This window comes from Actinoallomurus sp. NPDC052308, assembly GCF_040679195.1.
In the GTDB taxonomy this organism is placed as follows: Bacteria; Actinomycetota; Actinomycetes; order Streptosporangiales; family Streptosporangiaceae; genus Actinoallomurus; species Actinoallomurus liliacearum.
Genome location: NZ_JBFAUM010000012.1, coordinates 1 through 114,026, shown reverse-complemented (window position 1 = coordinate 114,026; position 114,026 = coordinate 1). Strand labels below are relative to the sequence as shown.

The 114,026-nt window shown below is 70.3% G+C and carries 96 protein-coding genes and 1 pseudogene (1 of these 97 running past the window's edge); 42 read left to right on the top strand and 55 right to left on the bottom strand.

Translation table 11 applies throughout. The features are described from left to right. Together AB0L00_RS26305 and AB0L00_RS26300 are read right to left on the bottom strand one after the other, a co-directional pair. Nucleotides 1-2,695, bottom strand: the 5' portion of a protein-coding gene (locus tag AB0L00_RS26305; RefSeq protein WP_364439259.1) for an NACHT domain-containing protein. It extends 662 nt beyond the left edge of the window; the window shows 2,695 of its 3,357 coding nt (coding positions 1-2,695); it begins with the start codon at nucleotides 2,693-2,695; the stop codon falls past the left edge of the window. A 69-nt stretch (nucleotides 2,696-2,764) separates the two neighbouring features. Then, nucleotides 2,765-3,637, bottom strand: coding sequence for an LLM class F420-dependent oxidoreductase (locus tag AB0L00_RS26300; RefSeq protein WP_364439256.1), 873 nt, complete (start codon nucleotides 3,635-3,637; stop codon nucleotides 2,765-2,767). Nucleotides 3,638-3,740: 103 nt separating this feature from the next. Between AB0L00_RS26300 and AB0L00_RS26295 the strand changes: the two genes are divergently transcribed. From AB0L00_RS26295 to AB0L00_RS26270, 6 genes and pseudogenes are all read left to right on the top strand, one after another. Beyond that, nucleotides 3,741-4,553 (top strand): alpha/beta hydrolase, encoded by an 813-nt coding sequence (locus tag AB0L00_RS26295; protein ID WP_364439253.1) that lies wholly within the window; start codon nucleotides 3,741-3,743, stop codon nucleotides 4,551-4,553. Continuing rightward, entirely contained in the window at nucleotides 4,550-5,800 is a 1,251-nt protein-coding gene (locus AB0L00_RS26290) for an LLM class flavin-dependent oxidoreductase (protein WP_364439250.1), read from the top strand. Before AB0L00_RS26295 ends, AB0L00_RS26290 begins: the two co-directional genes overlap by 4 nt. 6 nt (nucleotides 5,801-5,806) lie before the next feature. Beyond that, a complete protein-coding gene (locus AB0L00_RS26285; RefSeq protein WP_364439247.1) occupies nucleotides 5,807-6,682 on the top strand; it encodes a TIGR03619 family F420-dependent LLM class oxidoreductase in 876 nt (291 codons plus the stop codon). 174 nt (nucleotides 6,683-6,856) lie between these two features. Continuing rightward, nucleotides 6,857-8,053: pseudogene (locus AB0L00_RS26280) on the top strand (RNA-guided endonuclease TnpB family protein). A 104-nt stretch (nucleotides 8,054-8,157) separates the two neighbouring features. Next, the gene (locus AB0L00_RS26275; protein ID WP_364439244.1) at nucleotides 8,158-9,156 is read left to right on the top strand and encodes a M56 family metallopeptidase; all 999 of its coding nucleotides are present in this window, start codon (nucleotides 8,158-8,160) and stop codon (nucleotides 9,154-9,156) included. Between the two features lie 103 nt (nucleotides 9,157-9,259). After that, complete coding sequence (locus AB0L00_RS26270) at nucleotides 9,260-9,781, top strand: polymorphic toxin type 44 domain-containing protein (RefSeq protein ID WP_364439241.1); 522 nt, start codon at nucleotides 9,260-9,262, stop codon at nucleotides 9,779-9,781. 89 nt (nucleotides 9,782-9,870) lie between these two features. Here AB0L00_RS26270 and AB0L00_RS26265 read toward each other — a convergent pair whose 3' ends face one another. Beyond that, entirely contained in the window at nucleotides 9,871-10,758 is an 888-nt protein-coding gene (locus AB0L00_RS26265; RefSeq protein WP_364439238.1) for a PhzF family phenazine biosynthesis isomerase, read from the bottom strand. Between the two features lie 72 nt (nucleotides 10,759-10,830). On the opposite strand from AB0L00_RS26265, the gene AB0L00_RS26260 reads away from it, so the two are divergent. After that, the gene (locus AB0L00_RS26260) at nucleotides 10,831-11,742 is read left to right on the top strand and encodes a LysR family transcriptional regulator (protein ID WP_364439235.1); all 912 of its coding nucleotides are present in this window, start codon (nucleotides 10,831-10,833) and stop codon (nucleotides 11,740-11,742) included. Nucleotides 11,743-12,358: 616 nt separating this feature from the next. Here AB0L00_RS26260 and AB0L00_RS26255 read toward each other — a convergent pair. Then, nucleotides 12,359-13,090, bottom strand: coding sequence for an alpha/beta hydrolase (locus tag AB0L00_RS26255; RefSeq protein WP_364439232.1), 732 nt, complete (start codon nucleotides 13,088-13,090; stop codon nucleotides 12,359-12,361). A gap of 244 nt (nucleotides 13,091-13,334) precedes the next feature. Between AB0L00_RS26255 and AB0L00_RS26250 the strand changes: the two genes are divergently transcribed. Together AB0L00_RS26250 and AB0L00_RS26245 are read left to right on the top strand one after the other, a co-directional pair. Then, on the top strand, nucleotides 13,335-13,673 hold the full coding sequence (locus AB0L00_RS26250) for a hypothetical protein (RefSeq protein ID WP_364439230.1): 339 nt from the start codon (nucleotides 13,335-13,337) through the stop codon (nucleotides 13,671-13,673). A 131-nt stretch (nucleotides 13,674-13,804) separates the two neighbouring features. Beyond that, on the top strand, nucleotides 13,805-15,412 hold the full coding sequence (locus AB0L00_RS26245) for an esterase-like activity of phytase family protein (protein WP_364439227.1): 1,608 nt from the start codon (nucleotides 13,805-13,807) through the stop codon (nucleotides 15,410-15,412). Between the two features lie 16 nt (nucleotides 15,413-15,428). On the opposite strand, the gene AB0L00_RS26240 is transcribed toward AB0L00_RS26245, so the two are convergent. Next, a complete protein-coding gene (locus AB0L00_RS26240; RefSeq protein WP_364439224.1) occupies nucleotides 15,429-16,721 on the bottom strand; it encodes a M18 family aminopeptidase in 1,293 nt (430 codons plus the stop codon). A 169-nt stretch (nucleotides 16,722-16,890) separates the two neighbouring features. Here AB0L00_RS26240 and AB0L00_RS26235 point away from each other — a divergent pair, with 169 nt between their 5' ends. Further along, a complete protein-coding gene (locus AB0L00_RS26235) occupies nucleotides 16,891-19,068 on the top strand; it encodes an MMPL family transporter (protein ID WP_364439221.1) in 2,178 nt (725 codons plus the stop codon). Nucleotides 19,069-19,127: 59 nt separating this feature from the next. On the opposite strand, the gene AB0L00_RS26230 is transcribed toward AB0L00_RS26235, so the two are convergent. Genes AB0L00_RS26230 through AB0L00_RS26220 form a run of 3 tightly spaced genes read right to left on the bottom strand, consistent with a single transcriptional unit; the run spans nucleotide 19,128 to nucleotide 23,158 of the window. Next, nucleotides 19,128-21,491 (bottom strand): transketolase C-terminal domain-containing protein, encoded by a 2,364-nt coding sequence (locus tag AB0L00_RS26230; RefSeq protein ID WP_364439217.1) that lies wholly within the window; start codon nucleotides 21,489-21,491, stop codon nucleotides 19,128-19,130. 9 nt (nucleotides 21,492-21,500) lie between these two features. Further along, nucleotides 21,501-22,502: a 1-aminocyclopropane-1-carboxylate deaminase gene (locus AB0L00_RS26225; RefSeq protein ID WP_364439214.1), complete on the bottom strand. Its 1,002-nt coding sequence runs from the start codon at nucleotides 22,500-22,502 to the stop codon at nucleotides 21,501-21,503. Continuing rightward, nucleotides 22,499-23,158 (bottom strand): GntR family transcriptional regulator, encoded by a 660-nt coding sequence (locus AB0L00_RS26220; protein WP_364439212.1) that lies wholly within the window; start codon nucleotides 23,156-23,158, stop codon nucleotides 22,499-22,501. The genes AB0L00_RS26225 and AB0L00_RS26220 overlap by 4 nt, the downstream gene beginning before the upstream one ends. A 182-nt stretch (nucleotides 23,159-23,340) precedes the next feature. On the opposite strand from AB0L00_RS26220, the gene AB0L00_RS26215 reads away from it, so the two are divergent. Both AB0L00_RS26215 and AB0L00_RS26210 read left to right on the top strand, forming a co-directional pair. Further along, nucleotides 23,341-24,165 carry a HipA family kinase gene (locus AB0L00_RS26215; RefSeq protein WP_364439210.1) on the top strand — a complete coding sequence of 275 codons (825 nt, stop codon included), beginning with the start codon at nucleotides 23,341-23,343 and terminating at the stop codon, nucleotides 24,163-24,165. Further along, the gene (locus AB0L00_RS26210) at nucleotides 24,162-24,536 is read left to right on the top strand and encodes a DUF3037 domain-containing protein (RefSeq protein WP_364439208.1); all 375 of its coding nucleotides are present in this window, start codon (nucleotides 24,162-24,164) and stop codon (nucleotides 24,534-24,536) included. Before AB0L00_RS26215 ends, AB0L00_RS26210 begins: the two co-directional genes overlap by 4 nt. Nucleotides 24,537-24,710: 174 nt before the next feature. On the opposite strand, the gene AB0L00_RS26205 is transcribed toward AB0L00_RS26210, so the two are convergent. Both AB0L00_RS26205 and AB0L00_RS26200 read right to left on the bottom strand, forming a co-directional pair. Beyond that, a complete protein-coding gene (locus AB0L00_RS26205; RefSeq protein WP_364439207.1) occupies nucleotides 24,711-25,466 on the bottom strand; it encodes an enoyl-CoA hydratase/isomerase family protein in 756 nt (251 codons plus the stop codon). Next, nucleotides 25,463-26,656 carry a CaiB/BaiF CoA-transferase family protein gene (locus AB0L00_RS26200; RefSeq protein WP_364439206.1) on the bottom strand — a complete coding sequence of 398 codons (1,194 nt, stop codon included), beginning with the start codon at nucleotides 26,654-26,656 and terminating at the stop codon, nucleotides 25,463-25,465. Before AB0L00_RS26200 ends, AB0L00_RS26205 begins: the two co-directional genes overlap by 4 nt. 91 nt (nucleotides 26,657-26,747) lie before the next feature. Between AB0L00_RS26200 and AB0L00_RS26195 the strand changes: the two genes are divergently transcribed. Continuing rightward, entirely contained in the window at nucleotides 26,748-27,284 is a 537-nt protein-coding gene (locus AB0L00_RS26195; protein ID WP_364439203.1) for a hypothetical protein, read from the top strand. A 20-nt stretch (nucleotides 27,285-27,304) separates the two neighbouring features. Here the strand turns inward: AB0L00_RS26195 and AB0L00_RS26190 are convergent, their stop codons facing one another. The 9 genes from AB0L00_RS26190 to dxr all read right to left on the bottom strand — a co-directional run bounded on the left by AB0L00_RS26190 (nucleotide 27,305) and on the right by dxr (nucleotide 39,426). Next, nucleotides 27,305-28,210: a hypothetical protein gene (locus AB0L00_RS26190; RefSeq protein WP_364439200.1), complete on the bottom strand. Its 906-nt coding sequence runs from the start codon at nucleotides 28,208-28,210 to the stop codon at nucleotides 27,305-27,307. Nucleotides 28,211-28,369: 159 nt separating this feature from the next. Continuing rightward, nucleotides 28,370-28,780 (bottom strand): threonyl-tRNA synthetase editing domain-containing protein, encoded by a 411-nt coding sequence (locus tag AB0L00_RS26185; protein WP_345361507.1) that lies wholly within the window; start codon nucleotides 28,778-28,780, stop codon nucleotides 28,370-28,372. A 428-nt stretch (nucleotides 28,781-29,208) separates the two neighbouring features. Beyond that, nucleotides 29,209-30,051 carry a GNAT family N-acetyltransferase gene (locus AB0L00_RS26180; protein WP_364439527.1) on the bottom strand — a complete coding sequence of 281 codons (843 nt, stop codon included), beginning with the start codon at nucleotides 30,049-30,051 and terminating at the stop codon, nucleotides 29,209-29,211. A gap of 239 nt (nucleotides 30,052-30,290) precedes the next feature. Further along, nucleotides 30,291-31,874 carry an alpha/beta hydrolase gene (locus AB0L00_RS26175; RefSeq protein WP_364439196.1) on the bottom strand — a complete coding sequence of 528 codons (1,584 nt, stop codon included), beginning with the start codon at nucleotides 31,872-31,874 and terminating at the stop codon, nucleotides 30,291-30,293. Between the two features lie 235 nt (nucleotides 31,875-32,109). Beyond that, nucleotides 32,110-33,663: an alpha/beta hydrolase gene (locus AB0L00_RS26170; RefSeq protein WP_364439193.1), complete on the bottom strand. Its 1,554-nt coding sequence runs from the start codon at nucleotides 33,661-33,663 to the stop codon at nucleotides 32,110-32,112. 194 nt (nucleotides 33,664-33,857) lie between these two features. Then, nucleotides 33,858-35,501, bottom strand: coding sequence for an alpha/beta hydrolase (locus tag AB0L00_RS26165; RefSeq protein ID WP_364439190.1), 1,644 nt, complete (start codon nucleotides 35,499-35,501; stop codon nucleotides 33,858-33,860). A 235-nt stretch (nucleotides 35,502-35,736) separates the two neighbouring features. Then, nucleotides 35,737-36,894, bottom strand: a complete 1,158-nt coding sequence (gene ispG / locus AB0L00_RS26160; RefSeq protein ID WP_364439187.1) for a flavodoxin-dependent (E)-4-hydroxy-3-methylbut-2-enyl-diphosphate synthase — start codon at nucleotides 36,892-36,894, stop codon at nucleotides 35,737-35,739. 112 nt (nucleotides 36,895-37,006) lie between these two features. Next, entirely contained in the window at nucleotides 37,007-38,188 is a 1,182-nt protein-coding gene (locus AB0L00_RS26155) for a site-2 protease family protein (RefSeq protein ID WP_364439184.1), read from the bottom strand. Beyond that, nucleotides 38,185-39,426, bottom strand: a complete 1,242-nt coding sequence (gene dxr / locus AB0L00_RS26150) for a 1-deoxy-D-xylulose-5-phosphate reductoisomerase (protein WP_345362479.1) — start codon at nucleotides 39,424-39,426, stop codon at nucleotides 38,185-38,187. Before dxr ends, AB0L00_RS26155 begins: the two co-directional genes overlap by 4 nt. Nucleotides 39,427-39,721: 295 nt before the next feature. On the opposite strand from dxr, the gene AB0L00_RS26145 reads away from it, so the two are divergent. Both AB0L00_RS26145 and AB0L00_RS26140 read left to right on the top strand, forming a co-directional pair. Continuing rightward, nucleotides 39,722-40,822: a peptidase gene (locus AB0L00_RS26145; protein ID WP_364439182.1), complete on the top strand. Its 1,101-nt coding sequence runs from the start codon at nucleotides 39,722-39,724 to the stop codon at nucleotides 40,820-40,822. Between the two features lie 64 nt (nucleotides 40,823-40,886). Beyond that, complete coding sequence (locus AB0L00_RS26140; RefSeq protein ID WP_364439179.1) at nucleotides 40,887-41,924, top strand: trypsin-like peptidase domain-containing protein; 1,038 nt, start codon at nucleotides 40,887-40,889, stop codon at nucleotides 41,922-41,924. Nucleotides 41,925-42,035: 111 nt separating this feature from the next. Here the strand turns inward: AB0L00_RS26140 and AB0L00_RS26135 are convergent, their stop codons facing one another. Both AB0L00_RS26135 and AB0L00_RS26130 read right to left on the bottom strand, forming a co-directional pair. Further along, complete coding sequence (locus AB0L00_RS26135; RefSeq protein WP_364439176.1) at nucleotides 42,036-43,325, bottom strand: DMT family transporter; 1,290 nt, start codon at nucleotides 43,323-43,325, stop codon at nucleotides 42,036-42,038. A 323-nt stretch (nucleotides 43,326-43,648) separates the two neighbouring features. Continuing rightward, on the bottom strand, nucleotides 43,649-43,789 hold the full coding sequence (locus tag AB0L00_RS26130) for a hypothetical protein (protein ID WP_364439173.1): 141 nt from the start codon (nucleotides 43,787-43,789) through the stop codon (nucleotides 43,649-43,651). 208 nt (nucleotides 43,790-43,997) lie between these two features. Here AB0L00_RS26130 and AB0L00_RS26125 point away from each other — a divergent pair, with 208 nt between their 5' ends. Continuing rightward, nucleotides 43,998-44,441 carry a hypothetical protein gene (locus tag AB0L00_RS26125; protein WP_364439170.1) on the top strand — a complete coding sequence of 148 codons (444 nt, stop codon included), beginning with the start codon at nucleotides 43,998-44,000 and terminating at the stop codon, nucleotides 44,439-44,441. 217 nt (nucleotides 44,442-44,658) lie between these two features. Here AB0L00_RS26125 and AB0L00_RS26120 read toward each other — a convergent pair whose 3' ends face one another. The 7 genes from AB0L00_RS26120 to AB0L00_RS26090 all read right to left on the bottom strand — a co-directional run bounded on the left by AB0L00_RS26120 (nucleotide 44,659) and on the right by AB0L00_RS26090 (nucleotide 50,863). Beyond that, nucleotides 44,659-45,372, bottom strand: a complete 714-nt coding sequence (locus AB0L00_RS26120; protein ID WP_364439167.1) for an NERD domain-containing protein — start codon at nucleotides 45,370-45,372, stop codon at nucleotides 44,659-44,661. Continuing rightward, on the bottom strand, nucleotides 45,365-46,051 hold the full coding sequence (locus AB0L00_RS26115; protein WP_345361471.1) for a TIGR00266 family protein: 687 nt from the start codon (nucleotides 46,049-46,051) through the stop codon (nucleotides 45,365-45,367). The genes AB0L00_RS26120 and AB0L00_RS26115 overlap by 8 nt, the downstream gene beginning before the upstream one ends. An 18-nt stretch (nucleotides 46,052-46,069) precedes the next feature. Next, a complete protein-coding gene (locus tag AB0L00_RS26110; protein WP_364439164.1) occupies nucleotides 46,070-46,699 on the bottom strand; it encodes a hypothetical protein in 630 nt (209 codons plus the stop codon). Next, nucleotides 46,696-48,588, bottom strand: coding sequence for a TraM recognition domain-containing protein (locus AB0L00_RS26105; RefSeq protein ID WP_364439161.1), 1,893 nt, complete (start codon nucleotides 48,586-48,588; stop codon nucleotides 46,696-46,698). Before AB0L00_RS26105 ends, AB0L00_RS26110 begins: the two co-directional genes overlap by 4 nt. A gap of 31 nt (nucleotides 48,589-48,619) precedes the next feature. Then, nucleotides 48,620-48,946, bottom strand: a complete 327-nt coding sequence (locus AB0L00_RS26100; protein WP_364439158.1) for a hypothetical protein — start codon at nucleotides 48,944-48,946, stop codon at nucleotides 48,620-48,622. Between the two features lie 29 nt (nucleotides 48,947-48,975). After that, a complete protein-coding gene (locus AB0L00_RS26095) occupies nucleotides 48,976-50,202 on the bottom strand; it encodes a hypothetical protein (RefSeq protein WP_364439155.1) in 1,227 nt (408 codons plus the stop codon). Nucleotides 50,203-50,284: 82 nt separating this feature from the next. Beyond that, entirely contained in the window at nucleotides 50,285-50,863 is a 579-nt protein-coding gene (locus AB0L00_RS26090; protein WP_364439152.1) for a hypothetical protein, read from the bottom strand. A gap of 101 nt (nucleotides 50,864-50,964) precedes the next feature. Between AB0L00_RS26090 and AB0L00_RS26085 the strand changes: the two genes are divergently transcribed. The 3 genes from AB0L00_RS26085 (at nucleotide 50,965) to AB0L00_RS26075 (ending at nucleotide 56,102) form a co-directional block, all read left to right on the top strand. Further along, the gene (locus AB0L00_RS26085) at nucleotides 50,965-51,660 is read left to right on the top strand and encodes a hypothetical protein (RefSeq protein WP_364439149.1); all 696 of its coding nucleotides are present in this window, start codon (nucleotides 50,965-50,967) and stop codon (nucleotides 51,658-51,660) included. 406 nt (nucleotides 51,661-52,066) lie between these two features. Further along, on the top strand, nucleotides 52,067-55,462 hold the full coding sequence (locus tag AB0L00_RS26080) for a C40 family peptidase (RefSeq protein WP_364439146.1): 3,396 nt from the start codon (nucleotides 52,067-52,069) through the stop codon (nucleotides 55,460-55,462). 172 nt (nucleotides 55,463-55,634) lie between these two features. Beyond that, on the top strand, nucleotides 55,635-56,102 hold the full coding sequence (locus tag AB0L00_RS26075; protein WP_364439143.1) for a hypothetical protein: 468 nt from the start codon (nucleotides 55,635-55,637) through the stop codon (nucleotides 56,100-56,102). A 141-nt stretch (nucleotides 56,103-56,243) separates the two neighbouring features. Here AB0L00_RS26075 and AB0L00_RS26070 read toward each other — a convergent pair whose 3' ends face one another. Together AB0L00_RS26070 and AB0L00_RS26065 are read right to left on the bottom strand one after the other, a co-directional pair. Then, nucleotides 56,244-60,269: a hypothetical protein gene (locus AB0L00_RS26070; protein ID WP_364439141.1), complete on the bottom strand. Its 4,026-nt coding sequence runs from the start codon at nucleotides 60,267-60,269 to the stop codon at nucleotides 56,244-56,246. Between the two features lie 41 nt (nucleotides 60,270-60,310). Continuing rightward, a complete protein-coding gene (locus tag AB0L00_RS26065; protein WP_364439138.1) occupies nucleotides 60,311-62,752 on the bottom strand; it encodes an ATP-binding protein in 2,442 nt (813 codons plus the stop codon). Between the two features lie 228 nt (nucleotides 62,753-62,980). On the opposite strand from AB0L00_RS26065, the gene AB0L00_RS26060 reads away from it, so the two are divergent. Next, nucleotides 62,981-64,927 (top strand): AAA family ATPase, encoded by a 1,947-nt coding sequence (locus tag AB0L00_RS26060; protein ID WP_364439135.1) that lies wholly within the window; start codon nucleotides 62,981-62,983, stop codon nucleotides 64,925-64,927. A gap of 51 nt (nucleotides 64,928-64,978) precedes the next feature. After that, nucleotides 64,979-66,592 carry a hypothetical protein gene (locus AB0L00_RS26055; protein ID WP_364439132.1) on the top strand — a complete coding sequence of 538 codons (1,614 nt, stop codon included), beginning with the start codon at nucleotides 64,979-64,981 and terminating at the stop codon, nucleotides 66,590-66,592. Between the two features lie 20 nt (nucleotides 66,593-66,612). Here the strand turns inward: AB0L00_RS26055 and AB0L00_RS26050 are convergent, their stop codons facing one another. Then, entirely contained in the window at nucleotides 66,613-67,071 is a 459-nt protein-coding gene (locus AB0L00_RS26050) for a hypothetical protein (protein ID WP_364439129.1), read from the bottom strand. Nucleotides 67,072-67,140: 69 nt separating this feature from the next. Beyond that, nucleotides 67,141-68,145: a hypothetical protein gene (locus AB0L00_RS26045; protein ID WP_364439126.1), complete on the bottom strand. Its 1,005-nt coding sequence runs from the start codon at nucleotides 68,143-68,145 to the stop codon at nucleotides 67,141-67,143. Between the two features lie 233 nt (nucleotides 68,146-68,378). Between AB0L00_RS26045 and AB0L00_RS26040 the strand changes: the two genes are divergently transcribed. Then, nucleotides 68,379-69,536: a hypothetical protein gene (locus AB0L00_RS26040; protein ID WP_364439123.1), complete on the top strand. Its 1,158-nt coding sequence runs from the start codon at nucleotides 68,379-68,381 to the stop codon at nucleotides 69,534-69,536. A 67-nt stretch (nucleotides 69,537-69,603) separates the two neighbouring features. Here the strand turns inward: AB0L00_RS26040 and AB0L00_RS26035 are convergent, their stop codons facing one another. From AB0L00_RS26035 to AB0L00_RS26025, 3 genes are all read right to left on the bottom strand, one after another. Continuing rightward, a complete protein-coding gene (locus AB0L00_RS26035) occupies nucleotides 69,604-69,855 on the bottom strand; it encodes a hypothetical protein (RefSeq protein ID WP_364439120.1) in 252 nt (83 codons plus the stop codon). A gap of 892 nt (nucleotides 69,856-70,747) precedes the next feature. Beyond that, a complete protein-coding gene (locus AB0L00_RS26030) occupies nucleotides 70,748-71,635 on the bottom strand; it encodes a sigma-70 family RNA polymerase sigma factor (protein WP_364439524.1) in 888 nt (295 codons plus the stop codon). A gap of 309 nt (nucleotides 71,636-71,944) precedes the next feature. Beyond that, nucleotides 71,945-72,445: a hypothetical protein gene (locus tag AB0L00_RS26025; protein ID WP_364439117.1), complete on the bottom strand. Its 501-nt coding sequence runs from the start codon at nucleotides 72,443-72,445 to the stop codon at nucleotides 71,945-71,947. 335 nt (nucleotides 72,446-72,780) lie between these two features. On the opposite strand from AB0L00_RS26025, the gene AB0L00_RS26020 reads away from it, so the two are divergent. Then, complete coding sequence (locus tag AB0L00_RS26020; RefSeq protein ID WP_364439114.1) at nucleotides 72,781-74,049, top strand: DMT family transporter; 1,269 nt, start codon at nucleotides 72,781-72,783, stop codon at nucleotides 74,047-74,049. Nucleotides 74,050-74,261: 212 nt separating this feature from the next. Here the strand turns inward: AB0L00_RS26020 and AB0L00_RS26015 are convergent, their stop codons facing one another. Next, a complete protein-coding gene (locus AB0L00_RS26015; protein ID WP_364439111.1) occupies nucleotides 74,262-75,698 on the bottom strand; it encodes a hypothetical protein in 1,437 nt (478 codons plus the stop codon). A 344-nt stretch (nucleotides 75,699-76,042) separates the two neighbouring features. On the opposite strand from AB0L00_RS26015, the gene AB0L00_RS26010 reads away from it, so the two are divergent. Together AB0L00_RS26010 and AB0L00_RS26005 are read left to right on the top strand one after the other, a co-directional pair. Continuing rightward, the gene (locus tag AB0L00_RS26010) at nucleotides 76,043-76,405 is read left to right on the top strand and encodes a hypothetical protein (RefSeq protein ID WP_364439108.1); all 363 of its coding nucleotides are present in this window, start codon (nucleotides 76,043-76,045) and stop codon (nucleotides 76,403-76,405) included. Nucleotides 76,406-76,545: 140 nt separating this feature from the next. After that, complete coding sequence (locus AB0L00_RS26005; protein ID WP_364439105.1) at nucleotides 76,546-77,946, top strand: ATP-binding protein; 1,401 nt, start codon at nucleotides 76,546-76,548, stop codon at nucleotides 77,944-77,946. Here AB0L00_RS26005 and AB0L00_RS26000 read toward each other — a convergent pair. Together AB0L00_RS26000 and AB0L00_RS25995 are read right to left on the bottom strand one after the other, a co-directional pair. After that, a complete protein-coding gene (locus AB0L00_RS26000) occupies nucleotides 77,848-78,207 on the bottom strand; it encodes a response regulator (protein WP_364439102.1) in 360 nt (119 codons plus the stop codon). The genes AB0L00_RS26005 and AB0L00_RS26000 overlap by 99 nt on opposite strands. Before the next feature lie 66 nt (nucleotides 78,208-78,273). Beyond that, nucleotides 78,274-79,254 (bottom strand): S16 family serine protease, encoded by a 981-nt coding sequence (locus AB0L00_RS25995; protein WP_364439099.1) that lies wholly within the window; start codon nucleotides 79,252-79,254, stop codon nucleotides 78,274-78,276. 48 nt (nucleotides 79,255-79,302) lie between these two features. Here AB0L00_RS25995 and AB0L00_RS25990 point away from each other — a divergent pair, with 48 nt between their 5' ends. Beyond that, nucleotides 79,303-80,028: a response regulator transcription factor gene (locus AB0L00_RS25990; protein WP_345361399.1), complete on the top strand. Its 726-nt coding sequence runs from the start codon at nucleotides 79,303-79,305 to the stop codon at nucleotides 80,026-80,028. Here the strand turns inward: AB0L00_RS25990 and AB0L00_RS25985 are convergent. Beyond that, complete coding sequence (locus tag AB0L00_RS25985; protein ID WP_364439096.1) at nucleotides 79,985-80,737, bottom strand: hypothetical protein; 753 nt, start codon at nucleotides 80,735-80,737, stop codon at nucleotides 79,985-79,987. The genes AB0L00_RS25990 and AB0L00_RS25985 overlap by 44 nt on opposite strands. A gap of 14 nt (nucleotides 80,738-80,751) precedes the next feature. Further along, nucleotides 80,752-81,552: a hypothetical protein gene (locus tag AB0L00_RS25980; protein ID WP_345361393.1), complete on the bottom strand. Its 801-nt coding sequence runs from the start codon at nucleotides 81,550-81,552 to the stop codon at nucleotides 80,752-80,754. A gap of 339 nt (nucleotides 81,553-81,891) precedes the next feature. Here AB0L00_RS25980 and AB0L00_RS25975 point away from each other — a divergent pair, with 339 nt between their 5' ends. Beyond that, nucleotides 81,892-82,392: a GNAT family N-acetyltransferase gene (locus AB0L00_RS25975; protein ID WP_364439093.1), complete on the top strand. Its 501-nt coding sequence runs from the start codon at nucleotides 81,892-81,894 to the stop codon at nucleotides 82,390-82,392. 71 nt (nucleotides 82,393-82,463) lie between these two features. Here the strand turns inward: AB0L00_RS25975 and AB0L00_RS25970 are convergent, their stop codons facing one another. Beyond that, nucleotides 82,464-84,569 carry an MMPL family transporter gene (locus AB0L00_RS25970; protein WP_364439090.1) on the bottom strand — a complete coding sequence of 702 codons (2,106 nt, stop codon included), beginning with the start codon at nucleotides 84,567-84,569 and terminating at the stop codon, nucleotides 82,464-82,466. A 111-nt stretch (nucleotides 84,570-84,680) separates the two neighbouring features. Here AB0L00_RS25970 and AB0L00_RS25965 point away from each other — a divergent pair, with 111 nt between their 5' ends. Then, entirely contained in the window at nucleotides 84,681-85,436 is a 756-nt protein-coding gene (locus AB0L00_RS25965) for a TetR/AcrR family transcriptional regulator (protein ID WP_364439087.1), read from the top strand. Here AB0L00_RS25965 and AB0L00_RS25960 read toward each other — a convergent pair. Continuing rightward, nucleotides 85,394-86,041, bottom strand: a complete 648-nt coding sequence (locus AB0L00_RS25960) for a hypothetical protein (RefSeq protein ID WP_364439084.1) — start codon at nucleotides 86,039-86,041, stop codon at nucleotides 85,394-85,396. The genes AB0L00_RS25965 and AB0L00_RS25960 overlap by 43 nt on opposite strands. A gap of 45 nt (nucleotides 86,042-86,086) precedes the next feature. Next, the gene (locus AB0L00_RS25955) at nucleotides 86,087-86,788 is read right to left on the bottom strand and encodes a nucleoside monophosphate kinase (protein ID WP_364439082.1); all 702 of its coding nucleotides are present in this window, start codon (nucleotides 86,786-86,788) and stop codon (nucleotides 86,087-86,089) included. Between the two features lie 246 nt (nucleotides 86,789-87,034). Between AB0L00_RS25955 and AB0L00_RS25950 the strand changes: the two genes are divergently transcribed. After that, on the top strand, nucleotides 87,035-87,253 hold the full coding sequence (locus tag AB0L00_RS25950; protein ID WP_364439079.1) for a hypothetical protein: 219 nt from the start codon (nucleotides 87,035-87,037) through the stop codon (nucleotides 87,251-87,253). 107 nt (nucleotides 87,254-87,360) lie between these two features. Here AB0L00_RS25950 and AB0L00_RS25945 read toward each other — a convergent pair whose 3' ends face one another. The 5 genes from AB0L00_RS25945 to AB0L00_RS25925 form a co-directional block, all read right to left on the bottom strand. Continuing rightward, a complete protein-coding gene (locus AB0L00_RS25945; protein ID WP_364439076.1) occupies nucleotides 87,361-88,557 on the bottom strand; it encodes an extracellular solute-binding protein in 1,197 nt (398 codons plus the stop codon). A 290-nt stretch (nucleotides 88,558-88,847) separates the two neighbouring features. Next, the gene (locus tag AB0L00_RS25940; RefSeq protein WP_345361369.1) at nucleotides 88,848-89,144 is read right to left on the bottom strand and encodes a hypothetical protein; all 297 of its coding nucleotides are present in this window, start codon (nucleotides 89,142-89,144) and stop codon (nucleotides 88,848-88,850) included. A 527-nt stretch (nucleotides 89,145-89,671) separates the two neighbouring features. Beyond that, the gene (locus tag AB0L00_RS25935) at nucleotides 89,672-91,162 is read right to left on the bottom strand and encodes a CoA-acylating methylmalonate-semialdehyde dehydrogenase (protein WP_364439073.1); all 1,491 of its coding nucleotides are present in this window, start codon (nucleotides 91,160-91,162) and stop codon (nucleotides 89,672-89,674) included. Continuing rightward, nucleotides 91,159-92,421 carry an aspartate aminotransferase family protein gene (locus AB0L00_RS25930; RefSeq protein WP_345361363.1) on the bottom strand — a complete coding sequence of 421 codons (1,263 nt, stop codon included), beginning with the start codon at nucleotides 92,419-92,421 and terminating at the stop codon, nucleotides 91,159-91,161. The genes AB0L00_RS25935 and AB0L00_RS25930 overlap by 4 nt, the downstream gene beginning before the upstream one ends. A gap of 97 nt (nucleotides 92,422-92,518) precedes the next feature. Beyond that, a complete protein-coding gene (locus tag AB0L00_RS25925; protein ID WP_364439071.1) occupies nucleotides 92,519-92,794 on the bottom strand; it encodes a 4a-hydroxytetrahydrobiopterin dehydratase in 276 nt (91 codons plus the stop codon). 42 nt (nucleotides 92,795-92,836) lie between these two features. Here AB0L00_RS25925 and AB0L00_RS25920 point away from each other — a divergent pair, with 42 nt between their 5' ends. The 3 genes from AB0L00_RS25920 to AB0L00_RS25910 all read left to right on the top strand — a co-directional run bounded on the left by AB0L00_RS25920 (nucleotide 92,837) and on the right by AB0L00_RS25910 (nucleotide 96,595). Next, nucleotides 92,837-94,543 carry a PucR family transcriptional regulator gene (locus tag AB0L00_RS25920; RefSeq protein WP_364439069.1) on the top strand — a complete coding sequence of 569 codons (1,707 nt, stop codon included), beginning with the start codon at nucleotides 92,837-92,839 and terminating at the stop codon, nucleotides 94,541-94,543. Between the two features lie 222 nt (nucleotides 94,544-94,765). After that, a complete protein-coding gene (locus AB0L00_RS25915; RefSeq protein ID WP_364439066.1) occupies nucleotides 94,766-95,845 on the top strand; it encodes a P1 family peptidase in 1,080 nt (359 codons plus the stop codon). A 138-nt stretch (nucleotides 95,846-95,983) separates the two neighbouring features. After that, nucleotides 95,984-96,595 carry a DUF6082 family protein gene (locus AB0L00_RS25910; RefSeq protein WP_364439063.1) on the top strand — a complete coding sequence of 204 codons (612 nt, stop codon included), beginning with the start codon at nucleotides 95,984-95,986 and terminating at the stop codon, nucleotides 96,593-96,595. Between the two features lie 442 nt (nucleotides 96,596-97,037). Here the strand turns inward: AB0L00_RS25910 and AB0L00_RS25905 are convergent, their stop codons facing one another. Beyond that, nucleotides 97,038-97,898, bottom strand: a complete 861-nt coding sequence (locus AB0L00_RS25905) for a helix-turn-helix transcriptional regulator (RefSeq protein ID WP_364439061.1) — start codon at nucleotides 97,896-97,898, stop codon at nucleotides 97,038-97,040. Nucleotides 97,899-98,250: 352 nt separating this feature from the next. Between AB0L00_RS25905 and AB0L00_RS25900 the strand changes: the two genes are divergently transcribed. Beyond that, nucleotides 98,251-98,685, top strand: coding sequence for an ATP-binding protein (locus tag AB0L00_RS25900; protein ID WP_364439058.1), 435 nt, complete (start codon nucleotides 98,251-98,253; stop codon nucleotides 98,683-98,685). A gap of 68 nt (nucleotides 98,686-98,753) precedes the next feature. On the opposite strand, the gene AB0L00_RS25895 is transcribed toward AB0L00_RS25900, so the two are convergent. After that, nucleotides 98,754-99,728, bottom strand: coding sequence for a septum formation family protein (locus AB0L00_RS25895; RefSeq protein ID WP_364439055.1), 975 nt, complete (start codon nucleotides 99,726-99,728; stop codon nucleotides 98,754-98,756). A gap of 313 nt (nucleotides 99,729-100,041) precedes the next feature. Here AB0L00_RS25895 and AB0L00_RS25890 point away from each other — a divergent pair, with 313 nt between their 5' ends. Then, the gene (locus tag AB0L00_RS25890; RefSeq protein ID WP_364439053.1) at nucleotides 100,042-101,487 is read left to right on the top strand and encodes a glycerophosphodiester phosphodiesterase family protein; all 1,446 of its coding nucleotides are present in this window, start codon (nucleotides 100,042-100,044) and stop codon (nucleotides 101,485-101,487) included. A 78-nt stretch (nucleotides 101,488-101,565) separates the two neighbouring features. Here AB0L00_RS25890 and AB0L00_RS25885 read toward each other — a convergent pair whose 3' ends face one another. Further along, nucleotides 101,566-102,777, bottom strand: a complete 1,212-nt coding sequence (locus AB0L00_RS25885; RefSeq protein WP_364439050.1) for a hypothetical protein — start codon at nucleotides 102,775-102,777, stop codon at nucleotides 101,566-101,568. Nucleotides 102,778-103,208: 431 nt separating this feature from the next. Here AB0L00_RS25885 and AB0L00_RS25880 point away from each other — a divergent pair, with 431 nt between their 5' ends. From AB0L00_RS25880 to AB0L00_RS25865, 4 genes are all read left to right on the top strand, one after another. Next, entirely contained in the window at nucleotides 103,209-104,240 is a 1,032-nt protein-coding gene (locus AB0L00_RS25880) for a S1 family peptidase (protein ID WP_364439048.1), read from the top strand. A 149-nt stretch (nucleotides 104,241-104,389) separates the two neighbouring features. After that, the gene (locus tag AB0L00_RS25875) at nucleotides 104,390-104,920 is read left to right on the top strand and encodes a PadR family transcriptional regulator (RefSeq protein WP_364439045.1); all 531 of its coding nucleotides are present in this window, start codon (nucleotides 104,390-104,392) and stop codon (nucleotides 104,918-104,920) included. 65 nt (nucleotides 104,921-104,985) lie between these two features. Further along, a complete protein-coding gene (locus AB0L00_RS25870; RefSeq protein WP_364439043.1) occupies nucleotides 104,986-105,657 on the top strand; it encodes an ABC transporter ATP-binding protein in 672 nt (223 codons plus the stop codon). Continuing rightward, a complete protein-coding gene (locus AB0L00_RS25865; RefSeq protein WP_364439040.1) occupies nucleotides 105,654-106,991 on the top strand; it encodes an FtsX-like permease family protein in 1,338 nt (445 codons plus the stop codon). Before AB0L00_RS25870 ends, AB0L00_RS25865 begins: the two co-directional genes overlap by 4 nt. Nucleotides 106,992-107,002: 11 nt before the next feature. On the opposite strand, the gene AB0L00_RS25860 is transcribed toward AB0L00_RS25865, so the two are convergent. Both AB0L00_RS25860 and AB0L00_RS25855 read right to left on the bottom strand, forming a co-directional pair. Beyond that, on the bottom strand, nucleotides 107,003-108,496 hold the full coding sequence (locus tag AB0L00_RS25860; protein WP_364439037.1) for a DUF2079 domain-containing protein: 1,494 nt from the start codon (nucleotides 108,494-108,496) through the stop codon (nucleotides 107,003-107,005). Between the two features lie 5 nt (nucleotides 108,497-108,501). After that, nucleotides 108,502-108,912, bottom strand: coding sequence for an HIT family protein (locus AB0L00_RS25855; RefSeq protein ID WP_308206824.1), 411 nt, complete (start codon nucleotides 108,910-108,912; stop codon nucleotides 108,502-108,504). A 56-nt stretch (nucleotides 108,913-108,968) separates the two neighbouring features. Here AB0L00_RS25855 and AB0L00_RS25850 point away from each other — a divergent pair, with 56 nt between their 5' ends. After that, complete coding sequence (locus AB0L00_RS25850) at nucleotides 108,969-109,673, top strand: ATP-binding cassette domain-containing protein (protein ID WP_364439034.1); 705 nt, start codon at nucleotides 108,969-108,971, stop codon at nucleotides 109,671-109,673. Beyond that, entirely contained in the window at nucleotides 109,664-110,362 is a 699-nt protein-coding gene (locus AB0L00_RS25845; protein ID WP_364439031.1) for a hypothetical protein, read from the top strand. Before AB0L00_RS25850 ends, AB0L00_RS25845 begins: the two co-directional genes overlap by 10 nt. Before the next feature lie 9 nt (nucleotides 110,363-110,371). Here AB0L00_RS25845 and AB0L00_RS25840 read toward each other — a convergent pair whose 3' ends face one another. Continuing rightward, complete coding sequence (locus tag AB0L00_RS25840; RefSeq protein WP_364439029.1) at nucleotides 110,372-110,875, bottom strand: DivIVA domain-containing protein; 504 nt, start codon at nucleotides 110,873-110,875, stop codon at nucleotides 110,372-110,374. A 120-nt stretch (nucleotides 110,876-110,995) separates the two neighbouring features. Between AB0L00_RS25840 and AB0L00_RS25835 the strand changes: the two genes are divergently transcribed. Beyond that, a complete protein-coding gene (locus AB0L00_RS25835) occupies nucleotides 110,996-111,463 on the top strand; it encodes a general stress protein (protein WP_364439026.1) in 468 nt (155 codons plus the stop codon). A 66-nt stretch (nucleotides 111,464-111,529) separates the two neighbouring features. Here AB0L00_RS25835 and rlmN read toward each other — a convergent pair whose 3' ends face one another. Next, nucleotides 111,530-112,630, bottom strand: a complete 1,101-nt coding sequence (rlmN, locus tag AB0L00_RS25830; RefSeq protein ID WP_364439023.1) for a 23S rRNA (adenine(2503)-C(2))-methyltransferase RlmN — start codon at nucleotides 112,628-112,630, stop codon at nucleotides 111,530-111,532. Nucleotides 112,631-112,763: 133 nt separating this feature from the next. On the opposite strand from rlmN, the gene AB0L00_RS25825 reads away from it, so the two are divergent. Beyond that, nucleotides 112,764-113,909: a suppressor of fused domain protein gene (locus AB0L00_RS25825; protein ID WP_364439020.1), complete on the top strand. Its 1,146-nt coding sequence runs from the start codon at nucleotides 112,764-112,766 to the stop codon at nucleotides 113,907-113,909. The last annotated feature ends 117 nt before the right edge of the window (nucleotides 113,910-114,026 follow it).

Here is a 114,026-nt window from a genome sequence, read left to right as displayed (position 1 = left end):
CGGACGACGAAAGCCGAAGACTTCGCAGGTTCGACAGCCGGCGCAGCGGCGCCATGTCGCGCACGACGGCCGAGGTCGAGATGTTGACCCAGGTGAGGCTGTCGGCGTGGGCTGTGAGCGGGCTCAGATCACCCGACTCCATCTGGCCGAGGATGAGCTCGCTGATCGGTTGATCGAGGTCGTGGAGGAACGAGAGGTCGGCCAGCCCTTCGCCGGCGGAGTTCAGCGATCTCAGCTGCCGGACGTGCCGAGCCGCGGTCAGGAGCCGCGGCGGGACGGTCACCCAGCGGTCGGCCAGCGGGGCGTCGGCCAGTACGCGCCGGGCGTAGTCATCCGGGTCGAAGTACTCCCAGCCCTTGATCAGCTCCTCCTGGACCAGGAAGCGGGAGTCGGCGCCGTAGCCGGCGAGCAGGTCGAGGGCGTGCGGTCCGTTCACCAGCCAGGCGGTGCGGACGACGGCGCGCGCAGCGGCGGGCGTCAGGGCGTCCAGGCTCTTGGGCAGGCGGTCGAGGATCGTCTCGCCGACGCTCGACAGGGAACGCGCCGAGGCCAGGTCGCGTGGCGGAACGAGGTCGTCGAGGCAGGCGTCGATGGCCTGTCGCAGCTCGGCCGGGATGGCGGGAAGGGTCTCCAGGCAGCCGGCGACGAGCAGTTTGAGGCGCCGGGCGTGGCGCGGTTCGCCGTCGATTCGGCGGAACAGGCCGCCGAGCAGTTCGGCGCGTTGGGGGGCGTTGGCGTGGCCCGCGGCCATGATGATCGTCTCGCGCCACTGGTCCTTGTGGGCCTGGGTCAGCAGGGGTTCGAGGTCGCCGTCGTCGGCGAACTGCTTGGCCGTCAGGTACTCCTGCACGGTGCGGTGGACGAAGTCGATCCGCCCGGGCACGGGCTCGCGCAGCACGCCGCTGCGCTCCAGCAGGTGCTCCAGCACCGCTGCGCCGTCGGTGGGCGCGCTCGGCATCGTCGCCAGTCGCGTGCCGATCCAGCGGATCACCGCGTCCTTGGGCAGTTCGGTCCGCCCGGTGATCGACAGCCGCCAGGCCAGGTCCTGCAGGATCAGCATCTTCTGGGCGCGTTCGAGGACGATGGCGTCGTCGAGCGCGATCTGCCGCTCGACGTCGCGGCGTTCGAGCAGCAGCTCCAGCGCCGCCGCGTACAGGCCCATCCGGTCGCGCGGCAGTTGCTTCTCCCGGTCGAGGTTGAGCGCGCACAGCATGGCGGCGAGCAGCGGGCTGCCGGCGAGGGACCGCAGGTGCGGCGCCGACTCCAGCCGTGCCAGCAGCGCGGCCTCGAAGCCGGGCAGCTGTTCAGGAGCGCAGGGCAGGTCCCCCGCGTCGCGCACGGCCTCATGCCAGTGCCGGATCAGCTCCCTGACGTCCGCCGGGGTCATCCGCTCCAGCAGGGCGGTGGCGAACCCCTCCCCCGCCAGCCAGTCGGCGCTCGCCGCCGCGGGCCGGGAGGTGACGACGGCCCGCAGCCCCGGGTACGCGGCGAGCAGCCCGCTGAGCCACGGCCGTAGTGCCCGGCGGCGCGCGCCCGGCAGCTCGTCGACCCCGTCGATCATCAGCAGCGCCCGGCCGCTGCCGAGCACCCGGTGCACCCAGCCGGCCGGCATCAGCCCGGTGATCGGGTCGGCGACGCCTTCGAGGAAGCGCTCGGGCGTCGGCAGTGTCCCGCCGGTGTGGCTGCGCAGCTTGATCAGGAAGGGCACGCACCCGTTCCAGTCCGCCAGGTCCCCGGTGAAGGTGCCTCGCGCGGCTGAGATCGCCAGCCAGCGCAGCAGCGTGCTCTTGCCCGAACCCGCCTCCCCGCGGATCAGCGTCAGCGGCGCCCGCCCGAGCGCGGTCTCGACCCGCAGCGTCGCCTCCGCGGCCTGCGGCTCGTCCCCGCGCCACTCGTCGATCGGCAGCGGGCGGGCGGCGGACCGCCGGGACCGGCCGTGCTCGGCGGGGTCCTCGTCCGTGGACACGCTGAGGCTGATGTAGGCCACGCTCAGCGTCGTACGGGGCCGGTACCGCTCGACCCGGACGCCGAACAGCTCCAGGACGTCCAGGGTCGTGCTGACGTGTTCGAGGTAACGCCGCCGGAAGGCCTCGTCGGTGGCCGTCCCCTCCGGCGCGTCGAGCGTGCGGACCGGAAGCCGCGCGAGCAGCAGCGACACCTGGTCCGCGACGGCCGTCAGCCGCGCCAGCGTCTCGGTGGACGCTCTGGGCCCGAACTGCGGCAACTGCTGGACGATGCGCGCGAAGCAGTCGCAGCACTCGTCCAGCACCACGTCGTACAGCCGCGCTCCGGCCTCCCCGAGCTGCCCGTCGAGCGCGCGACGCGGCAGCCCCGCCCGTACGTGCGCGGCGAGGCGCGTCGCGTCCAGGTCGGTCGCCAGCAGCGCCCGGTCCGACAGGTCGGCGTCGGCGAAGGTCTGGGCGACCTCGGCCAGCGCGGCGGCCTTGTCGTTCTCGCGCAGCCCGCCGTACTCGTGCCCGCACAGTGTGAGCAGCCGCTCGGCGACCTGGTCGGCGATGTCGTCGATCTGGCGCTCGAACCGGCGGCGCACGATCCGATCCGGGAACCTGGTCCGCATCAGGTCGACGAGATCTCGCGTCCGCTCGCGCTCGGCGGACCACCCGGTCAGCCAGGTCTGGGCCAGGTGGTGACCCAGCGCCTTACCGATGGCGACGGCCACGGCCTCCAGTGCCATGCGAAGCCTCCCAAGACAGCCCGAAGCGCATTATCGCGGAGTACTCCGCCTTAGACGCCCCTTCGCCGCTCAAGGCTCCCGAGACCACGATGCGGCGGAGCGCGGATCGGGGTGGGTCGGGCGGTAGGTGGCGGCGTAGGCGTCGAGGGCCGGGAGGACGACCTCTCTCGGGCCGGACGGGAGGCGGAGGACGACCTCCTCGATGCCGAGGGAGGCGTAGTAGTCGAGCTTGCCGGGGGTCGGGTCGGTGCCGAAGGGGATGATCGGGACCGGGTCGCGGCCGGCGCGGGCGCAGGCGTCGCGCAGGGCGGGCAGCGCCTCGCGGACGCCCGCGCCGCCGATGGGCAGCCAGCCGTCGCCGTACTCCGCGATGTGCCGGAAGAGCGTCGGGCCCGCCGCGCCGCCGAGCAGGACCGGGATCCGCCGCGCCGGTTTGGGCCACGCCCACGACGGGGTGAGGCGCACGAAGTCCCCCTCGTACGACGCCTCCTCACGCTCCCACAGGGCGCGCATGGCGAGGACGTGTTCGCGGGCGCGGTCACGGCGGGTCTCCCACCGCACCCCGTGGTCGGCGGCCTCCTCGCGGTTCCAGCCGAAGCCGACGCCCAGGGCGACCCGTCCGCCGCTGAGGTGGTCGAGGGTCGCGACGGCCTTGGCGGTGACGATCGGTTCGCGTTCGGCGATGAGCGAGACGCCGGTGCCCAGGACGATCCGTTCGGTGACCGACGCGGCGGCGGCCAGGGCGACCAGCGGATCGAGCGTCCGCGCGTACTCCTCCGGCAGGACCGGGTCGCCGGTCGGCGGCGGGGTGGCGCGGCTCACCGGGATGTGCGTGTGCTCGGGCAGGTAGAGGGAGGCGAACCCGCGCCGCTCGGCCTCGACGGCGAGCTCCGGGACGGCCATCGCCCGGTCGGTGGCGAACATCGTGACGCCAAGCCTCATCGTCCCTCCGAAGGTTGTTCAACCAAGCGATTGCTCGGTAATTATAGATTGATGTAGCGTGCGCTTGTTCGGTGCAGCCGGGCACGACGGAAAGGGGCGCGCCATGCCGTTCGCGGACCTCGCGGACCCGGGCCGGCCGGGAGGCGACGTTCGGCTCTTCTACACCGACGACGGAGCCGGCGACCTGCCGCTCCTCCTCGTGCACGGCTGGGGTTCGGACTCCCAGGAATGGGCCTGGCACCTGCCGGACCTGGCGGCGCGTCACCGCGTCATCGCCGTCGACGTGCGCGGCCACGGCAACTCCTCGGTCCCGCCGAGCGGGTTCCACCCGCGCGCCATGGCCGCCGATCTCGTACGGCTGCTGGACCATCTGGACGTCCCGCAGGTCATCGGGGTCGGTCACTCGATGGGCGGCCAGATCGTCAGCATCCTCGCGGTCGAGCACCCCGATCGGGTGAAGGCGCTCGTCTGCGTGGATCCGGGCTACGGCCATCCCCCCGAGATCTCGGCGGCCGCTCCGGCGCAGGTACGGGCGCTGCGGGCGGACGCCGGCGCCGCGCTGCGGATCGACGCGTGGTGCTACACGCCGGTCACCCCGCCAATGATCAAGGTGTGGCACGCCCGGCGGCTGCTCGCCATGCCGCCGCACGTGCTGGCCGAGGCGTTCGCCGGGCTGTTCACCGGCGAGGACCAGATCGGCAGCCGGCCGGCCTGCGACGACTACCTCAAGCGCCGCGAGTGCCCGGTGCTCACCTTCCGTTTCGACCCGGCCCTGTCCGCCTGGGACGAGTCCCTGTCCACGCATCCCGCCTCGACGACCGTGACCTGGCCCGGCTCGGGCCACCGCCTTCATGAGGAGCGCCCCAGGGAATTCCTGCTCGTCATGAACCGATGGATCAAAGGGGTAACGCAGTGAAGTTCGCCATCTTCCTCAATCCGCAGATTCCGGGGTCGGGCTACAGCGCCGAGGCGAACGCCAAGGCGAAGCGGCCCATCGGGCGGGACACCGAGTCGTACCAGAGACTGCTGCACGAGGTCCGCGAGATCGCGGTGCACGCGGACCGGGTCGGCTTCGACGCCCTCATGATGACCGAGCACCACTTCCACTCCGAGGGCATGGAGTTCTCGGTCAACCCGCTGATGTTCCTCACCGACCTGGCGGCCCGCACCGAGCGGATCCTGCTGGCCCCGCTCGGCCTGGTCCTGCCGGCGTGGGACCCGATCCGCGCCGCCGAGGACGTCGCGCTGCTCGACCAGTTCTCCAAGGGAAGGCTGCGCCTCGGCGTCGCCCGCGGCTATCAGAACCGCTGGATGAACGTGCTCGGCCAGCGCTGGCACGCCGCGGCCGCGCGGTCCGACGGTTCGGCGTCCGACAACCGCAACTTCGACGTCTTCGGCGAAGTCCTGAAGATCATGAAGATGGCGTGGACGCAGGACACGCTGAAGTACAAGAGCGACGTCCTCGACTACCAGGTGCCGTTCCCGTACGACGGCATCGAGGGGTGGCCGGCCACCGAGTGGACGAAGACGTTCGGCGCGCCGGGTGAGATCGACGACGACGGTGTGATCCGCTCGGTGGCCGTGTGCCCGCGGCCGTACCAGAACCCCTATCCGGAGCTGTGGCAGCCGTTCACGATCAGCGACCGGTCCGTGATCCGGGCGGCCCAGGAGGGCATCCTGCCGTGGCTGTTCACGCCGAACCCCGACGACCACGCCGCCAAGGCCCGGCTCTACCAGGAGGAGTCGGCCAAGTGCGGCCGGGACTACAAGCTCGGTGAGCACACCGGCATCCTCAAGATCGTCGGCATGGCGGACACGCGCGAGGACGCCATCGAGACGTACGGGCGTAACATGCCCAAGGACTTCGCCGCGTTCTTCGGGCCGTTCGGGTACCTCGAGGTCATGCGCAAGAAGGAGGACGACAAGCACGTCCCCATCAGCCCGGAGAAGGGCGATTTCAAGCGCATGAACGAGGTCGAGATGGCGCTGCTCGGCGGGCCGGACGACGTCAAGCGCGGCATCCAGCGGATGCTCGACCGGATGCCCGACCTGGAGTGGTTCGGCCTCTACATGCAGGGCCAGCAGGGCGTGCTGCCGCTCGACACCGTCAAGCGGAACCTGGAGCTGTTCGCCACCAAGGTCATCCCCGAGTTCGCGGACTGATCGGCCGTGGAATTCTGGCTGGGCGGATTTCACGAGACCGCGGAGTTCGTCGGGCTGGCGCAGGCGGCCGATCGGCTGGGGTACGACACCCTGACCGTCTCGGACCACCTGTTCCACGCCCGCTATGAGTCCCGCTACCCGTACTCCAGGACGGGCGAGCCGCCGTACGACGCGACGACGCACTGGCCGGACGCCTGGGTGACCATCGGTGCGATGGCCGCGGTCACCTCCCGGCTGAACTTCGCCACGAACGTCTACATCGCCCCGGCCCGCGACCTGTTCACCGTGGCGAAGGCCGCGTCGACCGCGGCGGTGCTGTCCGGGAACCGCGTTCGGTTCGGCGTCGGCGTCGGCTGGTGCGCGGACGAGTTCCGGCAGACCGGCCAGGACTTCCACACGCGCGGCCGTCGGCTCGACGAGATGCTGCCGGCCCTGCGTGCGCTCTGGCGCGGCGGACCGGTCGAGCACCACGGCGACCGGTACGACTTCGGACCGCTGAGCATCGCGCCGGCCCCCTCCGATCCGATCCCGGTGTACGTCGGCGGGGACAGCGACGCGGCGCTGCGCCGTACGGCCCGGTTCGCCGACGGGTGGATCGGCAACCGGATCTATTCGGAGGACCGGCTGGCCGAACTGCTCGAACGCCTGTCCGCGCACCTCGCCGACCACGGTCGCAAGCTCGACGACCTGCGGGTCATCGCGCCGATCGGGGCGATGCCGAGCCCGTCGCTGTACCGGAAGTGGCGGGAGCGGGGCGTCGACGGGACGATGGCCGCCCCCTGGTGGCTCGCCACGGAGGAGGAGAAGCGGCGCTGCTCCGGCCTGGCCCTCAAGATCGCGACCATGGAGCGCTTCGCCGAGGAGGTCATCGCCCGGGTGTGAGCGCCCGGCCGTGCGCCCTCATTCATTGCATCAGAGTCCGCCCGAGGGGACCCGACGCTTCAGGGCGGGGAGGAATCGGACATCTGTGCAGCAGGGCAGGGATAGCCGAATCCCTGCCGCGGCGATTCGGCGTCCCCAGCACTTGCGAGACATTGACATGATACTTTGCTGGTTATGACCACTGGCGTGAAGCGTGCTTTTAAGTACCGCTTCTATCCGACCGATGCGCAGGCAGCCGAGCTGTCGCGCACGTTCGGATGCGTCCGGAAGGTCTACAACCTGGCGCTTGGGGCCCGCACCGATTCCTGGGCGCTCAGGCAGGAGCGGATCACCTACAACGCCATCTCGGCGATGCTGACCGCCTGGAAGAAGACCGAGGAACTGGCCTATCTGAACGAGGTGTCCTCCGTTCCACTTCAGCAGGCGCTGCGGCACCTGCAAACAGCGTTCGCGAACTTCTTCGCTAAGCGGGCGAAGTATCCGCGTTTCAAGTCGAAGAAGAGGTCCCGGGCGTCGGCGGAGTACACCGCCAGCGCGTTCCGCTTCCGCAATGGAAAACTGACCCTGGCCAAGATGAGCGAACCGCTGGACATCGTCTGGTCGCGGCCCCTGCCCGAGGGGGCGGCGCCTTCCACGGTGACCATCTCCCGCGATTCGGCGGGCCGCTGGTTCGTGTCCCTGCTGTGCGAAGATCCCGGCGTCAAGCCACTGCCCGGCACCACCACGACGGTCGGGGTGGATGCCGGACTGGATCACCTGTTGACCCTGTCGACCGGGGAGAAGATCGCCAACCCCCGGCACGAGCGCAGAGACCGCGCCAGGCTCGCCAAGGCTCAGCGGGAACTGTCCCGCAAGGCCAAGGGGAACGGCGCAAACCGGGTCAAGGCCCGCAGGAAGGTCGCCCGCATCCACGCCCGCATCGCCGACCGACGCCAGGATTTCCTGCACAAGCTCACCACTCGGCTCGTTCGTGAAAACCAAACGATCGTGATCGAGGACCTTACCGTCCGCACCATGGTAAAGAACCACAAACTCGCCCGCGCCATCTCCGATGCCGCCTGGGCGCAATTCCGGAGCATGCTGGAGTACAAGGCCGCCTGGTACGGCCGTAAAGTGATCCCGGTCGACCGCTGGTTTCCCTCCTCCAAACTGTGCTCGGCCTGCGGAACCGTGCAGGAGAAGATGCCCCTCAACGTCCGCACCTAGACGTGTCACTGCGGCACGACCCACGACCGGGACGTGAACGCAGCTAAGAACATTCTGGCCGCCGGGCTGGCGGTGTCGGCCTGTGGAGCCGGTGTAAGACCTGGGCGGAGTATTCCGCCCAGGCCGTCGACACTGAAGCAGGAAAACCTGCGGCGCAAGCCGTAGGAATCCCACTCGTTCACGAGGGGGAGGAAAGTCAAGGAGAGGATGGAGCCGGCCGCCGCCCGCCGCGCGCTCGACGCCGCCAAGGACGCCGACCGGCGGCCGCGATGATCGTCACGCTGCTCCTCCTGGGGCACGCCCTGCTGCTGGCGACCGCCGGCACGGCCGCGCTCCGGCGCGCCGGGTGGCCGTCGCGCGCTCCCCGCCTCGCCATCGCCGCCTGGTCGGGCATGTCCGCCTCCGTCGTCGGCTCGCTGATCCTGGCCGGGCTGAACGCGACCACGGCCGCGACGAGGGCCGGAGTCGCCCCGGGCCGGTGCTACGGGCCCGTGCACTGGCCGTGCGCCCCCGGCACCTTCTCCGAGATGGGCGTCCTGGCCGCGACCGGCGCCGTCGTCGCCCTCGCCGTGACGGCCCGCGTCACGTGGTGCCTGATCGCCGAGTTCCGTACCGCCGCCCGCGAGCGAGGGCTGCGGCTCGACGCACTGGCCCTGGTGGGCCGCGACGACACCCGGCTCGGCGTGACCGTCGTCGACCACGCGACGGCGGCCGCGTACTGCGTCCCCGGCCGGCGGGGCCGGATCGTCGTCACCAGCGGCGCGCTGGCGGCCCTCGACGACGCGCAGCTGACCGCCGTCCTCGCGCACGAGCGGGCCCACCTGCGCCAACGCCACCACCTCGCGCTGACCGCGAGCCAGGCCCTCGTCCGGGCGTTCGGCCCGCTTCCGCCCTTCACCACCGCGCGGGAGCAGCTCGCCTTCCTGGTCGAACTGGCCGCCGACGACGCCGCCGCGAAGCGCTCCGGCCGTCTCACCGTCGCCGAGAGCCTGCTCACGCTGTCCGGCACGGTCCCGGCCGGGACGCCGGTGCCCGTACTGGCCGCAGGCGGTTCGGCGACGGGCGCCCGCGCGCGCCGCCTCATCGCCGGCACCCGGCCGCTCGGCCCCGTCCGCACCCTGCTGGGGTTCGCCGTCGCGGCGGCGGTCCTCACCGCTCCGCTCGCGGCTGCCGGACCGGTGCTCACCACCGCGGTGGCCTGCTGCGGCTCCTCATCCGCCGCCGGTCACGTCCTCTGCACACCGATCTGTCCGGGCCAGGCTGCCTGACCTTCCGGTTTCGGTCCCGCCGACCTGACGCCTCAACTCCGGAGACGGCTCGCGCGCCGAAGGCCGTCTCGGGGAGGCCGATCCGGATTGCACCGACGTCCGCGTGAACTACGACGTCTGGTCCAACATCCACTACGGCTACGTGGGCATGGCCGCGGGCTTCGACGAGACCACCGTCCAGGACACGCAGCAGAAGATCGACAACAACGACCCGGCGGACAACCTCTCGGTCCAGGTCGGCATCGGCCTCTACAAGAAGGCGAAGCCCGACCGGCTCACCCGAGATGACCTCGCCCAGGCGGTGACCCGGGCGGCGACCGACCGGACCGACGCCTGGGTCGCCGACGGCTTCCACGTCAGACCGCGGCCGACCGCCGGCCAGACCCTCCCGTACGTCATCGCCACGGCCGACGGCACGGTCGTGTCCAACCCCTCGCCACTCGGCCCCACCGCGCTTACGGCCATCGGACCCTTCGACGTGGGTGACAAAGGCCTCGTCTACTGCGCCGACGGAACCGGTTCCGACGCGGGTTGGTACCGCGTCCGCATCCACGGGCACGCCGGATACGTCAAGGCCGGTGCGCTGAGCCTCGTCAAGGGCGGACTGGCCGTACCGGCCTGCTGATTCCCCGCTCGTCGACGGAGCCTCACCAGGCGCGCGCCACCGTGTCGGCGGCGCGCGCCTGGACAGGCCTCCGACGAGCGGCGCGGATCTCAGCCGCCGATCGGAGCCGCCGTACCGCTCACTCGAATCCCGGTGTCCGCCCCGGACGGCACGTCCACGACCAGACGACTCGGCCGACCCATGTCCTCGCCCTGGTGGATCGTCACCCGGGCCGGCGGCACGACGAGGTCCAAGTCGCGCAGGTACGCGCCGAAGGCCGCGGCCGCAGCGCCGGTGGCCGGGTCCTCGACGACCCCGCCCGGCGGGAACGGGTCGCGCGCGTGGAAGACCGTCTCGCTCTCCCGCCACACGAGCTGAACGGTCGTCCACCCCCGGCGGGCCATCAGGTCGCCCAGCGCTTCGAAGTCGTAGTCCAGATCGGCGAGCCGCTCGCGGGAACCGGCGGCGAGAACCAGGTGGTCGTTGCCCGCGTTCGCGATCCGCGGCGGAAGGGCCGGGTCCAGCTCGGCCACGTCCCAGCGGAGAGCGGTCAGCGCCGCGGCGAGGTCGGCGTCGTCCGCCGCGCGAACGGCGGGCGGGACGCTGGTCAGGGTGGCCATGATCCGGCCGTCCTCCTCGCGGGTCCCGACCGCCACCTCTCCGGCGGACGTACGGAACACGACGTCGCCGGCCCCCTCGCGCTCGGCCAGCGCGACGGCCGTGGCGATCGTCGCGTGGCCGCAGAACGCCACCTCGGCCAGCGGGCTGAAGTACCGGATCCGGTAGCGGCGCTCATCCGCCGCCTCCTCGATCAGGAACGCGGTCTCCGAGTAGCCCACCTCGGCGGCGATCTGCTGCATCCGCGCCTCGTCCATCCCACGGGCGTCGAGCACGACACCGGCCGGATTGCCGCCCGCCCCGTTCACGTCGAAGGCGGTGTACCGAAGGACGGCCGCCGGGGCCGTCTGAGTCTGGGTCTGCGATGCGGTGTTCGTCATGGCCACAATTCTGCGAGCCCGGGTACCATCGCGTCCAACGATAAAGATCGATCAGGAGGATCGAGAACTCCGATGGACACGCGCCTGCTCCGCAGCTTCCTCGCGGTCGTACGCGCCGGCGGGATCACGGCGGCCGCCGCCGAGCTCGGATTCGTCCAGTCGACGGTCACCACGCACATCCAGGCGCTCGAACGCCTGACCCGCACCCCGCTGCTCGACCGGCACCCCGGTGGCGTCTCCCCCACCCAGGCGGGCACGCTGCTCGCCGAACGCGCCCAGCAGATCCTCGACCTCGAGGACCGCATGCTCGCCGAGCTGGCCGCCGACGCCGCCCGGCCCACCGGTCCCGTACGGCTCTGCGCCCCGGAGTCGGTGTGCGCCTACCACCTGGCACCGCTCCTCGCCACGTTCCGGGAGCGGCTGCCGGAGGTCCGCCTCTCGCTCTTCCCCGCCGACACCCGTACCGCGCTGACGGCGATCACGGAACGCCGCGCCGACCTCGCCCTCCTCCTGGAACCGACGGTCGACCCGCCCCAGGCCGACGTGGCCGACCTGGGCCGGGTCGAGCTGTCCCTGGTGGGGTCCACCGCCTGCGACCTCCCCCGCGACCGCCCGATCACCCCCGCGGAACTCGCGGCGACGGGCGTCCTCCTGCTGGAGGAGGGCTGCGCGTACAGTGACGACCTCGCCGCCCTGATGTCCGCCGCCGGAAACCCGGTGGCCCAGCCCCGGTTCGGCGGCGTCGAGACGGTGAAGCGCTGTGTCGCGGCCGGTCTCGGCCTCGCCCTGCTGCCGACCGTCACCGTCGCCGAAGAACTCGCCGACGGCCGTCTCGTGCGGCTGCGGCCTCCCGACCTCGCCGAACAGCGACTCTGGCTACTCCGCCCCCGCTCCCGCTGGGCCTCCCCGGCGATCCAGGCCGTCCAGACCCTGCTGACCGAGACCATCCCCGCCACCTCCGCGTCCCGACGACCGTGCCGGTGAGTTCTTCCGGGTCCGCCGCCTCGACGAGACTCCATCCGCTTCGCATGGGGAGCATCGCCACCAGCGCCGAGGGTGGGGACCGGCCACCGCACGGTGTCCGGGAAGCAACGCCGGAGGAGCACGGTCGGCTTTTCCAACGACGGCGACTGTGTCGAGGTCGCCGTCGTGGCGGCCGCGTACGGTTTGAGATCCCTGCCGGGATAGCGCCCCGGATTTCGGTGCCGTGAGCAGCGGAAATCCGGGGCGTTGATAACGTCTCCGAGGCCGCCACGTGCAGAGGTCTCGGATAACACGACCACCGCCACCCCGATTGCCCAAAAACGCCTCCCTCGCGAGTCGGCCTGCGCCGCATTCCCCGAGCGTCCTGCACGCTCTAGCAGCCCACGTCCTCGCCGAGCCCCCGCCATCGCCCACACCCACGCCATCGCCCCCGCACCCCGCAGCCCGCAGCCCGCCCAGCTTCGCCCCTCTCGGTGCGGGCCGACAGCAGACGAGCATCCTTGTCGTCATCGATCTCCCGCGCCTGCAGCGCTCGGCCACGCGGAACGGCCTGGCGCGAACGTGCCGGCCGGGAGCAAGGCCCGACCGGCGCGTCGCGCACTACGAGGCGGCGGTCCTAGCCGAAGTGCCGGGTGAAGAAGCGCAGCGCGCTATCGGTCTCGAACTCGGGGACCTCTCCGTGCTTGCCGGGGTTGGCATGCAGCGTCTTGTCCGACGACGCCAGAGCGTCGAACAGCGCCAGGCCCTGATCCCGCGGCACTCGATCGTCGTCCCACTGGAGCAGGAACTGCACCGGGGCGGTGACCTGGGCGGCGGCCTCGGCCAGCCCGTCCAGGCCGAGTAGGCCCAGCACCGCCGCGCGGACCCGGGGTTCCGCGGCGACGAAGGGGACACCGAGGCCGCAGCCCATCGACATGCCCAAGTAGCCCACCGGGCCGGCGCCGACGAGGTCGAGTTCCTGAACCGCGGTCAGGACCGCCTGCCACTCCGGGACGGCCTGGTCGGCCAGGAACTCGTGCATGGTGGCGAGCCGCGAGGCGACGTCCTCCCCCGCGACCATGCCGGCCCGCAACTCGGCCGCGATCCGGGCGAACTCCTCGGTCTTCGGCCTGTCGCCGTGGTTGGGCGCGTCGAGTGCGACCACCGCGAAATCACCCTCGGTGACGAAGCGGTGCGCGCGGGCCACGATGCCGGCGGCCTTCTTGTGCTGCCCGCCGCCGTGTCCCATCAGGATCAGGGGGCGAGCTCCGACGGCGTCTTCCGGCGTCCACAGCACACCGGGGATCTCGCCGAGGGTGAACAGTCGTTCGGTGACGCCGTCCAACGACGTCTGAGAGATGAAGCGCAAAGCGTTTCAAGCCTTTCGGGATGCCTTCTGCGGGCGCTCCCTAGGCCATGCATGGGAGGGAGGCCCGACCTGTCACAGCGTTGATCGGTCTCACCTCCTCAGTTCGCAGTGGTGCACAGCGCCGCAGAACGTATCACATGGCACACGTCGTCTGACGGGGCGCGCCGAGGATTCGGTGCCGCGAGCAGCGGCGATCCACGGCGTTGCCGGCGGCTCTGGGCTCTGTCGCGTGCAGAAGTCTCGGATGAGCGCCACCACCGCCGCCCCGGTTGCCGGGTCGACCGAGTCCCGGGCGCGCGCCGCCGGCCTCCCGGTACGCACCGTGGAGTCCGACATCGGAGCGGTGGTCGGCGCCCGGCTGCAGAGTCCGGGCTACACCGGCCGGGCGAAACTGGTCGTCGACGAGGACCGGCGGGTGCTGCTCGGCGCCACCTTCGTCGGCCCGGCCATCGTCGACCTCCTCCACGGGGCGACCATCACGGTGACCGCCGAGGTTCCTCTCGACCGGCTGTGGCACGCCGTCCCGACCTTCCCGACCACGAGCGAGATCTGGCTGAACCTCCTGGTGGACTACGGCATGTGACGCCTCCCCGGGGCGCGGGGCACTCACCGGCGGCGGTTAACCCGCGCGTCGTCTGAAGGACGCGGGGCGGCCACTCGTCATCAGCAGAATCCGGGTGTCGGATCGCGTGCCATCCACGAGGAGACGTTCGGATGAACCGTCGTGCCGTCGCGGCCACCGCCGCCGGAACGCTCGCCCTGTCCCTTTCCGGCGCGGGGATCGCCGCCGCCGGCGTGTCCCCCGCCCTGCAGGCGCGGGACGACGCCTACCGGGTACGGGCCGGGGGGACTCTCACCGTGCACGGACCCGGCGTCCTGCGGAACGATCGCGGGCGGACCGTCACGCTGGTCTCGCACACCTCCCCCGCGCACGGGTCGTTGAGCCTGAACCCCGACGGGTCCTTCCGGTACACCCCGGCCGCCGGGTTCACCGGGACCGACTCCTTCGGCTACACCGTCAGCGACGCGGTCCGGCTGTACGCCACCCACCTGCCGCCGCTCGCCACGATCGGCGGTGTGAAGATCACCGGCGGATCCTACGGGTCGGCGCTCGCGCCCGTGCCAGGTCACCGGGACGAGTTCTACGGCCTCACCGACCGCGGGCCGAACGTCGACGGTCCGAACGGCACGAAGATCCTGCCGCTGCCCGGATTCACGCCGTCCATCGGACGGTTCCGTCTCAAGGACGGCCGGGCCGTGCTCGAGCGAACGATCCCGCTGCGGGCCGCCGATGGCACGCCGTACTCCGGGCGCGTGAACCCGCAGGCGGCGACCGGGGAGACCCTCACCGACCTGAACGGGAACACCCTGGCGCCGAGCGCGAGCGGGTACGACTCCGAGGGCCTGGTGGCGATGCGCGACGGCTCCTTCTGGGTGTCGGACGAGTACGGCCCGTTCATCACGCGGTTCGACCGGAACGGCCGCACCGTCGAGCGGCTGTCGCCCTTCGACGGTTCGCTGCCCCGGGAGCTCGCGAACCGGGTGCCGAACAAGGGCATGGAGGGACTCACGGTCACGCCCGACGGCGGGACCCTGGTGGGGATCATGCAGTCGGCGCTGCAGCAGCCCGACCTGACGGCCAAGGCGAAGGACGTCACGGCGCTGCGGATCGTGACGTACGACCTGCGCACCCGGGCCACCCACGATTACGTCTACCTGCTCGACGACCCCAAGACCAACAGTGGGGCGGTCAGTGAGATCACCGCGCTGTCGAACACGACGTTCCTCGTGGACGAGCGGGACGGGAACACCGAGCCGGGCGCGTACAAGCGACTCTTCAAGATCGACCTGGACGGCGCGACGGACGTCGGGCCGCGGGCGTCGGTGCCCGGCGCCCGCTACGACGCGAGCAAGGGCGGGTTGCTCGTCGGCAAGGACGCCAGGACGATCGACGCGTACGTCGGTTCGGGCGACACCGCGACCGCGCAGGCGAAGCTGGCCGCCGTCGGCGTCACGCCGGTCCACAAGAGCCTCGGCCTCGACCTGGGCGGGCTGCTGACCGGCCTGGACCCGGCGGGCGGCTTCTTCGGGCACGACAAGGTCGAAGGGGTCGCCACGACCGACGGCGGACGCACCCTCGTGATCAGCAACGACAGCGACTTCGGCGTCGACGGGATCACCAACGACGCGCCGCCGTTCGCGCTGCACGCCAAGACGCTGCCGAACGGCCGGCAGGACGACGGGGAGTACCTGGCGATCGACACCACGAGGCTGCCGGCGGCCACCTCCGGCGCCACAGTGCGGATCACGGTGACCGGCTGAGGCCGCGGCCGCCCGGTCAGGTCTCCAGGAACGCCTTCAGGGCGCTCGCCAGGAGGTGCGGGTCGTCGGCCCCGCACAGCTCGCGGGCGGAGTGCATGGACAGGCAGGGAACGCCGACGTCGACCGTGGTGATCCCGTGGCGGGCGGCGGTGATGGGGCCGATCGTGGTCCCGCACGGCATCGCGTTGTTGGAGACGAACTCCTGGCACGGGACGCCCGCCCGGTCGCAGGCGGCGGCGAAGACGCCGCGGCCGACCCCGTCGGTGGCGTACCGCTGGTTGACGTTGATCTTGAGGATCGGCCCGCCGTTCGGCATCGGGCGGTGGGTCGGGTCGTGCCGCTCGGGGTAGTTCGGGTGGACGGCGTGGCCGGTGTCGGCGGAGACGCAGATCGTCCCGGCGAAGGCGCGTGCCTTGTCGTCGTACGAGCCGCCGCGGGCGAAGACCAAGCGCTCGAGGACGGTGCCGAGCAGCGGGCCCGAGGCGCCGCTGTCGGCCTGGCTACCGTTCTCCTCGTGGTCGAAGGCGGCGAGGACCGGAATGTAGGACAGGCCGGGTGAGCCGGCGACCGCGGCGAGCGCGGCCGTGCCCGCGTGCACCGACAACTGGTTGTCGAGCCGCGCGGCGGCCAGCAGCTCCCGGTCCCGCCCGAGGTAGGCGGGCGGCTGGACGTCGTGGGCCATCAGGTCCCAGCCGACGATCTCGGCGGCGTCGACTCCGGCCTCTTCGGCGACGAACTCGATCAGCATCCCCTCGTGGACGTCACCGATGCCCCAGATCGGCTGCGTGTGCCGCTGTCGGTCGAGGACGACACCGTTCTCGTTGACGCCGCGGTCGAGGTGGATGGCGAGCTGCGGCACGCGCAGCAGCGGGCGGTCGATGGCGATCAGCCGCGTGGTGGCGTCGCGCAGCACGATCCGGCCGGACAGGCCGAGGTCCCGGTCGAGCCAGCTGTTGAGCAGCGGCCCCCCGTAGATCTCGACAGCGACCTGACGCCAGCCCTGGGCGGCGAAGTCGGGACGCGGCTTGAGGCGGAGGTTGGGCGAGTCGGTGTGCGCGCCGATGATCCGGAACGGTGTCTCCGGCCGCGCCCCCTCCGGGACGTACCATGCGACGATCGCCCCGCCGCGTACGACGTATCGTCCGCCCGTCTCCCCAGTCCAGGGGTCCGTCTCCGCCACGTGGCGGAACCCGGCCTTCTCCAGGCGCTCGGCGGTGCTGGCGACCGCGTGGTACGGCGAAGGGCTGGCGGCGATGAAGTCGGCGAGGTCGTCCGTGTGGCCGCGGCCGAACTGGGGCTGTGCGCTCATGAGTCAAGAATAGGGACAGCGGCTCGCGCCGAGGTGTAGCTGGCGTCACCGTCCATGGGTGGCCACCCCCCGGGTCCAGCCGGGTGCTCACCGGCTGGGGCACAGGCCCCCGGATTTCTAGCGTCTTCAACGAAGAGACGTACCCGCCGGACGGTGAAGGGGAACGCGGATGAAGGAGAACCTGGCCGCTCGGCTGGGCGGCTGGAGCGCCCGCCACAGGAAGACGGCGATATTCGGGTGGCTGCTGTTGGTCGTCGCGGCCGTGCTCATCGGCGGAATGGCAGGGCAGCGGCAGCTGACCAACGGTGAGCAGGGCACCGGTGACTCCGGGCGGGCGATCCGCATCCTCGAAGAGGCCGGCGTCAAGAGTCCGGCCACCGAGCTGGTGCTGATCCACAGCGCGACCCCGGACGGGTTCCGCGCGGCGGCCGCGGACGTGACCCGCGCGATCCGGGACAGCGGGCGGGCGGCGACCGTGCGCGAGCCTCTGGTCTCCCGGGATCACCGCGACGCGCTGGTGCAGTTCGACATCGCGGGTGACCCGAAGACGGCGGCGGACCGGGTGGCGCCCGTCCAGGCGGCGGTGGCGCGGGCGGGAGTGGGCCACCCCGGCGTCCGGGTGGAGGAGTTCGGCGACGCGTCCGGCGAGCGGTGGTTCAACAAGACGATGGGCGCGGACTTCTCCCGCGCGGAGCTGACCGCCGTGCCGCTCGCGCTGGGCATCCTGCTCGTCGCCTTCGGCGCGCTGCTGGCCGCCGTGCTGCCGGTGGCCATCGCGCTGACGGCGTTCCTGGCGGCCAACGGGCTGCTCGCCGTGATCAGCCACGCCATGCACATGGACGGTTCGGCGAGCTCGGTGATGCTGCTGATGGGCCTCGCCGTCGGCGTCGACTACTGCCTGTTCTACCTGCGCCGGGAGCGCGAGGAGCGCGCCGCCGGACGGGACCGGGAGACCGCGCTGCGCATCGCCGCGGCGACCTCCGGCCGGTCGGTCCTGGTGTCCGGGCTGACGGTCATCGTGGCGATGGCCGGGATGTTCCTGTCCGGAATGATGATCTTCGAGGGCTTCGCGGTCGCGACCATTCTCGTGGTGCTGATCGCGGTGATCGGCTCGGTGACGGTTCTGCCCGCGCTGCTGTCGCTGCTGGGCGACAAGGTGGAGTTCGGGCGCATCCCGTTCCTGCGCCGCAGGCGGTCGACCGGACGGTTCTGGAACGCCGTCCTGCGCCCGGTGCTGGCCCGTCCGGACGTCTCCGCCGCGCTGGCCGGGGCGTTCCTGCTGGCGCTGGCCGCCCCCGCGCTCGGCATGCACACCGAGAAGCTGCGGATGGAGCAGCAACTCCCGAAGAACACGCCCCTGATCGTGACCTACCACCGCATCAACGCGGCGTTCCCCGGCGGACCCGACCCGGCCCTCGTCGTGGTGAAGGCCTCCGACATCCAGGCGCCCCGGGTACGGCAGGCGATCCAGTCGCTGCGGGACGCCGCGCGGCGGGACGGGGAGTTCGGGCAGCCGGTCCGCGTCCAAGTCCACGCGGCGGCGAACGTCGCCACGATCAGCGTGCCGCTCGCCGGCAACGGCTCGGACGCCACCTCACGGCACGCGCTGGCGACCCTGCGGCAGCGCCTGGTGCCCGCGGCGTTCGGCGGGATCGCGGAGGCGCGCGTCGGCGGCACCCTGGCGTTCTCCATGGACTGGAACGCCCGGCTGCGCGGCGGCATCGTGCCGGTCTTCGTGTTCGTGCTGGGCGTCACCTTCCTCCTGATGCTGATCTCGTTCCGGTCCGTGCCCATCGCCGCCACGGCCATCGTGCTCAACCTGCTGTCGGTCGGCGCGGCGTACGGGGTGATGGTCGCGATGTTCCAGCACGGGTGGGGCGCGGGCCTCGTCGGCACCCACGGCGTCGGCGCCATCGAGGCGTGGCTGCCGCTGTTCGTCTTCGTCGTCCTGTTCGGACTGTCGATGGACTACCACGTCTTCGTGGTGTCGCGGATCCGCGAGGCGTACGACCGGGGCACGCCCACCACGGCGGCGGTGGCGCAGGGCATCCGGGCGACGGCCGGCGCCGTGACCAGCGCCGCGGTGATCATGGTGGCGGTGTTCGCCGTCTTCGGCACGCTCTCGATGCAGGATTTCAAGCAGATGGGCGTCGGGCTGTCCATCGCCGTGCTGCTGGACGCCACGATCGTACGGGCGGTGCTGCTCCCGGCGGTGATGACGCTGCTCGGCGAGCGGAACTGGTACCTCCCGCGCGCGCTGTCCTGGCTCCCCGGCCTGTCCCACGGCGAGGCGCCGGCCGCCGCGCCCACCGCACCGCAGCCGGCCTACGTCTCGGCGGAGGGCTGAGCCTCCGCGGAGCGTCCGCGATCCGCCGGCCCGTCGACCGGGCCGGCGGATCGGCGCGGTCAGCCGAGCGCGAGCGCGGCCAGGGCGGCGTTGACGATGGAGCCCGGGAGCAGGTCGTGCAGCTCGTACAGCTCGGCGATCGAGCCGGACTGACCGAACTGGTCCACGCCGAGCGGCACGCACGGCACGCCGAACGCCGAGCCGAGCCACGCCAGGGCGTGCGAGGCGGCGTCGTGCACGGTGACGATCGGCGCGCGGACCGGGAACGCCGCGCGCAGCACGCCCGCCTCGGACGGCGTGCTCGCCGTCCGGACGCCCTGCCGCAGGGTCCGCTGCCACGCGGAGTACAGCCGGTCGGAGGAGGTCACGTCGATGACGTGCGCGGCGATGCCCTCCTCCTCCAGCTCACGGGCGGCGGCCAGCGCCTCGGGGAGGACGGCGCCCGACGCGGCGAGTTGCACGGCCGGGCCCTCGACGTCCGAGCGGTGCAGGAGGTACGCCCCGGCGAGCACCTGCCGGCGCAGCACCGCGTCGCCGAGGCGCTCCCGCGCCTCCTCGAACGGCGCCTGGTCCAGCGGCCGGGTGGTCAGGCGGAAGTAGTAGGCGCCGTCCTCGGCCGGAACCGCGGTGGTCGTCTCGGCCGGGCCGGCGGCGATCCGGCCGAGCGCGTCGCACAAGAGCCAGTCGAGGGCGGTGGCGTACGCCGGTTCCAGGTAGGTGACGTTGGGCAGCTCGAGCCCGATCGAGGCGGTGATCGTCGACTGGTGCGCCCCGCCCTCCGGTGCGAGCGTCACCCCGGACGGCGTGCCGGCCACGACGAACCGCGCCCCGGAGTAGACGCTGTAGATGAAGGCGTCCAGCCCGCGGCAGACGAACGGGTCGTACACCGTGCCGACCGGCAGCAGCGGCTGCCCGTGCAGGTCGCCGGCGAGCCCGAGCTGGCCGAGGAGCAGGAAGAGGTTCATCTCCGAGATGCCGAGCTCGATGTGCTGGCCGGAGGGTCCCTCGGTCCACTTCAGCAGCGGGTCGACGCTCCACGCCCGCTGCTCGGCGGGCGCGAAGACGCCCTTGCGGTTGATGAACCCGGCGAGGTTGGTCGACGTCGCCACGTCCGGCGCGGTCGTGACGAGGTACGGCGCGACCTCCTCCGCGCGGGACAGGTCGACGAGGATCTTGCCGAAGGCGTCCTGGGTCGAGACGGGACGCGAGGTCCGCACCCCGGTCGCCGCCGGCACCTTGACGCCCAGGGAGCCCGGCGCGGGCGTACGGCGCAGCGCCTCGCGCCGCTGGTTGCACAGGATGCCCTCGGGCGTCGCCGGGTCGAACCGCTCCCAGTCGTCGGTGAGCCGCAGCGAGGCGCGCAGCGCGTCGATCTGCTCGCCGGTCAGCAGCGCGGAGTGGTTGCGGGGGTTGCCGGCGATCGGCAGGCCGTGACCCTTCACCGTGTACGCGAACACGACGCTGGGCCGGTCGGTGACCGCGTCGCACTCGGCGTACGCCTCCAGCATGGCGACCGGGTCGTGGCCGCCCAGGTCCTGCACGAGTTCGGCGAGCTCGTCGTCGGGCAGGCCGGCGACCGCCTCGGTGACCTCGGCCGGCGCCCCGTCCAGGAACGTCCCGCGCAGCTTGGCGCCCGTGAGCCCGAACAGCGCCTGGTAGTGCTCGTTCGGCATGGCGTCGATCCAGCCGCGTACGGCGGCGGGCGCCTCGCGGAGCCGCCGGCCGTACTTCACCTCGACGACGTGCCAGCCCGCCGCCTCGAACTGGCCGCGCCACTGCGCGATCCGCATGCCCGGCACGACGCGGTCCAGGGACTGCCGGTTGAAGTCGACGACCCACATGACGTTGCCGAGGCCCTGGGTCGCCGGGTCGGCGATGGCCTCCCAGACGTTGCCCTCGTCGAGCTCGGCGTCGCCCAGCAGCGCGACGAACCGCGCCTTCGGGCCCGCGCCGCCGTGCCAGTGCGCGTCGACGTAGCGGCGGACGGCGGCGGCGAACAGCGGCGCCGCCGCGCCGAGGCCGACCGAGCCGGTGGAGAAGTCGACGTCGTCGGGGTCCTTCGTACGGCTCGGGTAGGACTGCAGGCCGCCGCGGGCGCGCAGGGTCGTGAGGTAGGAGCGGTCGAGGTCGCCGAGGAGGTACTTGATCGCGTGGAAGACCGGGGAGGCGTGCGGTTTCACGCTCACCCGGTCCTCGGCGTTCAGGTGCGCGAACCACAGCGCGGTCATCGCCGTCACCAGCGACGCGCTCGACGCCTGGTGCCCGCCGACCTTGACGCCGTCGCCGGTCCGGCGCTCCCGGTTGGCCGCGTCGACGATGCGCACGGCCAGCCAGAGCACCCGGCGCTGGATCTCCTCCAGCACACTCAGGTCGACGCCGGCCAGGTCCACACCCGCGACCTCATTGTCACGAACGTCCTGCATGTCAGCCTCTCAGCGAAAGAGCGCGCTGTATCCGTTCAGCGCGGGTTGCCCCCCGAGATGAGCGTAAAGGACGTTTGCTCCTGACTCGATCTCCCGGTTCGCCACGAGATCGACCAGCCCGGCCATGGACTTGCCCTCGTAGACCGGGTCGGTGATCATCCCTTCCAGCCGCGCGGCCAGCCGCATGGCCTCCAGGGTCTGCTCGTCCGGGACGCCGTAGGTCCCGGCGTGATAGCGCTCGTCGAGGACGATCTCGTCGTCGGCGACCTCCGTCCCGATCAGCTCGGCGGTGTTCCGGGCGATCCGGGCGATCTGCTCCCAGGTCTCCTTCGGCTTGGCGGAGCCGTCGATGCCGATGATCCGGCGGCCCTTCCCCGCGAACCCGGCCACCATCCCCGCCTGGGTGCTCCCGGTGACCGAGCAGACGATGATCGTGTCGAAGTGGACGCCGAGCTCCCGCTCCTGCTCCTCCACCTCGCGCGCCCAGTTCGCGAAGCCGAGGCCGCCGAGGCGGTGGTCCGACGCGCCCGCCGGGATGGCGTACGGCCGGCCGCCCCGGGCCCGGACGTCCTCCAGTGCCTGCTCCCAGCTCGCCTTGAACTCGATGCCGAACCCGGCCTCGATCAGGCGCACGTCCGCGCCGAGCAGGCGGGACAGCAGGATGTTGCCCACCCGGTCGTAGACGGCGTCGGGCCAGTCGACCCAGCTCTCCTGGACCAGCACGCACGTGAGGCCGAGCCGGGCGGCCACGGCGGCGACCTGCCGGGTGTGGTTGGACTGCACACCGCCGATCGAGACGAGGGTGTCGCAGCCCTGGGCCAGCGCGTCGGCGGCGAGGTACTCCAGCTTGCGCGTCTTGTTGCCGCCGTACGCGAGGCCGGAGTTGCAGTCCTCGCGCTTGGCCCACAGCTTCACCCCGTTGCCGAGGTGCTCGGTCAGCCGGTGCAGCGGGTGCACGGGCGAGGGCCCGAACAGCAGCCGCTCGCGAGGGAAGTCGTCCAGTGTCGTCACGAGGTCTCCTTGTCCAGAAGGTCGCCGAGCGTGGCCCAGATCTCGGCGGTGGCGGCCACGGCCGCCTCGGTGTCGCGTGCGGCGCACGCGTTGATCAGGCGATCGTGCAGGGCGATGGAACGCCGGCCCGGGAGCGAGCCGAACCGTAGCCGCTCCAACCGCCGGATCAGCGGCACGTACCGCTCGATCGTCGCGGCCACCGCGCGGTTGCCCGCCGCGGCCACGGGAACGTCGTGCAGCTCGTCGTCGGCCGCCAGCGCGGCGGGGACGTCCCCGGCGTCGAGGGCGGCGGCGAACCGCGCGTTCGCCGCGCGCATCGCCTCGATGTGCCGCTCGGTCAGCACCGGCACCGCCGCGCGCACGGCGAGTTCGTGCATGGCCCGGACGACGACGTACGCGTCCCGCACGTCGCGGACGACGAGCGGCGTGACCCGGGTGTAGGCGTGCGGCTTGGTCTCGACGAGCCCCTCGTCGGCGAGGCGGGCGAGCGCCTCGCGCACCGGCGTGCGGGACAGCCCGACCCGCTCGGCCAGCTCGCCGTCCCGGATGATCTCGCCGGGTGCGAGGTCGCCCTCGACGATCGCGTCGCGGAGCATGCGGTACGCCTGGTCGCGGAGGAGGGACCGATCGAGGCGAGGGAGGCGGTCAGGTGGCATGCAATATATTAGATACTGCATTGTTCACGGCGTCAACACCGTCTGTGACATCTGCATCATCGCGCCGACCTCCCCGTTCATAGGATTTCCCCGATCACCGGAGCGTGTGCGCGTCAGCGGCGGGGGCCGGCATGCGCGCACGTCGTGCTCGCATGCCGCCACACGCCCGGTACCTTTGGCCCGTGCTGCCGAACGTCACCGCCACGCGCTACGTGACACCCCTACGGGAGGGCGGGTCCCTGCCCGCCATCGTCGAGGCCGACGACCTGGGCACGTACGTCGTGAAGTTCCACGGCGCCGGGCAGGGGCGCAAGGCCCTCATCGCGGAGATCATCGCCGGTGAGCTGGGCCGGCGCCTCGGCCTCCGGGTGCCGGACCTCGTCACCGTGGACGTCGACCCGGTCATCGCCCGCCACGAGCCGGACCCCGACATCCAGGACCTGCTCAAGGCCAGCCCCGGTCGCAACCTCGGCGTCGACTACCTGCCGGGCTCCCTCGGCTTCGACCCGCTGGCCTGGACGCCCGAGGCCGACTTCGCCGCGGCCGTGCTGTGGTTCGACGCGCTGATCGGCAACGTCGACCGCAGCTGGCGGAACCCCAACCTCCTGGTCTGGCACGGCGACGTCTGGCTCATCGACCACGGCGCCAGTCTCTACTTCCACCACGCGTGGGCCTCGGCGGAGAAGCTGATCTCCCGGCCGTACGACGCGGGCGACCACGTGCTGGCGACCTTCGTCGACGACGCCGGTCTGACCCGCGCCTGCCGCGACCTCGGTCCCAAGGTCACCGAGGACCTGCTCCGCGAGGTCGTCGCCCTGGTCCCCGAGGAGTGGCTGGCCGACGAGCCCGGCTTCGGCTCCCCCGCCGAGGTCGCGGCCGCGTACGTCGCACACCTGGGGACCCGCGCGGCCACACCGGAGACCTGGCTGCCCGAGGTGGGCGAGGCCAGGCCGGCGACGCCCCGGACCGAGCACCGCCCGTCGGCCCGACCGAATTGGCTGGGATGAAAATCTTCGAGTACGCCGTCCTGCGGGTGATCCCCCGCGTCGAACGCGGCGAGACCATGAACGTCGGGGTGATCCTCTACTGCCAGGCCGAGGACTTCCTCGGCTGCCGGATCCACGTCGACGACGTACGACTCCGCGCGCTGGCCCCGGACCTCGACGTCGACGGCGTCCGCGCCGCGCTGCGGGCGGTCGACGGCGTCTGCTGCGGAGGCCCGCGGGCGGGTCAGGCCGCGGGCGAGTCCCTGGGCTCGCGGTTCCGCTGGCTGACCGCGCCGCGCAGCACCGTCGTCCAGCCCGGCCCCGTCCACTCGGGCCTCACCGCCGACCCGGCCGCCGAACTCGACCGCCTCCTCGACGTCCTCGTCCGCTGAGCCGTCTCACGGGCACGCCGCCCACGAGGACGGCGCGCACGCCCGCCACGGCAAGGCCACCCACGGGTCCCGTCACGGGAAGGCCACGCGCAGGCCCGTCGCGGGGAGGTCGCCCACAGGTCCCGTCGCGGGGGCGCACGCAGGCCCGTCACGGGGAGGCCACCCACGGATCCGTCACGGGGAGGCCGCGCGCGGGTCGCGGAGGAAGGTCGCGATCCCCCGCTGGAAGTCGTCGAACGCGACGGGCGGCCCGCCCGTCTGCGCCTTCGCCGCCGCCCACGCCGGCGTGAGCACGGCCCCGACCGCGTGCTTGGCGGCCCGGACGGCCGCGCCCGGGTGGCGGCTGATGGCCAGTACGAGCCTGCGGGTGGCCGTGGCCAGTTCCTCGTCCGGGACACAACGGGTGGCGAGTCCCAGGCTCACGGCCTCGGCGGCGGGGACGAGACGCCCGGTGTAGAGCAGTTCCCGCGCGACGCCGGGCCCAGCGAGCACGGCCAGCCGGGCGGCGAAGGCCGGGCTGACGAGGATGCCGAGCCGCGCTATCGGCATCCCGATCCGCGCGCTCTCCGCCATGACCTGCAGGTCACAGGCCAACGCGAGCTGGCACCCGGCCCCGGCCGCGACGCCCTCCACCTGCGCGATCACCGGTACGGGAAGGTCCTCGATCGCGGTGCACGCCGCCTCCATGGCGGCGAAGCTGTCCGCCACGTCCGCGACGTCCGCCTCGACCCACTCCCGCACGTCGGACCCGGAGCTGAACATGCCGCCCTGGCCGCGCACGACCACCACCCGCAGCTCGGCCTCGCGGGCGAGCCGCCGGAACGTTTGCTCGAGTTCGCGCCAGTCCGCGCTCGACAGCGCGTTCCCGCGATGCCCGTCGCCGACCGTGACCTCGGCGACTTCGACGTCCCGCTGCGTTCTGATCTTCATCGAACGGCTCCCTCCTCGCGCATCGCGGCGATCTCGTCGGGGCCGAGGCCGAGCTCGGCGAGGACTTCATCGGTGTGCTCGCCGAGACCGGGCGGCGCCGAGCGTACGGCCGGCGGATGCGCGGACAGTTTGAGAGGCGAGCCGACCATCCGCAGCCGGCCCGCCCCAGGGTGGTCGACCTCGACGACCATGTCGCGGGCGCGCACCTGCGGGTGGGCCAGCGCCTCGGGCACCGTGTTGATCGGCCCCACCGGCACCCCCGCCTCGGTGAGGACCTCCGCCCACTCGGCGCTGGTCCGGGAGCTCAGCGCCGCTCGCAGGAACCCCAGCAGTTCCTCCCGGTGGTGCACCCGGTCGGCGTTGGTCGCGAAGCGCGGATCCTCGGCCAGGTCGCCGCGCCCGACCGCCGTCGCGAACCGGCGCCAGAGCCCGTCGTTTCCGATGGCGACCATGAGGTGACCGTCGGCGGTGGGCAGCGCCTGGTACGGCACGATCGACGGGTGGGCCGAGCCGTACCGGCGCGGGGTCTCGCCGGTCGCGAAGTGGTTTCCGGCGACGTACGTCAGCCAGGAGATCTGCCCGTCCAGGAGCGAGATGTCGATGTGCTGCCCGCGACCGGTGAAGCGGCGGGCGTGCAGCGCGGCCAGAACCCCGATCACCGCGTACATTCCGGCGCCGAGGTCCGCCGCGGACGTGCCCATCCGCACCGGCGACCCGTCGGCCTCCCCGGTGACGCTCATGATCCCGCTCATCGCCTGCGCGATGAGGTCGTACCCGGCGCGCTCGGCGTACGGGCCCGTCTGCCCGAACCCGCTGATCGAGGCGTACACCAGGCCGGGGTTGCGGGCCGACAGCTCCTCGTAGCCGAAGCCGAGGCGGGCCGCGGTACCCGGCCGGAAGTTCTCCAGGACGACGTCGGCCCGGTCGGCGAGCCGCTGGACGGCCTCCCGGCCCTTGTCGGTCTTCAGATCGACGCTGATGGAGCGCTTGTTGCGGTTGATGGACAGGAAGTACGTGGCGTCGTCCCCCTGGAACGGCGGCCCCCACTGCCGGGTGTCGTCGCCCTTCCGCGTGTCCTCGACCTTGATCACCTCCGCGCCGAGATCCGCCAGGATCATGCCGGCGAAAGGGCCGGAGAGGATTCGGGACAGTTCGAGCACCCGGACGCCGGCGAGCGCGCCGTCAGCCATGTCGTCTCCCATCAGCGGAGAAATCGGACCTAGCACCAATGGTTCCCCGGCACCCGGCATCGCCACCGCGCGCGGCCGGTAGCGTTCTTCGGTGGCCGAAGCGATGAACAGGGTGCTGATCGCGGGCATCTCGGGGGCCGGCAAGACGACGCTCGCCCGCAAGCTGTCCGAGCGGTACGGGCTGCCCCGCTACGAGCTGGACGCGCTGCATCACGGGCCGGGCTGGGTCCCACGCCCGGAGTTCGAGTCCGACGTGAAGGAGTTCAGCGCTCAGGATCGATGGGTGACCGAGGACCAGTACCACCGCGCCCTCGGCGACCTGCTGTGGGATCGCGCCGACACGGTGATCTGGCTCGACCTGCCGCGCCGCACGGTGATGTGGCGGGTGATACGGCGCTCGGTCATCCGCGCCGTCGACCGGCGCCCCTTGTGGAACGGCAACAAGGAGAGCGTCCGCAACTGGTTCGAAGCGGACCACCCCATCCGCTGGGCCTGGTCACAGTTCGACGGGAGAAGAGCGGCGACCGCCGAACGCGCCACCCGCCACCCGGACGTGACCGTCATCCACCTGCACACACCCCGCCAAGCCCGCCACTGGCTCCGCGCAACCGCCCTCGTCGAAGACTGAGAACCCTCGGAAGGAGTGGTTCAGTCGAACAGTTCGTCGAGGGACGTGGCCGCCAAAGCACGGTCAGCCCACTTCTCGATCTCCTGCACGTCCTTGCACGTACGGATGCGGTCGCGGATATCCTTCGGAACCTCGATCCCCCGGGCGGCCAGGATCCGGAGAAGCATGTGAGCCCCTTCTTCCGCTCGACCTTCCGCTCGACCTTCCGCTCGGCCTTCCGCTCGGCCTTCCTCCTTGCCTCGGCCGAAGTGTTCCTTCGCGAAGGGGCTGTAGACGGGCCAGGTCGTTGAGGACACGAGCTCTCCCAGGATCTTCTGGACGGCCGACTCGGCCATGTTGTAGGCGTATTCATAGTAGGACAGAGCGTGATCGGGATCCACCGAGCAGAGCGCCTCGACGAAGGCCTCAACCACGGGTCGGTGCCGCTTACCGTGCATCATCACCGCCAGGGCGGCCAGCTCCGGATGGGCCGCCGCCTCCTTCGGGTCGGTGATGACCGGTACCGCGTCCGGGCCGAGCACCAGGGCTTGGAAGGTGTAGCCGGACAGTTCGGTCTCGATCGGCTCCGCGTAGTAAGCCGCCGTGCCCGGGTCCGCGCACACGCACAGGACCTTCACCGGTCGCTCCAGGTGGAGCCACAGCGTGGCGGCATAACGCGGCAACTGCCGTCGCTTGGACTCGGCCTTGGCCTGCTGAACCTCGATGATGATCCCGTACAGCGGATCGCGGGAAGAACCTGCCCTGATCACCGTGTCGGGCGTGAAGTCCTTCGACGGGCGGTCGTTGAAGTCGTTGCTCGCGACCTGCACCGCCCCCGCCTCGGGCACTTCGACGCGCATGAGGTCGCGCAGCACCTCCACGGCGAACTCCGGCCGCTTACGGAAGAGTTCGTTGATGGTGTCATGACGAGGGGATGGCATGCACATGAAGTTATCGTACGATCACATAGAGTGGGCAGTGATTCGAACAAAAATCTGAATGGCAAGCCAGCAAGTTTCACGGTGAATCAGACCATGACGGACATGAACATGTCGACGTCGCGGAAGCCGACGCGGCGGCGGGTGGCGCCTAGGCGTTGAAGTGCGCTATACGTGGATGAACCGTTGTGATCCACTATTGCCCATTACGTCGATCGTGAAGCTCTTCTGCCACCCGAACGGGGTCACCTCCACCTGGTGGGGCGTGGTCTCCACGAGCCTGTCACGCAGGGCGACGATGGTCTGATGCGAATCCTCGGGCGACGCCAATGTATGCGAGAGATGAGCGAAACCGTTGATCACAATGGATTTCACGTCGGTCTTCGCACAGACCCGGCGTATCGCCTTCGCGGCGTGGCGGATCTTCTCCAGATCTCCGGGCTCGATCGTGATGAGGAGCAACAGGCAATTATCCCATGCGAGCGACGATAGCGCCGCGTCGTCGGGCTCGACGATGGACTGCGTGGGATATTGCAGAACGTATTCGACGGCCCGGCATTCGAGACATAGGATCTTCACGGGTGTACTCAGCCTGAATCTGTGAGAGAAGCACTGGGCCACTAGTTGACAGACTTGTCGGGTGAACGTCGGCGATACCGGCCGGAGGTACGAGTCGGCGCGGAGCACGCGGGACCTGTCACCAGGCGGCTCCAGGATATCGTCCCGTTCTGCGCCGAGATCAACAGATACCAGGTGAATAAATGCCGTCGAACGCCGACGTGACGGCCTCAATCCGCCGCAATTGCACTAGTCAACTCATGTCGTTCCCGTCTTCGGCGGAACCATCTCGGTATTGGTGGCCTCATCCACGCTTTCCGACACCACTGGCGGGATTCCCGGAATAGCGGCAAGTGACATGGGCATTGTCATACGGGCCGATCGAACCGGCCGACGCCCGCCTGGTCCGCCCGATCGTCTGAGGTACCTACGGTCGTGGCCCAGACCTTCTAGAACATGATGGACATGAAGGTGTTGACGTCGCGGAAGCCGACGCGGCGGTAGGTGGCGCGGGCCGGGGTGTTGAAGTCGTTGACGTACAGCGTCACGGCGGGGGCGATGCTGCGCAGCGCCTCGGCGACGACGGCGGCCATGCCGTGCACGGCGTACCGGCGCCCGCGCAGCTCCGGGTCGACCCACACGCCCTGGACCTGGCAGGCGTACGGGGTGACGGCGCCGATCTCGGCCTTGAAGACCACGCGGCCGTCCTCGATGCGGGCGAAGGCCCGCCGGGTGCGGATGAGCTCGGCCACGCGGGCGCGGTACAGCACTCCCCCGTCGCCCGCCTGCGGCGATACACCGACCTCCTCGGTGAACATCGCCACGCACGCCGGGTAGAGGACGTCGAAGTCGTTCATGGTGACGCGGCGGACGGCCGGGTCGGGTTCGACGGGCGGCGGCGACACCGTCGACATGACGGGCTGGGCCGCGCGGATGGCCCGGGGCGGGCCCCAGAAGGGGCGCAGGGCGTTCCACATCTCGGTCACCGCGGGCACCGGGCCGACGATCGACGAGCAGCGGCGTCCCTGCGAACGCGCCCGGTCGGCGAAGGACCGCGCGGCCTCCCGGTCGGCCGCGACCGGTACGAGGTTGGCGCCGGAGTAGCACAGGGAGGTCAGGCGCCCGCCGCGGTGGAATCCCCACAGCTCGGCGCCGAGGCGGGCCGGGTCGACGCCGGCGGCGTACACCCGCGAGCCGACGAAGACGTTCGACACCGGGTCTGCGTCGAGGATCTCCAGGACCGCCGCACGGTTGCGGTCGTCCAGGAGGCGCACCGGAGACGTGCGCAGCATCGGACTCACGTTCTCTCCCCGGCGGGTGATCCGGCGCGTTGGAGAGCGGACCGGCGTGTCGACACGTTCGCTCCGCTCACCTTGTAAGGGTACGGGAGGATCCCGGCAAGATCGGTAATCAGGTGCGGCATGCCGCGCCCGGCTGCCCCCGGCGGGTGCGCGAAGGACCCCCGGCCGGAGCCGAGGGTCCTCCGCGCGTGGTCCCGGTCAGCGGGACGGCGGATCACCGCGCCGTGGCGTCACGGACGCCCGAGGAGCGGGCGGGCGGGCACCTTCGGGGCGATCGACCGGGCCGCCGCGGCGGCGTCGGACGGGACGGGGTCCGGAAGCGCCTTGCAGGTCGCGTCCGGTCCGGTGCCCGGCTTGTTCTTCGGCAGCGTGCCGTCGCTCAGGTAGGCCGCGACCTTGTCGTCGAGGCAGGCGTTGCCGTTGAGCGTGTTGGCGTGGGTCTTGCCGCCGATCTCGGCCACCAGGCGGGACGGCAGGAGCTTGTGCATCTCCACACCGCCGGGGTACGGCGTCGCGGCGTCCAGCGTGGACTGCACGAGGAGCGCCGTGGACATGCCCTTGGCCTTGATCTTCAGGGCCGGGCCGCCCTGGAACGGCCAGTACGCGATCGGCGCGTTGAACCAGACGTTCGACCAGGTGTTGTAGTGGATGCCCTGCTTGTAGAGCTTGGCCGCGTCGGCGTGCCACTTGCTCCAGGACCGGGGCCACTTGGCGTCCGCGGCCTGGACGGCGTTGTAGACCGCGAAGCCGTTGTCGTCGGCGCTCTGGATGTAGTCTGTGTAGAGGCTGACGAGCGGGCCCGCGTCGCCGTTGTTGACGTACGCCGCGAACACGTCGGCGGTCGGCTCGTACCAGCCGACGCTGTACCCGGCGTTGAGGAACGTGTCGTCGAGCTCGTCACCGCCGAGCTTGCCGCCGATCGGCTTGCTGAACGCGGCGGTCCGGATGCTGTAGTACTTCTTCTCCACGGCGGCCTCGGTCTTGCCGAGGTGGTAGTGGGAGTCGTACTTGGCGATCCAGCCGAAGAAGAGCTTGATGTTCCGCTCGAACGCCTTGTCCTGGGACAGCTGCGCCTTGTACCAGACCTCGCGGACGTCGACGTTGCCGTCGAGGACCATCCGGTTCACGCGCTTGGGGAACAGCGTGCCGTACGTCGCGCCGAGGTAGGTGCCGTACGAGAAGCCGTAGTAGCTGATCTTGCTCTGCCCCAGCGCGGCGCGGATCGAGTCGATGTCGCGAGCCGCGTCGGTGGTGCGCAGGTGCGGCAGCAGCCAGCCGAACTTCTTGGCGCAGGCCTGGGCGTACGCCTTCGACCTGGCCTTCCATGCCTCCTCGGCCTTGGCCGAGTGCGGCACGTAGTCCGGGCGGATCGGGTCGGAGTAGTGCGGGTCGCACGTCAGCGCCGGCTGGCTCAGGCCGACGCCGCGCGGGTCGAACCCGATGATGTCGTACTGGGCCGGAACCTCCGCGTGGCCCACACCGGTGAACCAGTTCGCGAGCCCGCCGGCGAGGTACAGGCCGCTGCCGCCGGGGCCGCCGGGGTTGGCGAGCAGGACGCCCTTGTAGTGCTTGGCGTCGGTGTGCTTCAGGCGCGACACCGCGATCGAGATCTTCTTGCCGCTCGGGTGCCGGTAGTCCAGGGGCACCGACAGTTGGCCGCACTCGGCGTTGTCGAGGTACGGCTGGTCGGCCGGGCACTTGGCCCAGGCGATCTTGGCGGTCGCCGGTGTCGTCTCCGCCTGCGCCGAAACGGACACCGCCGCGCCGGAGAGTCCGACTCCCGCCGCTGCCGTGATGACCATCAGTCTCTTCACATGACCCCCTCGCGTACGGGCGCATGAGAAGCCCGCACTGGTAGGAATGCGAAGAATTGTGTCTGGTGCGAGAAAAGGGACGGAAGAGGCTCGAGTAACCGTTGTTCGATCGTGACGGCCCGCCGGTTCCGGCCACCTCGGATGCGGGTTCCGGCCACCTCGGATGCGGATTGCGGCCATCGAGAACGCGGGTCCCCGGCGATCTCGGTCGCCGGGGACCCGCTCCCGTCACCCGCTACGGACGGCGGAGCACCGGCGGGAACACGTCCGCGGTCAGCGGGCGGACGGCGGCCGTGGACGGCGGGACCGGCTCGGGCAGGCGCGCGCAGTGCGACCGATTCGATGGCAGGGCGCCGGTCGCGAGGAAGGCGGTGAACTTCTCGTCGACGCAGACGTTGCCGCGCTGCACGATCCCGTGCGTACGCCCGCCGTCCTCGATCACCAGGCGCGAGCCCGCGAGCCGCCGGTTCATCTCGACCCCGCCGGCGTACGGCGTCGCGGCGTCGTTCGTCGCCTGGAAGAGCAGCACGGGAGGCAGGTCGCGCGTCCGGCCGACGTCGACCGGTCGCCCGGCCCCGGCCGGCCAGAACGCGCACGGCGCGTTGTACCAGGCGTTGGCCCACGTCTCGAAGCGGAAGCCCGCGGTGTACAGCCGCTCGTTGTCCCGGCGCCACCGCGCCCAGTCCCGCGGCCACCGCACGTCGCTGCACTGCACGGCGTTGTACACGGCGTAGCCGTTGTCGTCGGTGGTGGCGCCGAACCGGTTGTACGCCTCGACCAGCGACGCGGCGTCACCGGCCTGGTACCGGGCGAGGGCGTTCGCCAGATACGGCCAGTACGCCCCGAGGTCGATGTATCCGGCGATCAGGAACGTGTCGTCGAGTTCGTCGGCGCCCACGACACCGCCCGCCGGAACGGCCGCGACCTTATGGCGGGCCGCGAAGAAGGAGTCCCGGACGGCCTTCGCGGTCGTGCCCAGGTGGTAGGCCGCGTCGTACTTGGCGATCCAGGCGAACAGGGCATTGATGTTGCCCTCGAACGCCCGGTCCTGATCGAGGTTGTCGGTGTACCAGACGCCGCTCGGCCGGACGCTGCTGTCCAGGACCATGCGCCGGACCCGCGCCGGGAACAGCGTGGCGTACACCGCGCCGAGGTAGGTGCCGTACGAGGCGCCGTAGTAGTTGATCTGCTGCTCGCCCAGGGCCGCGCGGATGGCCTCCATGTCCTTGACGGCGTCGACGGTCGTCAGGTGTGACAGGAACGAGCCGTACTTCCGCCCGCACGCCTGGGCGTAGGCCGCCGATCGGCTCAGCCAGGCGGACTCCAGCGCCGGCGTCCGCGGCACGTAGTCGGGGCGTACGGGCTTGAAATAGCCCGGATCGCAGCTGAGCGCGGGGCTGCTGCCGCCGACGCCGCGCGGGTCGAACCCGACGACGTCGTAGGCGGCCCGCAGGTCGGCGGGGAGGTGGTTCGCGACGCGCAACGCGAAGTCGCGGCCCGTGCCGCCGGGCCCGCCGGGGTTGACCAGCAGCGCCCCCTGGTAGCCCGTCGTCCCGGTGTGCCGGGCGCGGGACAGCGCCAGGGTGATCTGCGCTCCGCGCGGATCGGCGTGGTCGAGCGGCACTCTGAGGGCGGCGCACTCGAGTCCGCCGAGGCTCTCCTCGGTGCACGGTGACCAGGCGAGCCCCGTGGCGGGTTCGGCGGGATGGGCCCGCGCCGTGAGCGGCGCGATACTCAGCGTGACCAACCCGGCTCCGGCGACGGCCGTCGTGATGGCGAGCTTGTTCACGTAACCCCTTTCACACGGGGAGTCCGGGGCCGAACTCCTCGTCGTGCGTACGCACGATGGTGGTGATTCCGGGACGCGGCCGGAGGGGGCACGGCGAAGACCGGCCAGGACCGGCCAAGATTCGAGCGCCGCCGCGAACTGCGAGAGAGCCCCCGGCCGACGCGGCCGGGGGCTCTCGAGACTCTACTCAGTGATCAGTGTTCGCCGACCGCCGCCGCGTCGGCATTCGCCGAAGTGGCCTTGGCGGCGGTCGCGCCCGGCACCGGCAGCGCCGGGGCCTGGCAGCGGGCGTCCACGCCGGGCTTGTTCGGCGGCAGCGCGCCCCAGCCCAGGTAGGCGGAGACGAGGGTGTTCGCGCACGTGTCGCCGTTCGGGGTCAGCGCCACGCCGTGGTTGATGCCGCCGTTCTCCACCAGCAGGCGGGAGTTCGGGAAGCGCTTGTGCACCTCGACCGCGCCGGCGTACGGCGTGGCCGCGTCGTTCGTGGCCTGGACGATGAGGATCGGCGGCAGGCCCTTCTTGCCCTGGATCCTCACCGGTGTGCCGCCCGGCACGGGCCAGTACGCGCACGGCGCGTTGTACCAGACGTTGCCCCAGGTCAGGAACGTGTTGCCCTGCCGGTAGAGCTGCCAGTTGTCGTGGTCCCACTTCTTCCAGTTCGTCGGCCACTGCCGGTCCACGCACTGCACGGCGTCGTACACCGCGTAGTTGTTCTGGGTGAGGAAGTCGTCGGTGGGGAAGCCGCCCCACTGGTCGAGCAGCGGCTGCGGGTCGTGCTTGACGAAGTAGTCCGACAGCGCCTGGGCGTGGTCGAGCCAGGTGTAGTCGCGGTAGGCGTCGGCCTGGACGGTGTCGTCCAGCTCGTCGGGGCCGAGCTGCCCGTTGATCGGGTCCTTGGCGAGCGCCGCGCGGATCTTGTAGTAGTTCGCCTTCACCGCGGCGTGCGTGGCGCCGAGGTGGTAGACCGCGTCGTACTTGGCGATCCAGGTCAGGAAGATCTCGAAGCGCTTCTGGAACGCCACGTCCTGGTCGAGGTTGACGTCGTACCAGACGCCGCTGGGCCGTACGACGCTGTCCAGGACCATGCGGCGGACGTGCGTCGGGAACAGCGACGCGTAGACCGACCCGAGGTAGGTCCCGTAGGAGTAGCCGTAGTAACTGATCTTGTGCTGGCCGAGCGCCTTGCGGATCGAGTCCATGTCGCGCGCCCAGTTGGCGGAGGTCTGGTACTTCAGCGCGGAGCCGTACCGCCGGCCGCAGTCCTGGGCGTACTTCCTCGCCTTCGCCCGCCACGCCAGCTCCTCGGCCTTGGAGCCCGGCGTGTAGTCGGGCCGGGCCTTGCCGGGCGCCTGGAAGGACGGGTCGCAGATGATGCCCTTGCCGGTGCCGTCGATGGAGCTCGCGCCGACGGCGCGCGGGTCGAAGCCGATCCAGTCGTACGTCGCGCCGACCGACGTCGGCAGGCCGTACGTCCCCTTGGCGAACCGGGTGGGCAGGTCGCGCCCGTGCCCGCCGGGGCCGCCCCGGTTCAGCAGGACGACACCCTGGTAGTGCCGGGTGTCGGTCGCCTTCGCACGGGTCAGCGCCAGCGTGATCTGGCGGCCGTGCGGATGGGCGTAGTCGAGCGGGACCCGCAGGGTGCCGCACTCCAGGCCCTGCAGTTTCTGGCCCTCGATCGGGTCGTTGTCCGGGCACGGCGTCCAGGCGATCCCGGCGGCCACGGCCCGGGCGGACTCTCCGGCCGGGGCGGGCGTCGGTGTCGCGCCGGCGGCCACCGCCGGACCGACACCGGTGACGGTCAGGCCGATCGCGGCCGTGACCACTACGAGCTTCTTCACTGGTCCCCTCCTGCGCGCGGCTCCCCACTGAGCCCCGCAATTCGGTGGATGCCGGGGCATTGTGCGCGTGTGACAGGTGGGGCGATCAAGGGTCAGGGATCAAGGATGCAGAATCGTGACAAATACCGAAACGTCCGTATTGGCGGCGGACGAGGTAACTCATCAGCGCATCAGAAAAGGCGACGGCCCTTCCGGAGTAATTCCGGAAGGGCCGAAAAAGGCGTGTGTAAAGGTGTCAGGACACGGCGACGTCGGCGCCGGGGCCGTCGCCGGTGACGTCGACGCCCATCTCCTCGGCGATCCGGACGGCCTCCTCGATGAGGGTCTCGACGATCTGCGACTCGGGCACCGTCTTGATGACCTCGCCCTTCACGAAGATCTGCCCCTTGCCGTTCCCGGATGCCACGCCGAGGTCGGCCTCGCGCGCCTCACCCGGGCCGTTCACGACGCAGCCCATGACCGCCACCCGCAGCGGGACCGGGAAGTCCTTCAACGCCGCGGTGACCTCGTCGGCCAGGGTGTAGACGTCGACCTGGGCGCGGCCGCAGGAGGGGCAGGAGACGATCTCCAGGCCGCGCTCGCGGAGGTTCAGCGACTCCAGGATCTGGATGCCGACCTTGACCTCCTCGACCGGCGGGGCCGACAGCGAGACCCGGATCGTGTCCCCGATGCCCTCGGCCAGCAGCGCGCCGAACGCCACCGCCGACTTGATCGTGCCCTGGAACGCCGGACCCGCCTCGGTGACGCCGAGGTGCAGCGGGTAGTCGCAGCGGGCCGCCAGCTGACGGTAGGCGTTGATCATCACGACCGGGTCGTTGTGCTTGACCGAGATCTTGATGTCCCGGAAGTCGTGCTCCTCGAACAGGGAGCACTCCCACAGCGCCGACTCGACGAGCGCCTCGGCGGTCGCCTTGCCGTACTTCTCCAGCAGGCGCTTGTCCAGCGAGCCGGCGTTCACGCCGATGCGGATGGGGATGCCCGCGTCCTTGGCGGCCCGGGCGATCTCACCGACCTTGTCGTCGAACTTCTTGATGTTGCCCGGGTTCACCCGCACCGCCGCGCAGCCCGCGTCGATCGCCGCGAAGACGTACTTGGGCTGGAAATGGATGTCGGCGATGACCGGGATCTGAGACTTACGGGCGATCGCGGGCAGCGCGTCGGCGTCGTCCTGAGACGGCACCGCCACGCGTACGATCTGGCAGCCCGAGGCGGTCAGCTCCGCGATCTGCTGCAGCGTCGCGTTGACGTCGGAGGTCAAGGTGGTGGTCATCGACTGGACCGACACCGGCGCGTCGCCGCCGACCGGCACATTGCCCACCATGATCTGCCGCGACTTGCGACGCGGGGCGAGCGGCCTCGGTTTGGCCTGCGGAATTCCAAGATCGACGGTCATCGGCAACGCGGCGTGGAGCTGACGCTCCGGTGCGCCGCGCCCTCCTTCCAGTGGGTGCTCGGCATTGGTCCCAAGCCTAGGCAACCCGGGGGGATGCTGCACACGCGAGGGCTTACTGGGGGAGTTTGAGTGGATTTATCAGGTCGGCGAGTATCAGCAGAACACCCAAGCCCACCAGCAGGACGACGAAGGCGTACGTCACCGGCATCAGCTTGGTGAGGTCGACGGGCCCCGGATCGGGCCGGCCCCGTATCCGGAAGATCCATACCTTGATCCGTTCGTAGCAGACCACCGCCAGGTGACCGCCGTCCAACGGCAGGAGCGGGAAGAGGTTCAGCAGCCCGACGAAGAGGTTCAGCGAGGAGACCAGCAGCAGGAACATGCCGAGCTTCGCGCGCCAGCTGTCGCTGGAGGAGAACACCTGCCCCGAGGTCTCGGCTCCGCCTACGATGCTGCCCGCCTGGCCGCCCGGCGTGTTGGCCCGCTCGCGGGAGAACAGCTTCGGGATCGCCTTCGGCACGTCCACCACGATCCCGCCGATCGCGACCGTCATCTGACCCGTGAGCCGGCCCGCGAACCGCACCGCCGCGACCGGGCCCATCGTCCGGATGCGCGGCACCGGCTCGACCCCGAGGTAGCCGTGGCCGGCCAGCCGCCCGATCCGGACCGTCACCGTACGCCGGGCACCGTGCCGCTCGACCACGACCGGCACGCTCTCCCCCGGCCGGGTCCCCTGGATGAGGCGGGACAGGCCGTTCCAGTCGCGGACCGGCGTCCCGGCGAAGGACACGACCCGGTCGCGCGGCCGCAGGCCCGCCACCGAGGCGGGTGACACCGGGTCGCGGTCCGTGCAGACCGCGCCGCTGACCGGCACGCAGGGCGAGACCCGGCGGACGGCGGTGGTGGCGTTTCCGGTGTCCGGGATTCCCACCGCCGCCGCGAGGACGACCAGCAGCACGAACGCCAGGACGATGTTGATCACGACGCCCGCCACGATCACGATCACCCGCTGCAACGCCGGCCGGCGATAGAACGCCCGCGCCTCGTCGGCCGGGTCGATCTCCTCCAGCGGGGTGTAGCCGACGATCTTCACGAAGCCGCCGAGCGGGATGGCCTTGACCCCGTACTCGGTCTCGCCCCGGCGGCGCGACCACAGGGTCGACCCGAAGCCGACGAAGAACTGCGTCGCCTTCATGCCGAAGCGCTTGGCCGTCAGGAAGTGACCCGCCTCGTGCAGCACCACGGAGAGGAGCAGCGCGAGGACGAAGGCCAGCGCTCCGAGCAGATAGGTCAACCAGACGTCAGCTCCCGTGCTCGCGTCCGTGCCCACCGATCGGCGGCGAGCACGTCGTCCACGGTGAGCCCGCCGCCGGAATCCTCCCTGTTCAGGGGACCCGGAGCGGTCATGTGCTCGGACACTACCCGCGCGACCGTGTCGACAATCGCCGAAAACGCCAGCCTTCCGGCGAGGAAGGAGGCGACGCACTCCTCGTTCGCGCCGTTGTAGACGGCCGGGGCGGTGCCGCCGGCCGAGCCGACCTCCCGCGCCAGGCGCACGGCGGGGAACGCCTCGTCGTCGAGTGGGAAGAACTCCCAGGTCTGCGCCCGGGTCCAGTCGAGGGCGGGCGCCACGTCGGGCACCCGGTCGGGCCACGCGAGGCTGAGGGCGATCGCCAGGCGCATGTCCGGCGGGCTCGCCTTGGCGAGCGTCGCCCCGTCGACGAACTCCACCATCGAGTGCACGATCGACTGCGGGTGCACCACCACCTCGATCCGGTCGAACGGCACGTCGAACAGCAGATGGGCCTCGATGACCTCCAGACCCTTGTTGACCAGCGTCGCGGAGTTGACGGTGACCAGCGGCCCCATCGCCCAGGTCGGATGGGCGAGGGCCTGCTCGGGTGTCACGTCGGCCAGCTCGGCGCGCGTCCGTCCCCGGAACGGGCCGCCGCTCGCGGTCACGACGAGGCGGCGCAGCTCACCGCGCGTGCCGCCGCGCAGGCACTGGGCCAGCGCGGAGTGCTCGGAGTCGACCGGCACGATCTGGCCCGGCTTGGCCCGTCGTTTGACGAGCGGGCCGCCGATGATGAGCGACTCCTTGTTCGCCAGCGCGAGGGTGCGCCCGGCGTCGAGCGCCGCGAGGGTCGGCCGCAGGCCGGCCGCGCCCTCCACGCCGTTCAGCACGACGTCGCACGGCCAGGCGGCGACCTCGGCGATCGTGCCCGGCCCGGCGAGGAGCTTGGGCAGGCGGTACTCCCCCGCGGAGTAGCCCCGTTTCTGTGCCTCGGCGTACAGGGCGAGCTGGAGGTCCTCGGCCACCGACCCCCGGGCGACGGCGACCACGTCGGGTCGCAGGTCGAGGACCTGGCGGGCGAGCAGGTCGACCCGGCCGCCACCGGCGGCCAGTCCGACCACCCGGAAGCGGTCGGGGTTCCGGCGGATCACATCGATGGCCTGGGTGCCGATCGATCCGGTCGAGCCGAGGATCACGACGTCTCGGCGGGCTGCTGCGGACGGGCTGTCGTCGGGCATCACGCCCCCATTGTCCCCCGTCCCCCGCGTCCGGCGGGCTCGAGTCCGCCCCGACCGACTCGAGTCCCCCGACCAACGCGCATCCCCCGACCAACCGACCCCGACCGACCTCCCGGCCCCGACCCACCTCCCGGCCCCGACCGGTCTCCCGGTCTCACCCGCAAATCGGGATGAGCCCTGCAATGTCGCAATTCCTGTGCGTAGTCAACCGAACACGCTTCGCGCTAGGGTTCCGGCGACCGTCTCACGATCGCGGCCGCCTCCCCCATGACGGCCGCAGAAGGGCACCAGGGTCATGACGAAGTCCCCCCGCCTCGCGGCCGTGTCCGTGCTCACCGGCGCGCTCCTGTCCATTCCCCCGCTGCCCGCGTCGCAGGCCGACGCGGCACGCCCCGCCGACCGAGCCGGGAGCCCGGGCCCGTCCGACGCCGCCTCGCCACAGGCGGCGCCCGGCCTCGGGCTCCCCGGACCGTCCCGCGGCCGTGCCCGACCCGGCGAGCCCGTCGGCCGTCCGCGCCTGTCGCCTCCGGGCCCGGGCACCGGCGGCCTGACGCCGGCCGTCCACCTGCTGGCGGAGTCCCGTACGGACCGGGAGCGGCTCATGCGGTGGTGGACGCCCGCCCGCATGCGCCGGGCCCTCCCGCTCGACGGTCTCGTCGCCGGGGAGCCGGCGGGACGGCCCGTCCTGGGCGGGCGCCCCGCCGAGACCCCGGCGTCGGCGCCGTCCACCGGCGCGGCCTGGACGTCCGGCGGCAAGGTCGCCCGGACCACGGGGCGGGTCTTCTTCACGTACGCGGGGCGGCCGGCGTCCTGCTCCGGAGACGCGGTGGCCGGCGCGAGCCAGAGCACGGTGATCACCGCGGGGCACTGCGTCCGGCTCGACGGCGCCTGGCACACGGACTGGGTGTTCGTCCCCGCCTACCACGACGGGCAGGCGCCGTACGGGAAGTGGACGGCGACGCGGACGCTCACCACTCCGCAGTGGGAGGCCCGCGAGGACCTCGACTACGACGTGGGCGCCGCGATGGTGGCTCCGCAGGACGGCCGGACGCTGACGAGCGTCGTCGGTGGTCAGGGCATCGCGTTCAACCAGCCGCGCCACCGGCCGATGTACGCCTTCGGCTATCCCGCCGAGGCCCCGTACGACGGGTCGAGGCTGGTCTACTGCAGCGGCACCACGAAGGACGACAAGAAGACCCACGACGTCGGGCTGACCTGCGACATGACCGCCGGGTCCAGCGGCGGCCCCTGGTTCCTCGGCTTCGACGCCCGGACCGGCGCCGGCACGCAGAACTCGGTCAACTCCTTCAAGTACGACGCGGCGCCGAAGGACATGTTCGGGCCGTATTTCGGCGCCGCCGTCAAAGCCCTCTACGACAAAGCACAGAACACCTGATCGAGGGCATGGCTTTACCGGAAGTCATCATGCGACCACGCACGGTCATGCAGACTTTCGACCCATGTCCAAGGCCGCCCGCATCACCTACGCCGTGTCCACCGTCGGTGCCGTCCTCGGCACGCTCGGCGCCGGGGTCTCCCAGCCCGGGCCGGGCGTGGCCGGGGTGACCGACCACGTGATCGCCATCAGTCGGTCAGCGACCCTGCGGTACTGGACCGTCCGGCGGATGCGGCGCGCCCTCACCCCGCCCGAGCGGGTGCGCCGGGAGCCGGCGGTCACCGGGCCGCGTTCGCCCGCCGGCCTCCGGTCGGCCGCGGTGACCGACGTGGCTCCGGCGGCCGCGACGCGACCGGAGATCCCGCCGACCGCGGCCGGGGCTCCCGTCACCGACCCTGCGGACCGGCACACCGGCCAGAGCAGCCCTGGGACGGCCTGGGCCTCGCCCGGCGCGGTGCGCGCCACCACGGGGAAGGTCTTCTTCACCATCAACGGCGCCGACTTCGTGTGCTCGGCCGGCACGGTCAACGGCGCCAACCGCGACGTCGTCGTCACGGCCGGCCACTGCGTGCAGGACGCCGCCGGTGTCTGGGCCCGCAACTGGATCTACGTGCCCGGGTACGACCAAGGCAGCCGGCCGTACGGCGCGTTCACCGCTCGGCACGTGTTCGTGCCGAGCGCGTGGTCGGCGAGGCACGACGAGAACCATGACGTGGCGATGGTGGCGCTGGCGACGGCCGGCGGGCGCCACGTCGCCGACGTGGTCGGCGCCCAGAACCTCGCGTTCGACCAGCCGCGGGGCTCTCTCGTGTACGGCTTCGGCTACCCGACGGGCGGCCACTACGACGGCGAGCGGCTGGCCTACTGCAGTGGCGTGCCTCGTCCGGACACGCATCGGCTGACCCAGGACCAGGGGTTGCGCTGCGACATGTCCGAGGGTGCCAGCGGAGGGCCGTGGCTGGCCCGTTTCAACGCCACGACGGGCACGGGCGTGGTCACCTCGGTCAACAGCTTCAAGTACTCCGACGACCCGGCCACGATGTACGGGCCCTATTTCGGCGCCGCCGTCCGCCGGATCTACGAGCAGGCACAGCACGCGTGACCGTGGCCCGACAGCATGAACGGCGGGGACGTCTCCCCGCCGTTCTGTTCAGCGCCCCCCGTCAGGGGCGCTTCGTGCGTCCCCCGTCGGGGACGCTTCGCGCACCCCCCGTCAGGGGCGCGTGTCCTCCTCGTCGCCCGCCCCGGTTTTCTGAGTGGCCCTGGGAACCGTCAGGGCCGCCTCCTTCCCGCGCGAGCGCTTCAACTTGTCGATCACGGCCCGCACCTTGGCCGTGAGGCCTCCGCCGTACCGGGCCATGATCTGCTCTTCGAGCTGCGGCCTGATCGTGGCCCTCTGGTCGGGGGCCACCACCTCCCCTTCGGAACCCTTCTCGGCCTCCTCGGAGCCGATGGCCGCCGCCATGGACCCCATCGCGGACGACGCCGCTTCGGCCGCGACGTTCTCCTCCTCGGTCTTGGACGATCCCAGGAGGAAGACCGCCGACACACCCCCCACGAAGATCAACAGGTTCGCGATGACCGGCCAGGTCGACGTGGCCTGGTGGATCACCGCGATCTGCACGAGCAGGCTGATCGGCGACCCCAGCGGCTGAAGGGCCGCGTACACGGAGTCGGACAGCCGGCTCGCGGCGAAGACGTTGAGCAGCGTGGGCAGCGCCATCCAGGTGAAGCCCAGCAGGGCGATCAGACCGAACAGCCGCCAGTCCGTCCATCCCCAGTCGAGGGGGTGCCCCGTGACGATGGACGCGATGTAGGCACCCCCCAGGAGAAGCACCCCGCAGACCGGATGCGTGATCGCCGCGGTCGCCATGCCCTCCTTCCTGTTCGCCGCCTTCTGGAAGAGCCACGTGAAGGTCCCTTGCGCGACCGCTCCCAGGCCGGCGACGAGGATGCCGTTGAACGAGCCGTGCCCCTGGCTGGACGACAGCAGGAACACCGCGAACCCGCCGAGGGTCAGGATGGCCGGGAACACCCAGCCCCTTCCCTTCGAGTGCAGGATCATCACCACGAGCGTGCCGAGCCCCATGATCGGGACGACCGTTCCCACCGGGACCATCGCGCTCGCGGTCGCGAAGGCAACGGTCGTCGCGGCGCTCGCGACGCCGGTGCCGACTCCGAGCCACCAGAAGGTGGAGTCCTTGCCCCGCAGCCTGCCGGTCGAGGCGGCCACGCTGAAGAACAGCGCCCCGGAGAAGAGCGTCGCGAACCCCATGGGGACCACGCCCCCCATGGCGCTGAGCTTGCCCCCCGCAACCCCCGAGCACACAAGCGAGGTCAGGGCGGCTGCCAGGCCGGCGAGCATGGCCCGCCGGAGTTTGAACTGAGCCGTCACCGCCGCGCGAAGCAGCAGCAACGGAACGGTGACCAGCCGGAAACGGTAGTCCCGCCACCGGTGGTTCCGCGTTTTAGCGCCGCGCAGAGCGGCCCTGAAACGTGACATTTGATGTCTCTCTTCGTTGTCACGGTGCAGGGAGCTCAGGCGACTGCCGGCTCCCTGTCACCTATGAATGGATGACAGCAGAGCCGGATGCTCTTTTTTTCAGTTGTGTTGCGATCTTAATGATCAGATCACCCGGTGGGAAGAGGCGTGATCTTAGTGCAATGTCACAGCACGGCGGACCCCCGTCGCCCGGCGTTACAGAATCACGTCGGCCGCCACGCCCGACCGCGGCGTCAAGCCCCCGAAAAGCAGAAGCGGCCCCCCTGAGGGGGGCCGCTCGACGTGCTAGGGGGCTGGGTCAGGAGCCTGACCCGTTGTCAGCGCTACTGACCCCTGCGCGGGGGGCGGGTCAGGGCGGGCATGCCGCCGTGGTCGCCGTTGCCCTGGGAACCGCCGCTGCCCTGGGAACCGCTGCGGCCCTGGGAACCGCCCTTGCCCTGGGAGCCGCCCTTACCGTTCGTCATTGTCGGTTTCCTTCCTTTGCGTTGTTCGTGCCCACGTGCAGCACGCTCGGGAAGTACCGTGCGCGGTTCGGTCTCCGGCGCAATGGTCCGTGATCGTTTTTCTGCCTCGCATGCCGGAGCCGGTCGTCCCCGGACAGTACGAGGCGGCCTCTCCAAAACGAGCGGCCCCGCGCTGACCGCGCGGAACGACAAACCGGGAGACGAACACATGTCGAACGACACCCAGACCACGCCCGAGAGGGCCACCGTGCGGATCACCGGGCGGGAGATGGTGAAGGACACCGAGGTCGCGTTCACGCTGACCGTCCGCTCCGAGGAGCTCCAGCTCCTGACCGACAAGGAGCTGATCGAGTTCCTGGTCAACATGACGCGGGCCGCGACCTCCACGGGCGTGCGGCTCACGTCCCTGCAGCGTAAGGGTCGGGAACTGCTGCCCGAGAACGAGGTCGAGGTGCATGACGGCCGTCCGGTCATCGAGCTGGACGGACGGATGCCCCTCGACAACATCGAGCTCGCGCTCACGATCGTGCTCAGCTTCGAGGAGCCCGAGGCGATCACCGCGGACGAGCTGGCCATGCTCGTGCCCGTCGCGGCCAACGGGACGGAAGCGTGGGGCCTGCAGGTCACCTCGTTCCGGTATCACGGCGAGTAGCTCCGGCCGCAGACGAGCTGACGCTCGTGCCCTTCCCTGAGCTGACCGGGGAGGGGTGAACGCGCTGGGTGTCCCGGCGGTGACACGACGACAACGTCGTGATCCCGCCGGGACGCTCTCTCCCGTGACGCATCCGCTACCGCTCGGGTGCCGAGACGCCTCCGAGTGCGGTCACACGCCCAGACGTACGCCGCCGGCGCCAGGAGAGGGCGGTCCGTCAGGGATTGTTCTCGTGCCAGAGGCGTTTCATCGTCTGCTGCGCCTCGGCAGGCGAGTCGAAGACGCGGGGAGCGCGGTCCAGAACCGTCTTCAGGTCGTCGGCGGAGCAGACCCACACGCCCTTCGGCGTCGCGAAGGGCCGGTTCATCATCCCCGGGACGCAGACGACCGCCAACACGGGCTTGCGGCCGAGCGCGCGGGACAGCCGCCGGGCCTGGAAGGCGGCCTGCCCGGTCGGGTTCTTCGGCAGCACGCGCCGTCCCACCCGCATGGTGTCGCCCTCGACGAAGACCTCGCCGTGCCCGGTCTTCACCTCGACGGCCGCGGCACCGCCGGTCGAGGTGAACACCACCGCGTCGCAGTCGCCGCCCCGGTCCGCGAGCTTGATCGAGTACCCCGCCGCGATCGAGCCGGTGCGTCGGATCACCGTCCGTACCTCCCGCTCGGAGCGGGCGCCGATCGCGGCCTTGCCCGCCTGCCGCAGCATCCGCCGGGAACGCGCCCACGTGTACCAGCAGCCGCCGGCCGCGGCCACCGCCACGACGACCGCCAGCGCCCGCAGTGGGGCGACGCCGGTGTACACGGCCCCGATGAGAGAGCCGACCGCGACGAGGGCCAGCACCACCGCCGCGGCCCCGTACAGGGTGCCCTCTCCGCGCCGCTTCCACTTCTGCCGGCTGACGTAACCGCCGGCGTCTCCGACCTCATACATGGGCGTTGTTCCCTTCGGGGAACAGCCAGCCGCGCAGAGTGGCCGCCGCCCGGCTCTGGATCAGCACGTGGCCGGGGCCGTGGAACTCGCCGACCCACAGCTCACCGGTGAGCACGGCCTTGAGCGGTCCGCCGAGCGGCCCGCTCTTCATCTTCATCCCCGCGGACCACGCCACCAGGTGCCCGGAGTCGACGATCAGGTGCTCCCCGCGCGGGACCTCGATGTGCTCGATGCCGCCGTACGTGGCGAGGGCGACCTGGCCGGTGCCGGTGAGGCCGACCGCGGTCAGCCCCTCATGCATGAGAAGCGGTGTCGTACCGGACGAACGGGTCGTGACGTCCACTGTGGGGGCATAGGCGAGAACCGAGCCGGTCTGCGCCTTGAGCGGGCCCGTCTGACCGACGTCCAGCACGGCGATGTCACCCGGGAACGGCGGCACGGCCCGTACCCAGCCTCCCCCGCGGCGGCTCGCGGTGTACTTGGCGACGACCAGGGTCTGCTCGGTGAGCAGCTTGCGGGTCAGCCCCCTGGCGAGGCCGCCGCCCCCGAACGTCGCCGTCACCGACACGTTGCCGGAGAGCGCGGCCATGGAAGATCGTTCGACGAAGACCGATTCACCCGCGGCCAGCCGGCAGACCGCGGCGGCATAGGCCGGTCCGCACGTGACATCGATGTGCATGAGGTTCTCCCGGCTCGATCAGGCGCCGCGCGCTCGCGCCCGGCGGGTCCGTTCGGCGTCGGCGCGGCGGGGTGTCGGACGGCCCTTGGGCTGCTGCGGGTCGCGGGACCGGCCGCCTGACGCCTTCGCGCCGCGCGCCCCGTCCGACCGCCTGCCGAGACGGTCCCGCAGTGCCCTGATCCAGGTGAGGCTCTGCGACGTCCCGTCGCGCGCCAGGTCACGAGTTCCGCGTACGAGGGCCAGCACGAGGCCCGCGATGAGGAAGTTCAGCAACATCGCGAGGCCGGACGCCTCTCCCCAGTTGGCCGCCTGCCGGAGGCTGCATCGGCTCGTGCCGAGCTCGCCGGGGCACGCGCTGGGGATCAGCACGACGAGCATCCCCACGAGGGCGGCGACGGCGCAGAGGGCGGCGGCGGCGGTGAACCGGCCCACCGTCCGCTTCCAGCGGCGGTGGAGCCGTACGGTCGCGCGGACGGCCATGGCCGCGACGATCCCCGCCGCCGCGACGACCAGCAGGTCCACGGTTCCGAAGTGGACGCGTCCGCCGTACTCGAAGCGGAGCAGCCCCAGGGAAACCGCGGCCAGTGCCACCCCGAGGAGCACGATGATCACGGTTTCGGTCGCGACCGCTCGCAGCCGTGCCGTCATGCCCGCTGCGCCTCGTACCACTGGAGTTCCTGGGACCGCATGGGCATGGCCACGTACGCGACTCTGCTGTCCGGCTTGTTGACGCGCAGATAGGCCTCGCCGGTGCCCAGGTCGCGCAGCTCCTTGGCGGTGACGATGAACTCTTCCTTGACCGCGACGGTGCCCATCTCGACGGCTCTGCCGTTCTCGACCCGCTGGGAGACCTGCCCGTTGTCCCGCATGCCGAGGAACTCGGCGCACTTCTCCGCGGACTCGGGCGACGACTGCGCCATGGCGATCAGCCAGTTGATGTTCTGCGTCAGCCGCGACCAGTCGTCACCGTCGGCGTCGATCCAGTCCGTCGGTCCCTGGGTGCACAGGATCATGTTGAACAGCGCCGACCGGACTCGCGACAGCATGTTCATCGCGATGTCCCGGTCGATGAAGTTCGCCTCGTCGACCACGATCAGCCGTGGCCGGTCCTTGGGCGCGCGGCCCTGGATGCGCTGTGCCGCGTAGACGGACAGGCGCTGCAACGAGGACGAGGACAGGATCTTGGCCATGTCCGGCTGGCCGAGCGAGTTCAGCCCGACGTACGTGAGCCCCTCCAGCCGGACGTCGATCATCTTCCGGTCGTTGCCCGGAATGAGGATGCGCCGTCCCGCGGTGGAGTCGTACAGGCCGGTCAGTTTCGTTCCGAAGCTGGCCGCCGACTTGGACTCGTCCTGGCTCGGCGACAGGACGTTGGTGTACCGGTTCCGGCAGTAGCCCATCCCCTCCACCGCGTCGATCGCGATGACCCGCTCCTTGACGGCGTTCTTCATGGAGGTGCCCATCTCCATGATCTTGCCGAGTTCGAGCATGGTCGGCGGGTGGAAGCGGTCCGGCGCCACCTCGGCGGCCTGGTGGCACAGTTGGACGACCTGCTGCAGGACCTTCCGGTTCAGCGCCTTCCAGTACGCGTCGTCGAACTCGACCAACGACATGATCGTGTCGAACGCCTCGTCGGCGCTCATGTCGGCGAGGACGTTGAACCAGTACTTCGGGTCGTGATCGCCCAGCGCGATCTCCTGGAGCGGCACCCGGTGCATCGCGGAGTACGCGCGCAGGAAGTCGCGCAGGCCGCCCGGCTCGGTGTCCTCCTTCATGTCGATGACGGTGACGTCGAAGCCCATGTCGAGCGCCGCACCGATGATCCACATCAGGGTGATCGTCTTTCCACTGCCGGTCGATCCGACGACGCAGCCGTGCATGCCCATCTCGCGGGTGCTCAGCCGCACCAGCCGACCGCTCGACCCGAGGCCGATCGGAATCGACTTCTCCTTCAGCGGCATCCTCCGCGTCTTCTCGTTCGCGAACGGACCGCGCACGGCGGGGATGTCCCTCGGGGTCAACCGCTGGGAGACCCGCCGTTTCAGAGAGTCCCGGCGGCCCTTCCTCGGCGTGATCGAGTCCTGGACCAGCCTCCTGCGGAACAGGAATCCCCGGCCGGAGACCCTCGTCGAGGGCGGCGCGAGGAGGGCGCCGCCCACGCCGGCGGCGATCGGCGAACCGAGGATGGTGCCGCCGGCGCCGGCGATCAGCACCGCCAGGCAGAGGACCACGGTGACCGGCACCTGCGAAGGAGTGGTCGACCCGACGTTGATGAAGCTGAGCAGCCAGTATCCGTAGCTGAGGGCGTTGTCCTTGAGGTACCAGGCGAACCCGACCAGACCGCCGGCCGCCATGATGATCCAGTCACGGCGGGCGAGCCAACGGCGCAGCAAGAAGAAGACCACCGAACCGCACACGGCCGGAACGAGCGCCAGGACGACGACGGCGAGACCGGCGAGCCCCAGGGCGATGATGAGGTAACCGGTGCTGTCCTCGGGTTCCCCGGGCCGCATGCCCCGGTTCATGCCGTGAGACATCCCGGCACCTCCCTCTGGACGCATGAGAGCGTCAGCCCGTGACCTTCTGTGCGCTGTCGAAGACCTTCTGGAGCAGAGTGCTCATGTAGGTGACCGCGGAGACGGTGATGTCCAGCCTGAACAGCAGGCCGCCGACCACGAGGCCCCAGAAAAAGACCTTGAAACCTTCTCCCGGGCGACCGTTGGTGACGTTCTTGACCATCTTGAAGATGCAGACGACCAAGATGATGATGCCGGCGACGCCGCAGAGCGCGATGACTGCCTTGCCGATGTCCGATCCGAGGAAGTTGTTGGCCCCGTCTGCTCCCGAGCCCCCGGTGCCGACGGCGAGCACGCGATGCAACTCACTGATGTTCATGTGTTTTCCTCTGGGTTGTGCGTTCCCGGTCAGGAATTCAGGGCGTTCGAGTACGGCTCCAGCTCCGCCGCGGACCCCGCCGGTCCCCAGGCGAGGATCGGCGGCTGCGCTCCGGCCGGTGCCCCCACCAGGAGGTCGAAGTCCGCGAAGGTGACGAACTGGTTGGTGCCGTTCGTACCGGAGACCGTCCCGCCGGATGGCGATCTGGCAAGCAGGACCCTCGCACGGACCACCAACTGTCCCTTATCGGCCTTGATCGCCGACATGATCTGCACGGCCGCGGGCGAATCGGGCAGCGTGAACCCGCTGAGACCGACGTAGTGATGATGGCTGTTCTGGTCGCCGGTGAGCGCGAGGAGGCCGGCGGCGTCGCCGTTGACGTAAGCCTTGGCCCACGCCCCGATCTGAGTCTTCACCTGGTCGCTCACGTCCGTCGTCAGGCCGTTGAAGTTGGTGTAGTCACCGACTCCGGCGGGTGCGCCGGAGCCGCCCGTCCACACGGAGAACGTCGGTGCCGCCGACAACCGCGGCCCCTGCGGAGTGATGAGCAGCGGGACGTCCAGTTTCAGGACGTTCGAGGCGGGCGCCTGCGCGACGTCATTGCTGGTCGTGGGCGACGGCGACGGCGACGGGCTGGCGTTCGGGGCGGCCGAGGACCCGGCGGTCGGCGCCGCGCCAGGAGTTCCAGAGGGCGCGCCGGCCGTCCCGGGCTGCCCCGCCGGGGAGCCGGCCCGCTGGGCCGGTGAGGTCTTCTTGGCCCGTGGGGCGCCGTTCCCGGGCGATCCCGGTGCCGGCGTCGGCGAGGACGAGGCCGAGGAGTTCGGGAGGACGACCAGGAAGTGATGCACCTCGAACTCGGTGAAACCGGCCTTGGCCGAGCCGAAGTGCTCCGGGGTGAACCCCACCCAGCTCAGTGACTGGTACTGCAGAGGAGCGCTGTCCTGCCCGGAGAGAAGGCTGGGGCCCGCCTTCGCGAGGTCGTCCGTATTCAAGGTGTTCACGCGCGGCACGGCCTGGTAGGCGCCCGACAGGAAGTTCACCGCCGCCGTGTACGCCAGGTCGCGTCCCTTGGGATCGACCGCCGACAGGTCCGGCTTCGAAGTCCCCTTGGCCAGCGTGAAGAACACCGCGACGACGCTGAGGGCCGCGGCCAGGAAGAGGACGTTCAGGATCCTCCTGGCCCGCTTGCGCGCCGTCGGCTCGTTCGAGCGCCGAGCGGGCACCATCACGAAACGGGTGGGGGACTCCGCTGGCATCTTCTCCTCCTGCTACTTACGCCCGGCACAGAGAACAGTTCGGACGTGACGTGGATGCGCAAACGTCAGATGCGGCGGATTGTCATTTTCGTCTCTTACGTCGCCGCTGGCTGGACAATTCGGTGGACGCGGTGAGAGGCCGGCTCTGGCTGCGAGGCGCGATGGGGAGCCTGGTCATGTTGGGCATCTCCTGCTGCGGGACGCCGCGTTCATCCCATCTCGCACCGTCGACCGGGACGCCTCCGGGCAGTATCCGGATGGTCCCCGCGGCGGTCCGGCGAAGCGGGGCGATGCCCACATAGAGGCGCACCTGCCTGCCGTCGATGACGAGTTTGCGCTTGCGGGCGCTGTTCGCCTGCAGACCGAGCCACATCGCGAGCGACTCCCCCCGGAGTGGAGAGAAGCTGACGAGGGTCCATCCCACGATGCCGCCCACCGTGGGCCCGTAGATGAGCGCGTTCATGCCGACCCCGAAGAGGAACAGCGATGTCACGAAGCCCAGCACCGCGCCGATGCCCACGGCGAGGAGCGTGGTGAGCTTGATGGTCCGGGGCAGCGTGATCTCCTTGTTGACGCTGCCGATGACGGCCGGCGGCGGCTTGAGCATGTTGGTGGCCGCGAGCATCACCGGCCCGCTCAGGTCCTCGGCTTCATCGCTCATGCCTCCAACCGTCCGTGGTCTCGGCGGGACCGCCAGCACGGGTCCATCCGCGGGATGACTCACCGGTTGCCCACCGGCCGTGGAAGGCGACAGTCAACGACATGCCGAAGATGACCGACTACGTCCGCGAGGGGTTCAACCGGCGCCGCGGCCCGTGGCACCGCACCGAACTCCCCGAATGGTGGAACCTCGCGGTCTGGGTCGCGCTCGCCGCCGTCGGCCTGATCCTTCTGCTCAGCGCGCTGCTGGAGCCGGACTCGTCGACCGACACGGCCTCTTCGTCGCAGCCGCCGGCCTATTCGGTGCAGAAGATCAACCCGTACGCCACGCCCTCCGCCTCGAGCGGGTCCGAGGCCGGTACGCCCACCCCGGACGCGAGCGGCTCCGCGGGGAGCGGGTCCGTGCCCGCTACGCCCACCCAGGGCGCGAGCGGCTCCGCGGGGAGTGGGTCGACAGGGGACTTCGCCGCCACGGCGGCGGTCCAGGTCCCGAAGGTCGGCGGCGGAACGGCCGTGGTCCCGGCCGGCGCCCGGAACGTCGCCTCGGCGGCCGCGAGGGCCGCCGCCACCGGGGACTGGACCGGCATCCCCTTCATCGGCCGCGCCAGGCCACCCAAGGCCCGCCGCACCCCGCAGGGCTCCGTCGTCGGGCAGCTGACCGTCACCGATCCCGCGGTCACCGGGAACACCCTGTACCTGTTCAGCACGACGATCACCCACGGTGGAGCGGCCAAGGCCTACGAATACCGGGTCGCGGTCGAACGCGACCAATCCGGCTACGCGGTCCACGCGCAGTAGGAGACCACGCCGTCCGCCGCGGTGGCCGCCATGGGACACGTCAGGGAGACGCGTTGCCTCATGAAGGCCTCGCCGGACGGTCTTCTTCAGTCAGTCCCCCCGCTCGCGATCCCATCGCAAACCCTCAGCGAGGCGCCGCGTGAACGAGGCAGGCAACACCCCTCCTCAGCCGCCCGTCCCTGCCGGGCCGCCCCCGAGCCAGCCACCGGCGGCACCGCCGCCGGAGACCGGTGAACCGGGTGAGTCGTCCGGCTACGACCCGCGCGCGGAAGCCGCTCCACCGGCGCGAGCCAAGGACCTCATCAAAGACAACGCTCCCTCCGGCGGCGGAAGCGGCGGCCTGCCGAGTACGGAACCGGAGTTCGGTGGAGGCGGGAGCGACTCCGGCGGCGGGAGCGCGAACCCGATGCGCAACCCGGCGGGACCGAACGTCCCCAAGCCGGCGAACGGCCCCGGGGGCGGGAGCGGCGACGCGGGCATGGGAGCGCCCAAGGGGCTCGCGCAGAAGGCCGGCGGGTTGGGTTCGAAGGCGGGTGACGTGGCGAACAAGCTGCCGCGCATGCCGGAGGGCGACAACCTCAAGGAGAAGGGCGCCCACCTCGCGGGGCAGGCGGCCGACAAGTATCTCCAAGCGCAGGCCGGACCGATGTGGGACGCCGCCAAGAAGGGGCTCAACACAAAGGCCGGCCAGGCGTTGTTGAACAAGACGCCTGCCGGAAAGCTGCTGAACAAGACCCGTCTCGGGAGGAGGGCCAAGGACGGCCTCGGCATCTCGGGCAACCAGGGCAAGAAGAAGGGGGGCAAGGGCGGCAAGGGCGACCAGCAGAGGGAGGCGTCCGGGTCGGGCACCGGCTCCGGGAGCGGCAAGGGCAAGGTCCTCGTCGCCGGCAGTGCCGGCATGCTTCCCCTCATCCTGCTCCTACTGCTTCCCATGGCCCTGGGCGCGGCCTCGGACAAGGACGCGCCGGGCCAGCCGGACAGCCGGTCGAACGCCGTGGTCTCTAAGTACTTCCCCGACAAGTGGCAGCAGGTACTTCAACAGGCGGCCGACCGCGCGGCGGCCGCGGGTGCCCCCGACTACGCCACCGTGCCCTGGACGGTCCTGGCCGGCATCGTCGCGACCCAGACTGACTTCGCGCGCTACAGCCCGTACGACAGCACCGACCGCGATCCGGGCCGTAAGACCCCGGAGATCGCGCCGGCCGGCGGAACCGCAAGCGGAGACGACATCTCGGGCAACACGGAGGGCGCGGGGCCCGAAGCGATCAAGGGGGTCACCGGAGCCGGCGAGTCGAAGTCGATCGCGTCCGGTCACCCCGGCCCGCCCGCCGGCGACCTCAGCCACCAACTCGGCTGGTTCATGTGGGCCATGCGCATGCACGAGTCGACGAACAACTACAAGGCGGGACGCAGGGAGGCCGCCTGCGGCGCATATCAGTACATGCCTCTCACCTGGAACAAGTACGGCGGCTATGCCACCGCCTGCGACGCACCGCCGAGCATTCAGGACAAGCGGGCGAAGAGCGACTTCATCACGTCCTGGAACAAGTGGCACATGTGGCAGTCGGTGGCGATCAAACACTTCACCGGCTCGGATGTATGGGCGAAGACACCGAGCAAGTGGGATGAGTGCCCGGCGGCCTGTGCGGCGAACGGAGGTGGCATCAACCCCACGGGGTGGGCCTACGTCGACGACGTGATGAAGAAGATGGCCGAGGCCGCCAAGAAGTACCCCGACACCGGGGCGCAGCCGGCCGCGTACCGGTCGGACGGCGGCACGGTGCGGCCGGCGGACATGGGTCCCCACTCCGCCGCATCCTCCCCCAGCCGCTCGAACGCGGCCGCAGCGGATCTGCGGGCCGTCACCGCCGCCGCCGACCTGTACGCGGCGAGTGCCGCCGATCGGACGGACAACGGTGAGGGAGTGCTGGCCGACGGCTGCGCGGTGGGCAACCCCAGCCCGCCCATCGGCGGTAAGGACACCCAGGGATCCGGGCCGTACCTCATCACTCCGAGCGCGGCCGACGACATGCGGAAGAGGTCCCTCGACCCGCAGAATCCGTGCGAATCCTCGCTCTACGTCGCCCGCATGCTCAGCCAGGCGGCGCAGAAGGTGCACAGCGACCCCTCCAGCCCTCGATGGCTGGCCGACGGGTCGGCGAATGACCAGGCGAACGCCCGTAAGTACTGGAGCAAGGCCATCGAGGTCTCAGGTCTCTTCGTGGAACGCACCTCGCAGCCGGACGCGCCGTGCGCCCTACCGCCGCAGGATTCCAAGAAGCCATGGACGACCGACCTCAAGATCATCTGGATCTGGCATTGCCAGGTCACCCGCATGCCGAAGCTGTACCTGGTCACCGGCGGCCAGTCCGTGAACAAGAAGTTCACCTACACCGTCGAGGAGGATCGGTCTAACGCGGAACAGACCCTCATCAACGAGGCGATAGAAGTCAGCTACGCCGCCAGTAAGTGGAAGACCGACAAGTGCGACGACAAGTCCAAGGACCGCCAGGGCATCTTCCCGATGACCCCACAGGAGGCCGCCAAGGCCGGAGTCGCCGACCGGTGTGACGATGAGAAGAACATCGAGGGCGCCGCGAAGCTCGTGCTCCCCGGCGAGGCGGTTCCGCCGGAGAAACGGGACAAGAAAAAAGGCGACTTCCAGCCGATGGTCGGCGGCTGGCAGTCGCTGAGCATCGCGATGGGCAAGGACCTCGACATCTTCTCGGTCATCGGGCCGAGCACATCGCTCGTCGCGTCCGACGCGTGCACGAAGGTGATGACCACGTTCCTCAAAAAGGTCGCACCGCTCGCGACGGAGTTCGCGACGCTGAAGAAGGCGCCCGACGAGAAGGACCTGGACGCCTGGCGGCAGAAACTGTCCACCCTGGAGACCACGAACCAGATCGCCGATCCGGGGGCCGACCCCGCGTGCATGGTCGGATCCTGGTCACCGGGGTTCAACGGCGAACTCGCCGACCTCGCCACCAGTCTGGCGGGCGCAGACGCGGCGCTCGCGGACAACCTGACCGGCCTGGGCAACTACTACCAGGCCGCGGACGCCGCCGTGAAGGCGACGGACCCGGTGGTGGGTCAGGACCCGCTGGTCATCCCCCGGCTGGCACCACGCCCGCTCAAAGAGATCCAGGCACCGACCGCCGCGGACGCGACGCAGGCATGGGCGAACCTCGGCACGTCGGACGGTACGACGCTGCCTCTCTCCCAGGTCGCCATCGACTACGCGTGGTTCTTCGGCGGCGTCATCAGCCCGTTCAACAGTGCCGGCAAACGTATCGGTTCGCTCGCGGACGGATCCGCCGGTAACGGGTCGACGACGGGGGGCGCGCCCGGAGGAGGGCCGGCGACCCTCGGTGACCTGAACGGGCCACTCGGCGAGCGCATCGTCGCCTGGGCCAGCAAGTGGATCGGGCTGCCGTACCAGTTCGGCGGCGGAGACGCCCACGGGCCCACGGTCGGCACCAACTCGAACGGCAGCGGCAAGCCCGGCTTCGACTGTTCCGGCCTCACGCTGTACGCGGTGTACAACGCGACCGGCGGACAGGTGTCCCTGGCACATTACGTCCCCACGCAGTGGGAGAACTCCCACGTCCACCGTGTCTCCTACAGCGACCTACAGCCGGGCGACCTCATCGCGATGCACGGCTGGGGCCACGTGGGCATCTACATCGGCGGTGGAAAGATGATTCACGCTCCGCATACCGGTGACGTCGTCAAAATCTCTGACATCACGAGCGGGTGGTATCGGGACGTGTTCATCACCGGAGGGCGGGTGACCCTGTGAATGCCAGGACCTTCTGGACCGACTGGATCGATGCCAGCAAGATGTGAAATAATCCCCATCACGCTACAAAGAAGAGCCATCCGGATCCCCGGTGGCGTCAATTGAGGTGACGCACAAGGGGGCCGGACGACGATTCCAGCCCTCGCGCACCGTGAACAAAGGAAGTGTTGACATGTCGCGCAAGGGCATTATTTCCGTCATCGGCGTCGTCGTTGCCACCGTTGCCACCGTTGCCATCGCCGTGACGGTGGTGCTGTCGCTGGGTTCCGGTGGCTCCGGTGGCTCCGGCCACAGCCGCCAGAACGCGGCGCAGGAGAAGTACGACCAGTACGCGTTCTCCGGAATCGACAACTGGCCTTATCAGCGGGAACTGCTCAGCTGGACGGCCAAGCACTCCCAGGGGCAGGTGCCCATCACCATCACGCTGGCTCAGCAGGAGAAGGCGGGCCCCTCCGATCCCGGCTGGGACTCCACGGGAACCACCGACACCTACTACGGCACCCAGACCGGCAACAAGATCACGTTCCAGTACAAGGGTGACACGGTCAACGGCACGATCGGGCCCGACCGTCACCTGCGGCTGGACCACGACTTGGTCCGCCAGACGAGGAACCTGACGCCCGAGCCCGTCTCTCAGTGACCGTGGTGAGTGACGCCTACACGAACCGACCGAAGAACAAGCGGGTTCCTGAAGGACCCGCTGAAACCTGACCGGCCTCCACCCACTACGGGAGGAGGCCGGTTGCACGTCCGCCCTGCCGATCACCGCGGGGCACAGGTGTCACGTGTTGATGTGCAGTTCCTCGTACATCGCGTCCAGGAGCTCCCGCATCTTGGGGTGGTTGGACGGCGACGTGCGCGGGCTCAAAGCCACGCTCGCGGCCTGCCGTTCGAGCTCCCGCTCGATGTCCTCGACCTTCCTGAGCAGTAGGAAGTTGTCGATCTCCTCGCCGTTCGTCTGCTCTGCGAGCTTCTTCCTGAGATCATCGAGGCGGATGCTCGCCATCCCCGCACCACTCGCGTTGGAGGGCATCCGATATATGGCGCCGACGAGCCTTTCCATCTCCTGACGCCTCGCTTCCTGCCGAGCCTGCATATCGGCGGTGTACTGTTCGATCTCCCGTTTGACCGCGTCGAGATCGTCCATGTCGGTGGCCGGATCGTTCGCCGTGGCCCAGACCTTCCAGGCAGTGCGTGCTGACGAAGAGGCGTCGAAGGTGTCCTGCGCGAGCTTGGTGAGTTCATCGATTTCCTGAGCACGGGCGCGTTGCAGGTCCTGCATGTCGGCGAGTCTCTTATTGAGATCGGCGATCCTCTTATGAAACTCCGCCGGGTCGCTGGAGGCACTGTTCCGGTGCGCATCGTCGATCTGTTGGTGCAGCCCCCCGATTTTCAGCACGATACTCTTCATCGCGTCGAATTTCTGGTCCAGCTCGATCTGCACGTCCTGGGCCGTTCCAGTTCCGCCGCTCGGCAGCACGACCTTGATGTTCTTGTAGTCGCTGATATCGTCGCGCGCGGCCGTCATCACCTCCACCGCATTGAGGTTGTGCGTGGTGATCCTTTGGTCCTGGACCCACTCCCGGCTGGCCCGAACGGCGGCGTCTTCCGACCGACGGGGTCGGATGTAGAAATTCGAGAGTTCTTCATCCTGTGCGCCATTGAAGAACGCAACCGCCCGCTCCCGACCTTCGGGGGTACGCGTGTCGATACCCTTCATGGCGGTCAACATGTTGACCGCCTCACCCTCATTGTTGATGGCGCCGCGTTCCCGCATGTGGGCGTACTGCCGCGCGATGTAGTCATCGTTGCTCTCGCCTGGCCGCTGCTCAAGCGTACGACGATCGAGAAGATTGACGGGATGCGCCAGCGCTTCCAGGGGGGCGCCCTGGTCGAATCTGCGCTCCCCCGTGTGCGGGTCGAAGGACACGAGTTTGGGCAGCCACAAGCCATGGTTGCCGAGCATGATCTGATCCCGAGCGAGGCCGGTTTTATTGACCAGTTCGTCCAGCGCTCGCTCCTTTTCCGCTTCGTTGGCGAACCCCTTGAACGCGGTGTTGATACCCGATGCGCTCCCGCCGCCCCACTGGCGGGCACGTGCCGCGTTGACTCCATCAACGACGTATTCGGTGGTCAGAGCCCGCTTTTCCTCTTTGTCATTGACTCTGATGATGTTGCGATGATGGAGGTCGGCCTGCCGCTTGGCCATATGCGAGTTCTTCGCCGTGACGACGCCGGCGGCAGCCCCCGGCTTGAGGCTGCCGTCCGTCCCGTTCTCGATCAGGCTGGCCAGGCGAGCCGCGTCCTTCAACCGCCCGTTGGCGTGCTGCGCCGTCTTGCCGAGGGCCGCGGCACCTGCGGCCGTCATCGCCCCCATCGCACCCAGTGCGGCGACCGCGGGCAGCACCGCGGCTCCGGCCACTGTCGCCGCGGGCAGCATCGCGGTCGCCGCGACGCCGGAGGCGGCAATGGCCGCGTACGCGGCCGCGCGCTGCGCGGGCGAACCGGACTTGGCCTTGCGGATCAGGTCGTTCCTCTTACGGACAACGGCCGCCCGTGCTGCCCCGTACTTGTCCTTCGTCCAAGCCGCGACCGGATCCACCACCGCCTTTTTCCCAGCGGCCTTGAGCTTGTTGCCCACCGCACGGGTCGCCTTGTTGTTGAGCATCCGGCGCTGCAATGACTTCTCGTCCAGCTTGCTCAGCCGCTTGTCACCGACGCCGATCCGGCCGAGCCCTCTAGAGATGCGGTCGGCGGCGCCCCGGCTCAGGTCCTTGTCGCCCGTGGCCTTCAACATCGCGGCACCGGCGAAGCCCAGCGCACCTGTCATCTTCGAGAGGTCCCCGAGCCCGAGCCACTTGGCGCCCTTCCTGAAGAGCAAGAGCGCGAGCAGGGGGGTGCTGCCTTCCAGCACCTGCTCGAAGAAGTTGGGTGTCGAGTTGGAACCGATGGAGGCCTGAACCACCGAATAGGACAGGTCGATGAGATCGGTCAGGAACGCCATCGCCAGAGTGAAGACGGCCTTCGCCCCCGCCGTGGCCCCCGTGGCCTTCAGTGCCTTCTTCCCCGACTCCACTCCCGCTGCCGTGAGGATCAAGGACAGCGGCAGGATCATGCAGAGAGCGGCCAGTGCCACGCTCGTCAGCGTCAGGCCGATCGCCATCGGACCGAGGGCGAACAGGAAGACGATGGCGACGACGATGGACAGCAATCCCTGGGTGATGCGTTCGGCCTGGTTCGCGCCGAGCCAGCCGCTGACGAAGTCCCAGTCGGCCCGGCAGGCCCGGGCGGTATCGGGATTGTCGGACGCGACGCAGTCACCGAGCTTGCTGTTCAGCTCATCACTGCCGTTGAAGTAAAATTTGTTGATTTTGTACGCGCCGGTGATCAGGTCGGCCATGTAGTTGCCCATGGCCGCGGCCTTATCGCTGCTGTAGAGCTGGGCGCAGCCGTCGGCCTTGCCGTCCATCCCGTTGGCCTTGTCCCACTGCGGGATGGTGTTCTTGCTCTCTCGCCCGTTGTCGCTCATGCAGGCACCCCAGGCGACCATGATGACCTGCTCATTGCTGGTGGGCGAGATGAAATATCCTCGCTTTATGCCCTGTGTCGTGGTGTTCGGCTTGTTCCCCGTCGACAGGTCGTAGGCTTCCAGCTTTTTCTGGAGGTCGACATTGGAGTTCGCCTCGAGATCACGGCAGGCCGCGTGAGCGGGACTGGGGTAATCCTTGGTCCCGTCGCCGAACTGGGCGGCGACCCAGGACCGGACCATCGTGATCTCCCAGATCTTACTGATCTGCTGCATGCCCCCGATGCCGTCGCTCATCGCGGTGTCGTTGTTGTCGGCGGCGTATCTGTCGTAAAGCGCTTTGTCGAGCTTCACGCAGGTCACGTTCCCGGCCGTCGTGGGATCGCTGTCGTAGAACGCCGACGCGCGGTTGGTACCCAGGTCCGTCAAGGTGGTCAGTGATCTCGACATCTGACCGAACCAGCCCTGCACCGACTTGGCCATCCATGGCACGGTGTACTTCGCCGTCGGATCATTCACGTGCTGGGCGGACTGATCGCCGATGAAAAAGATCATGCCGGTGGCCGTCAGGAACACCATCAGCAGCCGCATGGCGGCCGCCGGACCGTTCTTCCCGCCGTTCCAGCGTTTGACCACCGCTGTCAGCACGAACAGCCAGACCGGGATGAGGAACCACGACGCCCACATCGAGATGTCGTGTACGGCGGTGTTGATCCCTGGCGCCGCCCAGCACACCATGTCGAAGGTGTAGCCGAAGCCCATGAGCGTGCCGATCAACCGCCAGACCAGGCCGGCGGCCATGAACAGCAGACCGGCGATCATCGAGACGAAGAGCCGGGTCTTCATGATCCAGGCGTTGTCCACGGTGAACAGGCCGAAGGACGTCCACCGGTTCAGCGGCAGGAAGTCCCTTTGCTCGTCGTACTTCGAACAGACGCCGGACGTGTCGACGCCGTCGACATGCGGGCGCGAACCTGCCGCGAGCACCTGACCATTCACGTCGGAGGGGACGGAGACCACCGTCACCGAACCGGCCGAAGTTCCCGTGGGCGTACCCACCGAGGCCGTGGGCAGGCCGGACGATGACGCCGCGGCGGTCGTGGACGCGCGCGAGTGTCCCCCGAGTCCCAGGCCGTTACCGGACAGCAGCGCCAGACCGCAGAAGACCGTGACGACGAAGAACCACGCCAGTAGCTGGAACCTGCGGTGCGGCCCGGAACGCGCCTTCTCGGTGGAGCCATGCGGCCGTCCGGAGCGCGGCTTCGCGGCGGCGCTCCGCATCCGGCGCGAGGATCCGGACCGCGGCCGTTCGGCGCGCGAGCTCAGCCGACGAGCCATGAATCGGTTCCCCCCTCGGTCGCCGCGGCGGCCGCCGCCGCGTCCTGTTCGGCGCGCTCCAGCGCGTCCCGCTCCAGGCGCCGCTGCTCGCGCTTGCGGCGGTCCAGCGGGTTCGTGCTGTACGCCGCCGCGGCGTCCGGCGGCGTGGGGCCGAGCACGACCTGCGCGTGCTGGCCCGCCAGATCACGGAAGATGCCGCGGGCCCAGCGGGCGGGCCGGTCGCCCTCCGGCGGCAGCGGGCCGAACTCGCGGATCTCCGCCAGCCGCTGCGGGGTGGGACGCAGTCCGCACAGCCGTACGGCCGTCTCCGCCTCCTTCTTCTCGTTCAGCTTCAGCACCATCACGCGGCTGAGGTAGGACTCCAGGTCCTTGGTGACCACGTCGGCGATCCGCTGGGTGAGGAAGACCGGGAGGATGTTGAGGGACCGGCCCTCACGGGAGATCCGCTGAAGTGACGCCAGTCCCTCGGGCTGGGACAGGAAGGTCCACGCCTCATCGACGATCAGCACGCCGGCCCGGTTGGCGATGAGGATCTCCAGTGACGCCCGGATCACCAGGCGTACGGCGGCCAGCGCGATCCGTTCGGAGACCGAGTACTCACTCGCGGTCTTGCCCTCGGGGAGGCCGAGATCACGGTCGAAGTCGACGAGGGTGAGCCGCTGCGTCGTCATGTCGAGTCTCGGCAGCGGTTTGAGCGCGACGCCCAGGGAGAACATGCTGGACGCCTCCATCTGCTGCTCGATGAGGCCGCGCAGCCGGTCGGCGTCCTCTCCCGGGATGTACTCCAGCGCCTCCCACACGCACCGCGCCCCGTTGAGCGCCCCGCGCTTCAGCCCCGAGCCCAGCGCCAGCCGTTCCTGCAGTGTCAGGCCGTCCCGGAAGTCGTCCAGGGCCGACAGGATGTGCACGTTGGCGATCTCCGCCGCGATGGTCGGCGGCGCGTACCGGAACGGGTCGAAGGCGCCGGGGGTCTCCTCCAGCGCCGACATCGAGATTCGCCCGCTCGGCACGCCGAGGGTCTGGGCGTAGTCGACCATGCCGTACAGCGAGTCGCCGCCCTTCGGGTTGACGAAGATGGCCGGAAGGCCGTTCAACGCGGACTGGACGGCGATGGACTGGGCGAAGAACGTCTTTCCGCTACCGGGGTCGCCGAAGATCCCGAACACCGGCGGCAGGTTCTTCTTCGGGGCGCCGAGCGGGTCGATGAAGAAGGGCGTGCCGTCCGGGTCGATGACGCCGCCGAACACTCCAGCCTCGTCCCCGAGCCGGGAGAACGACTGCAGACCGGCGTGCGAGACCATCGGCACGTTGACGTCCTGCAGGAAGGGATTGACCCGTACGGACGAGCACGGCAGCGTCTCCTCCAGAGCCTGGATCTGCCGGTGCTCCAGGGCCTTCATCTGGATCCCGTAGGTCTGGTTCAGGAACTCCAGGTAGGTCTCGGTCTCCTCGGTGACCTCCCGCGCCATGACGAAGCTGCAGTTCGCGAGCATCGGCTGGTTGGACCCCGCGAGGTAGTCCTCGATCTCCTTGGCCTGCTGGAAGGTCTCGGAGAGCTCCACCTTTTCCAGGTCCTGGGTCTTCTGCTCCTCCTCCATGTTGGCGATGATCCGCCGCTGCGCCCGGCGGGCCCGCGCTCGCGTCAGGTTCGCGGGTTCGAGCTCGGCGCGGATCGAGATGACGTGGGGGGCGTCACCGGGATGGCTGATCGCGTCCATCGCCCACTGCGCCTGCGGGGAGGGCATCACCGGCTGGTCGAAGCGCATGATGGCGGCCATCTCCAGCTCGCCGACGCCGTTCACCACGAGGCGGGTCGGCAGTTCCTCGATCACCGCGTCGGGCCCGTTCCCGAGGTTGTACCAGGCCTCGAGCTGGTCCAGTTCCTGCCGGGTCGGGATCTGTGCGTCGCTCCGGTCGAAGATCGCCCTGACGAGCTCGATGTCCTTCTGGTAGGTGTCGAGCTTCGGCACGTCCTCGCTGATGGTCTCCTTGAGCAGCTCGGTCATGTTCTTCAGCAACGATCCACGGTTCACTGTGCTCTTGGTCGCCTTGTCGAGCAGCGACGAACGGAGCTGAACGCCGACGAGGAGCACGCGCTTGGGCGCCAGGAAGCCGAAGGCACCGGCCTGGTAGGCGCGCAGGTCGTCGGTGTTCTCCTTCGGCGGGACGACCAGGTCGTCCCAGCTGATCGACACCACGTGGATGTTCCGGTTGCTGGACAGGGTCGCCAGGCCGCCGATGGGCTGCCGCGAGGTGTTGCCCAGGTCGCCGAGGAGCTGGGCGAACGGCGATGCCAGCGACAACTGCTGTTCCGGGTCCTCCCACTTCATGGGCGACAACGGCAGCGCGCGGTACATCCAGACCTCGCCGTTGTATCCGACGTAGATGCCGTCAGTGGTCCGCCACGCGTACGGGGTCGTCCACATCGTGGCGGTATCGGCATCCGACCGGCCTGCCCGGCTGGTCCCGGTCAGTCGCTGAAACGTCCCTTTGAGGCTGGGCATTCGGGGTCATCTCCCGGATCGTACGAAGCTCTCTGCCAGACAGTCCGGCAACTACCACTGGCGGCAGCCGCCGGTATCCGCACAGTCGAGTTCATAGGCCTAGTTCGGTCGCCTGACCGATGATCAAAGCACCAAACTGAGGACACTGTGATGGCTACCGCACCGACCGTCGTCGTGGCGGGGGACACCGGCATCGGGCGGAAACTACGGGAGACCCGGAAGTTCGCCGCGGTGTTCGACGTCGCCTCCGCGAAGGAGCTTCGTCATCTCTCCAGAAGGGGAGAGGTCGCCGCGCCGGCGGCGTTCATGTTCGCGCCCGGGTTCGTCGAGGACGTCAGAGGCGCGGGCGTGGAGGTTCTGGCGAACAGCCTCGCGAGCAACGGGTTCACCGTCCTCGTCCACAACTATTTCGCGGAGCGCGGCGACTCCTTCAACGACGCGGTGAAGGTCACCGAGCGCCAGGTGAGGATGTCGCAGTTGCTGGCGGCCCTCGGTTCCGTGGACGGCGGACCTGAGCCGGAACCGGGGCCCCCTCCTCGGCAGGAACCGGCGTCCCGCCCTCAGCCCGAACCGGCGTCCCGCCCTCGGCCGGAGTCGGCGTCCCAACCTCGACCCGAACCGGCGCCGCGCCCTCGGCCGGAACCGGCGCAGCAGGCCGAGCCCGCACCGCCCGTGAACGCCGCGCGACAGGCGACTCCGCCCGCGCCGCGGACGTCCGCTCCCCCGGCGCCGTCCCAGCCGCCCGCGCAGGCCCAGGTGTGGCCCCCGCAGTCGCAGCCGCAGCCGGGATGGCCCGCACCGGTGGAGGCACCGCCTTCACCCCAGCCGGCCCCGCAGACGCAGACCGGATGGCCCACTCACGTGGACACGCCACCGTCCCCCCAGGCGGCTCCGCAGCCGCAGACCGGATGGCCTACACCCGTAGAGACACCACCCTCCCCTCAGCCGGCTCCGCAGCCGCAGACCGGATGGCCCGCCCACGTGGACACGCCACCCTCCCCCCAGTCGGCCCCGCAGCCGCAGACCGGATGGCCCGCCCACGTGGACACGCCACCCTCCCCTCAGCCGGCCCCGCAGGCGCCCACGATGGCGCCGGCTCCGTCCGACACGTCCTGGCCTGCCGCACCTCAGCCGACCTCGGCTGCCGCCCCGCACGGAGCCGTCCCGCCACAGGCGAACGGGTGGACCCACCCGCAGCCGGGGAACGTGCCGCCGGCGGCCGCACCCACGGCCACCAAACGTGGCCGCGTCATCGCGGTCGCCTCCGCGAAGGGCGGGGTGGGCAAGACCAGCGTGACCGTCAACCTGGCCATCCACGCGTCCCGGATCCTGCAGTCCGTGGGCCGAGGCGAGTCGGTGGTGCTCGTGGACACCAATTTCCAGCAGGCGGACGTCGCACGTTTTCTGAACGTCAAATCACCGACGGTCCTCGACCTTCTCAAAACGTCCAGCGGCTTTTCGTCCGAGACCATTCGGAATCAGATCGCCCACGTCCCGCAACTCGGCCTCTACGCTCTACTCGGGCCGCCCGAGGCCATCAACGCCGATCCTTCGCTGGTGAACTCATTGCCGTATCAGCGGATCATCAACGCGCTGCGCAAGACGTTCGACTTCGTGTTCATCGATACGCCGGTGGCCGAGGTCTACCACACCACCTTCTCCGATCTGATCCTTCCCGCCGCCGACGCCATCCTCGTTCCGGTCGAACCCAGTCGGGTCACGCTGGAGGCGGTCCAGTCCTGGCTCCGGGCGATCACCATGCCCCGGCACTCCCGGGGAGGCGGAGTCTCCCCGGAGAAGTTGTCGCTGCTCCTCAACCGGGCACGGGCCGACGTCGACTGCAGCCCGGAGGACGTCATGGACCTGCTGCCGGGCTGGCGTTTCGTGGGAATGATCCCGGAAGATCATGAATGGATGCGAGCAGCGAACAATTACCAACCGATCGCACTCCGCGCGGACCCGGCACTGGACACCGCCTTCCGCAGCATCCTGCAGGTCCTCACCGAAGACCCGATCTTCGGAACCGCACCGATTCAATCGTCGGCGAAGACCGTGTCGAGCCGGTTCAAGAAGATCCTGGGCCTGAGCTCCGACTGATCAGTTACTTACCGCCGACGGCGCATTTCTCTTGGAAGGACCCCGACAACCATGGCATCTTCACAAGGTGACTCCAGCGGAGTCGACTTCTGGACCACCCTGGGCATCGGTGAGGACGGCTCCGACTCGCTCGACGCGGAAGAATCGCAGGGCGAGTCCGGGAACGGCAAGAAGGCCGCTTCCCAGCGCGGTGAATCGGCGGACGACACGTCCGAGAAGGCCCCCGGAGCCGGAAAGGTCGCGGTCGCCGAACGACCGGCGTCGGCGAAGCAGAAGCGGTCCAAGCGTAAGGGCCCTGCGAAGCGGACGGAGGTCAACCCGGAGGCGACGGTGCGGGAGGGCCAGGCCGAGTGGGCCGCGATGTTCTCGTCCTGGAATCCGTCGGCCGGAAACGCCTCGTCCGAGCAGGGCGCCGCCAAGGAGGACGCCGCCGAGCAGACCACCGCCGAGCCCGTCCCACCGGCCCCGCAGGCCCCACAGGCCGCACAGGCGGTGCCGGCGGCCCCACCGGCTCCGGCGGCCGCAGCGGCCAGGCCGGCGGCTACGGCCGCCCCGAACCCATCGGCGCCCACGGGACCGCCCGCCCCCACGGGACCGCCCGCGCGGGAAGCCGCGGCGCGGCCCGAGCCGGAGTCGGCGCCCGATCCCCGAGCGACGCCGATCAAGCCGCCCCACAGGTCGCCACAGGCCGAGTCGGCGGCCGGGCACCGGCGAGCCGACGCGGTGCCGGCGGAAGCTCCGGCGGTCCTGGCCGCGGCACCGGAATCGAAGACTCCGCACGCGTCGACGCAGGACTCACCGTCCGAGGATCGCCCCGGTCCGGCCCCGCAGCGCCGTCCCCGCAGCCATGAGGAGGCGGCCACACCGGTCAGATACGAGTCGCCGGCGTCGATGCGGGTAACGCAGCCCGTCCAGGCGACCGAATCGAGCCGTTCGGCGCAGCAGGTGTCGCCCGCGTACGCGCCGGGTCCGTCCACCTCGCCGCAGAACTCCCTGGTGGCGCACGCCCAGGCGCCGGCACCCCAGTCGGGAGCACTGGTGGGCTCGCTGCTGCACGGCTGGCGCGACCTCGCGGAGCTGTGGCGCGACGAGCGCGTCCACGAGGTGCACATCCGCGGCACCCAGGTAATGATCGCCGGCACGCTCGGTGTCTACCAGATGCCCGACTTCAGCAGCCTGAGCGCCGCTCACGACGCCGTTCAGGCCATGGCGCAGGCGGGGGCCCGGGTCAGCCGCGTCGGTGACTCGATCATCATCGCCCGACGGCATCGGGTGAGCCCGAGCCCGGCCTCGCTCATCACGGCCGGTGTCCTCAGCGAAGAGCAGGTCTCCCAGGTCCGTACGGCGCTCGAGCAGTTGCGGTCGGTGACCCTGACCGGCCCGGCCGCCCCGGTCGTCATGCGCTCACTCGCCTCGCTGATACCGGCGGGCAGCCGTGTCTTCGAAGGACCGTACGGGGTGCTGCCGACCGGGTGCGTCACCACCGCGAGCCCGCTGGACGCCGACTACGTCATCGGGGTACGCCCGGGAGCGCTGGTCGAGAAGATGGCCGCGGCGGGCCAGATCGGCGCGCTGATCGCCAACCCCGAGACGCGGTTCATGCCGACGGTGGAGCTGATGGTGTCCGGACGGTCGGCCGCGCTGGGGAAGGTCACGGCCCGCTGATCGTCCCCCCGATCAGGGCCTCACGGCACCCGCAGGACTTCGAGGACCCGGGCTCGAGCCACGGCCTCGACCAGCGGGGCCGTGAGGCCGCTTAATGGGGTACGCCGCGCCGTCGCAGAAGGCCGAGCGTAGGGGACGCCCCTCCGCCGGCCGGCGGATCCGCGCAGCACGAACCCGCGCACCGCGTCCGCCCAGAGGGTGCCCCCCGATGTCTCCGCCACGCGGACCGGCCGGGCGCCGGGGGCCGCGGAGAGGCCGCCCAGCCTCCAGCCGGTTCGCCGGGCGGCGTCCGCGAAGGCGACGACCTGGTCCAGGTCACGCCGGAGCCGTCGCAGATCGGCGCCGCTGAAGTACACCGGCAGAACACCGAGCGCGACGGCGCTGCGACAGCCGAGCCGATCGGCGATCTCGACCACCCGATCCAGCACGCTGCGGTGCAGGAGACCCGTCTGCTCTCCGTCCACGACGAGTCCCACCATGCTCAGCAGGCGCTGCGATCCGGGGATCGCTTCCTCCGTTCGGCCGGAAGGTCGGCGGCGAGGATCCGCTCAGGCCGCGCACATGTTGATCACACGGTCCGAGTTCAGGATGAAGTTCGCCGCCTCGTCCGGGGTGATGTCGAGCACGTCGACGGCCAGCCGGACCGGACCGGCCTTCTCGGGGTCGCAGCGGTGACAGCGGGCTCGGTTGTCCCCGAACACCTTCACCGACGGACTCTGGCCACCGTCGCTGTGCCTGCCCGGGCGAGGGCAGTACCACAGGCCCCGCTCGTCGGGCGAGGAACCGAGCCGCCGGAGCAGCTCCCGGATGTCGACCGCGTTGGCCTCGGCGAGCCGGCGGTTCCGCGCCGAGACGGGGACCGGAGACACCACCTCGGCTCCCTTCCGCGCGGCCCGGAACTCCTGTCGAAACCGTGCCGCCTCCCGGCGGACCGCCTCAAGGTCGATCCCCTGGTTCGGGTCCTCCTTCGAGACGGGGGCCGGTTCGGTGCCGGTGGACAGATAGGGGAACCGGTCGTCCGCCCGCCGGCGCAACGCGGCGACGAGCACGAACATGGCCAGCGCCTCCCTGGCCGTGTCCGGCGGCACCATCCGGAGGCGTGCCGCGTAGCGGATCACCGACGCCGCCTCGGGGCTGACCAGCCCCTGCTCGCCGGCGCCGAGCTGCACGGTGGGGACTCCCTCCGCCGTCGGGCCCCCGACCTGAGCCCAGACGAGGAACTCCGAAGGCTTGCCGGCGTCGACGAAGGCCTCGGCCTGGCGGTCCAACCGGGAGAACTCCAGCACGGTCCCGTCGGCGTAGGCGTCGATCCGCCGCCCGGCGAATCCGCACAGCGCCGCGTACGTGGCGAGGCCGCTGATGCCCTCCGGCGCCAGGAAGATGACCCGGGCCCGGAAGTCGGCCGGCGTCAGCCCGCTGGCCCGCAGGCCGTTGATGACGGAGGTGATGGCGTCACCATCGCCCGGAACGAGGTCGACCGTCTTCGCCACGTTGGGAACGGGCGGCGACCCGGCGGTGCGGATGGCGAGTACGTAGTCGGTCAGCTTGTTCATGGATCTCCTTTGCGGTCACCCCCGACGGCATCACGCCTGACTGTCCTGTGCGGTACGCGACCCGCATGTCCCCTTTTGGATACTTGCCGACCCGGCGTCCTCACAGACGGTCCGATCAGGAGGGTGAGCACCGGCCTGGGCGGCCGGTGCCGCGCCTGGCCAGTCCGGCCAGGCGTTCGACATTACCGCCGACCGGTCCGCCGGTCAGCGGCAGGACACGAAAACGAGGCACAGTGGCTCCTACGACGAACATTAAGGAAGAGTTCTACGTCCGGCGCCTCTTCAACAACGACGTCCCGGTGTTCGTGGACGCCACCCGGCATGTCAAACAGGACCTTCCTTACCCGCTCAGCGCGAAGAAGTCCCTGAAGGCGACCTGCGGCGTCCGGACCGACGACGAGGTGGTCGCGTTCAGTCTGCGGAGCTACACCAGCAGGCAGGCGGAACGGGAGGTCGAGAACGTCGAGACCCAGGTCGGCGGGAAGGTGGTGTCCCAGAACATTCTTCACCTGCGGATGCCTCGTAAGACGTTGCACGGTCTGAACGAGACCGCCCGCGAACTGTCGGCCGTCCTGGGCGACGAGGTGATCGTCGAGTTCGGTGAGACGCTGTACGTCCTCCAGCTCTCCCGCACCGGCGGTGAGGGTGAGCTGAAGCTCGTCGGCAGGTTGGACCGGTCCGACGCGGGATATGTCAGGTCCAAGATCGACGAGGCCGACGTCGAGTTCGAACTGCCGATCAGTGGCGTCCGCCTCCGTCTCTTCATGCGCTCCCCGATCCGGGAACGCATCCTCGCCTACAGCTTCGGCGGCTATCTGACCCGCAAGCCGGGTGAGATCGAGACCATCACCCGTGCGACGGCGCTGACCCTGAACAACGTCCTCGGCCTCTCGACCTTCCGCATGCTGTCCGGGCTGGAGAGCGTCGACGTCCCGGCGCTGTCGCCGGAGGCCGGGCACCGGCGGCGGCAGCCCTCCGCGCGGATCGCCTTCGACGTTCCGGTGATGCTCTTCGCCCAGGACAACACGCCGGCGGCCCGTGGACACATCGCCGCGGAGATCGATCTGGACGGCGTCGATCCGGTCACCGGCGGGCTGCAGATCGTGGTGAGTGAGAACGACCGGCTCGAGTGGAACCCGGCGCTGGCCGGTCAGACGGGGTTCCAGGCCTACGAGCAGGTGCTCGCGGAGACCATCGCCTCCGTGGTCCACTCGGTTCTCGGCGCCGACAAGGTCCGCGACATCGCCTACGACATCATGCTGTCGGAGCTCAAGCCCGAGGCCGTCGCCGAGATCCAGGCGGCCACCGGGGACTTCCCCGGACTGGCCGCCAACCCCGCTCAGGCCGAGGTCCGGCCGACGCAGCCGGCACCCGGCGTTCCGGTCGCCTGACGACGGCGGGCACGGATCCCGGCCCGGCGTCGGGCCGGGATCCGTGCCAGGTAACGGCCGGTACGCCTCACGGCGCGTTGGGATGCCAGATGATCGAAGAGAGCGTGAGCAAGGCGCTCAGGCAGATGACGGCGAAGGTGACGAGCCTGGCGCTCAGCACCGGGCCGTCCACTCGCGGCAGCCGGTCCATCCAGGGCGTACGCGTCGTTCCGCCGCCGCCTCCGCCGTCGTCCGCGTCGGCGTCGTCACCGTCGTCGAGGAACCAGGTGTTCTGCACCGTCTGCGGGGAGCCGTCCTGGGCGGCACCGCTCGCGGGCACACCCCACCCCGAAGCCGACGGGGCCGGGCGGGTGTCGCTCGCCGTCACGCCCCAGCCCGAAGCCGACGGCGCCGAACCGGTGCCGCTCGCGGGCGCCCCCCAGTCCGAAGCCGACGGCGCCGAAGCCGTATCGCTCGCGGACACGTTCCAGCCGGAGGCCGACGCCGCCGGTCCGGCATCGCTCGCAGGTGCGTCCCAGCCCGAAGCCGACGGCGCGGGTCCGGCGTTCCCGTCCGCCGGCCGGGCCGCCGCCTTCCCACTGTCCACCGCGGCGGTACGGCCCGGCGCGGCTCCCGGTGGCGCGTCCCAACCGGAAGCCGACGGGGCCGACCCAGTGCCGCCCGGTGGCGCGTCCCAGCCGGAAGCCGGCGGGGCCTGCGCGGCGGTACCGTCCGTCTGTCGGCCCGCTGGTCCCCTGGTGTCCGCCGCGGCGACACCGCCCGGCTTGGCTCCCGGTGGCGCGACGTCCATCCCGTTCCATGAGTCGAACGAGTCCCAGCCTTGGCCCTGCGACCCGCTCGACGGCGGGCCGACCGATGGGTTCCGTGGCGTGGCCGGCGCCTTCTCCGGCGCCACCGGCGGCTTCTTCGGGGTCGCCGGCGGCCTCCGCGGCGGCGCCGGTGGCTTCTTCGCCGTCACGGGCGGCTTCCGCGGTGGCTCCGGCGGCTTCCGCGGCGGCGCCGGCGGCTTCTTCGCCGTCACCGGCTGCTGTGGCGGCGCCGGCGGATTCTCCGAGGAAACGGACGGGAGGGGAGCGCCGAACTCCGCTCCGCCCCACGTGGCCGAGGGCTCGTTCGCGGTCTCCTCGGTGTCGTCAATGATGACCCAGGAGTCCTCCTCTGGAGGCTCCGGTCGGTTCGCCGCCCCACCCTGGTCGTTCATCGGTTCCCCCTCAGGCGACTTCCGCGATCGGCCCACGCAGTTTGGCCAGCGCCTTCTGCTGGATCTGCCGCACTCCTTCGCGCGAGAGCCCGAGCCTGTCGCCGATGAGATGGAGGGGCTCCTCCGGTTCGCCGTCCAGCCCGAACCTGCGGGTCAGGACATAGCGTTCGCGGGCGTCGAGACCCGGCAATCCGTGGTCGCTGACCGTACGCAGGTCGAATCGGAGCAGCACCTCATCCTCGACGCTCGGCGACGGGTCGGCCAGCCGCTCCGCCCACGGGGTCTCCTCTTCGCCGGAGCCGCCGCTCGGCGCATGCAGGCTGTCCAGCCTGGGCGCGTCCAGGACACGGCGCACCTGGGCCTCCGTGGTCCCCGCCCGCCGGGCGATGTCCGCGTAGTCGTAGGGAGCATCCGTTCCGAACTGGGCGGAGAACGCCTGTGTGGCCGCCAGGATCACCGGGCGCTTCTCGAAGTCACCGGGATTGAGATTCGGGTGGTCGGCGTCCCGCACCGCACGCAGGACCTCCCGCTGGATCGGCTTGAAAGCCCAGCTCGAGAAGGGCCCGCGGGACGGGTCGTAGGAGGAGATCGCCCACAGGAGACCGACCTTCCCGGCGCTCTCGAAGTCCTCACTGTGCTCGTTGCACTTCGAGGTGAACATCGCGACGTACCGGCGAACGAGACCGTAGTTCGCCGTCATGATCTCCAGGGTGACGTCTTCGAGTTCACGTTCGGTCCGCCGCAGCGCGGCCTCGGAGAAATCGTCGATCTCGCCGGCGTCGACCTTGGCGCGCAGGTCCGCGAGCAGCTCCCGAACCCGTATGCAGCGGGCGAAGAGCTCGTCGTTGCGGCTGCGGTAGTCGTCGTTGGCCCGGCGCTCACCACCGGACGGCTGCACGATGTCCAATCCCGGTCCTCCCGAAGCTAGTGCCGCACCCAGTTCTAAGGTGATCAACCGGGCTTTGGCTCCAAAATTGGAGGAGTGTTGACACGCCCGGCGAACGGGTGAAGGCGCTCAGTACGGGACGGATGGGCCGTCCGACGCCGGCCGGGGCAGCGAGATTCCAGGTGGAAGGCAGTATCCGTCGGCCACTGCGAGCCGACGTGCGTCCGGGGACGGCAAACGTCGTTGACAAAAAATTGATCTGCCGTGGACCTGCCGTTGATTCGGCGGTGACCGGATGGCAGGCGACGGCCGGGAACGCCGTCAGCGCATGTAGCGGCCGCCTCCGTAGCCGCCGCCGTAACCCCCGCCGAAGCCTCCGTACTTGAACATCCCGTCGTCGAAGAGCAGGGAGTAGACGGCGTAGACCACCACCCCCATGGCCGCCAGGCCGCCCAGGCCGATCCCAACGCCGCCCACGGACTTCAGCGGCGTCGCCGCCGCGGTGCAGACGTCGTGCTTGCACACGGCGTCCTTGTGGTTCTTGAGCCACTTGTCGGGCGGTGACGTCACCCGGACGTGCGGGGCACGGTCGATCAGCACCGCCGTCTGCCGCACTCCGTCCTCTTCCGCCGTAGCCCCCGGTTTGAACTCCTTGCCGAGGTGGATCGCGCGCCGGTCGCCGTAGATCGCGTTGGTGACCTTGCCCTCGAACCATGAACGGTTGGCGATGCAGATCAGCGCGACGATGCCCATGAGCGCCACGAACCCGGCGCCGACGAGCACGCCTCCGCAGCCCAGCCTCCTAGCGCGGTAGTACGGCACGACAAAGATCTGTCCGGAGTTCGGCCGCACGGCAACCCCGCCGACGGGTCTGTTTCTCCTCCGGGCGTCTCCGCAGTCCGTGGTCTCGTCCCGTTCCCGCACGTCGTACGGAGGCGGTGACCGCGCGGGACCGCGTCGATGACTGTCGGACCTGGGCCGTGAGGGTTCCTGGCGTGGCGCGCCCGTTTCCGAAAAGTGACCCGAGTCATCCGTGTCTGAGGGCGCGCAGGCGTTGCCGCTTCCGGTCTGCTCCGTACGGTCACTCATGTCCGATTCCAAACGAACGGACCGTACCGGGTTCCTCCCCGGACGTAACAACAAGGGAGTGGAAACACATGTCGAAAACCGAATCGCCACGCCTGGTCGGCGTGGTCCAATTGTTGGTCGCGATGATCACGACCAACTTGAGCAACGTGCTGCTCAAGGTACTCTCGGGGAAGCGGTTCGCCCCCTTGATGAGCGCCGGTCTGGTCACCGCCATCGGCGGTGCGCTGATGATCCTGCCCTTCAAGGTCGGGTACGACCGCTCCGCGGGGCGCAAGCTCGGCGCGTTCTCCGTCCGCTGGACGGGGTTCCGCTGGCGGGAACTGCGGGAGCACGGCTGGAAGATCCTGTTGTTCACGGCCGTGAGCTTCTTTCTCAACCTCTTCTACGGCGAGGGGGTCGTGAACTGCTCGCTGACCGTGTTCGTCGCTCTAGAAACGGCGGGCTTGCTGCTGACGCCGGCGCTCATCAGCGTGTTCGCGCCGCTGGCGCGGCGCCTGTGCGAGCCGCTGCTGTCGGCCCTGTTCAAGGACCGCAGCCCGCGTGGCTTCGAGGAGCCGTTCTTCACGAAGAAGAGCATCAAAGCCTTCCTGAAGAGCTTCAAGGCCTTCATCTGGCCGGGCGTCACGTTGGGCGGCGTCCTGCTCCTCACCCTGCCGGGTGAGGGGGCCCACACGAACCTGCTCGGGTTCATCTTCGCGTTCCTGACCGGCGCCGGCATGGCCGTCCGGCTCATGATGACGAAGAAGCTCCCGGACGGGACTGGCAACCTGGTTCGTGGCTGGTCCGGCTTCTTCGCCGGGCTCGGGCTGATGGCCTTCTCGCCCCTCGTCGAGACGAGCAACCCCGTCCTGTCGGGCTGGTTGGTCCTCGTCGTGCTGGCGGCGGCCCTGACCAACACCACGATCCCGAGCGTCATGGAGGTTTCCGCGACGCGGAACCTGAAGAACGCCGCCACCGTCGCCGTCATCCTGGCGGCGACTCCGGTGGTCGCCCTCGTGATCGCCTGCCTGCAGAACCTGCAGTGGCCGAGCAAGTTCGAATGGATCGCCATCCCCCTCGTGGTGCTGGGAGCCGTGGGAGCCGCTCGGTCCGACCGCGCCGAGCAGGAGGCACTGACGGCTCCGACGCAGGGGGACGCCCTTGCCGAGACGCAGGGGGACGCCCTTGCCGACGAGCCGGCCGACAACGCGGACGCCTCCACCGGGACGTCCTCCAACACCAAGCGGCCGAAGCCGCAGCGGAAGTCGAGGTCCAGCAAGAAGGCCCCGAGCTGGAAGAAGCACGCGGGACGCCGGAAAGCGGGCCGCCGCCGCCCGAGGCCGAAGAAGAAGCACTGACCGAGACAGGTGAGGGCCTGAGAATCACTGAGGCCCCGGGGAAACCCGGGGCTTCGCGCTGTCGGGGCGCGTATCGGGACACGCGGATACCCCGAACAGGGCTCAGCCCCGGGGGATCATCCCCGGGGCTGCTGTTCACTTCCGGCTCGTGCCTTCAGTCACTTCTTGCGGGCGTTCTTGGGCCGACGGACCTTCGCGCCCACCTAGATGTTCTAGCGCCGCCGGGCGTGCGCCTTGTCGTACCCGCGCCGCTTGCGCCAGGACTTCGCCCTCCGCTGCGGCTTCGGCTGCTTCTCCTTCTTCTCCACGTCCTCGTCGTCGTCGAAGACCGGCCACCCGGGGTCACCACCCGGCGTCATGTCCTCGTCCCTGAAGGCGTGGTGCATCTGCTTCTCCCTGGCCAGCTCTTCCTTCGAACCGGTGAGGGTCGCGCTGAGGACCGAGACCGCGAAGATCGTGCAGATCCCGGTCACGACCGAGGCACCCAGGGCCTGATGGAGGATCACCAGACCCACCAGACTGCTGAGCACCGGTCCGTTGGCCGACAGGAGGCCGGCCATCCTCTTGGGCAGGTGGAGCGGCCCCTGCGCGACGTAGTACAGGACCGCCCCGGCGACCGAGAGGAAGCCCGCGATGAGCCCCCGCGTGAAGACCTCCCAGGTCCAGTGGACCGTGAGGAGGGAGGGCGCTCCGATGATCAGGCCGGCCACCATCGAGATGACCGTTCCCTTGAGCTGGATGCCCGCGTGGGCCATCGCCTTTCCTGCCCCGATCATGACGGCTGAGCACACCGCGCCGCCCAGGGCGGCCAGCAGAGCCATACCGTCGATGTGCTGGCCCCAGGGGATCATCATGATCGCCCCAGCGGCCGACCCGAGCGGCAGGACGAGGGAGAGGATCTTCTTCGTGTCCCACCACTCGATCAGGTTCGCCTTGTTGCGGTTCCGCCACTCGATCAGCATGGCCTTGTCGATCGAACGGAGTTTCGTGATCAGGCCGCCGCTGGGAAGCGGCAGTCCGACGAGCGGCAGTCCGCGGAGAGCCAGGCCCGCGATCACCACGGACATGGTGATCCCGCCCATGGCGGTGATCGCGTTGCCGCTCGCGAACGGCAACTTGATCGTGTAGTACGAGGCCAGCAGGCCGGCGCCGTACCAGGCCGCCAGGAACGGCAGGACCGTCAGGATCCAGCGGTGCTTCTTGTCGTTCTCCCAGGCCACGAAGCGGCGCAGGAGCGTGTGCACCACGGGCTTGCCTTCGGTGCGGCGCAGCAGCCCCTTGAACGCCTTGTCACGCCGCTCGGTGAGCGGCATGGCCTCGCGCAGGGGCTTTTCGTTGATCCAGCGTTTCCCGGCGAACAGCAGCGCGATGGCGATCGGCGTGCTGAACACGTAGGAGATGGTGGTGGCCTGGATGGCCGCCAGCGCGTGGCTCGCCGTCAGCGGCTGCATGACGGCCGTCCCGGCCTTCTGGCTGACCGACCCGCCCAGGTGAGCGGTGGCGGCCACCAGCCAGACCGCTCCGGCCAATGCGCCGAGGAGCCAGTTGACCGCACGACGCGGGTGGCGGATGAGCAACCCGCAGGCGGAGCCGATCCGGCCGAGGAGCCGGTTCGGCAGCGGAGGGATTTCTCCCCTGTTATTTTTCATTTCAGTGCTTTCTTGTCCGTGTCGTCGCGCACGCTTTATGCGATGCGCGAGGTCTGCACTGCACTAATTCCGGCCATCGATGCCGAAGAAGAGTGCGTCGCAGCGCCCACAGTGACGGTCCGCAGGGACGCCCCCGTGGCAAGAGAACTTCAGGTGAACGCGACCCCAAGCGTCACGTACGAGAGATCGCCGCGGAGGTCGCACCACCCCTCGGCGGACACAGGCGGAATTCGCGCCCATACCTGGTTGCGGTGAGCGGCACCCCACGGACAGTCAGACCCCGACAAGAGTCCGCGCCGGATACAGCACCACACCCGGCGACTACAACGAAGGAGAGGTCGGCCATGGCTGACAAAGGACAGGCGACCGACACCGAGGCCACCCAGCCCCCGAAGCTGATCCTCAAGGCGGACCGCAAGCTCGTCGCCGCTCTCGAAGCCGCGGCCGATCGGGTCACCGCCGCCGAGAGGGAGCTCGCAGCCGCTCGCGAGGCCGCGGCCAAGGACGTCGAGGCCGCGGCGGACTTCAAGGCCGCCGCGGAGGCCGAGGTGGCCGCCGAGGGGGCCCGCAAGGACGCGCTGGAGGCGCTCCGGCAGAAGCACGAGACCCTCAAGCAGAAGCGCCGGGAGAGGCGCGCCAAGGAGTGGGAGCTGACCGTCTTCGGGAGGATCCTCGACCTCCTGGGCAAGCTCGTCTCCTCGCGCTGAACCACCGCCGTGTGGCGGCTCAACGGCCCGGCCCCCGCCACCTTCATGGTGGTCAAGGGGCCGGTTCCCTTTTCCCGGTGATCGGCCCTGGGTCACGGGACAGCCTCCCCATGATTTCTCTCGGCACTACCATGAGTGCGGTGATCACGGCGGTGCTCGAAATCGGTGTCTGGGGAGTGTTGGCGCTCGTCGCCTGCGGGGCCCTCATCCTGGCCGCCGACGCGCTGCTCACCCGGGAGATCGCGGTGTGCGTCGCCCGGCCGCCGCTCGAGCTTCCGCGCCTGGCCACGGAACGGCGGACGGCCGCCGCGGACCTGGCTCCGCTCGCCGACGACCTGCGGCGTGCGGCGCGGGCGAACCGGTTGGTGCTCACGATGCTGCTGCCCGCCGGCGACACACGGGTGGACGTGCCGGCCGACGGCCGTGGCCTGCGGCCGGATGACCACGGCGGGCTCACGGACCTCCGCCGCGACGGAGTCCCCCATCGAATTCCCCGCCGGGCGCTGCCGGACGGATGGCGAGCCGGCGTGTACCTCGGGATCCAGGCCGGTGACGGGCGGAACGCGGGCCTTCTCCTGATCGGCTGGACCCGGCCGACCGGCCCGTATCTGGCGTCCCGGATGGTCTCCGGCGTGCCGGGTGGAGCGCTGACGGGCGCGGCCCGGGCTCTGGGCGCGTTCTGGGACGACGTGTGGGATCGCCACGAGATCGAGAGGGAACGAGCTCGGCTGGACCTCACGGCCGCGGACGGTGCGGCGCAGAGAATCAGGGACGCGCGGCAACTGTTGCTGGACTCCATACGGCATGAGCTGCACGGCCCGCTGACCACGGTCCGCGGGCACGCCCAGTTGCTGGGCGCGCTGCTTCCGGACGACCCGGACGCGACGGACTCGATCGAGGCGATCCTCGACGCCGTCGAGATGATGCGCCACACCGTCAGGGGTCTTGCCGCCGTCGGCGCCTCGGATCCGTCCGCGCCGCCCGCCATGACGGCCGAACCGATCGACGTCACGGCGCTGCTACGCCGAACCGTGCGGACCATCCCGTCGGTGGCGGCGCGTACGCTGATCGACGTTTCTCCCGGCAGCACCGTACGCGCCGATCCGTGGGGATTGCGGCAGTGCCTGCTGGCGGCCCTCGGCAACGCCCAGAAGTACGCGCCCGACGGGAAGATCACCGTGACGGCGCGCGAGGTCGACTCCTACGGCGTCATCGGCGTCGCGGACGAAGGCCCCGGCATCCCCTGTGGCGAACGTGCCCACGTGCTGCGGCCGTACTATCGGACGCCCGCCGTGGGGGACGCTCCAGGCTCGGGGCTCGGGCTCTACATCGCGGACCTGCTGATGACCGCGATGGGCGGCCGGGTCGAACTGGTGACCGCCCCGTCCGGTGGCCTGCAGGTCGACTTCTGGGTCCCGCTCCCGTTAATCCGACCAGGCCGGTCAGCCGCCCACGAGGGCGGAGATGAGACCACGGAGCTCGTCGAGGTCGAACGGCTTGGGGAGGACACGGGTCAGGGAGCCGTCGTCCAGGTCGCCTGAGGTGCCCGCGGCGGCGGTGAGCACCAGCACGGGCAGACCCGCGGTACGGGCGTCGGCGCGAATCCGGGCCACGAGATCGGCCCCATCGATGTCCGGGAGCATCCGGTCCAGGATCAGCAGCCGCGGCAGGGCCGCGGTGGTGAGCCGGTGCCAGGCCTCGCCGCCGTCCCCGGCCAGGTCCGCCTCATGACCGGCACGTTCCATGATCATTTGGAGCAGTCGCCGGACACCGGGGTCGTCGTCGACGATGAGCACCCGCATCTGGTCTCCGGTCCGATGGGCATCCGTGGTTCAGACGCTACCAGCGCCCGGCCGGTGCCACAGTTCTCAAGAAATCTCGCAGGCCGGAGAGCGTCCGCCGGCGGCGCACAGCCACTTCACCGCGTCCGAGACGGAGCCGACCGGGACGATCCGCATCGTGCCGCCCCGCGCCGCCCGAACCGCGATGGCGCGCTGAAGGGCCGGCACGAAGAACACGTCCGCGTGGGCCGCCATCGCGGCCTTCACCTTCTCATCGACCTCGCCGACGGTGGTCACCGAGCCGTCGAGGGCGACTCCGCCCGTACCGGCGACGTGGCGCCCCCCGATCAGACCTCCCGAGCCCAGCGCGTCGACACGGGCGAGTGTCAGGATCAGCCCCGCCGACGGGCCCTGTACGACGCCGAGCGGATAAGTGGTCGCGGCGACTCTGGGATCCACCCGTACCCCGGTGAGCGAGGCGGCCGGTATCCGCTTGATCACGGAGGTCCCCAGCGACTCGCCGGAGACTCTGGGGGCCACGAGGACGCGCACGTTCGCCGGGTCTACCGTGGCGGACGACAGATCGGCCTGGTCGCGGAGCGGTGTCAGGTGCCGGGCGTCACCCGCGGCCAGGAGCAAGTCACCGGGGTGCAGCCCGCTCGTGGCCGTCGTTCCCGTCACCCCGGTCACCTGGAGCCCGGCGCTGCCGGTCGGTGTCCGTCCGCCGGCGAGTTGTGCGGCGACGAGCGCCGCCGTGGCCTGCGACCGGTCCATCGCCTCGGTCATCGACTGACTCGCCGCCGGGCTCGCCGCCCCGCGCACCCGGACCGTGCGTACCCCGTTGAATTCGGCCAGTGCCCACCGGAACCAGGTACTATGCCGCACGACCACCGTCGTGACCAGCCAGGATCCCCGCTCCGGCGAATCGATCCGGATCACCGGGCCGGGTTCGATCCGGTCGTACGGCGAACCGGTCAGGCCGAAGCCCGCGAGCATGAGCAGGGAGAGGATGACGGCGTAGCGTATGCGTCTGGTCTTTTCCCTGTCACGCGTTGTGGCATCTGCCATGATCAGCTCTTGTCGGGTTCAAGATCGCATTGGGTATTGTGAGGATCCGTGCCACAGGTTCTCCTCGTCGACGACGACCCGCGATTCGTCAAGGTGGTCGCCAGCCTTTTGAGCAGGCGCAACCTTCAGGTGAAGTCCGTGTCCAGCGGGGAGCTGGCCCGGCAGGCGCTGAGAAACGGGGACATCGACCTCGCTCTGCTCGACCTCAACCTCCCTGACATCGACGGACTGTCCCTCATTCACGAGCTGCGTGAAGAGGGAAACGACACGCCCGTGATCCTGCTGACCGCGCGCAGCAAGCCACACGAGCAGGTCCTCGGGCTGCGGCTCGGCGGCGACGACTACATCACGAAGCCGTTCGACCCCGAACTCCTGCTCGCTCGGATCCACGCGGTGCTGCGCCGTAGCGGCACGGGCCGGACGACGGACCGGGGGCGAAGCGACCTGGTGGACCTGTCGCCCGCCCTGGCCGGCCGTTCGCCCGTCCTGGTCGACCTGGCGGCGCGCCAGGTCTTCAGGGACGGGGTGGCGGTGCGGCTGGCCCCGATGGAGTACGCCGTGCTGGAGTTCCTGGTGCGCAACCGCGGCCGCGCGGTCTCCAAGGAGGAGATCATGGTGCAGGTGTGGGGCACCGACCGGGGCGTCTCTCGTACGCTGACCGAGCACATCTCCCGGTTGCGCCGCAAGCTCGGCGAGGGCCTGGTGGTGACCAGGACGGGGTACGGATACATCATTCCGACCGCTCCTGAGGGCCCCGCAGCCAGAGCTCAGTGACGAGGACGTTCTTCTTCTCCACCCGGCACCACATCTGGTGACGCTGGCTCTCCATGGTGGTGCGCCACCGGGCCATCCCCAGGTCGCGGCCGATTCCGTTCTTCGGCCGGGCCGGCCAGGGCAGCCCGACCTGCCGCCCCAGTCGTTCGATCTCGCTCCGGGTCAGGTGGGCGGAGACCGACCGTATGGTGTGGATCGTGTACTCCTCATGCCGCCGGACCGACACCTGCTGATGGACGAGGCCCAGTAGCGCGGCATGGGTGCGGAGCACGTCCCTGACCATCTGCTCCGCGAGTCCTCCGGGCCTCCGCTCCTCCTCGAGCTCTCCGAGCAGTCCGGCGAACCCGTCGATCGCCGAGGCGAGGAGTTCGGTGTCCTCCCCGGAGTCCTCGTCGGCGGCCTCGGCGAGCAGCCGAGCCGTGACCGCCGCGATCGACAGCTCGCCCTTCATCCGATGGACGAGGCCCAGGACGAACCGATCGTGCCACTCCTCCGGTCGCGTCTCCCCGTCATGGCGTACGAGGAGGGCGGACGTCCCGCTCAGCGGGATCGCGGTCAGCGGACCGCTGCTGAACACGGACTGCCAGGTCAGGGCCTGGCCGGCGAGGATGAGGGATTCCCGGTCCAGGGAATCCTCACCGTCACCGCTCAGATCTTCGACACCGCGGGGCGGGGACCCCGCCTTCGCGTGAACGACCGTGGGAAGCATCGTCGGATGTGATCTCAGACCTCGTCCGCCGAAGCCGGCGCGGCCACCTCGGCCTGATCCGCCTTGAGCCGGTCCATCGCCTTCCGCAGGTCGGTGCCGGCCTTGACGACCTGAACGTAGAGGCCGGTCAGCTGCCCGGCGAGCTGCGCGTTCAGGCCACCCGCGCCGATGCCGCCGGAGAGCTGGTGCTCCTCGACCGCCACGACCGCGTCATCGCGTTCGACGAGGACCTCGGTGACCGATACAGGACTCATCGCATTGCGCAGATAGGTCGCCCGGTCGCTGGAGTATTCGATGATCTCCAGCTTCTCCCTGCCGAACGCGCGGTTCAGCAGCCGCTCCGCGCCCTTGATCCGGCTGGCGCCCCGGCCGATGCAGGCGCCCCGGGCGTCGACCCCCAGAGTCGTCGGGGCCACGGCGACCTTCGCCTTGGTTCCGGCGACCCGTGCCACGTTCTTGATGACGACCTTTCCCGCGAGGATCTCGTCGACGAACCCCGACAGGATCCGCGCGACCAGTTCCGGCGAGGTCACCGACAGCAGCAGCCGCTCCGCGCCTTCCCGCTCCCCCTCCGCGATGCCGGTGACCAGGGCGATGAGGGTGTCTCCAGGCGCCAGCGGGGGCGGTGGCGTTCCCTCGGGCAGGTCGTACGTGTCGGCGTGCAGCAGGAGCGCGTTCCAGGCCCGTCCGCTGCCGGCGTCATAGACGGCGCAGGTGAATCCGTCAGGGCCGGTGCCCTTGATATGCGCGGTCACCGTCGTGCCGACGAGTGGTGACTCGAGCTCGAGCTCGCTCAGGATGGTTGACACGGTCATGGACCCTCTCGTTTGGCAGGCTCTGTGTCGCCTGGTCTCACCCGCACTCTAAGGCGTGGGCTCCTGACCTCTAAAGTCCGTGCGCTGCCGGTTTCGCAACCCGAAATCGTAAGACTTCCTCGCCTTCCGCCTCTCCGGGACCGCGAATCCCGGCCTCCATCGGCCACATCGCGTCGAGCCGCCCGGTCGCGTCCGGGTGTCCGGCCCGACCCGACACGCCCGACCGCGAACCACCCGCGCGCGGGCGAACGATTCCCTACTGTGGCCCGGCATGAGCGAGCGCAGCGAGCGAATCGGCAACGCAGCGCCTCTGGTCACTCCCCCGACGAAGGAGGCCGCATGAGCGAGCGCAGCGAGCGAATCGAGCTCGTCGAGGCGTCCTTCGACGATCCGATCGTGACCGGCCTGCACGCCGAGCAGGCGGCCGAACCGGCCGCCCGGTTCCGCGACGCGGTCGGCCGCCGCTCGCCGGCCGAGCCGGGAACCATCTTCCTGGTCGCCCGCGCCCGCATGACGCTGATCGGCTGTGTCGGGCTGCGCTGGGTGAGCGGTGCGGGGACCGATGGGGGCGGGCCGTCATCCGCCGATCAGATCGCCGAGGTCGGCCACGTCTACGTACGGCCGGACTTCCGCCGCTTGGGAGTGTCCCGGCTGCTGCTGCGGGCCGCGGAGGACCTCGCTCGACGGCGCGGCTGCCGGATCGCGCGTCTCGTGGCCGTCGACCCGCGCGACGCGGGGCTGTGCGAGTTCAGCGGGTACGTCCCCATTCAGCCGTTCGGCCCGCAGCTCGTGCGAAGCGGCTGCTTCGAGAAGAGACTGCGGGCCGAGACCGGCCGCTGACCCGGCTCGGGCGGGCCGCGACCGGCCGAGGCGGTCTCAGCGGGATGACGCGGCGTCCCCCGCCGAGCGGCTCAGGCGGACTCGCGGAGGGCGACCCGGGCGTGGAGGCGCCGGAGCGGGCTCGGCAGCCACCAGTTGGCCCGGCCGAGGAGCCGCATCGTCGCGGGCACCAGCAGCGCCCGTACGAGGGTGGCGTCGACGACCACGGCGACGAGGAGTCCGACGCCGATGAGCTTGATGAAGGAGATCCCCGACGTCGTGAACGCGGCGATCACGACGGCCAGCAGGAGGGCGGCGTTGGTGATGATCCGGCCGGTGCTCTGCAGCCCGGCGGCCACCGCGACGGTGTTGTCCCCCGTCCGCTGCCATTCCTCCCGGACCCGGCTGAGCAGGAACAGTTCGTAGTCCATCGACAGCCCGAACGCCACGGCGAGGATCAGCACCGGCTGCGACGCCTCGACCGTGCCGGTGGAGGTGAAGCCGAGCACGCCCGCGAGGTGGCCGTCCTGGAAGCCCCAGACCATCACGCCGAACGCGGCGCTCAGCGACAGCGCGTTCATCACCAGCGCCTTGAGCGGCAGGAGGATCGAGCCCAGCGCCGCGAACAGCAGCGCGAACGTCACCACGCCGACGAACAGGGCGGCCCGGGGCAGGACGTGGCCCAGGCTGCTCAGCATGTCCGTCAGCTCGGCCGTCTCCCCGCCGACGTACACCGTGCCCGGCGCGGGCAGCGACCGGATCCGTTCCACCAGGTCGCGGGCCTGCCGGGACTGCCGGTCGGCGCCGTACCGGACGGCGACGCGGGTCACGTCCCGGCCGGTGTCGGCGATCTCCGCCGCGGTGACCCCGGGCACGGCGCGCAGCCGGTCGACGTAGGCGTCGACCTGCGGGCGGGACACACCGCCGGTCACCACGACGTCGATCGGCGAGAGCGAGCCGTGCGCGAAGTCGCGGTCGAGGGCCGTCGCCACCGTACGGCTCTCGGCGCCGCTCGGCAGTGCGCGGACGTCCACGCTGCCGAAGCGGATGCCGAGGAAGGGCGCGCCGAGCGCGAGCAGCACGACCGTCGCCCCCACCGCGTACGCCACGGGGCGGCGCATGACGCTGTGCGCGAGCCGGAACCACGCTCCGCGCCCCTCCCGGTCGCCTTGCCGCCGTGGCAGCACGCGGAGAGCGTCGACCCGGCGGCCGAGGACCGCGAGCAGGGACGGCAGGACGGTGAGGGCGGCCACCATGTCGACGAGCACCACCGCGATGCCGCCGAGCCCCATCGACCGCAGGAACATCTGCGGGAAGAGCAGCAGGCCGCCGAACGCGATGGCGACCGTCACGCCCGAGAACGCGACGGTGCGGCCCGCGGTCGCCAGCGTGCGCGTGAGCGCCTCCCGTTCGGAGTCCGTCCGGCCGAGCTCCTCGCGGAAGCGCGTCACGATGAACAGCGAGTAGTCGATGGCCAGGCCGAGCCCGAGCATGGTGATGATGTTGACGGCGAACGTGGACACGTCCGTGGTCATGGCGGCCACGCGCAGGACGGTGAACGCGCCGAGGATGGCGACGACGCCGATGGCGAGCGGGAGCAGCGCGGACACCACGCTCCCGAAGATGATCACGAGCAGCACCAGGAGGATCGGCATCGAGATCATCTCGGCGCGCGCCAGGTCCTTGGAGGTCTGTTCGTGGAGCTGGCTGTTCACGGCGACCGTGCCGCCGCGCAGCGTGGTCAGGCCCGGAGCGGTGAACCCGTCCCGGATCTTCTCGTACGTCTTGACCCGCGCGAACACGTCGGCGCCGCTCAGCCGCACGGCGACGTAGGTGGCGTGCCGGTCACGCGAGACGAACGCCGGCGAGCTGGTGTTCCAGAAGGTCGTGACACCCCGGACCTGGTCGTGGGGCAGCCGGGCGAGGGTACCGGTGACGGCGTCGCGGAAGGCCGGATCGTCCACGGTGCGGGACGCGCTCTCGTAGAGCACGACCAGGTCTCCGGCGGGCGGGCCGATCCGCTCGTTGATGAGCGCGGTGGCCCGGGCCGACTCCGAATGCGGGTCCTCGAAGCCGCCGCTCTTGAGCAAGCCGAAGACCTGTGTGCCCCAGACGGCGGCGATGACGACGAAGACCGCGGCCGCGGCCAGCACCCACCGACGTCGGCGGTGCATCAGGCGGCCGGATGACTCGAGCATGGGTCCGCTCCCCGAGATAATGTGTGGTAACAGCGATCAGCAGAGTGAACACCGTTTACGGTGAACATCGTAAACTGAAGCATACGCCGTTAACTAGCGTCAAGGAGAAGAGTGACGACCCGCCGCGAACGCCTGCGCGAGGCCACGGTGCGTGAGATCCAGGAGGCGGCACGTCAGCACCTGCGGGCCCACGGCCCCGCGGGCATCTCCCTGCGGGCCATCGCCCGCGACATGGGCATGACCGCCCCGGCGCTCTACCGCTACTACGCGAGCCTGAACGACCTCGTCACGGCCATGATCGAGAGCTACAAGGCGGAGATCGGCGAGGCGCTGGAGGCCGCCCGGGACGCCGTGCCCGCCGACGACCTCGGCGGCCGCCTCGCCGCCGCGGCGCGGGCGTTCCGCCGCTGGGCGCTGGACCACCGGCCGGAGTTCACGATGGTCTTCGGCGCTCCTCCGCCCGGCTACGAACCGCGGGCGGAAGGTGAGATCCCTTCGGTGGACGGTCTCGGCATGGTCTTCTTCACGCTGCTCACCGACCTGTGGCGGCGCGAGCGGTTCCCCATTCCGGCCGACGAGGACATCCCGGCCGGGCTACGCGAGCAGCTCGAGCACTTCAGCACGTCCTGCGGTCTCGACCGCGCCGGCCTGCCGCTCGGCCTGATCCGGGTCTTCGTGGGCTGCTGGGTCCGGCTCTATGGGCTCGTCGCGATGGAGGCGTTCGGGCACGTCCACTTCGTACTCGACGACGCCGAGCCGCTGTTCGAGGCGGAGCTCGCCGAGGTGTCCGCGATACTCGGCATCGCGCGGCCGCTCCCTCCGGGTCACAGCCCTTCGGCGAGCGCCGCCCAGAACGCCGCCTCGTAGGCGTGCAGCAGGCGGGCGGCCCGCAACGCCTCCCGCGGCTCCTCACCGGCCGTCAGGCCCTGCTCGATGACGGCGGTGGCCTGCTCGGCGAAGCCGGGCGGCGGAGCGGCGAAGTACCGGAAGAAGGCGACGGCCTCCTCGGCGAGGCCGTACCGCGCCGTCAGGGCGTCCGCCGCCCGCCCGCAGTAGGCGCCCCACTCCTGGAGGTTGGCCAGCATCGCGAGGGCGAGGCCGCTCCGCGTGCCGGACAGCGCGCACCACGCGAGGTACGCGGGGTAGGCCTGAGCGAGGGGACGCGGCTCGTACGCCCGAAGGTCCTCCTCCGTCCGGCCGAGGGCTGTGGCGAACCCCGTCAGCAGGCCCAGCGCGGTGCCCTCACCGCCCGCCAGCGCCAGGAACAGGTCGCCCGCCGGCGGTTCGGGGAACCGGGCGGCGATGAGGGCGAAGCTGCGGCGGTCGCTGCTCACGATGTGCCACTGCTCCCCCGCCAGCCAGGTCAGCCGCTCGCGCGGCACGGCCGCCGCCTCCAGGAGCTCGAGGAAGCGGTTGCCTCCCGGCGGGTTCTCCGCGCGGGCGCGGCGGACGAGGTCCTCGGCGGCGCTCATGCAGCCTCCCTCATGCCTCCACGCGACCATGCGGCGTCAGGCGCGTCAATCGGAACCCGCCGTCTCGGCGGTCCGGTTCCGACCGTCCTCGGCGGGCCGGACGGGAGGCCGCCCGTTCAGGCCGAGGCGCTCGCGGATCTCCCGCTGCACGGTCTCCGGATCATGCCGGGCGTCGACGGCGAAGACGTACTCCTTGCGGCGGAACAGTTCCAGGACCGGGTCGGTCTTGTCGTGGTAGTCGCGCAGGCGGGCCGCGAGCGCCTCCGGCGTGTCGTCCTCGCGGGTGACCAGCTCGCCGTTGCACACGTCGCAGCGGTCAGCTCGTTTCGGACGGTCCTCGATGAGGTTGTAGTCCATGCCGCAGACGGAGCACAGCCGCCGGGACAGGACCCGGCGGCGTACCTCGGAGTCCGGCAGGTCGAGGTAGATCACGCCGTCGATGTCGTAGCTCTCCAGGAAGAACTCGGCCTGGCGTCGGCTGCGCGGGAACCCGTCGATGATGAAGCCGTAGTTCCAGTCGTGCTGCTCCAGCCGGTCGCGCACGATCCGTTCGACGAGGTCGTCGCCGACCAGTTCCCCGGCCGCCATGACCCGGCGGACCTGAGCGCCGATCTTCGTGTGCTGCTTGACGTGCCACCGGAAGATGTCGCCGACGCTGATCTGCACCAGGTCGAAGTCGCGGGCCAGCGCGGCGGCCTGGGTGCTCTTACCGCTTCCCGGCACGCCCATGATCACGTACTTCCGCATCGTCAGCAGAATGGCACAGCTCACGCTCCGCTGTCAGCCCGGATGAGAATGGACACGCCGATCGGAGTTCCGGCTCGCTTCCACGACAGTTGAGTACTGACCAAAACCCAGGGCTAATCCCGGAGAATCGTATGCGCCCGGCAATTCTCCGAGGCTTTGCCCCGCCTTGTGGTTTCCCACACTTACGCCTCACCGGTACACCGATAGAAAGGAGGCCGAACGGAGCCGAGGAGTTGGGGGGACGTCATGGCCCGTTCCACACCGACATTCGATCCGGAGGGTCTCACCATCGAGCAGCGCTGGGGCGAGGCGTGCGTGATCTGCCACAAGAAGTGGCCTCGACCACGCGTCCACGTCGGCCGGCTGCCGGATGACTCTCGTGTGTTCGCCTGCGACGACTGCGCCCCGGCGCTGCGCATCCCGATCCAGCAGAACCGGGGCCGGCGCGCGAAGATCAGGGCTTAACCGGAAAGGAGCGTCCCGGGTCCGGGGGGAGCCCGGGGCGCCCGATGAGAGACGCGCGCTCGGCGGGGGCGGCCGAGCGCGCGTCTCCTCGTCTCAGGGCCGGGGACTCAGTTTCGGGCGGTCTGCCAGGCGCGGGCCCAGGCGGCGTAGTCCGTACAGCCCTCACCGTTCCCGCCACAGTCCTCCGTCGGCGTACGAGAGAAGACGATCTTGTTCAGGTAGGCCCGGTCGCCGACGTGGTACGCGCTGCAGAACTGCGGGCGCAGCCGGTCGTGGCCGCACGCCTCGGGGTTGGCCGGGGCGACACCGTCCCACTCGGCCGCCTGCTGCTGCACCTCAGGGGAGCTCACCCAGTTCAGCCACTGGTACATGCAGTTCGGATGGTCCGCCCGGGCGCCGATCATCCAGGCGTCCATCCAGCCGGTGACGCCCTCGCGCGGCGTCACTCCGGCGACGGAGCGGCCGCTCCGGCTGAGCACGTCGACCTGGTACGGCCAGGCCTGGGCCAGCGCGGCCTGCCCGTCGGCGAACGGGGCGATGGCGTCGGACGGGTTGAGCCAGTAGGTGCTGACATACGGGTGCTGCTGGGCGATCACCGAGGCGGCCGCGGCGAGCTGCTTGGCGGTCAGCGCGTACGGGTCCTTGATGTGCAGCTTGGGCTGGTGCGCCTTGAGGTAGAGGGCGACGTCGCCGAGCGTCAGCGGGCTGTCGCGGACGATCAGGCGGCCGGAGTACTTCTTGGCCTCCGCCGGGTCGAACAGCGCGCCCCAGCTGTCCGGCGCCTGGTGCACGGCCCGCTGGTCGTACATGAGGAGGTTCGCCCCCCAGGTGAAGGGCACCCCGTAGGGCTTGCCGCCCTTGGTCACCTGCGCGCGGAGGACCGGTTCGAGGTCCTTATAGCCGTCGATGAGGTCGGGGTTGACCGGCACGACCTGGCGGTCGGCCACGAGTTGCCCGGCGATCTCCGGGGGCGCCGCGATGCCGTCGTAGTGCAGGTTCGGCTTGGACATCAGCTGCAGCATCTCTTGCGGGTTCGCCGCGTACTTGATGTCCACCCGGCACCGGGTCTTCTTCTGGAACGGGGTGATCCAGTCGACCCGAGGGTCGTTGGAACCGTCCTCGGCGTAGCCGCTCCACGTCAGCAGGGCGACCGAGCCCTCGCCCGGGCCGAGGGTGTCCGCCGCCCGGACGACCTCTTTCTTCGTCGTGGGGGTGCCGCCGCCTCCGCTGCAGCCGGCCAGGCCGAGCACGCCGGCCAGCACGGTGGCCCACACGGCTGCCGTGCGCCGTCGTGAACGCCTCATGCCGCTCCTGTCCTCATCCGAAAACACGTCTGCCGCGAGCGTAACGACATGAGCGGTCCGGTGCGGACGGGACCCGGGAGGTAGCCGGCGGGCCCGGGAGGTGAAGAGATGGAGGTCCGGGCAACCGTGCCGGGGGCTACACGGTTGCCCGGACTCCCTGCGGCCTCAGGAGAGCGCCCCTCTGCAGTCACGCCTGTCACGGAGGTGTTGGAGGGGGAGGCGGCGTGACTGGCAAATGCTCACCTGAGACCGCGGCTTCGGTGCGGTCCCGTCGAATCGCGGGCGGCGGGTCATCGGAACGGGCCGCCGGGCCTGGAGGCCGCGGGGAACCTGCTCCGCGCCGCGCCCGGAGACGGGGCGCCGCGTTGGTAGGGGACTCGGGGGCGCGCTTTGAGCGCCTCTATGGACTCGACCAACTCCTTCACGGTCGGAGCCTCGATGAACTCACCCGGCTCCCGGTCGTGCGGGGGGAGCGCCCACCAGTGGCCGGTCGCATCGCCGAACCAGATCGTCCACTCCGGGTAGCGCGCCGCCAGCACGGCGAGCAGTGAGAACGGCGTCTGGTCGGGCGAGTCGTCGGCAGACATGGGGTGCTCCCTGGTAACCGGGGAACTTCTGAAGTTTGCGCCAACAGCTATCGACAAGCTGAGTGTGTCGTATGCCACAGAGGAGGTCAAGGGCTGCAGCTAGTATTTGTAGTTTCGCCGGTCAAACGGTCGAGTTAGTGCAAACCAATACCCCACGTCGCGTCGCGACCTTTCGGGTGGATCCGGCGCGCCGACGCGCCCCCGAGCGCGCTCCGACGATCTTGTGTAACCCCCGCGAACGGTCCCCTCGCCCATGGTGACCCACCCCGCCGCCGTAGGCCACCCTCCGCCACCTCGCTTTGACCTCCAGGTGACAGGACGCCGTTTTCGCGCGGGCCGGAAATCTCTATATGCGCGAATTCGGATCGCTCCACACATATCCGAATTTCCCCCGAGCACATAAAGCGGTCATGTACCGCTTTTTCGCCCAATGGCCGCATGACGGACGAGCCGCCACCGGCCGGACACGGCACCGACGAGCCACGTGGCCGCACTCGTCGAGACGGGTGCGGCCACGCCCCGGCCGGTCAGCCGTTGGTCGGGAAGCCCAGGTTGACCCCACCGTGCGACGGGTCGAGCCACCGCGAGGTGACCACCTTCCCGCGCGTGTAGAAATGCACGCCCTCCGTGCCGTGCATGTGGGTGTCGCCGAACAGCGAGGCCTTCCAGCCGCCGAACGAGTAGAAGGCCATCGGCACCGGAATCGGGACGTTCACCCCGACCATCCCGACCTCGACCTCGTTGCAGAACCGCCGGGCCGCGCCACCGTCGTTCGTGAAGACGGCGGTGCCGTTGCCGTACGGGTTCGCGGCGATCAGCGCCATACCGGTCTCGTACGACGCCGTCCGTACGACCGACAGGACGGGACCGAAGATCTCATCCCGGTAGCAGTCCATCTCGGGCGTCACGTGGTCCAGGACCGTCGGACCCAGCCAGAACCCGCTCCCGTCCGGCAGCTCGTGCTCGCGCCCGTCGACGGCCAGCGTGGCGCCCTGGGCGACACCGCCGTCGAGGTAGGAGGTGACCTTGTCGCGGTGCGGCCCGGTGATCAGCGGGCCCATCTCCGAGCGGTCGTCGTCGCCGGGGCCGACGGTCAGCTTCGCCACCCGCTCCTTGATCTTGGCGACGAGCTCGTCGCCCACGGGGTCGACAGCGACGACCGCCGAGATGGCCATGCACCGCTCCCCCGCCGAGCCGAACCCGGCGGAGACGGCCGCGTCGGCGGCCAGGTCCAGGTCGGCGTCGGGCAGCACGAGCATGTGGTTCTTCGCGCCGCCGAGGGCCTGGACCCGCTTGCCGTGCGCCGTGCCCGTCTCGTAGACGTAGCGTGCGATCGGGGTGGAGCCGACGAAGCTCACGGCGCGCACGTCGGGATGGGTGAGGAGCGCGTCCACCGCCGTCTTGTCCCCGTGCACGACGTTGAAGACCCCGTCGGGCAGCCCGGCCTCCCGCCACAGCTCGGCGAGGAGCAGCGAAGCGGACGGGTCCTTCTCCGAGGGCTTGAGCACGAAGGTGTTCCCGCACGCGATGGCGAGGGGGAACATCCACATCGGCACCATCGCCGGGAAGTTGAACGGCGTGATCCCGGCGACGACGCCCAGCGGCTGGCGGATGGAGTAGGAGTCCACACGGGTGGAGACGTTCTCCGAGTAGCCGCCCTTCTGCAGGTGCGGGATGCCGCAGGCGAACTCCACCACCTCCAGGCCGCGGGCCACCTCGCCGGCCGCGTCCGCCCGTACCTTGCCGTGCTCGGAGGTGATCGACGCGGCGAGTTCGTCGCGGTGCCGCGCGACGAGCTCACGGAAGGCGAACAGCACGCCCGCGCGCTTGGTGAGCGACGCGTCCCGCCACGCCGGGAACGCCTCGCGTGCGGCCGCGACGGCCGCCTCGACCTCGTCGGCCGAGGCGAAGTCCACCCGGCCGCCCACCTGCCCGGTCGCCGGGTCGTAGACGTCGCCGTGGCGCTCCGCCGTCCCCGTCCAGGGCTTGCCGCCGATCCAGTGCGTGATCTGCCTCATGCGATCGCCTCCAGCGCGTCGACGAGGATGCCGAGGCCTTCCCTGCCCTCGTCCTCGGTCAGCGTGAGCGGCGGCGCCATGCGCAGCGTGTTGCCGTACAGCCCGCCCTTGCCGACGAGCAGGCCGCGCGCCTTGGTCTCCTCCAGCGCCCGTACGGCCAGCTCCGGCTCGGTCAGCTCGACGGCGAACATCAGGCCCTTGCCGCGCACGTCCGTGACGTACGGCATCCGGGCTGCGGCCTCGCGCAGGCCATCGATGATCTGCCCGCCGACCTTGGCCGCGTTGGCCTGCAGGTCGTGGTCGAGGATGTAGTCCAGGGTCGCGTTGGCGGCGGCGGTGGAGATCGGGTTGCCGCCGAACGTCGACAGACCGGTCGCGTGCAGCGAGTCCATCAGCTCGCCGCGCGCGACGAGGCCGCCGATGGCGAAGCCGTTCCCGAGCCCCTTGGCGAAGGTCATCATGTCGGGCGTCACGCCGTGGTTCTGGATGCCCCAGAAGTTCTGCCCCGTGCGGCCCCAGCCCGTCTGCACCTCGTCGGCGATGAACAGGATGCCCTGCTCGGACAGGACCTCCTGGTACGCCGCGTACAGCCCGTCCGGCGGACACGTGTAGCCGCCGACGCCCTGGATCGGTTCGGCGATCACGGCCGCCACGTCACCGGCCGTGACGGTCGCGAGGGTGTGCCGCAGATCCTCCACGCACACCGTGATGTAGTCGTCGTCGGACAGCCCGCGGAACTGCGGGAGGTGCCGGTCCCCGCCGTGCAGGAAGTACACGCTGAGCGGCGAGAGCGCGTTGTTCTTCCACGTGCGGTTGCTGGTGACCGCGGTCGCGCCGAAGGACCGGCCGTGGTAGCTCTGCCGCATGGCGAGGATCTGGTTGCTCTTGCGCGCGTATGTCGCGAGCAGCAGCGCGGTCTCGTTCGCCTCGGTGCCGGAGTTGGTGAAGAAGACCTTGGCGTCGTCGATGCCGGAGAGCCGGGCGATCTTCTCGGCGAGCTCCACCTGGCCGCGCAGGAGGTAGAGCGTCGACGTGTGCACGACTCCCGTGCGGAGCTGACGCTCGACGGCCTCGCGTACCTCGGCGAGGTCGTAGCCGAGCGTGTTGGTCACGATGCCGGCGAAGAAGTCCAGATAGGAGCGGCCGTTCGCGTCGGTGACGCGGCTGCCCTTCCCGCTGACGATCTCGATCGGCTCGTCGTAGTAGAGGGCCATCCAGTTGGGCATGACCGCGCGGTGGCGTGCTAGCAAGTCCGACATAGCACGAGTCTTCCCGCAGAACGCCCCGGAGCACCAGCCAGCAGACTGTCAGCTCCGACCCGCCGCATCTGGCAACCTGTCGCCCGGTGGCGCCCGGTCAGAGCTCGTTGAGGCGGCGGGCGAGGCGGAAGTCGTACTCCGTCAGGCCTCCCGCCACGTGCGTGCTCTGCGTCAGGGTGACCTTGTTCCAGCGGATCGTGATGTCCGGGTGGTGGTTCAGCTCCTCGGCGACCTCGGCCACGCGGTTGACGAACGCCATCGCCTCCTTGAAGTCCGCGAACCTCACGGTCTTGACGATCGCGTCCTCGGCGAGCTCCCAGCCCGGCGTCGTCGCCAGCTCTCGGTCGATCGCGTCGCCGTCCATCCGCTCCATCGGGGTACCTCCTCACGTCGGCGTTTGCATAGCATCACAGATGTGCTGCCCACTCTGGCCGACGTCTTGCGGCTCGACGCGGTCCGGCGGGGCGAGCCGCGGATCATCGCCGGCGCGGACCACCTCGACGCCCGTGTCCGCTGGGTGCACTCCGCCGAGGTCACCGACATCGCCCACCTGCTGCGCGGCGGCGAGCTGGTGCTCACCACCGGGATCGCGCTGCCGGACGATCCGCAGCAGCTCCGGGCGTACGTCGCCGACCTGGCCGAGGTAGGCGCCAGCGGCCTGATCGTCGAGCTCGGCCGCAAGTACGCGGCCACGCTTCCCGACGCGCTGGCCGCGGCGGCCGAGGAGCACGGCCTCCCGCTGATCGCCTGGGCGCGGGAGACGCCCTTCGTGGACGTCACCGAGGCGGTGCACGCCCGGATCATCGACGCGCAGCTGGCCGAGCTGCGCGCCTCGGAGAAGCTGCACGAGGTCTTCACCCAACTGTCCGTCGACGGCGCGCCGCCGGCCGAGGTGGTCCGTCAGGTGGCCAGCCTCGTCGGACGCCCGGTCGTGCTGGAGAACCTGGCCCACCAGGTCCTCGCCGCCGAGCTGTCCGGCACCGACCCGGCCGAGCTGCTGACCGGCTGGGAGACCCGTTCGCGCTCCGTACGCCCCGAGGAGCGCACGGCGTACGACGCGTCCTCCCGGTGGCTGGTCACCGTCGTCGGCGCCCGCGGTGAGGACTGGGGGCGGCTCATCATCACCTCGATGGACCCGCCGTCACCCCGCGACGTCGTCCTCGTCGAGCGGGCCGCGACCACGCTCGCCCTCGGCCGGCTGCTCGACCGGCACGCCGAGAGCCTCGAACGCCAGGCCCACGGCTCGATCATCAGCGGCATCCTCGCGCACGCGTACGCCGACCCGCAGGAGGCGGCGGCCCGCGCCCGCGCTCTCGGCGTCTCGCTCACCGGCCGGCGTCTGCTCGGCATCGTGGTGCTCCCCCGCCCGCCGGCGCCGTCCGGTCCGCCCCCGGCGCTCGGCCTGGTGGGCGACGCGTCGGCGGCCACCTCGGTGACGGACCTGGCCGAGGCCACGGCCGCCGCCTGCCGCGAGGCGAACCTGTCCGCGCTCGTCGGCGCCCTCGACGAGAGCTCGCCGCAGGCCCGGGTCGGCGTGCTGGCGTCCCTCCCGTCCCGCGCCGTCGAGGACGACGTCCTGTGCGAGGTCGCACGCCGCCTCCGCGCCCACCACTGCGGGTCGGCGCCGGCGAGCCGCGCGGACCGGGACGCGCGACCGCGCGGGGGCGCGGACGCCTTCGTCATGGCCGTGGGCTCGACCGTCGAGTCCGTGCGCGACGTGCGCCGGTCGTTCCTGGAGGCCGAGCAGGTCGCCGGCGTCGCCGCCGAACGCAACGACGGCCGGCTGTTCTACCGCCTGCCCGACCTGCGGCTGCGCGGCCTGCTGCACCTGCTGCGCGAGGACGCGCGGCTGCAGACGTTCACCGAGCGGGAGCTCGGCCCGCTGCTGACCTACGACGCGCAGCGCGGCAGCGACCTCGTCCACGTGCTCGGTCTCTACCTCGGCAGCGGGCGCAACAAGGTCCTCACCGCGCAGCGGGCCCACCTGTCCCGGCCGGCGCTGTACGAGCGGCTGCGCCGCATCGAACGGGTGCTCGGCGCGGACTTGGAAGACGTCGAGTCCTGCGCCTCCCTGCACGTCGCGCTGCTCGCCCTCGACGCCCTCCGCAAGGACCGCGCCTGACCGGCCGGCGCCCCGCCGGTTCCGAATGCTCGGCGAAGGCAGCGCCGAAACCCGGCGGACCAGGACCCGTCACGGCCACCCGGCGCCCTCCACCGAGCATCCGGTACGCCATGATCGTCTGGACCGGACACGTCACCCCGACCGGAGGCCCCCATGACCGAGCGAAGCGAGGGAATCGGTGAGCACAGCACCTCTGGTCATGAGGCCGACGAAGGAGGCCTCATGACCAGAGCTCGCGATCTCGGCGTCGTCATCGGCGGCGGAACACCGGGACCGGCCAACGCGATCACCGACGTGGCCGGGGTACGCGTCGGGCACACGACCATCGTCAGGGGCGACGGGCCGCTCCGCGTCGGCGAGGGCCCGGTACGGACCGGCGTCACGGTGATCCTTCCGCACGCGGGCTCGATCTTCGACGAGCCGCTGTACGCGGGCCACCACTGGCTCAACGGCAACGGCGAGCTCACCGGGATGGCGTGGGTCCGCGAGGGCGGCATGCTGACGACCCCGATCGCGCTCACCAACAGTCACAGCGTCGGCGTCGTACGCGACGCGCTCATCGAGATCGAGGTACGCGGGCGGGGCCGGGGAGCCTGGGGGCTGCCGGTCGTCGGCGAGACGTGGGACGGCGTGCTGAACGACATCGACGGACAGCACGTCACCGCCGCCCACGTACGGGAGGCGTACGACGCCGCGACCGCCGGTCCGGTCGCCGAGGGCAATGTCGGCGGCGGCACCGGAATGATCTGCCACGGCTTCAAGGGCGGGATCGGCACCGCGTCACGGGTGGTCGACGGCGGCTGGACGGTGGGGGTGCTCGTGCAGGCGAACCACGGGCGCCGCGAGCGGCTCACCGTCGCGGGCGTGCCGGTGGTGATCGACGACGTGCCCCGTCCGGTGCCCCCGGAGTTCGAGGGCGCCGGATCGATCATCGGCATCGTGGCGACCGACGCGCCGCTGCTGCCCCACCAGTGCCGCCGCCTCGCCCAGCGCGCCGGGCTCGGGGTCGCCCGCACCGGCGGGGCGGGCGAGAACACGAGCGGTGACGGCTTCCTGGCCTTCTCGACGGCCAACCGCGGGCGGCTGCCGTCGGACGCGCTGGGCGTGCAGCCGCCCCGCGTGCTGACCGTCGACGTCCTGCCGGACGCCTACATCGATCCGCTCTTCTACGGCGCGATCGAGGCCACCGAGGAGGCCATTGTGAACGCCCTGCTCGCCGCCGAGACCATGACCGGCCGCGACGACATCACCGCCCACGCCCTCCCCCAGGACCGCCTCCTGACGGCCCTGACCCGCCGTTGAGGCCGACCGCGACCGTCCCGACGTACCGCGCGCCCGCAGGACCGCTCCTGCGGGGAAGGAGAACGCGCTGTGATGGGCACGGTCGAGCACTCCCGTGCGTCGTAGATGCGGAGAGATTCGTCTCGATGTGAGGTGACCATGGACGCCATCCCCTCCGGACAGCGCTCACCGTGGATCAACGACATCACCGGCCCGATCCGTCGCGCATCACGGCCTGCCGCGCTCGTCTGCGTCGGGGTGGTGATCCTGGCGCTGATCACGCTGTCACCGCTGGCACTCGAGTTCATCGCCGACAGAGGCCATGTCGACTGGACTCGGCTGGGCAACGTCGGCCAGGCGTATGGAGCGATCTCGGCGATCCTCAGCGCCTTCGCGCTCGTCGCCGTCTCCATATCGCTCGCCCTCCAGGCGAAGGAGAGCTTGGCGAACAGGCGGCAGGTCAACCGCAGCATTCACATGAGGCTTGCAGAGATCGCCATGAGCGACCCGGTCTACATGCAGTGCTGGGGGCCTCGAGCAGACAAGGTCTCCCATGACGAGAGCCGGCGCATTCAGTTCTTGAACCTGATGGTGTCGTTCTGGTACATGCAGTGGGAGCTGAGAGACGTATCGGACGAAGGCCTGAGATCAATGGCCGTCGACAACCTCTTCCATACCGACGCCGGGCGTAGGTTCTGGCTTGATCAGAGAGCAGTGGACCGCCAATTCGGTCGGGTCTCGCCTGAACAGATTCCGCGAAGTGCTGGATGAGGCCCTCGCTTTGGCACTCCGATCCGGACTCGACGACCAGGCCACGACGTACCGGGGCAAGGGAACGACCAGACTGGAGCCCCGACAGGCGGCCGGAGTGATCGCTGTCGCATCGACCACTACGGCAGTGTGTCTCCTGGCCCGACGGCTCCTGCGCGCTCGGAGGCTTCCGTGATCGCGGCTTGTCTCGCGCCAGGCGAGAAGCCGCGCTCCGCACCGCGCTCGTACCGGCGAACGCGATGCGAAACGGAGGCCAGGCGCCGTGATGCCCGCACGGCTCCTCCTTGCCGGGTTCTGTTATTTCGCCGGAGGACCGCCTGGCCCGTCGCTGCCGGCACCCGGTCCGTCGATCCAGGTCACTTCGACACAGCCGCTCGAGGCGTTGCTACGGATGGACTTACGCCAGGGAGGCATGGATTTACCGGTCATATCGTACCTTTCCTTAGGTTTCTTCTTCCATTAGTCGGCGGATGAACGCGGCCGACTCGCCGATTCCCAGCGCTTCGGCGACGAGATGATTGAAGACGAGCGAGTACGCATGCACCTGTGCGCCGTCCTCGATGTACAGGGCCCCGTTGAGCGCCTCTATGTAGCCGACGTCCGGCATGTAGCGCTCCGGGAACTCCAGGATCGCGAACGTGCCCTCCACTCCCGGATGGGCACCCACTTTGTGCGGCAGGACCTGGAGCGTGATACCAGGGCATTCGGCCAGCTCGACGAGCCGTGTGTACTGGGCCCGCATGACGCCCTCGCCGCCGATCATGCGGCGCAGGGTGTTCTCGTCGATGACGCACCACAGCTCCAGCGGAGGGTCTCGCTCGGTCAGCAGCGCCTGCCGGTTGAGGCGGACCTCGACGCGTCGCTCGACCTCCGAGTCGGGGGCGAGCTGCATGAGGCCGGCGCGGATGACCTCGCGCGCGTAGTCCTCGGTCTGTAGCAGGCCGTGGACGACCAGCGCGTCATAGCAGCGCAGTGAGCGCGCCTCGGCCTCCAGCGCGATGTAGGTCGCGTACGCGGCGGGCAGGGTGTCGGTGTAGCGATGCCACCAGCCGCGCTCGCGAGCGCCTCGGGCCAGTTCGGCGATGTCACCGCGGCGGCGGCCGTCCACGTTGTAGACGTTCAGTAGTCGTTGCAGCTCGGTGGGCTTGATCCGGCGAACGGCGGTCTCCATCCGGCCGAGGGTCGCGCGGCTCCAGCCCAGTCGCTCAGCCGCCTGGTCGAGGGTTAACCCGGTCTGTTCGCGAAGACGGCGCAGCTCGATGGCGATGCGGCGTTCGCGGATCGTGGGGGAAGGATCCGGCACGCACCCAGTGTGACGACGTTACTCACTGCGAGCAATCGATTTCGGATAGTTACTGAAGAGTAAACTGTGAGAATTCTCAGTGAATCGCTTGCGCACTTACGCAGCGGGGAAGCACTATGCGTAAGAACCCGAACACGCGATGTGATCGAGGGAGTTGCTCGACTTGGACGCGGCGGTGAACCGCAGGCGCGCCCCTGCGGCGTCGGCGGATTGAGTCCGCCGGACTCCGGCAGGGCCGGGCCGATCCCGGTCCACCCGACGGGTCCCTGTCGTCCTCCCCAGCGCCATGGGGAGATCGGGCGTCACCCCCGGCCCTCGGCACTCAGCCCATTCGACGGGAGGGCGCACCACCGTGACCGCCACGCTCCACGAGACGACGTCGACCGCATTCACCGCCCCGATGTGCTGGCGGCGCACCTTCCCCGGCCGCCCGGACCAGGCGCGGCTCGTCCGCCGGTTCGTGGCCTTCCTCCTGGAGGACTGCCGGCACGTCGACGACGCGGTCCAGGCCGTGGCCGAGCTCGCCGGCAACGCCCTCATCCACACCCGTTCCGGCCGACCCGGCGGCACCTTCGTCGTCGAGGTCCGCCACGGCGACGGCTGCCTGGCGGTGTCGGTGACCGACCAGGGCGGTTCACTGGAGGACAGCGGCCCGCACCGGAAGCGGCACGACGACGACCTGGCCGAGAACGGCCGCGGCCTGCCGATCGTCGCGGACCTCGCCACCCATGTCAGGTGGACCGGCGATCCCGAGCACGGCCACACGGTGACCGCCGTCTTCACCTGACGCGCGCCGTTCCTCTCGCCCGCCTTCCGCTCCCGCCGACGTACCAGGAGCCTCCCCCAGGTCGAGGATCACAGGAAGGCGGTCAGCTTCTTGTGATCCACCCGCCTGCCGAGGCAGACGACCAGACGATCGCCGAGCTTCCAAGTCTGCTCGTTGGGGGGAAAGTAGATGAGTTCCACAGGGTGGCCGTCCGCGTCGTGTTTCGGCATGCCCGCACGACGGCAGCCTTCTACGCTTTTCCGCTCGACCGCATCGCCGCCCGGCCACGGACCGTCCGGAAGGCGCGGCGTCGAGACGACCTCCAGTTCATGCGGCGTGAAACAGCCGGTCGTGGCAACCGAGTACAGCACCGTCCCCGGCGGCCGATCGAAGCAGTCACCCTTCTTCAGGTCATTGAGATCCCGCCAGGATCCATACGGAGTCGTCAGCTTTGCGCCATCCTCGCGTTCGATCGAGCAGACGACATGCCGGACACCATTCCGCCAGGCCACGTCATCCGGATAGGCGAAATGAACCCTGAGCGCGACGCCGTCGGGCCGATGTTGTGGCGCACCCGTCATGCGCTTCGTGCACTCCGCGTCGGCCTGCGTCTCAATGGCGGCCTTCCCCGGCCACGATTCACCGGAGGCATCGAACACGGCGCCGACCTCACCATCATGCGGTCCAGCACACGACCGAGGGGCACTGGCCTCGATGATCTTTCTCGCCCCATGGTCCTGCTTCTTCGCCGTCTGGTCATAGCACTGCCCGACTGACAGGGTCAGCGCCGCCGGCGTGTTCTCAGACCCACTCGCGTCGGGAGCGATCCTGTCGAGTCCCCAGGTGATGAGCGCCAGCGCCACCAGGTTCATCAACAGGGCATAGAGCAGGAATCCCATGCCCCGATCCGTGCTGCGGCGGACCCGTTGGAACGCCACGATGACGAAGATCAGCGATACGGGAATGAGCCCGATCGTGGCGAACACCGCCGCCGCGACCGCCGCCCGGCTCCGCCCCTGACTCGGCAGCCGAACCGGCTCAAACGAAGGAGAACCAAAGGTCATGACGAGATTTCTAGATCGATCGAACGCGGGGACTGATGCGCCGCCGCAGTAACCGGCGCCTCACTGATCCTCCCGCCTTACGGCCAGTCAGGTCGAAGTCGAGAAAAACGATCAGAACGTAACACCTGGTCGGCGAGTTCCCTAGAGGGGTTAAAGTGATCTACACCACTCAGGACCTTGTAAACCCGAACCGGTCTCCGTGATTGGCGTGCGACAACACCGACGATCCGCCCGCAGGTGAGGGAACCGACCTTGATTGCGGTTCGATATCGCAGCGGACAATTGCCGCCTAGCGGTCTAGCCTCTGCTCTTTGTGCGAAAGACCATGCTGAGCCTGGCGGCCGTGGGACTCACCGTCGTCGGATCCGCGACGGCCGTACAGGCCGCCCCCTTCTCTCCTCAGCGCTCGACGACTCGGTCGCCGCGGCTGACCGACCTCCCCCAGCGCTTCTTCATCGCCCACCGGAGCGCCGGAGCGTTCCTCGCTCCGGAGAACACCGAGCAGGCGCTCAAGGCCGGGGTCGCCGACCCGGACGCCGATCTTCTGGAGTTCGACATCCAGGTGCTCAAGGACGGCGTCGGCGGCGTCATGCACGACCCGACCGTCGATCGCGTCACCACGGGCACGGGGAACGTCGCCGACTTCGACAGCGCCGCCTTTCAGAAGCTGGTGATCGACGCGCCGTCCTGGTTCGGCGGCAAGGCCACGACGACGCATCCGCTGCTGTTCACCCAGGTTCTCGACGAGTTCGCCGGCAAGACACGGCTGCTGGCGCACCCGAAGACCACCGAAGCGATGCGGCTGGTCATCGACGAGCTCACCCGGCGGAACCTGACCGGCTCGGTGATGGTCCAGACGTTCTCCCGCTCGGACGCCGTGCTGGCCGAGCAGGCGGGCATCACCGCCCAGGTGATCGTCGGCGGGGCCCAGCAGGCGACGATCGACACTCCCGAAGCCATCAAGGCCGACGGTTTGAAGCGCGTATCCGTGTGGTCCGCGCTGCCCGACAGTCTGATCGCCTCGTACGTCAAGGCCGGGCTGACGGTGGCCTGCTACGACGTCAACCGGCAGTACCGGCGGGACGAGCTCTATCGGCTCGGTGTGCAGGGCATCGACACCAACGACCCGCCGTACGTCCGCGGTGACGTCGCCCGCTACCGGCGCACCCGCGATCCCTTCACCACGCAGAACTGGTGGTACGGGCAGATCAGCCAGTCGCAGTATCCGGAGGCGCTCGGTCCCCGGCAGCGGGGCCGGTTCATCGCGCCGGGCTGGTGGCACGTCAACCTCGGCGACTATCCTCTGCTGGCCCTCCAGGGCTGGGCGGTGCTGCCGAAGTCGTACACGCTGCGCCTGAAGATGCGGTGGGACAGCCTGGGGACGGACAAGAGCCGGTGGGGCGGCGTGTACTTCTCCGCGGTCCGCGACTCGGCCTTCACGAGTGCCGACTCACCGCTGAACGGCGGCTATTTGGCCGTCCTGCGCCGCGACGGCACTCTCATCCTGTACCGCAAGGACGCCGGGCACACCACGCGGCTGAAGAGCGTCAGGACCCCGGCCCTGAAGAAGGGCACCATCGCGACGCTTCGCATCTCGGTGACGAAGTCGTCCGTCACGGTGGTGCGTTATGACGGCCCCGACAAGTCGATCACCGCCAAGGACTCCCGCTATCGCGGCAGGTACCTCTACCTCGGCCGCTACGCGAGCACGGGCCATCAGGGCCCGGGGTTGTCATTCGGCGGCGTCTCGATCGGCTGACCGCGCCCTACGGACACCGCGCCGTACGGGCACCGCGCCGCCGGGTGCGGGATCGGCTCCCGGACCCGGCGGGCGCGGTCACTTGGTCGCGGGGACGAGTTCGGTCTCCGTGACGGGGAGTCCTTCGACGGGCTGCGGGCGGCGCCGGTACCAGGGAATGGCCAGGGCCAGGAGCGGGAGGACGGCCACCGAGCTCATCGCCCACCATTCGTGGTTCTCCCACCAGCCGGTGTCGTCGAACTGCGTCAGGTAGATGTACCCGGTGCCCGCCCAGACCGCGGCCAGGGCCATCGCGGGCCGGCTCCACCGGGTCGGCCGCGCGCACAGGAACGGCACGAACCACAGCAGGTACTGGGCACCCAGGCGCGGCGTGACGAGCATGAAGGCCAGGAGGATCGTGGAGGTCTGGTCGATGCGGTCGGCCCGCCACCAGAGCCACATGACCAGCGCGATGGTGGTGTACAGGATGATCTGGCCGATCTTGGCGGCCGTCGGGGCCAGCGTCCAGTCACCGCCCGTCATCAGAGCGGTCCAGCCCCATTCGCCGACGATGGGCCGCACTTCACCGAGGTATCGCGCGACGTTCAGCATGTCGGCCCAGTTGGAACTCACGACGAGGGGAAGGGTCGCGAGGAAGAAGACGGGGACGGCACCGGCCGCGACCAGCCCGTACAGGCGCTGCCGCCAGTTCGGCAGGATCGCGAGGACCACCGGCAGCAGGATGATCGGCCAACTCTTGGCCGACAACGCGAACCCGAACATGGCGCCCGCCCAGGCGCCGTTCAGGCCGGTCCCGCCGTTCTCGGCGCCGGTCCGCGCGGACCGCGCGAGGATGTAGGCGCCGACGAGGAAGACGAGGGAGATCGGCTCGACCTGTCCGTGGATGACGGCGACCATGAGCGCGATCGGGTTGCAGGCGTACTGGAACCGCGCCGCCGCGGCGTGTTTCCGCCCGGCGAGGCGCCCGACCAGCGCGATCAGCACGACGTCCGCGATGAGGGTGCAGACCCGGCCGGCGATCTCCCATGGCAGACCGGTGGCCAGTGCCAGGGCGTAGAAGTACGGGATCATCGGCAGGAAGTGCCAGGATCCCTGACTGGCCAGCACGGGATCCTGATGATGGAGGATCGCCCGACCGGCCGCCCTGAAACCCTCGTTGTAGTCGACGGGCTGCCAGGAGTCGCTCGACGCGGAGATCAGCAGGATCAGCCGCAGCCCGATGCCGACCGCCAGGGCCACGGGCAACGTCGGCCGCCAGCCGCGCCACTGCGCGACGCCGGCCAGGATCATGCCTGCGACCAGGACAAATGCTGTGAATTCCGGATGGTCCATTGCTAGCCAAGACTCTCACACGCCGACGCCGTTACCACGCTCGGCCCAGGTACTCACAGCGAACTCTCAGGTTCCCTTGACCTTCTCGGCTCCTCTCTCGGCGCCCGAATCCTGACCGGAGCCCTGACCCGGGAGCCGACCGGACCTCGGTTCCGACACTTCCGTCAGCCCGGATACCAGCTAGTATGCGATTGCTTGCGGCTGACCAATTCTGGACTAACGTTTGACCTTGCGGCTTTTGACTAGGTTTGTGAAGATCTGCGCAGGCCAGGTAATCGGATCTCGACCCCGCCCGGGCGGCCCCCTCCGCCCGTGAGCCGAGCGCCATTGCCATGCCGTCCCTCGGGCGCGCCACCGGGGCGCGCCCGCCACCCCTGAGGGAGGCTCGTGTGAGATTCACTGCTCCTCGGCGTGCTGGACTCGTCGCGGCGGCCGCCACGCTCGTCGGCGGCTCCCTGCTGGGCGCGTCGGCCCAGGCGTCCGTCTCGCAGCCGGATCCTTCGCACCTCGCCACGAAGCTGGCCCAGAAGCTGGGCTCCCGCTCCGCCGGCGCGTACTTCGACCAGTCCGCGAAGAAGCTGGTCGTGACGGTCAGCTCGAAGTCGGACGCCTCGGCCGTACGCGACGCCGGCGCCGTCCCGAAGATCGTGCCGTTCAGCGGCGCCCAGCTCCAGAAGGCCATCGGCGTCCTCGACCGCACGGCCAAGGTGCCCGGCACGGCCTGGGCCGTGGACCCGACCACCGACCAGGTCGTACTCTCCGTCGACAGCTCGGTCACCGGGTCCAGGCTCGTCCAGGTCACCTCCGCGGCCCAGCAGCTGGGCAGCGCCGTCCGGATGGAGTACGTGCCCGGCGTCTTCAGCCTCGACGGCTCCGGCGGCGACGCGATCTACGGTGGCCAGTACCGCTGCTCCCTGGGCTTCAACGTCGTGAGCGGCAGCACGTACTACTTCCTGACCGCCGGGCACTGCGGCAACATCGCGTCGAGCTGGTACAGCAACTCCAGTCACACCTCGTTGATCGGCACCACGCGGTCGAGCAGCTTCCCGGGCAACGACTACGCGATCGTCACCTACGCCAGCGGCGTCTCCCACCCGGGCACGGTCGGCAGTGTCGACATCACCTCGGCCGGCAACGCCTACGTCGGTGAGTCGGTGACGCGCCGCGGCAGCACCACCGGCGTTCACTCCGGCTCCGTCACCGCGCTCAACCAGACGGTCAACTACTCCGAGGGCACCGTCAGCGGCCTGATCAGGACGACGGTCTGCGCCGAGGGCGGCGACAGCGGCGGCCCGCTGTACTCCGGCGGCACGGCGCTCGGCCTGACCTCCGGCGGCAGCGGCAACTGCACCTCCGGCGGCACCACCTTCTTCCAGCCCGTCACCGAGGCGCTCTCGGCGTACGGAGTGAGCGTCTACTGATCTCTCGCCCAACCCCGCTCGCGGGCCCCTGGAAGCGCGGCATCTTCCGGGGGCCCGTCCCTTTCCCGACGAGGCCGGCCGACCACGACCGGGCCTGCCGGGCGACAGCTATTCACTCAATGAATACAACGAGTGTATAGTCACGGCTCATGTCGACCGGGCACGTCCTGCTCGGGTTGCTCACCGAGCGGCCCAAGCACGGATACGAACTGAAGCGCGAGCATGACGCGCGGCTTCCGGGCGCCAAGCCCCTCGCGTACGGACAGGTCTACGCGACCCTTCAGCGGCTTGAGCGCGACGGCCGCGTGACCGTCGCCGGCACCGTTCAGGAGGCCGGACCGGAACGCACCGTCTACGAGATCACGGAGGAGGGCACCGCGGAGATTCGCCGATGGCTCGCGCAGACCGAGCCGCCCGCGCCACACGTCTCCAGCGCGCTGTTCACCCGGGTGGTGGTGGCGCTGCTCGCCGAGGGATCGGCCGACGCCTACCTCCTGCGGCAACGGGCGGCGCACCTGGAGCGCATGCGTGAGTTGACCGCACGCAAGCGCGGCGCCGGCGTCTCGGTCGGTGAGGTGCTGGCCGCCGACTACGCGCTGCACCACCTCGACGCCGACCTGCGCTGGATGGAGACGGCCCGGCAGCGCATCGAAGACCTCACTCAGGAGATCCGCCCATGACCGAGCGAAGCGAGGGAATCGGAGGCGCAGCCCCTACGAGTCGCCCCTCCGACGAAGGAGGACACATGACCCTGTTGGAAGCCCGCCGGATCGAGAAGGCGTTCGGCCGCACGTACGCCCTGCGGGGCGTGTCCCTGGCGATCGAACGCGGCGAGACCGTGGCCATCACCGGGCCGAGCGGTTCGGGCAAGTCGACGCTCCTGCACTGCCTGAGCGGGATCATGCGGCCGGAGACGGGCGAGGTGCGTTACGCGGGGCGGCGCGTCGACGACCTCGACGAGACCGCCCGGACCCGGCTCCGGCGGGAGGAGTTCGGAATCGTCTTCCAGTTCGACCGGCTCGTCCCCGAGCTGACCGCCGTCGAGAACGTCGCGTTGCCGCTGCTGTTCTCCGGGCGCGGCCGGGCCGAGGCGACGACCGTCGCGCGCGACCGGCTGGAGGAGGTCGCGGCGCTGGACGTCGCCGACGCCCGTCCGGCGGAGCTGTCCGGGGGCCAGCTCCAGCGCGTGGCGGTCGCCCGGGCGCTCGTCACCGGCCCGAAGGTCATCTTCGCCGACGAGCCGACCGGCGCGCTCGACTCGGTCGCCGGGGAGCGCGTGCTGTCCCTGCTGGTGACCGCCGCGCGGACCAACGGCGCGACCGTCGTGATCGTGACCCACGACAACCAGGTCGCGGCGCACGCCGATCGGGAGATCGTGCTGCGCGACGGCGCGCTGGCCGGGGAGGTGGTCGTGTGAGGACGCTCCTCACCGTGGCGGGCATGCTCAGTAAGGGCGGCTCGCCGGCGGAGCGGGTCCGCGCGCGGCTGATGGCGGTCGGAGCCGGCCTGGCGACCTGGTTCCTGTTCGGCGCGGCGAACGTCCTGGCGCTGCGCGGCCGGCTCGACGACCGCTTCGGCCCGATCGGCGACCCGGGGACGCGGGACGGCACCGCCTTCGGGATCGCGCTGCTGCTCCTGCCGGTCGCGGCGTTCCTCTACCAGTCGGCACGGCTGGCCGCGGCCGACCGGGAGCGGCGGCTGGCCGCGCTGCGCCTGGCCGGTGCCACACCACGAGAGGTCCGCCTTCTGGGCGCGGCCGAGGTCACCCGCGCGGCCGCCCTCGGCACGGTCGTCGGGGCCGCGGCGTACCTCGTGCCGCAGCTGGCCGCCCGCAGGACGCTCGCCCCGGGGTCGCGCGCCGACGTCGCCGTCCCGCCGCTGTGGTGCCTGGCCGCGATGGCGATCGTGATCGTCGCGGCGGCGCTCTCCGGCCTGCTCGCCGGCCGGCACGTCATCGCCACGCCCCTCGGCGTGACCCGCCGCGCCGGCCGGGGCCGGCCGCGCTGGTACGGCCTCCTGCTGCTCGTCCCGCCCTGCCTGGCGCCCGTGTACCGCCCTCTCGCCGGTGCGGCGGGCCAGGGGTTCATCGTCGCCGCGCGGCCGGTGCTCCAGATCTCCGTGCTCCTCCTGCCGGTCGGACTGATGCTGTCGACCGGATGGGTGATCTGGTACTCGGCGCGGTGGGTCGGCCGCCGGGCGCGCTCGGCGGAGACCCTGCTGGCGGCACGCGCCCTGGAGGCCGATGCCCGCCCGTGGGGGCGGACCCTGGCCGTCGTGGCGCTGACCGTCGCGATCGGCAGTGGCACCGGTCTGATCGAGGCGGACGTCATGATGGACCGTGGGAGGCTCGAACCCTTCTGGATGACCAGCTTCGCGCTCGTGAGCCTGGCCCTGTTCGTGGGGATCCTGGTGACGACCGCCGCCCTGCTCGTCCACCAGGCCGAGTCCCTCCTCGATCGCGGCCCGATGCTGGCCGAGCTGCGCGCGATCGGCGCGCACGAGAGGGAGCTGCGTCGCCTCCTCACCCGGCAGGCGCTCATCGCCACCGTTCCGGTCTGCGGACTGACCGTCGTGGGCACCTTGATCTGCACCTGGCCGACCGTGACGTTCGGTTCCGCGTGGATGGCGTGGACGGTGGCCCATGCCCTGCTCATGGGCGCTCTCGGTGTCCTCGCCGCGGTCCTGGTCACGGCGGCCTCCCGGCGTCGGCTGCGCCGCGCGATCGTTCCCGAGCGGCTGCGGGCCGAGTGACCGGTCGGCGCTCAGCGGGTGGCGCGCAGATCCGGAGTGGCGCCCGGGTCGTGCAGCACCACCCAGCCGTCCTGGCGCAGCACGACCGTGTACCCCCGCTGGAGCAGGTACCGTACGCGGTCGCGCTGCGCCCCCAGGCCCGGGAAGGGGAACGTCGTACGGGCGGTGTCCGCGACCACCCAGGGGGCCCAGCGGACGCGGGTGTCCCACAGCAGCACGCGGGCGCGGCCGGACAGTTGCGGCCCCACGGCGTTCGCGGCCTCGACCAGCGCCCCGTGGGGCACGGCGGCGACCGCGTGGGCGGCGGCGCGCGCGTGCGCGTCGCGGCGGTAGAACGCCGGGTCGAAGAAGTTCTTGAACGCGAAGCGCGGTACGACGACGGCGGCGGCCAGCAGCGCGGCGACCGGCCAGACGAGATCGAGGCGGAGTCGCCGCCCGCGTGTGCCCGGCACGCGGAGCCGGGACAGCCGGCAGGCGCCGTCGACGCCGGCCGCGACGAGCAGGGCCGCCAGCGCGACGTTGTAGTGGAACCTCGGCTCCCACCAGTTCCCGAAGCGGTTCGCGAGCATGCGCTCGGCCAGCAGAGGCAGCACCGCCACGGTGATCGGTGAGGCGAGCGGCACCAGCAGCAGCGGCAGGATGAGCCACCCCATGGTCGTCGCCTTGACGTTCGGGGTGACGAGGAGCTTCAGCGCCGTCCACGGGTGCGTCAGGGCGTACGCGGCGGCATGCGGCAGGTCCCGGCCCAGGGCGTCATAGGCCCAGTAGTAGTCCGCCGCGCCGCCGAACGCCGGGATCAGCACCCGGGAGGCCAGCCAGGTCCAGCCGAGACCCGCGACCACGAGGACGGCGGCCAGGCGCCGCTCCCCCGGCCGGGTGAGCAGATACAGCCCGAAGCCGGCGACGAGCAGCCCCATGTCCTCCTTGACGAGCAGCAGCGCGCCCGCGGCCAGCAGGCACTGCCGCCGGCGGCCGGCGTCGTGGCGTTCGAGCATCAGCATGGACAGCGCGGGCGTGAACGCCATCTCGTGGAAGTCGAAGGCGACCGTCTCGGCCACCGGCCAGGCCAGGGCGTACACGCCCGCGACACAGTGCGCCGCCCACGCGCCGAGCCGCCGCCGCGTGAACATCCACAGCGGCACGATCGTCAGCGCCAGGACCACGGACTGGGCGACCAGCAGGGTCTGCGGGCCGTCGTGGATCCAGTACAGGGGCGCCAGCAGCGCGAGGATCGGCGAGAAGTGGTCACCGAGCACGGTGAAGTGCGGGCCGAAGCCGTTGTGCACGCCCTTGACCATCGCGGTGGGCAGGTGCAGGCGGCTGTAGGAACGCACGGCCTGATCGAAGATCACCAGGTCGTACGTCGTGGTGCGGAAGGTCCAGTACCGCACCAGCGAGAACACCGAGTACGCCACCGCGGCCGCGACGACGAAGGCGCCGACGGCGACCGCGTCGCGCCGGACCCGCCCCGGGCTCACGTCCGGGCCGGTCGTCTCGGCCGTCACCGCCATCATCCGAGCGCGCCGCGGATGCGGTCCGCGTACGCGCGGGCCTCGTCGTCGGAGTCGTACTTCGTCCGCGGCCAGAAGAACCCGCGCAGCCCGTCCTTGCGGTTCCGGGGAACGACGTGGACGTGCAGGTGGGGCACGCTCTGACTGATCCGGTTGTTCATCGCGACGAAGGAGCCCGCCGCGCCGAGCGCCGTCTCCATGACGGCCGACAGCCGCTGCCCGGCGGCGAACAGCGGCTCGAGGAGGTCGGCCGGCAGGTCCGCGAGGGTCTCGTAGTGGGTGCGCGGCACGAGGAGCGTGTGCCCCTTGAACAGCGGCCGGGTGTCCAGGAAGGCGACGACGGGGCCGTCGTCGAGCACCACGTGGGCGGGCCGCTCCCCTTTCACGATCTCGCAGAACAGGCAGTCCATGGTGGGCATTCTTCCGCTTACGTTCGTCTTATCGGCCGGCAATAGGCTCCTGGTTCGTGCGATTCAACCAGGTCGCCTTCCGGTACCGCCGCCGCGCTCCGTGGGTGCTGCGCGACGTGACGCTGACCGTACCCGGTGGCCGGATCATCGAGGTGAACGGCCGCAATGGAGCGGGCAAATCAACACTGCTCCGGCTGATCGCCGGAGTCGTGCCGCCGGTCCGGGGAGGAGTCAGCGGCCGGCCGCCCTCCGTCGGGTACGCCCCGGAACGGTTTCCAACGGGCCAGCCCTTCACCGCGCGGGCCTACCTCGGGCACATGGCGGCCGTACGGGGCGTTCCGCCCGCGCGGATCGGAGAGTGGGCCGAACGGCTCGGCTTCACCGACCTCCTGGACACCCGGCTGCCGGACCTGTCCAAGGGCAGCGCGCACAAGGCCGGACTGCTCCAGGCCCTGCTGGCCGCGCCCGGGCTGCTCGTGCTCGACGAGCCGTTCGCCGGCCTCGACGCGCGGACCCGCGCGGCGCTGCCGGCGCTGCTGGCCGAGCTCGCCGCGGGCGGATCGTCCGTGGTCGTCAGCGACCACCAGGGCGACCTCCGGAGTGTGCCGGGCGTCGTGCGCTGGCAGGTCGCGGGGCAGACGGTCGACGAAGGGGACCTCCCCGAGGAACACGCGGTCGTCGAGGTGATCGTGCCGCGCTCCCAGGCGGAGGACCTCGTCGACCGGCTCAAGGCGGACGGCTACGAGGCGCGGTGCCGATGATCGCCGCGATGCGCTTCCAGCTCAGCGGGTACGCCCGGTCGACGCGCGCCCTGGCCCCGGTGCTCGCCCTCGCGCTGCTGCTGGCGATCGTCTTCTCCGGCCCGCTCGGCGGCACTCCGGCGGAGGTCCGGTCCGGGGCGCTCACGGCGCTCGGCGACCTGGCCGCGCTGTACTTCCCCATCTGCGCCTGGGCGGCGCGCGGGCTGCTGGACACCGAGCCGGACGCTCAGCGGCACATCGGCGTGGTCACCCTCGGGCGGTTGCGGACGGTGGCGGGCGGGCTCGGCGCGGCGTTCGCGTTCAACGTCTGCCTGGCGCTGGTCGCCGGCGCCTATCCCCTGGTCGAGGCCGCGCGACTGGGCGTCCGGTTCTCGCAGCTGCTGCCGGCGGCCGCCCTGCTGCCCCTGTCCGCGCTGGCCGCCACGGCGCTCGGAGCGCTCAGCAGCCGGGCGATCGTCCCCTCCCCCGGCCGGTCGGTCCTCGTGCTGCTCGGCGTGTACGTCGCCGACCTGCTGCTGGGGCTCGGTCCGCTGCGCTTCCTCACCGTGCCCATGATCGAGTGGATGGGGGCGGCCGGCCGTGGGCCGTCCGCGTTCACCGCCGCCCTGCCGGGGTTCGCGGCGCGCGCTCTCGTCTGGGCGGCCCTCGCGATCGCCCTGTACGCCCGCCTCCGCCGTACGCGCGCCTAGAGGTAGGTCCTAGGCGAGGCGGTCGATCTCGGACGCCAGGTGCTCGAGGAAGCCGTCGACGTCGGACTGGGCGTACCCGGGCCGGAGCCGGGTGGTGGCGAACCGCGCGGCCCGGATGCCGGCCGACCGGGGTCTGCGTCCGCGCACTTCGACGATCAGCCGATCCAGGAAGGCGTCGACCTCCCGCTCGTCGTATCCCTCGCTCAGCCTGGTGGTGACGAAGCGTACGTTGCGCACGAGCCCGATCAGCCGGTCCGCCTCGGCCGCCGACAGCCGCCGCCGCTCGCCGTCCTCCCTGGCCTCCAGCTCCCGCACGTACTCCTCGAGCGCCTCGTCGACCGCGCGTCCCTGGTAACCGCGCAGGGCGATCGCGAACCGCACTCCGCCGACCTCGGCCGCGGTGACCGGCGGCGCGAACAGCTGAGCCCGGCCGAGAGTCCCCTCGATCCTGGCGATGAACGCGTCCACCTGATGACGGTGGTAGCCGCGGGCGGCGAGCGGGAAGTCCGGCATGGCCGCATTGTCGCCGAAACCGGCCCGGCGGCCCATCGCAAACCGGAAAAAGGGTGTGCGCGCCCCGACCAGCGGAATACCTGTCAAGGGGGTCATCACACGGACCAGGGGGGCTGACAGATGACGACAGAGAATCCCGCCGGACCGAACAAGGTCGTACTCGGCGGCTATTCGAGCCACGCGGCGGCACAGCGCGCCGTGGACATCCTGGCGGATCGCAATTTCCCGGTCGAGCACGTCACCATCGTCGGCTCCGGGCTGCGGCTCGAGGAGCAGGTGCTCGGCCGGTGGACGGTCGGCAAGGCGCTGCTGGCCGGCTTGAGTTCCGGCGCCTGGGTCGGCCTGCTGATCGGGCTGGTGTTCTGGATCGTCAGCCCCTGGCACGCCGGCGCGGTGGTCTCGGCGATCATCCTGGGCGCGATCTTCGGTGCGGTCTTCGCCGGGGTGGCGCACGGGCTGCGCCGCCAGGCGTTCGCGTCGATGAGCGCGGTGGTGGCCGACCGGTACGACGTGCTGGTCGACGCGGAGTTCGCCGCCGAGGCCAGGCGGCTGCTGGCCGCCATGCCCATCACCGAGCAGCCGCACTGACGCCGACGCGATGCCCGCCGTGCCGATGCGACGCGGTCGGGGAGGCCCGGGCGACGCGTCGGCGGGCTACTCGACGGTCTTGGCCGCGAGCTGCCCGCAGGCGCCGTCGATCTCCTGGCCGCGCGTGTCGCGTACGGTGACGGGGACGCCGTGCGCCTCCAGGCGGCGGACGAACTCGGTCTGGTCCGACGCCCGGGACGCGGTCCACTTCGACCCCGGCGTGGGGTTGAGCGGGATCAGGTTGACGTGCACCGGGTGGGTCTTGATGAGCCGGCCGAGCAGGTCGGCCCGCCACGCCTGGTCGTTGATGTCCCGGATGAGGGCGTACTCGATCGAGATCCGCCGCCGGGTCCGGTCGGCGTACTCCCACGCGGCGTCCAGGACCTCGGCGACCTTCCAGCGCGTGTTGATCGGCACGAGCTCGTCGCGCAACTCGTCGTCCGGCGCGTGCAGGGACACCGCGAGACGCACTTTGAGGTCCAGGTCGGCGAGCTGGTGGATCTTCGGGACCAGCCCGACCGTGGAGACGGTGATGTTCCGCTGGGAGATGCCCAGCCCGCGCGGGCTCGGGTCGCTGAACCGGTGGATCGCCCGCACGATCGTGGCGAAGTTGGCGAGCGGCTCGCCCATTCCCATGAAGACGATGTTGCTGACCCGGCCCTTGCCACCGGCGATCTCACCGCGGTCCAGCGCCCGGGCGCCCGCGACGACCTGTTCGACGATCTCGGCGGTCGACAGGTTCCGGGTGAGACCGGCCTGGCCCGTGGCGCAGAACGGGCAGTTCATCCCGCAGCCGGCCTGCGAGGAGACGCACATGGTCACCCGGTCCGGGTAGCGCATGAGCACCGACTCGACGAACGTGCCGTCGAACGCCTTCCACAGGGTCTTGCGGGTCGCGCCGCCGTCACAGGTCAGATCGCGCACCGACGTCAGCAGGTCCGGCATCAGCTCGGTGACGAGCCGATCCCGGACGGCGGCCGGCAGGTCGGTCATGTCGGCCGGATCGTCGGCGAGCCTGCCGAAGTAGTGGCGCGACAGTTGGTCGGCGCGGAACGGCTTTTCACCGAGCGCCCCGACGGCCTCCCGCCGCTCGTCCCAGGACAGGTCGGCAAGGTGGCGCGGTGGCTTCGCCCGGCGGGGAGCGGCGAAGGTGAGCTGAGCGGGCATGTCCGTTCCAGTGTGGCAGACGCCGGGCAGAGCTTCGTACGTCGACACCGAAGCCTCACGCCGGATCGACCCCAGAGGTCAATGCGGCTGTCAATGCCGCTTCGAGGGCCGCACACTCACTACAGTCCCGTCTATGCCGGTATTGCGCAGAACGCCGCAGGAGACGCGTGTCCTGATCAGTGACACCAGTCCCTACGGAAGCCGTGTCCTCGAAGTGGAGTCCGATCACATCGCGACGGCGGCGTACCTCCGCCGCAGCGACGGGCATACCGTGGCCGCGGCCTGGATCGCCAACCATCAGGACGCTTCGCCCCACCCCGACCTCGCGCGGCTGAACGCGGGACTGGTGCCCGCCATGCCGACGGGTCACACCAAGCACCCGAAGGGGCGGCCGGCACCAGACCCGCGGTCGCTGAAGGTCGTCTGGTTCGAGGAGGGCGACGGTGCCGCGGTACTGGAGGACGGACAGCCGATCTGCGTGATCCCCGGCTGGTCGGACATGGACCGCGGGCTGCCCGGGTACAGCCGTGAGGCGCTCGGCCAGAGCCCGTTCGCGTTCGCGCTGGACGATGAGATCGAGGACTTGGGCCCGCGCATCCTGCAGGCGCAGGCGTTCTGGGACTGGCGGAGTGGAGCGGGCGCCTGGGAGGGGTTCCAGCAGTCGGTCCTGGGGCACCTGCTCGCCCGGCTCGGCCCTGGTGGGTACTACTGGCACGACGTCGGCCGGCAGTGGCGGTCCCGGGCCGGTGGTGAGTCGGGCGCCGGAGGCGAGCAGCCCGTCGTCGGCGTGTCGGAGCGACCGGCGTTGGACGACCGGACCTACCGGGTGCTCAGCACCGTGGGCATGAGCTGCCAGCGGATGCCCACCGTCGAGCTGTACGAGGACAACGTCGCCGAGCACGCCCGTATCGAGCTCGCCGTGGCCACGACCCTGCCCAGTCAGCGGGCGGGCAGCATCTTCCCCTGGCTGGCCCAGTATCCGTGGCGGGCGATCACGTCGTTCGCCCCGGGCGACAACGTGAAGTGGTACCACGAGGCGAAGACCTTCCCGCTCGGCTCGGGCTGGGAGGGCGTGCTGCTGCTCGACGATCCGGGCCGCCTGCAGGGGCCGGCGGCCCCGGACATGAGCGGCTTCTCGTTCGGCGGCGACCCGGTGCAGTGGCTCTGGCTGGTGCCGATCACGGAGGCGGAGCGGCAGTTCGGTAAGGACGAGGGCCCGGACGCGTTGATCGAACGGCTGGCCAGGAAGGGCCGTAGCTGGATCGTCGGCGAGAGCTGACCGCCGCGAACAGCAGGTGGCCAGACGCTGGTCGTCGACACGTCCTTCAACCTGAAGACCGCCGACCCCGGCCGGATGTACGAGCAGACCGGCCTGATGGTCGACCGAGCGCTCTAC

What these genes read in the sequence shown, in the direction of transcription:
- AB0L00_RS26095 (WP_364439155.1), bottom strand. Translation starts at nt 50,202, where the DNA reads ATGCCAGCGGAGTCCCCCACCCGTTTCGTGATGGTGCCCGCTCGGCGC.
- AB0L00_RS25840 (WP_364439029.1), bottom strand. Translation starts at nt 110,875, where the DNA reads ATGCCGGACTTCCCGCTCGCCGCCCGCGGCTACCACCGTCATCAGGTG.
- AB0L00_RS26245 (WP_364439227.1), top strand. Translation starts at nt 13,805, where the DNA reads ATGAACCGTCGTGCCGTCGCGGCCACCGCCGCCGGAACGCTCGCCCTG.
- AB0L00_RS26275 (WP_364439244.1), top strand. Translation starts at nt 8,158, where the DNA reads ATGATCGTCACGCTGCTCCTCCTGGGGCACGCCCTGCTGCTGGCGACC.
- AB0L00_RS25910 (WP_364439063.1), top strand. Translation starts at nt 95,984, where the DNA reads ATGGACGCCATCCCCTCCGGACAGCGCTCACCGTGGATCAACGACATC.
- AB0L00_RS26080 (WP_364439146.1), top strand. Translation starts at nt 52,067, where the DNA reads ATGCGCAACCCGGCGGGACCGAACGTCCCCAAGCCGGCGAACGGCCCC.
- AB0L00_RS26075 (WP_364439143.1), top strand. Translation starts at nt 55,635, where the DNA reads ATGTCGCGCAAGGGCATTATTTCCGTCATCGGCGTCGTCGTTGCCACC.
- AB0L00_RS25980 (WP_345361393.1), bottom strand. Translation starts at nt 81,552, where the DNA reads ATGACCGTGTCAACCATCCTGAGCGAGCTCGAGCTCGAGTCACCACTC.
- AB0L00_RS26085 (WP_364439149.1), top strand. Translation starts at nt 50,965, where the DNA reads ATGCCGAAGATGACCGACTACGTCCGCGAGGGGTTCAACCGGCGCCGC.
- AB0L00_RS25870 (WP_364439043.1), top strand. Translation starts at nt 104,986, where the DNA reads ATGACCCTGTTGGAAGCCCGCCGGATCGAGAAGGCGTTCGGCCGCACG.
- AB0L00_RS25875 (WP_364439045.1), top strand. Translation starts at nt 104,390, where the DNA reads ATGTCGACCGGGCACGTCCTGCTCGGGTTGCTCACCGAGCGGCCCAAG.
- AB0L00_RS26000 (WP_364439102.1), bottom strand. Translation starts at nt 78,207, where the DNA reads ATGCGGGTGCTCATCGTCGACGACGACCCCGGTGTCCGGCGACTGCTC.
- AB0L00_RS26065 (WP_364439138.1), bottom strand. Translation starts at nt 62,752, where the DNA reads ATGTGGACGACCCCGTACGCGTGGCGGACCACTGACGGCATCTACGTC.
- AB0L00_RS26020 (WP_364439114.1), top strand. Translation starts at nt 72,781, where the DNA reads ATGTCGAAAACCGAATCGCCACGCCTGGTCGGCGTGGTCCAATTGTTG.
- AB0L00_RS25950 (WP_364439079.1), top strand. Translation starts at nt 87,035, where the DNA reads ATGGCCCGTTCCACACCGACATTCGATCCGGAGGGTCTCACCATCGAG.
- AB0L00_RS26055 (WP_364439132.1), top strand. Translation starts at nt 64,979, where the DNA reads ATGGCATCTTCACAAGGTGACTCCAGCGGAGTCGACTTCTGGACCACC.
- AB0L00_RS25955 (WP_364439082.1), bottom strand. Translation starts at nt 86,788, where the DNA reads ATGCGGAAGTACGTGATCATGGGCGTGCCGGGAAGCGGTAAGAGCACC.
- AB0L00_RS26300 (WP_364439256.1), bottom strand. Translation starts at nt 3,637, where the DNA reads ATGAGGCTTGGCGTCACGATGTTCGCCACCGACCGGGCGATGGCCGTC.
- ispG (WP_364439187.1), bottom strand. Translation starts at nt 36,894, where the DNA reads ATGACCGTCGATCTTGGAATTCCGCAGGCCAAACCGAGGCCGCTCGCC.
- AB0L00_RS25855 (WP_308206824.1), bottom strand. Translation starts at nt 108,912, where the DNA reads ATGGACTGCCTGTTCTGCGAGATCGTGAAAGGGGAGCGGCCCGCCCAC.
- AB0L00_RS25925 (WP_364439071.1), bottom strand. Translation starts at nt 92,794, where the DNA reads ATGGAGCGGATGGACGGCGACGCGATCGACCGAGAGCTGGCGACGACG.
- AB0L00_RS25945 (WP_364439076.1), bottom strand. Translation starts at nt 88,557, where the DNA reads ATGAGGCGTTCACGACGGCGCACGGCAGCCGTGTGGGCCACCGTGCTG.
- AB0L00_RS25935 (WP_364439073.1), bottom strand. Translation starts at nt 91,162, where the DNA reads ATGAGGCAGATCACGCACTGGATCGGCGGCAAGCCCTGGACGGGGACG.
- AB0L00_RS25895 (WP_364439055.1), bottom strand. Translation starts at nt 99,728, where the DNA reads ATGACCTTTGGTTCTCCTTCGTTTGAGCCGGTTCGGCTGCCGAGTCAG.
- AB0L00_RS26265 (WP_364439238.1), bottom strand. Translation starts at nt 10,758, where the DNA reads ATGACGAACACCGCATCGCAGACCCAGACTCAGACGGCCCCGGCGGCC.
- AB0L00_RS25970 (WP_364439090.1), bottom strand. Translation starts at nt 84,569, where the DNA reads ATGCTCGAGTCATCCGGCCGCCTGATGCACCGCCGACGTCGGTGGGTG.
- AB0L00_RS26015 (WP_364439111.1), bottom strand. Translation starts at nt 75,698, where the DNA reads ATGAAAAATAACAGGGGAGAAATCCCTCCGCTGCCGAACCGGCTCCTC.
- AB0L00_RS26180 (WP_364439527.1), bottom strand. Translation starts at nt 30,051, where the DNA reads ATGCTGCGCACGTCTCCGGTGCGCCTCCTGGACGACCGCAACCGTGCG.
- AB0L00_RS25960 (WP_364439084.1), bottom strand. Translation starts at nt 86,041, where the DNA reads ATGAGCGCCGCCGAGGACCTCGTCCGCCGCGCCCGCGCGGAGAACCCG.
- AB0L00_RS25995 (WP_364439099.1), bottom strand. Translation starts at nt 79,254, where the DNA reads ATGGCAGATGCCACAACGCGTGACAGGGAAAAGACCAGACGCATACGC.
- AB0L00_RS25985 (WP_364439096.1), bottom strand. Translation starts at nt 80,737, where the DNA reads ATGCTTCCCACGGTCGTTCACGCGAAGGCGGGGTCCCCGCCCCGCGGT.
- AB0L00_RS26090 (WP_364439152.1), bottom strand. Translation starts at nt 50,863, where the DNA reads ATGAGCGATGAAGCCGAGGACCTGAGCGGGCCGGTGATGCTCGCGGCC.
- AB0L00_RS26145 (WP_364439182.1), top strand. Translation starts at nt 39,722, where the DNA reads ATGACGAAGTCCCCCCGCCTCGCGGCCGTGTCCGTGCTCACCGGCGCG.
- AB0L00_RS26105 (WP_364439161.1), bottom strand. Translation starts at nt 48,588, where the DNA reads ATGTCTCACGGCATGAACCGGGGCATGCGGCCCGGGGAACCCGAGGAC.
- AB0L00_RS26235 (WP_364439221.1), top strand. Translation starts at nt 16,891, where the DNA reads ATGAAGGAGAACCTGGCCGCTCGGCTGGGCGGCTGGAGCGCCCGCCAC.
- AB0L00_RS26130 (WP_364439173.1), bottom strand. Translation starts at nt 43,789, where the DNA reads ATGACGAACGGTAAGGGCGGCTCCCAGGGCAAGGGCGGTTCCCAGGGC.
- AB0L00_RS26140 (WP_364439179.1), top strand. Translation starts at nt 40,887, where the DNA reads ATGTCCAAGGCCGCCCGCATCACCTACGCCGTGTCCACCGTCGGTGCC.
- rlmN (WP_364439023.1), bottom strand. Translation starts at nt 112,630, where the DNA reads ATGCCCGCTCAGCTCACCTTCGCCGCTCCCCGCCGGGCGAAGCCACCG.
- AB0L00_RS26205 (WP_364439207.1), bottom strand. Translation starts at nt 25,466, where the DNA reads ATGAAGATCAGAACGCAGCGGGACGTCGAAGTCGCCGAGGTCACGGTC.
- AB0L00_RS25885 (WP_364439050.1), bottom strand. Translation starts at nt 102,777, where the DNA reads ATGATCCTGGCCGGCGTCGCGCAGTGGCGCGGCTGGCGGCCGACGTTG.
- AB0L00_RS25915 (WP_364439066.1), top strand. Translation starts at nt 94,766, where the DNA reads ATGACCAGAGCTCGCGATCTCGGCGTCGTCATCGGCGGCGGAACACCG.
- AB0L00_RS26260 (WP_364439235.1), top strand. Translation starts at nt 10,831, where the DNA reads ATGGACACGCGCCTGCTCCGCAGCTTCCTCGCGGTCGTACGCGCCGGC.
- dxr (WP_345362479.1), bottom strand. Translation starts at nt 39,426, where the DNA reads ATGCCCGACGACAGCCCGTCCGCAGCAGCCCGCCGAGACGTCGTGATC.
- AB0L00_RS25835 (WP_364439026.1), top strand. Translation starts at nt 110,996, where the DNA reads ATGACGACAGAGAATCCCGCCGGACCGAACAAGGTCGTACTCGGCGGC.
- AB0L00_RS26230 (WP_364439217.1), bottom strand. Translation starts at nt 21,491, where the DNA reads ATGCAGGACGTTCGTGACAATGAGGTCGCGGGTGTGGACCTGGCCGGC.
- AB0L00_RS26210 (WP_364439208.1), top strand. Translation starts at nt 24,162, where the DNA reads ATGAAAATCTTCGAGTACGCCGTCCTGCGGGTGATCCCCCGCGTCGAA.
- AB0L00_RS26295 (WP_364439253.1), top strand. Translation starts at nt 3,741, where the DNA reads ATGCCGTTCGCGGACCTCGCGGACCCGGGCCGGCCGGGAGGCGACGTT.
- AB0L00_RS26010 (WP_364439108.1), top strand. Translation starts at nt 76,043, where the DNA reads ATGGCTGACAAAGGACAGGCGACCGACACCGAGGCCACCCAGCCCCCG.
- AB0L00_RS26220 (WP_364439212.1), bottom strand. Translation starts at nt 23,158, where the DNA reads ATGCCACCTGACCGCCTCCCTCGCCTCGATCGGTCCCTCCTCCGCGAC.
- AB0L00_RS26060 (WP_364439135.1), top strand. Translation starts at nt 62,981, where the DNA reads ATGGCTACCGCACCGACCGTCGTCGTGGCGGGGGACACCGGCATCGGG.
- AB0L00_RS25825 (WP_364439020.1), top strand. Translation starts at nt 112,764, where the DNA reads ATGCCGGTATTGCGCAGAACGCCGCAGGAGACGCGTGTCCTGATCAGT.
- AB0L00_RS26190 (WP_364439200.1), bottom strand. Translation starts at nt 28,210, where the DNA reads ATGTGCATGCCATCCCCTCGTCATGACACCATCAACGAACTCTTCCGT.
- AB0L00_RS26200 (WP_364439206.1), bottom strand. Translation starts at nt 26,656, where the DNA reads ATGGCTGACGGCGCGCTCGCCGGCGTCCGGGTGCTCGAACTGTCCCGA.
- AB0L00_RS25975 (WP_364439093.1), top strand. Translation starts at nt 81,892, where the DNA reads ATGAGCGAGCGCAGCGAGCGAATCGAGCTCGTCGAGGCGTCCTTCGAC.
- AB0L00_RS26050 (WP_364439129.1), bottom strand. Translation starts at nt 67,071, where the DNA reads ATGGTGGGACTCGTCGTGGACGGAGAGCAGACGGGTCTCCTGCACCGC.
- AB0L00_RS26135 (WP_364439176.1), bottom strand. Translation starts at nt 43,325, where the DNA reads ATGTCACGTTTCAGGGCCGCTCTGCGCGGCGCTAAAACGCGGAACCAC.
- AB0L00_RS26115 (WP_345361471.1), bottom strand. Translation starts at nt 46,051, where the DNA reads ATGCACATCGATGTCACGTGCGGACCGGCCTATGCCGCCGCGGTCTGC.
- AB0L00_RS26070 (WP_364439141.1), bottom strand. Translation starts at nt 60,269, where the DNA reads ATGCGGAGCGCCGCCGCGAAGCCGCGCTCCGGACGGCCGCATGGCTCC.
- AB0L00_RS26110 (WP_364439164.1), bottom strand. Translation starts at nt 46,699, where the DNA reads ATGACGGCACGGCTGCGAGCGGTCGCGACCGAAACCGTGATCATCGTG.
- AB0L00_RS26125 (WP_364439170.1), top strand. Translation starts at nt 43,998, where the DNA reads ATGTCGAACGACACCCAGACCACGCCCGAGAGGGCCACCGTGCGGATC.
- AB0L00_RS26250 (WP_364439230.1), top strand. Translation starts at nt 13,335, where the DNA reads ATGAGCGCCACCACCGCCGCCCCGGTTGCCGGGTCGACCGAGTCCCGG.
- AB0L00_RS25930 (WP_345361363.1), bottom strand. Translation starts at nt 92,421, where the DNA reads ATGTCGGACTTGCTAGCACGCCACCGCGCGGTCATGCCCAACTGGATG.
- AB0L00_RS26240 (WP_364439224.1), bottom strand. Translation starts at nt 16,721, where the DNA reads ATGAGCGCACAGCCCCAGTTCGGCCGCGGCCACACGGACGACCTCGCC.
- AB0L00_RS25940 (WP_345361369.1), bottom strand. Translation starts at nt 89,144, where the DNA reads ATGTCTGCCGACGACTCGCCCGACCAGACGCCGTTCTCACTGCTCGCC.
- AB0L00_RS26100 (WP_364439158.1), bottom strand. Translation starts at nt 48,946, where the DNA reads ATGAACATCAGTGAGTTGCATCGCGTGCTCGCCGTCGGCACCGGGGGC.
- AB0L00_RS26120 (WP_364439167.1), bottom strand. Translation starts at nt 45,372, where the DNA reads ATGTATGAGGTCGGAGACGCCGGCGGTTACGTCAGCCGGCAGAAGTGG.
- AB0L00_RS26045 (WP_364439126.1), bottom strand. Translation starts at nt 68,145, where the DNA reads ATGAACAAGCTGACCGACTACGTACTCGCCATCCGCACCGCCGGGTCG.